The 107,812-nt window shown below is 68.0% G+C and carries 117 protein-coding genes, 7 tRNA genes, 2 rRNA genes and 1 other RNA gene (1 of these 127 cut by a window edge); 58 read left to right on the top strand and 69 right to left on the bottom strand.

Going from position 1 to position 107,812, the window contains the following annotated elements:
* On the top strand, positions 1-2,245 hold the 3' portion of the coding sequence (locus tag NOV86_RS12955) for a bacterio-opsin activator domain-containing protein (RefSeq protein WP_267641887.1). Its footprint begins 764 nt before the window's first position; the window shows 2,245 of its 3,009 coding nt (coding positions 765-3,009); its start codon lies beyond the left edge, outside the window; it ends in the stop codon at positions 2,243-2,245.
* A 279-nt stretch (positions 2,246-2,524) separates the two neighbouring features.
* On the opposite strand, the gene NOV86_RS12950 is transcribed toward NOV86_RS12955, so the two are convergent.
* Entirely contained in the window at positions 2,525-4,390 is a 1,866-nt protein-coding gene (locus NOV86_RS12950; RefSeq protein WP_267641886.1) for an ABC transporter substrate-binding protein, read from the bottom strand.
* A 338-nt stretch (positions 4,391-4,728) separates the two neighbouring features.
* Positions 4,729-5,787: an ATP-binding protein gene (locus tag NOV86_RS12945; RefSeq protein ID WP_267641885.1), complete on the bottom strand. Its 1,059-nt coding sequence runs from the start codon at positions 5,785-5,787 to the stop codon at positions 4,729-4,731.
* Positions 5,788-6,100: 313 nt separating this feature from the next.
* On the opposite strand from NOV86_RS12945, the gene NOV86_RS12940 reads away from it, so the two are divergent.
* Entirely contained in the window at positions 6,101-6,592 is a 492-nt protein-coding gene (locus NOV86_RS12940) for a DUF7382 domain-containing protein (RefSeq protein WP_267643113.1), read from the top strand.
* A gap of 18 nt (positions 6,593-6,610) precedes the next feature.
* Here the strand turns inward: NOV86_RS12940 and NOV86_RS12935 are convergent, their stop codons facing one another.
* The 6 genes from NOV86_RS12935 to NOV86_RS12910 form a co-directional block, all read right to left on the bottom strand.
* A complete protein-coding gene (locus tag NOV86_RS12935) occupies positions 6,611-7,336 on the bottom strand; it encodes a protein-L-isoaspartate O-methyltransferase family protein (protein WP_267641883.1) in 726 nt (241 codons plus the stop codon).
* A 26-nt stretch (positions 7,337-7,362) separates the two neighbouring features.
* On the bottom strand, positions 7,363-8,355 hold the full coding sequence (locus tag NOV86_RS12930) for a class I SAM-dependent methyltransferase (protein WP_267641882.1): 993 nt from the start codon (positions 8,353-8,355) through the stop codon (positions 7,363-7,365).
* A gap of 26 nt (positions 8,356-8,381) precedes the next feature.
* Positions 8,382-9,017 (bottom strand): protein-L-isoaspartate(D-aspartate) O-methyltransferase, encoded by a 636-nt coding sequence (locus tag NOV86_RS12925; protein ID WP_267641881.1) that lies wholly within the window; start codon positions 9,015-9,017, stop codon positions 8,382-8,384.
* A gap of 70 nt (positions 9,018-9,087) precedes the next feature.
* The gene (locus tag NOV86_RS12920; protein ID WP_267641880.1) at positions 9,088-9,738 is read right to left on the bottom strand and encodes an HVO_0476 family zinc finger protein; all 651 of its coding nucleotides are present in this window, start codon (positions 9,736-9,738) and stop codon (positions 9,088-9,090) included.
* A 582-nt stretch (positions 9,739-10,320) separates the two neighbouring features.
* Positions 10,321-11,274 (bottom strand): aminopeptidase, encoded by a 954-nt coding sequence (locus NOV86_RS12915; protein ID WP_267641879.1) that lies wholly within the window; start codon positions 11,272-11,274, stop codon positions 10,321-10,323.
* Positions 11,275-11,351: 77 nt separating this feature from the next.
* Positions 11,352-11,564: a hypothetical protein gene (locus tag NOV86_RS12910; protein ID WP_267641876.1), complete on the bottom strand. Its 213-nt coding sequence runs from the start codon at positions 11,562-11,564 to the stop codon at positions 11,352-11,354.
* Positions 11,565-11,805: 241 nt separating this feature from the next.
* Here NOV86_RS12910 and NOV86_RS12905 point away from each other — a divergent pair, with 241 nt between their 5' ends.
* Positions 11,806-12,819 (top strand): type II glyceraldehyde-3-phosphate dehydrogenase, encoded by a 1,014-nt coding sequence (locus NOV86_RS12905; RefSeq protein WP_267641875.1) that lies wholly within the window; start codon positions 11,806-11,808, stop codon positions 12,817-12,819.
* A gap of 58 nt (positions 12,820-12,877) precedes the next feature.
* A complete protein-coding gene (locus NOV86_RS12900) occupies positions 12,878-13,267 on the top strand; it encodes an Hsp20/alpha crystallin family protein (RefSeq protein WP_267641874.1) in 390 nt (129 codons plus the stop codon).
* A gap of 6 nt (positions 13,268-13,273) precedes the next feature.
* Here the strand turns inward: NOV86_RS12900 and NOV86_RS12895 are convergent, their stop codons facing one another.
* From NOV86_RS12895 to NOV86_RS12880, 4 genes are all read right to left on the bottom strand, one after another.
* Positions 13,274-14,158: an ATP-grasp domain-containing protein gene (locus NOV86_RS12895; protein WP_267641873.1), complete on the bottom strand. Its 885-nt coding sequence runs from the start codon at positions 14,156-14,158 to the stop codon at positions 13,274-13,276.
* Between the two features lie 36 nt (positions 14,159-14,194).
* The gene (locus NOV86_RS12890; RefSeq protein ID WP_267639363.1) at positions 14,195-14,725 is read right to left on the bottom strand and encodes a 50S ribosomal protein L16; all 531 of its coding nucleotides are present in this window, start codon (positions 14,723-14,725) and stop codon (positions 14,195-14,197) included.
* Between the two features lie 143 nt (positions 14,726-14,868).
* Positions 14,869-15,099 carry a TrmB family transcriptional regulator gene (locus NOV86_RS12885; protein ID WP_267641872.1) on the bottom strand — a complete coding sequence of 77 codons (231 nt, stop codon included), beginning with the start codon at positions 15,097-15,099 and terminating at the stop codon, positions 14,869-14,871.
* 655 nt (positions 15,100-15,754) lie between these two features.
* A complete protein-coding gene (locus tag NOV86_RS12880; protein ID WP_261649763.1) occupies positions 15,755-15,949 on the bottom strand; it encodes a cold-shock protein in 195 nt (64 codons plus the stop codon).
* Between the two features lie 183 nt (positions 15,950-16,132).
* Between NOV86_RS12880 and NOV86_RS12875 the strand changes: the two genes are divergently transcribed.
* Positions 16,133-17,050: a mechanosensitive ion channel family protein gene (locus NOV86_RS12875; protein WP_267641871.1), complete on the top strand. Its 918-nt coding sequence runs from the start codon at positions 16,133-16,135 to the stop codon at positions 17,048-17,050.
* 157 nt (positions 17,051-17,207) lie between these two features.
* The gene (locus NOV86_RS12870; protein ID WP_267641869.1) at positions 17,208-18,407 is read left to right on the top strand and encodes a glycosyltransferase family 2 protein; all 1,200 of its coding nucleotides are present in this window, start codon (positions 17,208-17,210) and stop codon (positions 18,405-18,407) included.
* A gap of 95 nt (positions 18,408-18,502) precedes the next feature.
* Here the strand turns inward: NOV86_RS12870 and NOV86_RS12865 are convergent, their stop codons facing one another.
* The 4 genes from NOV86_RS12865 to NOV86_RS12850 form a co-directional block, all read right to left on the bottom strand.
* Positions 18,503-18,697, bottom strand: coding sequence for a cold-shock protein (locus NOV86_RS12865; protein ID WP_267641867.1), 195 nt, complete (start codon positions 18,695-18,697; stop codon positions 18,503-18,505).
* A 179-nt stretch (positions 18,698-18,876) separates the two neighbouring features.
* Positions 18,877-19,071, bottom strand: coding sequence for a cold-shock protein (locus tag NOV86_RS12860; RefSeq protein ID WP_267641866.1), 195 nt, complete (start codon positions 19,069-19,071; stop codon positions 18,877-18,879).
* 50 nt (positions 19,072-19,121) lie between these two features.
* Positions 19,122-19,607, bottom strand: coding sequence for a hypothetical protein (locus NOV86_RS12855; RefSeq protein WP_267641865.1), 486 nt, complete (start codon positions 19,605-19,607; stop codon positions 19,122-19,124).
* 228 nt (positions 19,608-19,835) lie between these two features.
* Positions 19,836-20,030, bottom strand: coding sequence for a cold-shock protein (locus NOV86_RS12850; RefSeq protein ID WP_267641863.1), 195 nt, complete (start codon positions 20,028-20,030; stop codon positions 19,836-19,838).
* A 156-nt stretch (positions 20,031-20,186) separates the two neighbouring features.
* On the opposite strand from NOV86_RS12850, the gene NOV86_RS12845 reads away from it, so the two are divergent.
* Positions 20,187-21,095, top strand: a complete 909-nt coding sequence (locus NOV86_RS12845; RefSeq protein ID WP_267641861.1) for a DUF5995 family protein — start codon at positions 20,187-20,189, stop codon at positions 21,093-21,095.
* A 53-nt stretch (positions 21,096-21,148) separates the two neighbouring features.
* On the opposite strand, the gene NOV86_RS12840 is transcribed toward NOV86_RS12845, so the two are convergent.
* Complete coding sequence (locus NOV86_RS12840) at positions 21,149-22,114, bottom strand: GNAT family N-acetyltransferase (RefSeq protein ID WP_267641859.1); 966 nt, start codon at positions 22,112-22,114, stop codon at positions 21,149-21,151.
* 268 nt (positions 22,115-22,382) lie between these two features.
* Between NOV86_RS12840 and NOV86_RS12835 the strand changes: the two genes are divergently transcribed.
* Entirely contained in the window at positions 22,383-23,294 is a 912-nt protein-coding gene (locus NOV86_RS12835) for a sigma factor-like helix-turn-helix DNA-binding protein (RefSeq protein ID WP_267641857.1), read from the top strand.
* Between the two features lie 83 nt (positions 23,295-23,377).
* Here NOV86_RS12835 and NOV86_RS12830 read toward each other — a convergent pair.
* From NOV86_RS12830 to NOV86_RS12810, 5 genes are all read right to left on the bottom strand, one after another.
* Positions 23,378-23,451 (bottom strand) — tRNA-Phe (locus NOV86_RS12830).
* Between the two features lie 127 nt (positions 23,452-23,578).
* Complete coding sequence (locus NOV86_RS12825; RefSeq protein WP_267641856.1) at positions 23,579-25,489, bottom strand: hybrid sensor histidine kinase/response regulator; 1,911 nt, start codon at positions 25,487-25,489, stop codon at positions 23,579-23,581.
* An 80-nt stretch (positions 25,490-25,569) separates the two neighbouring features.
* Complete coding sequence (locus NOV86_RS12820; RefSeq protein ID WP_267641854.1) at positions 25,570-25,809, bottom strand: hypothetical protein; 240 nt, start codon at positions 25,807-25,809, stop codon at positions 25,570-25,572.
* A 142-nt stretch (positions 25,810-25,951) separates the two neighbouring features.
* Positions 25,952-26,027, bottom strand: a tRNA-Ile gene (locus tag NOV86_RS12815).
* Between the two features lie 151 nt (positions 26,028-26,178).
* Positions 26,179-26,251, bottom strand: a tRNA-Asn gene (locus tag NOV86_RS12810).
* 139 nt (positions 26,252-26,390) lie between these two features.
* On the opposite strand from NOV86_RS12810, the gene cca reads away from it, so the two are divergent.
* Positions 26,391-27,746, top strand: a complete 1,356-nt coding sequence (cca, locus tag NOV86_RS12805) for a CCA tRNA nucleotidyltransferase (protein ID WP_267641853.1) — start codon at positions 26,391-26,393, stop codon at positions 27,744-27,746.
* Here the strand turns inward: cca and NOV86_RS12800 are convergent.
* The 4 genes from NOV86_RS12800 to NOV86_RS12785 all read right to left on the bottom strand — a co-directional run bounded on the left by NOV86_RS12800 (position 27,725) and on the right by NOV86_RS12785 (position 31,409).
* Positions 27,725-28,738 (bottom strand): histone deacetylase family protein, encoded by a 1,014-nt coding sequence (locus NOV86_RS12800; protein ID WP_267641852.1) that lies wholly within the window; start codon positions 28,736-28,738, stop codon positions 27,725-27,727. The two genes, cca and NOV86_RS12800, sit on opposite strands and share 22 nt — an antisense overlap.
* Before the next feature lies 1 nt (position 28,739).
* The gene (locus NOV86_RS12795; RefSeq protein WP_267641851.1) at positions 28,740-29,171 is read right to left on the bottom strand and encodes a histone family protein; all 432 of its coding nucleotides are present in this window, start codon (positions 29,169-29,171) and stop codon (positions 28,740-28,742) included.
* 78 nt (positions 29,172-29,249) lie between these two features.
* Positions 29,250-30,722 (bottom strand): single-stranded DNA binding protein, encoded by a 1,473-nt coding sequence (locus tag NOV86_RS12790; protein WP_267641848.1) that lies wholly within the window; start codon positions 30,720-30,722, stop codon positions 29,250-29,252.
* Positions 30,723-30,905: 183 nt separating this feature from the next.
* Positions 30,906-31,409: a hypothetical protein gene (locus NOV86_RS12785; RefSeq protein ID WP_267641846.1), complete on the bottom strand. Its 504-nt coding sequence runs from the start codon at positions 31,407-31,409 to the stop codon at positions 30,906-30,908.
* Positions 31,410-31,565: 156 nt separating this feature from the next.
* On the opposite strand from NOV86_RS12785, the gene NOV86_RS12780 reads away from it, so the two are divergent.
* Positions 31,566-31,638 (top strand) — tRNA-Arg (locus NOV86_RS12780).
* 387 nt (positions 31,639-32,025) lie between these two features.
* Here the strand turns inward: NOV86_RS12780 and NOV86_RS12775 are convergent.
* Positions 32,026-32,262 (bottom strand): DUF7564 family protein, encoded by a 237-nt coding sequence (locus NOV86_RS12775; protein ID WP_438266719.1) that lies wholly within the window; start codon positions 32,260-32,262, stop codon positions 32,026-32,028.
* Between the two features lie 209 nt (positions 32,263-32,471).
* On the opposite strand from NOV86_RS12775, the gene NOV86_RS12770 reads away from it, so the two are divergent.
* Complete coding sequence (locus NOV86_RS12770) at positions 32,472-33,089, top strand: DUF309 domain-containing protein (protein WP_267641844.1); 618 nt, start codon at positions 32,472-32,474, stop codon at positions 33,087-33,089.
* Here the strand turns inward: NOV86_RS12770 and azf are convergent, their stop codons facing one another.
* Positions 33,090-33,845 carry an NAD-dependent glucose-6-phosphate dehydrogenase Azf gene (gene azf / locus NOV86_RS12765; RefSeq protein WP_267641843.1) on the bottom strand — a complete coding sequence of 252 codons (756 nt, stop codon included), beginning with the start codon at positions 33,843-33,845 and terminating at the stop codon, positions 33,090-33,092.
* Positions 33,846-33,980: 135 nt separating this feature from the next.
* Here azf and NOV86_RS12760 point away from each other — a divergent pair, with 135 nt between their 5' ends.
* The 3 genes from NOV86_RS12760 to NOV86_RS12750 all read left to right on the top strand — a co-directional run bounded on the left by NOV86_RS12760 (position 33,981) and on the right by NOV86_RS12750 (position 35,994).
* Positions 33,981-34,970 (top strand): WD40/YVTN/BNR-like repeat-containing protein, encoded by a 990-nt coding sequence (locus NOV86_RS12760; protein ID WP_267641842.1) that lies wholly within the window; start codon positions 33,981-33,983, stop codon positions 34,968-34,970.
* 73 nt (positions 34,971-35,043) lie between these two features.
* Positions 35,044-35,394: a dihydroneopterin aldolase family protein gene (locus tag NOV86_RS12755; RefSeq protein ID WP_267641841.1), complete on the top strand. Its 351-nt coding sequence runs from the start codon at positions 35,044-35,046 to the stop codon at positions 35,392-35,394.
* Positions 35,395-35,532: 138 nt separating this feature from the next.
* Positions 35,533-35,994: a DUF5790 family protein gene (locus NOV86_RS12750; protein WP_267641839.1), complete on the top strand. Its 462-nt coding sequence runs from the start codon at positions 35,533-35,535 to the stop codon at positions 35,992-35,994.
* 21 nt (positions 35,995-36,015) lie between these two features.
* On the opposite strand, the gene NOV86_RS12745 is transcribed toward NOV86_RS12750, so the two are convergent.
* From NOV86_RS12745 to NOV86_RS12735, 3 genes are all read right to left on the bottom strand, one after another.
* The gene (locus NOV86_RS12745; RefSeq protein ID WP_267641837.1) at positions 36,016-36,732 is read right to left on the bottom strand and encodes a creatininase family protein; all 717 of its coding nucleotides are present in this window, start codon (positions 36,730-36,732) and stop codon (positions 36,016-36,018) included.
* A gap of 104 nt (positions 36,733-36,836) precedes the next feature.
* The gene (locus tag NOV86_RS12740) at positions 36,837-37,028 is read right to left on the bottom strand and encodes a DUF7501 family protein (protein WP_261649688.1); all 192 of its coding nucleotides are present in this window, start codon (positions 37,026-37,028) and stop codon (positions 36,837-36,839) included.
* A 133-nt stretch (positions 37,029-37,161) separates the two neighbouring features.
* Complete coding sequence (locus NOV86_RS12735) at positions 37,162-37,548, bottom strand: DUF7522 family protein (RefSeq protein WP_267641836.1); 387 nt, start codon at positions 37,546-37,548, stop codon at positions 37,162-37,164.
* Positions 37,549-37,653: 105 nt separating this feature from the next.
* On the opposite strand from NOV86_RS12735, the gene NOV86_RS12730 reads away from it, so the two are divergent.
* The gene (locus NOV86_RS12730; protein ID WP_267641835.1) at positions 37,654-37,890 is read left to right on the top strand and encodes a DUF7511 domain-containing protein; all 237 of its coding nucleotides are present in this window, start codon (positions 37,654-37,656) and stop codon (positions 37,888-37,890) included.
* A gap of 28 nt (positions 37,891-37,918) precedes the next feature.
* Here NOV86_RS12730 and NOV86_RS12725 read toward each other — a convergent pair whose 3' ends face one another.
* The 4 genes from NOV86_RS12725 to NOV86_RS12710 all read right to left on the bottom strand — a co-directional run bounded on the left by NOV86_RS12725 (position 37,919) and on the right by NOV86_RS12710 (position 41,179).
* Positions 37,919-39,853, bottom strand: coding sequence for an ABC transporter ATP-binding protein (locus NOV86_RS12725; RefSeq protein WP_267641834.1), 1,935 nt, complete (start codon positions 39,851-39,853; stop codon positions 37,919-37,921).
* Between the two features lie 110 nt (positions 39,854-39,963).
* A complete protein-coding gene (locus NOV86_RS12720; protein WP_267641833.1) occupies positions 39,964-40,206 on the bottom strand; it encodes a hypothetical protein in 243 nt (80 codons plus the stop codon).
* A gap of 144 nt (positions 40,207-40,350) precedes the next feature.
* Entirely contained in the window at positions 40,351-40,620 is a 270-nt protein-coding gene (locus tag NOV86_RS12715; protein WP_267641831.1) for a DUF7538 family protein, read from the bottom strand.
* Between the two features lie 52 nt (positions 40,621-40,672).
* Positions 40,673-41,179 (bottom strand): DUF192 domain-containing protein, encoded by a 507-nt coding sequence (locus NOV86_RS12710; protein ID WP_267641830.1) that lies wholly within the window; start codon positions 41,177-41,179, stop codon positions 40,673-40,675.
* Positions 41,180-41,237: 58 nt separating this feature from the next.
* Between NOV86_RS12710 and NOV86_RS12705 the strand changes: the two genes are divergently transcribed.
* From NOV86_RS12705 to NOV86_RS12685, 5 genes are all read left to right on the top strand, one after another.
* Positions 41,238-41,311, top strand: a tRNA-Val gene (locus NOV86_RS12705).
* 208 nt (positions 41,312-41,519) lie between these two features.
* On the top strand, positions 41,520-41,654 hold the full coding sequence (locus tag NOV86_RS12700; RefSeq protein ID WP_267641828.1) for a hypothetical protein: 135 nt from the start codon (positions 41,520-41,522) through the stop codon (positions 41,652-41,654).
* 36 nt (positions 41,655-41,690) lie between these two features.
* Entirely contained in the window at positions 41,691-41,885 is a 195-nt protein-coding gene (locus NOV86_RS12695) for a DUF7501 family protein (RefSeq protein WP_267641826.1), read from the top strand.
* A gap of 59 nt (positions 41,886-41,944) precedes the next feature.
* A complete protein-coding gene (locus NOV86_RS12690; RefSeq protein WP_267641825.1) occupies positions 41,945-43,042 on the top strand; it encodes an aminopeptidase in 1,098 nt (365 codons plus the stop codon).
* A gap of 95 nt (positions 43,043-43,137) precedes the next feature.
* A complete protein-coding gene (locus tag NOV86_RS12685) occupies positions 43,138-43,902 on the top strand; it encodes a mechanosensitive ion channel family protein (protein WP_267641824.1) in 765 nt (254 codons plus the stop codon).
* 63 nt (positions 43,903-43,965) lie between these two features.
* Here the strand turns inward: NOV86_RS12685 and rnpB are convergent.
* An RNA gene (rnpB, locus tag NOV86_RS12680) (RNase P RNA component) lies at positions 43,966-44,282 on the bottom strand.
* Between the two features lie 153 nt (positions 44,283-44,435).
* Here rnpB and NOV86_RS12675 point away from each other — a divergent pair.
* Positions 44,436-45,044: a TIGR00296 family protein gene (locus NOV86_RS12675; protein WP_267641823.1), complete on the top strand. Its 609-nt coding sequence runs from the start codon at positions 44,436-44,438 to the stop codon at positions 45,042-45,044.
* A gap of 19 nt (positions 45,045-45,063) precedes the next feature.
* Here the strand turns inward: NOV86_RS12675 and NOV86_RS12670 are convergent, their stop codons facing one another.
* The 3 genes from NOV86_RS12670 to NOV86_RS12660 are packed head-to-tail and all read right to left on the bottom strand — an operon-like array spanning position 45,064 to position 49,251.
* A complete protein-coding gene (locus tag NOV86_RS12670; RefSeq protein ID WP_267641822.1) occupies positions 45,064-46,212 on the bottom strand; it encodes a nicotinate phosphoribosyltransferase in 1,149 nt (382 codons plus the stop codon).
* Between the two features lie 36 nt (positions 46,213-46,248).
* Positions 46,249-47,679, bottom strand: a complete 1,431-nt coding sequence (locus tag NOV86_RS12665) for an Hvo_1808 family surface protein (RefSeq protein ID WP_267641821.1) — start codon at positions 47,677-47,679, stop codon at positions 46,249-46,251.
* A 42-nt stretch (positions 47,680-47,721) separates the two neighbouring features.
* Positions 47,722-49,251 (bottom strand): Hvo_1808 family surface protein, encoded by a 1,530-nt coding sequence (locus tag NOV86_RS12660; protein WP_267641819.1) that lies wholly within the window; start codon positions 49,249-49,251, stop codon positions 47,722-47,724.
* A gap of 76 nt (positions 49,252-49,327) precedes the next feature.
* Here NOV86_RS12660 and NOV86_RS12655 point away from each other — a divergent pair, with 76 nt between their 5' ends.
* Positions 49,328-49,912 (top strand): cysteine hydrolase family protein, encoded by a 585-nt coding sequence (locus NOV86_RS12655; RefSeq protein ID WP_267641818.1) that lies wholly within the window; start codon positions 49,328-49,330, stop codon positions 49,910-49,912.
* A gap of 400 nt (positions 49,913-50,312) precedes the next feature.
* Here the strand turns inward: NOV86_RS12655 and NOV86_RS12650 are convergent, their stop codons facing one another.
* A complete protein-coding gene (locus NOV86_RS12650) occupies positions 50,313-51,194 on the bottom strand; it encodes a DUF8155 domain-containing protein (protein ID WP_267641817.1) in 882 nt (293 codons plus the stop codon).
* Positions 51,195-51,248: 54 nt separating this feature from the next.
* Here NOV86_RS12650 and NOV86_RS12645 point away from each other — a divergent pair, with 54 nt between their 5' ends.
* Positions 51,249-51,932: a lipoate--protein ligase family protein gene (locus NOV86_RS12645; protein ID WP_267641815.1), complete on the top strand. Its 684-nt coding sequence runs from the start codon at positions 51,249-51,251 to the stop codon at positions 51,930-51,932.
* 55 nt (positions 51,933-51,987) lie between these two features.
* A complete protein-coding gene (locus tag NOV86_RS12640) occupies positions 51,988-53,247 on the top strand; it encodes a dihydroorotase (RefSeq protein WP_267641813.1) in 1,260 nt (419 codons plus the stop codon).
* Positions 53,248-53,253: 6 nt separating this feature from the next.
* Here the strand turns inward: NOV86_RS12640 and NOV86_RS12635 are convergent, their stop codons facing one another.
* The 6 genes from NOV86_RS12635 to NOV86_RS12610 all read right to left on the bottom strand — a co-directional run bounded on the left by NOV86_RS12635 (position 53,254) and on the right by NOV86_RS12610 (position 60,638).
* The gene (locus NOV86_RS12635; RefSeq protein ID WP_267641812.1) at positions 53,254-53,451 is read right to left on the bottom strand and encodes a hypothetical protein; all 198 of its coding nucleotides are present in this window, start codon (positions 53,449-53,451) and stop codon (positions 53,254-53,256) included.
* Positions 53,452-53,811: 360 nt separating this feature from the next.
* Positions 53,812-54,153 carry a DUF7268 family protein gene (locus NOV86_RS12630; RefSeq protein ID WP_267641811.1) on the bottom strand — a complete coding sequence of 114 codons (342 nt, stop codon included), beginning with the start codon at positions 54,151-54,153 and terminating at the stop codon, positions 53,812-53,814.
* Positions 54,153-55,157: an ABC transporter permease gene (locus NOV86_RS12625; RefSeq protein ID WP_267641809.1), complete on the bottom strand. Its 1,005-nt coding sequence runs from the start codon at positions 55,155-55,157 to the stop codon at positions 54,153-54,155. Before NOV86_RS12625 ends, NOV86_RS12630 begins: the two co-directional genes overlap by 1 nt.
* Positions 55,154-56,197 carry an ABC transporter permease gene (locus NOV86_RS12620; RefSeq protein ID WP_267641808.1) on the bottom strand — a complete coding sequence of 348 codons (1,044 nt, stop codon included), beginning with the start codon at positions 56,195-56,197 and terminating at the stop codon, positions 55,154-55,156. The genes NOV86_RS12625 and NOV86_RS12620 overlap by 4 nt, the downstream gene beginning before the upstream one ends.
* A 35-nt stretch (positions 56,198-56,232) precedes the next feature.
* Positions 56,233-57,909, bottom strand: coding sequence for an ABC transporter substrate-binding protein (locus NOV86_RS12615; RefSeq protein WP_267641807.1), 1,677 nt, complete (start codon positions 57,907-57,909; stop codon positions 56,233-56,235).
* A 257-nt stretch (positions 57,910-58,166) separates the two neighbouring features.
* Positions 58,167-60,638 (bottom strand): ABC transporter ATP-binding protein, encoded by a 2,472-nt coding sequence (locus tag NOV86_RS12610; RefSeq protein ID WP_267641805.1) that lies wholly within the window; start codon positions 60,636-60,638, stop codon positions 58,167-58,169.
* A 104-nt stretch (positions 60,639-60,742) separates the two neighbouring features.
* On the opposite strand from NOV86_RS12610, the gene NOV86_RS12605 reads away from it, so the two are divergent.
* From NOV86_RS12605 to NOV86_RS12595, 3 genes are read left to right on the top strand one after another with little or no spacing between them, the layout of a single operon-like run.
* The gene (locus NOV86_RS12605; protein WP_267641804.1) at positions 60,743-61,231 is read left to right on the top strand and encodes a DUF7529 family protein; all 489 of its coding nucleotides are present in this window, start codon (positions 60,743-60,745) and stop codon (positions 61,229-61,231) included.
* Between the two features lie 5 nt (positions 61,232-61,236).
* Positions 61,237-61,773, top strand: coding sequence for a DUF7529 family protein (locus NOV86_RS12600; protein WP_267641803.1), 537 nt, complete (start codon positions 61,237-61,239; stop codon positions 61,771-61,773).
* A gap of 4 nt (positions 61,774-61,777) precedes the next feature.
* The gene (locus NOV86_RS12595; RefSeq protein WP_267641802.1) at positions 61,778-62,044 is read left to right on the top strand and encodes a hypothetical protein; all 267 of its coding nucleotides are present in this window, start codon (positions 61,778-61,780) and stop codon (positions 62,042-62,044) included.
* Position 62,045: 1 nt separating this feature from the next.
* On the opposite strand, the gene NOV86_RS12590 is transcribed toward NOV86_RS12595, so the two are convergent.
* The gene (locus NOV86_RS12590) at positions 62,046-62,810 is read right to left on the bottom strand and encodes a DUF5806 family protein (RefSeq protein WP_267641801.1); all 765 of its coding nucleotides are present in this window, start codon (positions 62,808-62,810) and stop codon (positions 62,046-62,048) included.
* 425 nt (positions 62,811-63,235) lie between these two features.
* Here NOV86_RS12590 and NOV86_RS12585 point away from each other — a divergent pair, with 425 nt between their 5' ends.
* The gene (locus NOV86_RS12585; protein WP_267641800.1) at positions 63,236-64,216 is read left to right on the top strand and encodes an extracellular catalytic domain type 1 short-chain-length polyhydroxyalkanoate depolymerase; all 981 of its coding nucleotides are present in this window, start codon (positions 63,236-63,238) and stop codon (positions 64,214-64,216) included.
* On the opposite strand, the gene NOV86_RS12580 is transcribed toward NOV86_RS12585, so the two are convergent.
* Complete coding sequence (locus tag NOV86_RS12580; protein WP_267641799.1) at positions 64,153-66,246, bottom strand: beta-propeller domain-containing protein; 2,094 nt, start codon at positions 66,244-66,246, stop codon at positions 64,153-64,155. The genes NOV86_RS12585 and NOV86_RS12580 overlap by 64 nt on opposite strands.
* Positions 66,247-66,375: 129 nt before the next feature.
* Here NOV86_RS12580 and NOV86_RS12575 point away from each other — a divergent pair, with 129 nt between their 5' ends.
* On the top strand, positions 66,376-66,744 hold the full coding sequence (locus tag NOV86_RS12575) for a universal stress protein (protein ID WP_267641797.1): 369 nt from the start codon (positions 66,376-66,378) through the stop codon (positions 66,742-66,744).
* Positions 66,741-67,292, top strand: a complete 552-nt coding sequence (locus NOV86_RS12570) for a GNAT family N-acetyltransferase (RefSeq protein WP_267641796.1) — start codon at positions 66,741-66,743, stop codon at positions 67,290-67,292. Before NOV86_RS12575 ends, NOV86_RS12570 begins: the two co-directional genes overlap by 4 nt.
* A 35-nt stretch (positions 67,293-67,327) precedes the next feature.
* Here NOV86_RS12570 and NOV86_RS12565 read toward each other — a convergent pair whose 3' ends face one another.
* Positions 67,328-67,798 (bottom strand): universal stress protein, encoded by a 471-nt coding sequence (locus NOV86_RS12565; protein ID WP_267641794.1) that lies wholly within the window; start codon positions 67,796-67,798, stop codon positions 67,328-67,330.
* 113 nt (positions 67,799-67,911) lie between these two features.
* On the opposite strand from NOV86_RS12565, the gene NOV86_RS12560 reads away from it, so the two are divergent.
* The 4 genes from NOV86_RS12560 (at position 67,912) to NOV86_RS12545 (ending at position 71,187) form a co-directional block, all read left to right on the top strand.
* Positions 67,912-68,343 carry a universal stress protein gene (locus NOV86_RS12560; RefSeq protein ID WP_267641793.1) on the top strand — a complete coding sequence of 144 codons (432 nt, stop codon included), beginning with the start codon at positions 67,912-67,914 and terminating at the stop codon, positions 68,341-68,343.
* A 90-nt stretch (positions 68,344-68,433) separates the two neighbouring features.
* Entirely contained in the window at positions 68,434-69,531 is a 1,098-nt protein-coding gene (locus tag NOV86_RS12555) for a sensor histidine kinase (RefSeq protein ID WP_267641792.1), read from the top strand.
* Positions 69,532-69,573: 42 nt separating this feature from the next.
* Complete coding sequence (locus NOV86_RS12550; protein WP_267641791.1) at positions 69,574-70,668, top strand: DHH family phosphoesterase; 1,095 nt, start codon at positions 69,574-69,576, stop codon at positions 70,666-70,668.
* Between the two features lie 75 nt (positions 70,669-70,743).
* Positions 70,744-71,187, top strand: coding sequence for a DUF5518 domain-containing protein (locus NOV86_RS12545; protein WP_267641790.1), 444 nt, complete (start codon positions 70,744-70,746; stop codon positions 71,185-71,187).
* A gap of 18 nt (positions 71,188-71,205) precedes the next feature.
* Here the strand turns inward: NOV86_RS12545 and NOV86_RS12540 are convergent, their stop codons facing one another.
* The 6 genes from NOV86_RS12540 to NOV86_RS12515 all read right to left on the bottom strand — a co-directional run bounded on the left by NOV86_RS12540 (position 71,206) and on the right by NOV86_RS12515 (position 75,446).
* The gene (locus NOV86_RS12540; protein ID WP_267641788.1) at positions 71,206-72,135 is read right to left on the bottom strand and encodes a carbohydrate kinase family protein; all 930 of its coding nucleotides are present in this window, start codon (positions 72,133-72,135) and stop codon (positions 71,206-71,208) included.
* A 3-nt stretch (positions 72,136-72,138) separates the two neighbouring features.
* Entirely contained in the window at positions 72,139-72,564 is a 426-nt protein-coding gene (locus NOV86_RS12535; protein WP_267641787.1) for a DUF5807 family protein, read from the bottom strand.
* A 394-nt stretch (positions 72,565-72,958) separates the two neighbouring features.
* A complete protein-coding gene (locus tag NOV86_RS12530) occupies positions 72,959-73,564 on the bottom strand; it encodes a flagellin (protein ID WP_267641786.1) in 606 nt (201 codons plus the stop codon).
* Positions 73,565-73,566: 2 nt separating this feature from the next.
* A complete protein-coding gene (locus NOV86_RS12525) occupies positions 73,567-74,151 on the bottom strand; it encodes a flagellin (protein WP_303647622.1) in 585 nt (194 codons plus the stop codon).
* A 213-nt stretch (positions 74,152-74,364) separates the two neighbouring features.
* On the bottom strand, positions 74,365-74,829 hold the full coding sequence (locus NOV86_RS12520) for a DUF7500 family protein (protein ID WP_267641784.1): 465 nt from the start codon (positions 74,827-74,829) through the stop codon (positions 74,365-74,367).
* Between the two features lie 41 nt (positions 74,830-74,870).
* Positions 74,871-75,446 carry a flagellin gene (locus tag NOV86_RS12515; RefSeq protein ID WP_267641782.1) on the bottom strand — a complete coding sequence of 192 codons (576 nt, stop codon included), beginning with the start codon at positions 75,444-75,446 and terminating at the stop codon, positions 74,871-74,873.
* Between the two features lie 449 nt (positions 75,447-75,895).
* On the opposite strand from NOV86_RS12515, the gene NOV86_RS12510 reads away from it, so the two are divergent.
* The 8 genes from NOV86_RS12510 (at position 75,896) to NOV86_RS23085 (ending at position 83,436) form a co-directional block, all read left to right on the top strand.
* Positions 75,896-77,116, top strand: coding sequence for a FlaD/FlaE family flagellar protein (locus NOV86_RS12510; RefSeq protein ID WP_267641781.1), 1,221 nt, complete (start codon positions 75,896-75,898; stop codon positions 77,114-77,116).
* Positions 77,117-77,118: 2 nt separating this feature from the next.
* The gene (gene arlF / locus NOV86_RS12505; protein ID WP_267641780.1) at positions 77,119-77,553 is read left to right on the top strand and encodes an archaellum stator protein ArlF; all 435 of its coding nucleotides are present in this window, start codon (positions 77,119-77,121) and stop codon (positions 77,551-77,553) included.
* Position 77,554: 1 nt separating this feature from the next.
* Positions 77,555-78,007: an archaellum stator protein ArlG gene (gene arlG / locus NOV86_RS12500; protein ID WP_267641779.1), complete on the top strand. Its 453-nt coding sequence runs from the start codon at positions 77,555-77,557 to the stop codon at positions 78,005-78,007.
* Positions 78,004-78,732 (top strand): archaellum protein ArlH, encoded by a 729-nt coding sequence (arlH, locus tag NOV86_RS12495; RefSeq protein ID WP_267641778.1) that lies wholly within the window; start codon positions 78,004-78,006, stop codon positions 78,730-78,732. Before arlG ends, arlH begins: the two co-directional genes overlap by 4 nt.
* Position 78,733: 1 nt before the next feature.
* Positions 78,734-80,395, top strand: a complete 1,662-nt coding sequence (flaI, locus tag NOV86_RS12490; protein ID WP_267641777.1) for an archaellum flagellar ATPase motor FlaI — start codon at positions 78,734-78,736, stop codon at positions 80,393-80,395.
* 2 nt (positions 80,396-80,397) lie between these two features.
* Complete coding sequence (gene arlJ, locus NOV86_RS12485; protein WP_267641775.1) at positions 80,398-82,113, top strand: archaellar assembly protein ArlJ/FlaJ; 1,716 nt, start codon at positions 80,398-80,400, stop codon at positions 82,111-82,113.
* A gap of 85 nt (positions 82,114-82,198) precedes the next feature.
* Positions 82,199-82,645, top strand: coding sequence for a FlaD/FlaE family flagellar protein (locus tag NOV86_RS12480; RefSeq protein ID WP_267641773.1), 447 nt, complete (start codon positions 82,199-82,201; stop codon positions 82,643-82,645).
* A gap of 287 nt (positions 82,646-82,932) precedes the next feature.
* Positions 82,933-83,436, top strand: a complete 504-nt coding sequence (locus tag NOV86_RS23085) for a PadR family transcriptional regulator (RefSeq protein WP_303647621.1) — start codon at positions 82,933-82,935, stop codon at positions 83,434-83,436.
* On the opposite strand, the gene NOV86_RS12470 is transcribed toward NOV86_RS23085, so the two are convergent.
* Together NOV86_RS12470 and NOV86_RS12465 are read right to left on the bottom strand one after the other, a co-directional pair.
* On the bottom strand, positions 83,433-83,864 hold the full coding sequence (locus NOV86_RS12470; protein WP_267641771.1) for a DUF7112 family protein: 432 nt from the start codon (positions 83,862-83,864) through the stop codon (positions 83,433-83,435). The two genes, NOV86_RS23085 and NOV86_RS12470, sit on opposite strands and share 4 nt — an antisense overlap.
* Before the next feature lie 144 nt (positions 83,865-84,008).
* A complete protein-coding gene (locus NOV86_RS12465; protein WP_267641770.1) occupies positions 84,009-84,425 on the bottom strand; it encodes a 30S ribosomal protein S6e in 417 nt (138 codons plus the stop codon).
* On the opposite strand from NOV86_RS12465, the gene NOV86_RS12460 reads away from it, so the two are divergent.
* Positions 84,375-84,791, top strand: coding sequence for a WNWW family protein (locus tag NOV86_RS12460; RefSeq protein ID WP_497007454.1), 417 nt, complete (start codon positions 84,375-84,377; stop codon positions 84,789-84,791). The genes NOV86_RS12465 and NOV86_RS12460 overlap by 51 nt on opposite strands.
* A gap of 60 nt (positions 84,792-84,851) precedes the next feature.
* Positions 84,852-86,084, top strand: a complete 1,233-nt coding sequence (locus NOV86_RS12455) for an MBL fold metallo-hydrolase (protein WP_267641768.1) — start codon at positions 84,852-84,854, stop codon at positions 86,082-86,084.
* A 30-nt stretch (positions 86,085-86,114) separates the two neighbouring features.
* Here NOV86_RS12455 and NOV86_RS12450 read toward each other — a convergent pair whose 3' ends face one another.
* The gene (locus NOV86_RS12450; protein ID WP_267641767.1) at positions 86,115-87,125 is read right to left on the bottom strand and encodes a twin-arginine translocation signal domain-containing protein; all 1,011 of its coding nucleotides are present in this window, start codon (positions 87,123-87,125) and stop codon (positions 86,115-86,117) included.
* Between the two features lie 91 nt (positions 87,126-87,216).
* Complete coding sequence (locus NOV86_RS12445; protein ID WP_267641766.1) at positions 87,217-88,065, bottom strand: alpha/beta fold hydrolase; 849 nt, start codon at positions 88,063-88,065, stop codon at positions 87,217-87,219.
* 103 nt (positions 88,066-88,168) lie between these two features.
* On the opposite strand from NOV86_RS12445, the gene NOV86_RS12440 reads away from it, so the two are divergent.
* Both NOV86_RS12440 and NOV86_RS12435 read left to right on the top strand, forming a co-directional pair.
* On the top strand, positions 88,169-89,146 hold the full coding sequence (locus NOV86_RS12440; RefSeq protein WP_267641764.1) for an aldo/keto reductase: 978 nt from the start codon (positions 88,169-88,171) through the stop codon (positions 89,144-89,146).
* Positions 89,143-89,823: a haloacid dehalogenase type II gene (locus tag NOV86_RS12435; RefSeq protein ID WP_267641762.1), complete on the top strand. Its 681-nt coding sequence runs from the start codon at positions 89,143-89,145 to the stop codon at positions 89,821-89,823. The genes NOV86_RS12440 and NOV86_RS12435 overlap by 4 nt, the downstream gene beginning before the upstream one ends.
* Positions 89,824-89,837: 14 nt before the next feature.
* On the opposite strand, the gene NOV86_RS12430 is transcribed toward NOV86_RS12435, so the two are convergent.
* Positions 89,838-90,923 carry a class I SAM-dependent methyltransferase gene (locus tag NOV86_RS12430; RefSeq protein WP_267641761.1) on the bottom strand — a complete coding sequence of 362 codons (1,086 nt, stop codon included), beginning with the start codon at positions 90,921-90,923 and terminating at the stop codon, positions 89,838-89,840.
* Positions 90,924-91,133: 210 nt separating this feature from the next.
* Here NOV86_RS12430 and NOV86_RS12425 point away from each other — a divergent pair, with 210 nt between their 5' ends.
* Together NOV86_RS12425 and NOV86_RS12420 are read left to right on the top strand one after the other, a co-directional pair.
* Complete coding sequence (locus NOV86_RS12425) at positions 91,134-92,576, top strand: FAD-dependent oxidoreductase (RefSeq protein WP_267641759.1); 1,443 nt, start codon at positions 91,134-91,136, stop codon at positions 92,574-92,576.
* A 68-nt stretch (positions 92,577-92,644) separates the two neighbouring features.
* Positions 92,645-93,361 carry a plastocyanin/azurin family copper-binding protein gene (locus NOV86_RS12420; protein ID WP_267641757.1) on the top strand — a complete coding sequence of 239 codons (717 nt, stop codon included), beginning with the start codon at positions 92,645-92,647 and terminating at the stop codon, positions 93,359-93,361.
* A 54-nt stretch (positions 93,362-93,415) separates the two neighbouring features.
* On the opposite strand, the gene NOV86_RS12415 is transcribed toward NOV86_RS12420, so the two are convergent.
* The gene (locus NOV86_RS12415) at positions 93,416-94,384 is read right to left on the bottom strand and encodes an oxidoreductase (RefSeq protein WP_267641756.1); all 969 of its coding nucleotides are present in this window, start codon (positions 94,382-94,384) and stop codon (positions 93,416-93,418) included.
* A 157-nt stretch (positions 94,385-94,541) separates the two neighbouring features.
* Between NOV86_RS12415 and NOV86_RS12410 the strand changes: the two genes are divergently transcribed.
* The 4 genes from NOV86_RS12410 to NOV86_RS12395 all read left to right on the top strand — a co-directional run bounded on the left by NOV86_RS12410 (position 94,542) and on the right by NOV86_RS12395 (position 97,222).
* Complete coding sequence (locus tag NOV86_RS12410; RefSeq protein WP_267641755.1) at positions 94,542-95,399, top strand: aldo/keto reductase; 858 nt, start codon at positions 94,542-94,544, stop codon at positions 95,397-95,399.
* 49 nt (positions 95,400-95,448) lie between these two features.
* Entirely contained in the window at positions 95,449-96,306 is an 858-nt protein-coding gene (locus NOV86_RS12405) for a ZIP family metal transporter (RefSeq protein ID WP_267641754.1), read from the top strand.
* A gap of 90 nt (positions 96,307-96,396) precedes the next feature.
* A complete protein-coding gene (locus tag NOV86_RS12400; protein ID WP_267641753.1) occupies positions 96,397-96,693 on the top strand; it encodes a DUF8106 domain-containing protein in 297 nt (98 codons plus the stop codon).
* An 82-nt stretch (positions 96,694-96,775) separates the two neighbouring features.
* A complete protein-coding gene (locus NOV86_RS12395) occupies positions 96,776-97,222 on the top strand; it encodes a VOC family protein (protein WP_267641752.1) in 447 nt (148 codons plus the stop codon).
* A 7-nt stretch (positions 97,223-97,229) separates the two neighbouring features.
* Here NOV86_RS12395 and NOV86_RS12390 read toward each other — a convergent pair whose 3' ends face one another.
* On the bottom strand, positions 97,230-97,505 hold the full coding sequence (locus NOV86_RS12390; protein WP_267641751.1) for a DUF6360 family protein: 276 nt from the start codon (positions 97,503-97,505) through the stop codon (positions 97,230-97,232).
* A 128-nt stretch (positions 97,506-97,633) separates the two neighbouring features.
* Between NOV86_RS12390 and NOV86_RS12385 the strand changes: the two genes are divergently transcribed.
* Entirely contained in the window at positions 97,634-98,776 is a 1,143-nt protein-coding gene (locus NOV86_RS12385) for a hypothetical protein (RefSeq protein WP_267641750.1), read from the top strand.
* Between the two features lie 84 nt (positions 98,777-98,860).
* On the top strand, positions 98,861-99,847 hold the full coding sequence (locus NOV86_RS12380) for a sodium:calcium antiporter (RefSeq protein ID WP_267641748.1): 987 nt from the start codon (positions 98,861-98,863) through the stop codon (positions 99,845-99,847).
* Positions 99,848-99,913: 66 nt separating this feature from the next.
* Here the strand turns inward: NOV86_RS12380 and NOV86_RS12375 are convergent, their stop codons facing one another.
* Positions 99,914-101,695 carry a nitrite/sulfite reductase gene (locus NOV86_RS12375; protein WP_267641746.1) on the bottom strand — a complete coding sequence of 594 codons (1,782 nt, stop codon included), beginning with the start codon at positions 101,693-101,695 and terminating at the stop codon, positions 99,914-99,916.
* Between the two features lie 66 nt (positions 101,696-101,761).
* Positions 101,762-102,085, bottom strand: a complete 324-nt coding sequence (locus tag NOV86_RS12370) for a DUF8134 family protein (RefSeq protein WP_267641744.1) — start codon at positions 102,083-102,085, stop codon at positions 101,762-101,764.
* A gap of 296 nt (positions 102,086-102,381) precedes the next feature.
* On the opposite strand from NOV86_RS12370, the gene NOV86_RS12365 reads away from it, so the two are divergent.
* The gene (locus NOV86_RS12365; protein ID WP_267641743.1) at positions 102,382-102,525 is read left to right on the top strand and encodes a DUF8595 family protein; all 144 of its coding nucleotides are present in this window, start codon (positions 102,382-102,384) and stop codon (positions 102,523-102,525) included.
* A 51-nt stretch (positions 102,526-102,576) separates the two neighbouring features.
* Entirely contained in the window at positions 102,577-103,233 is a 657-nt protein-coding gene (locus tag NOV86_RS12360; RefSeq protein ID WP_267641741.1) for a DUF7119 family protein, read from the top strand.
* On the opposite strand, the gene NOV86_RS12355 is transcribed toward NOV86_RS12360, so the two are convergent.
* Complete coding sequence (locus NOV86_RS12355) at positions 103,224-104,480, bottom strand: M20/M25/M40 family metallo-hydrolase (protein WP_267641740.1); 1,257 nt, start codon at positions 104,478-104,480, stop codon at positions 103,224-103,226. The genes NOV86_RS12360 and NOV86_RS12355 overlap by 10 nt on opposite strands.
* Before the next feature lie 95 nt (positions 104,481-104,575).
* Here NOV86_RS12355 and NOV86_RS12350 point away from each other — a divergent pair.
* Positions 104,576-104,649 (top strand) — tRNA-Lys (locus tag NOV86_RS12350).
* 491 nt (positions 104,650-105,140) lie between these two features.
* Here NOV86_RS12350 and NOV86_RS12345 read toward each other — a convergent pair.
* Positions 105,141-105,992, bottom strand: a complete 852-nt coding sequence (locus tag NOV86_RS12345) for a DUF8231 family protein (protein WP_267641739.1) — start codon at positions 105,990-105,992, stop codon at positions 105,141-105,143.
* 150 nt (positions 105,993-106,142) lie between these two features.
* Here NOV86_RS12345 and NOV86_RS12340 point away from each other — a divergent pair, with 150 nt between their 5' ends.
* On the top strand, positions 106,143-107,189 hold the full coding sequence (locus NOV86_RS12340; protein WP_267641738.1) for an enolase-like domain-containing protein: 1,047 nt from the start codon (positions 106,143-106,145) through the stop codon (positions 107,187-107,189).
* Between the two features lie 43 nt (positions 107,190-107,232).
* Here NOV86_RS12340 and NOV86_RS12335 read toward each other — a convergent pair.
* The 3 genes from NOV86_RS12335 to NOV86_RS12325 form a co-directional block, all read right to left on the bottom strand.
* A tRNA-Cys gene (locus tag NOV86_RS12335) sits at positions 107,233-107,308 on the bottom strand.
* Positions 107,309-107,462: 154 nt separating this feature from the next.
* A 5S ribosomal RNA gene (rrf, locus tag NOV86_RS12330) occupies positions 107,463-107,584 on the bottom strand.
* Positions 107,585-107,710: 126 nt separating this feature from the next.
* Positions 107,711-107,812, bottom strand: a 23S ribosomal RNA gene (locus NOV86_RS12325); the annotation flags it as partial.

Raw genomic sequence — 107,812 nt, 5'->3', positions numbered from 1 at the left:
GGTCCAGAGCGGGGCGTGCGTGGCCATCGGGCTACGCGGCGAGACGTGGGGTGTGCTGGAGGCGCACGCGAGCACGCACCGGAAGTTCACCCAGGACGACGTGACGTTCCTCCAGAACGTCGCGACGGTGCTGGCGAGCGCGGTCGAGCGGTCGGTCATCGAGAGCGAGCGCCGCGAGAGCAGCGAGCGCTACCGGACGCTGGTCGAGGTGTCGCCGAACCCCATCCTGGTGCACCGCGACCTCGACGTGGTGTACGCGAACCCAGCCGTGGTGTCCCTGCTGAGGGCCGAGAGTGCCGAGGCCATCATGGATCGCTCCATCGCCGACATCGTCCCGGCGACCGACCTCGACGAGGTCGAGGCGACGATCAACGAGGTCGAACAGGGGACGGTCGAACCGACCCGGCGCGAGCGGCGCATCGTCACGGACGACGGGACGGTCAAGCACGTCGAGACGACCTCGCGCGCCATCGAGTACGAGGGCGAGCAGGCAGTGCTGACCATCGCGACGGACATCACGGAGCGCAAGCAGTACGAGCAGACCCTGAACACGCTCCACGAGACGACCCGCGACCTGATGCGGGCGGAGACGTACGAGGACATCTGCGAGACGACGGCGGGGACGGCCGGGGACCTGCTCGGGCTGTCGGCGCTCGTCGTCTACCAGTTCGACAGCGAGGTCGGCACGCTGGAGCCGGCGGCGACGACGCCGAACACCCCGGAGTTGCTGGAGTCGCCGCCGAGCATCGAGCGCGGCGAGAGCAACGTCTGGTCGGCGTTCAGCGCGGGCGAGTCGCGGTACTTCCCGGACGTCGAGGACGGCAGTGGGCTCTGTGCCGGCGTCGAGAGCGAGCTCGTCATCCCGCTGGGGACCCACGGGGCCATCGTCGCCGCCAGTGGCGAGGTCGACGGCCTCGACGAGTCCACCATCGAGATGTTGCACATCCTCGCGGCGAACACCGAGGCGGCGCTCGACCGGGCCGAGCGCGAGCAGTTGCTCCGGGACCACGACCGGACCCTGAGTCGGCAGAACGAGGAGCTCCGGAAGCTCAACCACACGAACAAGATCGTCCGGGACGTGAACCGGGCGGTCGCACAGGCCTCGACCCGACGCGAGATCGAGCAGGCGGTGTGCGACCGGCTCGCGGACGCGGACCCGTACGTCTGCACGTGGGTCGGCGAGGTCGACCCGGCGACCGAGTCGATGTCGCCGCTGGTCTGGGCGGACGCGGACGCGAACTACATGGACCGCGTCGGCGACACCGCCGAGGAGTCCACGCCCGAGGGCGACCTCTGCCGGCGGGCGACCGAGGAGCAGTCCGTCCAGGTCATCGAGAACGTCCTGAACGCGCCCGACTGGGAGGAGCGCCGGACCGAGTCGCTGACCTACGGGTTCCAGACCGTCGTGGCGGTCCCACTGGTCGACAACGAACGGGTCTACAGCGTGCTCGTGTTGCACGTCTCGACGCCGGAGACCGTCACCGACCGGGAGGTCGAGGTGCTGGCCGAACTCGGCCAGACCATCGGGTACGCCATCCACGCCGTCGAGCGGACGCGGGCGCTCGTCACGGACAGCCGCATCGAACTCGAGTTCCGCGTCGACGACGAGCGCCTCTCGTTCAGCCGGCTCTCGAAGCAGGTGGGCGGGACGCTGACGCTCGACGGCGCCATCGCCCGGCCCGACGGGACCCACCTCTGTTTCGTCACCATCGAGGGCGTGGCCCCGGACGCGGTCGAGGAGACGGTCGCGGACTGGTCGGCGGTCACCTCCATCACCCGCATCACGGAGGACGAGGACGACCAGCGGACGCTGTTCGAACTCCGGCTGGCCGAGCCGCGGCTGTTCGAACTGCTGCGGGAGTACGACGGTTCGCTCCGGGAGCTGGAGGCGACGGACGGGGTGACCGAACTCCTCGTCGAGTTGCCCCAGGGCGGGGACACCCGCGGGCTCTGGAACGACATCCAGGAGACCTACCCCGGGACCGAACTCGGCGCGCGCCGGGAGACGACCAGCACCGCGCGGAAGACCCGTGACCTGCGCACCTGGGTCGAGAGCGAGCTGACCGACCGGCAGTTCGAGGCCCTGCAGGCGGCCTTCTACGCCGGCTTCTACGCGTGGCCGCGGGGCGTCACGGGCGAGAAGCTCGCGGACGCGCTCGACGTGACGCCGCCGACGTACCACTACCACCTGCGCGCGGCCGAACGCAAGCTCGTCGAGTCGGTGTTCGAAGCCGACTCTAACTGATTAGAGTACACGGTTCGTAGACACGAAGGGATTAGAGTAAACGGTTAATCCCGTTCCTCGCATACGAGTAGATGGCGAATGAGCAGCTAACCGCTGTCGCCACCCCCATACTCCCCCCAACCCCCCCTTCCTGACGAACCAACACCCCCGAGGTGTGACTGTGTGTCGAAATCGAGTTCTCCCGAGAGGCGTGACTATGGGTCGAGCTGGGTCGGGCGACGACCGAAGAAACAGACCGCAGTGGGATGACAGCAGTGTCGTGGGCGGGTCGGTGGTCCCCTATCCTCGGTTGCCGATGCGGACCTTGTGGAGTTTCTGGCGCGAGTCGCCGCCAGCGCCGTACTTGTTGACGTCGACCCAGTCGTACGCGAAGCGCTCGGAGACCGCGTGGTAGGCCGGCAGCAGGACCATGTCCTGCCAGTTGGCCTCCTCGAGCGTGACGTAGGCCTGCTCGCGCTTCTTGGCCTTCTGGCCGGTCGGTGCCTGGTTGTTCTGGATGGTCTCCCACGCGTTCTTCGCCTGACTGGTCCCGTCGCCCTGGGCGTCGTCCCAGTCGACGTACGCGCCGGCCGCGCCGCCGGTGGTGTCCGTGATCTCCGGGGGCGCCATCTGGCCCCAGAAGTTGTCCGGGGCGGGCCAGTCCATGATCCACCCGAGCGAGAACGCCGCGAGGTTCCCCTTCCGACCGCGGTTGAGGAGCGTCGAGAACGGCGCCTCCTCGAGCTTCATGTTGACGTGTGCACTGCTGAGCTTGTCGCGGAGGATCTTGCCCAGGCCCTGCCACGTGTCGGACTGGTAGGTCGTGAACGTGACCTCGTACTTGTTGTTCGGGCCGTAGCCGGCGTCCTCCATGACCTGGCGTGCGGACTCGAGGTCGGTCGTGTTGTAGCCGTACGGGTAGTTGTTCTTCGCGTGCTCGTCGTACGCGGAGACGCCGCCGGGGTAGATGCTGGGCGGCGTGAAGTGGTAGGCCGCCTTGCCGCGGCCCTTGAACACCTGCTCGACGCCCTCCTTCTGGTTCATCGCGTAGGCGATGGCCTTCCGGGCGGGACCCTTCACGTTCTTGGCGTTCAGGCCGATGTAGTACGTGTTGATGGTGGGGACCGACAGGTAGTCGGCCGTCTCACCGTTCCGCATCGGGCCGTAGGTCCCGGTCTTTCGCCCGACGTCGTCGGTGTTCTCGATGCTGACGAGGCTCGGGTCGTACTTCGACGTCGGAATCGAGGGCAGGTCGGAGTTCTTGTTCTGGCCGTAGTTGTACAGCGCGTCGGGGTCGGTGATGATCTGCCAGTGGACGCCGCCGATGGTCGCGGTGGTCCCGTGGTAGTCCTCGAAGCGCGTGACCGAGACCTGGGTGTTGGTCTCCCAGTTGTCGAACTGGAACGGGCCCGCGCCGACGGGGTTCTCCGTCGCGAACTTCGAGTGGCTCATCTCGCCGTCGTAACCCTGGATGTCGCCGAGGATGCCCTCGGGGAGGGCCGCGAAGGCGGTGTAGGCGAGCATCTCGAGCGTGGAGTGGAACGGGCTCGCGAGCTCGATCTCGAGGGTGGTGTCGTCGACCGCCTCCACGGCGATGGTCCCGGGCTTGTACACCTCCTTCTCCTCGCCGTCGTCGGTCGTGATGGTCTTCGTCTCGTGTTTCACCCCCATCGAGTCGAGGATGAAGTAGCCGCGGCGGGAGTTGTCCGACGCCGCGAGTCGTTCGAACGAGTAGACGAAGTCCTGGGCGGTGACGGTCTCGCCGTTGTGGAACTTCGCGCCCTCCTTCAGATCGAACGTGTACGTCAGGAAGTCCTCGGACACCTCGTAGTCCTTCGCGAGGAGCGGCTCGACCTCGATGCGGGCGTCCGGGTAGTTCATCAGGGCGTCGAAGACCTGCTGGATGACCCGACCGGAGGCCGTGTCCGTGGCCTTGATCGGGTCCATCGTGCTCATCGTCGCGTTGGTTATCTTGAACGTCTTGTCCGACTTCGCGGGTGGTTTGTCGGTGCCGTCGGTGTCTGTGCTGTCGGTACCGTCGGTGTTCTGCGTGTCGTCCGTCCCGGTGTCGTCCTGGGTCGAACAGCCGGCGAGTGTCACGGCAGCCGCGGCGCCGCCGGTCGCTTTCAGGAACGTCCGGCGCTGGAGGGACTTTTCATCTGACATGCGGGGAAAACTTTCTCGACTATTCCATTAAGCGACACGTTAACCCAAAGAGCTGTTTGTCCATCTAGTCAGAATAGGTATGATACCAGACATGTGTCTCGTCGTGGTAGGTGCTCCCGGTGTGACGCGACCGCAGGCGTGACTGGCGGGGGCGAACCGTGGCTGGTCGGATCGGAGACACCGGGGCAGGGCGGCTTCCCCGGTGCTGGGTACGCGTGCCGACAGGATACGGGATGTTGGGGGATGACGTCGGATAGGGGATGACCGTGGGCGGCGACTCCTGTCGACACCTCACCCTTGTCCCGTCCGGGACTTAACCGCGGTGAAGACTGAAACGTTCATTTGAGATTCCCGGCACCGCGGCGACGCGTCTCGACCGCCCCGGCCCGTGGGCTCGCACCCCCGTGTGGCGTGTCGCGCTCGCGGACGCGAACCGCGTGGACCGCCTCGGCCGTGTCGTCGACGACCGTCACGTCGCCCGGCCGGGTCGGCAGGCCGGCAGTGAGCGACTCCGCGGCGTACGCGGGCCGGGCGCGGTCGAGCGCGGCCAGGTCGCCCCGGTCGGTCAGCCGATGGGCGACCAGCAGGTCCGCCTGCGAGACGGCCACGTCCGGGAGCGCGCCCGGTCGCTGTGTGGCGGCCAGCAGGCTCACCCCCGGCTGTCGCCCCCGGGTGAGCAGGGTCCGGAGCGCCGGGGCGGCCACCCCGTCGAAGAAGACGTGGGCCTCGTCACAGAGCAGCCACGGGAGCCGGGCGACCGACCCCACGACGCGCGCCTCGTACAGCGCCGTCGCGACCGCCCGGACCACCGCGTTCATCGCAGTCGTGGGCGCCCCGGCGAGGTCGAGGACCGTCACCTCGCCGGTCGCGAGGGCGGCGGCGTCGAGCCCCGCTGGCGCGAACACGTCCCACGACTCCGCGAGCGCGAGGTGGTTCCGGACGGTCCGGCGCGCGACCGCCGAGCACTCCAGGTCCTCGAGTTCTCGGCGCATCGCTGCCAGCGTCTCGGCACCCGACGCCACCTGCCAGAGGACCGCGCCGGCGGCCGAATCGGGGGCGAGCCCGAGCAGGCCACACCACGCCCGAGGTGGCAGGGTCCCCGGGGACACCCGCGGCTCGGAGACGACCGTCGCCGGCACCGTACCCGACGCCAGGGTCGTGAACACGCCAAGTGGGTCCACGACCACGGGCGCGACCCCGCGTGCCCGCGCCAGCCCCTCGGCGACGACCCCGAGCGTGTAGGACTTCCCGTACCCGCGCTTCCCGACGACCAGCCCCGCGTGGGGGAACTCGCAGTCGAGGGCGACCCGGGCGCCGTGGCTCCCGTCGGCGGCCCGGAAGTGCCCGAGGTCGACCGTCTCGCCCGTCTCGTCTGCGTCCCGTCCGATGACGACCATGCCGGGTGTGGGCCCGGCTTCGGGTTTGAAGCTTCACCCGGTCAGGAACCACCGGCGCGCGCTGGTGAGGCCGTCGAACGCCAGTGAGACGGCGAACCGGAGCCGCGCGAGGGACGACCGGAGCGAAGTGAAACGGAGAGGAGGGAGTCGGCTGGGGAGGGCGTGGTGCGGTCGCGGTGCTGTGGGTGCGGTCGCGGGCATGGACGCCAGCGCGAGCCGGCTCATCGTCGGCAGCAAGCACGGTACCGACCGACCCGGCTGGCGCACCCAGCCACACCGACCATTCAAATACCAGCACGGGACCAACCCCGGCATGACACGCGACCGGCCCCGACCCGACCGCAGCCAACGCGAGCGTCCCCGACTCGACCGCCTCCGCGACGACACCCGCGCCATCGAGGGCCTCCCCGTCCGACTCGTCATCGCGCTCGTGGTCGGCGTCGCCAGCCTCTCCGTGATGATGAACATGATCTCCGGCATCGGCGCTCTCACCGTCACCGAGGTCGACGCCCAGCCGGACCCCGACGTGGTCACGCCTGGCGAGCAGTCCGTGACCATCACCGTCGTCGACACGGACGGCGACCCCGTCGCCGGCGCGACCGTCGTCGTCAAGGGCGAGACCGCGAAACTGGACGGGATACGCACCGCGAAGACAGGGTCCGAGGGACAGGCGACCCTCGACATCGCGCCGACGCTCGGCCCGAATCAGGCAGAGGGCACGCTCGAGATAGACATCAAACCCCCAGCAGGAAGCGAGTACGCCGACCAGCGCGCGAACACGGTCATCCTCGTCATCGAGGAGTAGTGGCGGCCGTGCGAAAAGTCAGTCCCACTCGATCCAGTCGTACTCCCAGCCGCGCTGGACCGCCTGGGCCGCGCGCTCGCGGTCCTCCCGCGCGGTCCGGTTGCGCTCGATGGCGCCCGCCTGCTCGCCCTCGACCAGCAGGGGCGCGAAGACGACCGGGCCGTAGCTGTCGACCTCCTCGCCGTCCTCGACCGCGGCGATGTGTTGCTCGCCGACACCACGGGGCATCACCAGCCGGCCGTCGTCGGCCAGCTGGTTGAGGAGGGCCCGGGGCGGGTCCACGGCGGCCGCCTCGACGAGTATCTTGTCGAAGGGCGCGTACTCCGGCAGCCCGCGCGCGCCGTCCCGGCAGTCGACGAACACGTCCTCGTAGCCGGCCGAGGCGAGGTTCGTCCGGGCATCGTAGACGACGTGTCGGGTGATGTCGACCGCGTGGACGTGCCTGGCGCCGGCGATCTCGGCGGCGACGGCGGCGGTGTAGCCCACGCCGGCGCCGACGATGAGGACCGAATCGTCGTCCTCGACCTCGAGCGCCTCGAACAGCCGGGCGACCAGACTCGGCGCGAGGACCGTGGTCCCGTCGTGGTCGTGCGCCTGGTCGGTGTAGGCGGTGCGCTCGTCCGCGACGAACTCGTGACGGGGGACCTCCCGCAGGGCCAGGCCGACCGCCTCTGTCGACACGACGCCCTTCGCGTCGTGTTCGAGGCTGTCGACCATGTCGTCACGTAGCACCGCGTGCTCCATACGTCGGCCTCAGAGATGCACGCATATCAAGGTCGCGCCTGTCCGCAGACGACCTGTCTGTCGGTTCCGGGCACGTCACGGACCTGTATCGCCCGGAAGCCGGCCGCGTCGAGCCACTCGCGGTACCGGTCGCTGGCGTAGCACGCGCCCTCGCCCGTGGCCAGTTCGGTGACGGTCGTCGCCGTGGCCCGGGGCGAGCGGTCGCGAAGGTGGTCCACGACGACGAGCCAGCCGCCAGCATCGCCGTCGTCGGTCGGTTCTGCGAGCACGTCGTGCGCCCCCGCGACGAGTTCGCGGTTCGTCTCGGCCGTGAACTCGTGGGTCCGCAACGGGACGAAGACGCAGTCCGCGGCGGGTACGTCGGCCGAGGCCGCCAGCGTCTCCGGGTCAGCCAGCGCATCGGGGGAACCGACGACCGTCTCTACCGGTTCGTGCGCGAGGAGCGACTCGCTCTCGGCCAGTCGCGCCTCGGTGTCGAGCAACGTCACGTCGTGCCCACGCGTGGCGAACTCGACCGCGTAGGTGCCCGGCGCACCGCCCACGTCGAGGACCAGGGGTGCACCGTCGGGACCGCCGGCGGCGTGCTGGGCGGCCGTGACGCAGGCGCGGACCGTCGCCGCGTCGGTCGCCTGCACGTGGCCGAGTTCGTTCCACGTCGCGTCGTCGGAGTCGGCCATTCGGGCCGGCGGCTCCCCGGTCCGCATCGTCTCGGGGAGCTCACACATGGCCGCGAGGCGGTCGAGTTCGTGCGGGAGGCGACTCACCGACCGGAGGTCGCTCGCCGCGAGGAAGCCGAGCGCCCGGTTCGTCGGCTCGTAGGCGCCGTCGACGGGCGAGAAGAAGCCCTCGTCGGCCAGCGCCTCGACGGTCAGCCGGGCGGCTCGCTCGGTGATACCGGTCTGGGCGGCGACCTCGGCCGGCGTGTCGGCGTCGGCGACCAGCGCGTCGAGTACGCCCGTCTCGCGGGCGGCCCACAGCAGGAACAGCGTCTCGGTCGGTGTGTCCGTCTGTCCGGTCATGCCCGACCCATGGCGGGCCGGCCACGTCAACCTTGCATCCTGACGAAGCGGACCCCGCCGAGGTCCTGCGTCTCCAGCGAGCCGTCGGCGCGCCGGGTTGCCCCGACGAGGCGCTGGCTCCCTGTCCCGATGGGGGCGAGCAGCCGCCCGCCGGGGCGGACCTGCTCGACCACGGCTGTCGGGAACTCGGCCGCCGCGCAGGTCAGGTACGCCGCGTCGTATGGCGCGTGCTCGGGCCAGCCCTCGCGCCCGTCACCGGTCCGGATGGAGATGTCCCCGTAGCCCAGCCGGTCGAGACGCTCGCGGGCCTGCGCCGCCAGCTGCTCGCTGTACTCCACCGAGAAGACGTTCGCCGCGCCGACTACCTCGGCAGTCACGGCGGCGTGGTAGCCACAGCCTGTGCCGACCTCAAGCACCCGGTCCCCGGGTTCCAGGGCGAGCTCGTCGACCATCATCGCGACCATGTGCGGCGCGCTGATGGTCGCACCGTCACCGATGGGCAGCGGCCGGTCCGCGTACGCCTCCTGCCGGTGGCGCTCCGGGACGAACTCGTGGCGCGGGACGGCCCCCATCGCCTCGAGCGTCGACTCGCGTTCGATGCGCTGGCGGCTGGCCAGCCGGGAGACCAGCGACTCGCGGGCGGCCTCGAAATCGGTGGACATGGGTGTCGCCTGTCCGTGAGAGTTGGACCGCGAGCCTGAAATCGGTTCGCGTTGAGAAGGGTGGGCGGGCTTACCAGGCGGACCAGGCGGTCGTCTCCTCGTCCCAGGCGTAGACGCGCTTTGCGTCCTTGGCGACGACCGTGTCCCCGTCGTGGTCGACGTGGTCGAAGTCGTAGCCCTCGGCGTCCTGGCGGACCGCGATGCCCTTGATGGTGAACTCGCTCTCGCCGAACACCTCGGTCTCGCCCACGGTGAACTCGTAGTCGCCGGGGACGTGGACCTTCTCCGCGCGCGTCTCCTTGTTCCGCCCGTCGCGCGGGTGGATGGTGACGTTCACGCCGACGTTCCCGACCGCGCGGGTCCAGAACGTATCGACGTCCTTCGCGAGTGCCTCGTCGGTGCGCTGTTCCTTGCCGACCTCGAGGTCGGTGATGCGCACCGTCATGATTGCCTCCTCGGTGTCGAGGATGAACTCCTCGCCGACCGCGACGGTCTCCTCGGCGGGTGCGTCGACCCGGGCCGTGAAGGACTCGCCGTCCTGGCTGACGACGACCTTGACGTTCACCGTCTCCTCCTCCTCGATCTTCTCCTTGTGGACGTGACTGCACTCCGTACAGCGTACCGTGTACATGTCGCCGCGCTCCTTGAGCACCTCGTGGACGGTCTCACCCGTCGCACACGATGGGCAGGGAACGGCGACACGTTCTGCGACCTCGGTCATAGTCGGTTCTAGCAGGGAGCGCGGTAAAAGCCGTCGGAGTCCGTCTCGTGTGGTTGCGTGTGGCACTCGGTCGTTCGAGGCCGCCGTCCGGCAGTGGTCTCTCGGGGTGCGTCGTCCTGCGGGGAGAGGAAGGCGGGTCACTCGCGCTGGCGTCGTGACCGCACCACACCCTCCCCAGCCGATTGCGGTGCTCGCTCCACTGCGTTCCGCTGCGCTCCTCATCCCTCACACGAGGCCGACTCGCGGCTTCGCTGGCGCGAAGCACGCTCGAAAGCGCGCGCCAGGGTGTTCGTCTGGCACCGTCATCTGGTCCCGACCATCCACATGGCGCGCGACCGGACTCGTCGCCGAGCAATGCGAGGCGGCGGGTTCGTACTCGCGCGAGGGACGACCGGAGTGGAGTGAAACGGAACGAAGGGAGTCGGCTGGGGAGGGCGTGGTGCGGTTGCGGTCTTTCACTGCCATCGGCGCGAGTCAGACGCTCGTCGCCACCTGTCCCTGCGTATCGAGTGTTCCCTCACGCCAGTGATTCGACTCGACCAGAAACGATTCCCGATCAAAAATCGCCGGCCTGCTCCGACCCTACTCCACGCCGCCGGGCAGTTCCACTTCCTCCCCGTCCGCATACACGGTCGGCTCGCGGATGATGCCGTCCTGGTGGATGGGGGCGCTCACGTCGCCGCCGATGCCGGCGTCGTCCCCGAAGGCGATGTGGACGGTGCCGCCGGCCTTCTCGTCCAGCAGGACCGAGCCCACGAGTTCCGTCACGGCGACGTTCGTCCCGATGCCGAGTTCGGCGAGATTGTAGGCGTCCTGCCCCACTTCCTCGGCCGCGGTCTCCAGCATCGCATCGAGTTCGTCCGAATCGGTCGCCGTCACGAACCCGTCTTCGACCTCGATGGTCACGGTCTCGTTCTCCCCAAGAAGGCCGTGGGGGTCGATGGTGCCGTCGACGACGTAGGTCCCGTTGGCGTTCTCGGGCGAGACGAACACCTCGCCGGCGGGGAGGTTCGAGAAGTCGCCGGGCTCGTGGACCATCCCGGTGTCCGAGCGCCAGTCGCGGTCGCCGATCTCGAACGTGATGTCGGTGCCCAGCTCGGTCGTGACGCGGACCTCGTCGGCGTCGGCGACCTGCTCGAGCATCGCCTCGCACTCGGCGGCGATGTTCTCGTAGTCGGCGTCGAGGCCGGTCGTGAACACCTCCTCGGTGATGCCCGGGAGCGTCGACCCGCGTGCACCCGCCTCGCAGGCGTCGCCGCGAGCGCGGGTGTGGCTGATGCTCTTGGTCGTCGGCGCGAGGAACACGTCGCTGGCTGCCATGGCGGCCGCGACGGGCGCGGGCGGCTCCTCGCCGTGCTGGTCGCCCGGCGGGTAGCGCGCGATGGTCACGTCGTCGGTCACGGCGGCGGCCGCGTCGTACAGCGCCTCCCCGATGGGCTGGCGCGTGTCGTCGGTGACGATGACGCAGGACTCGTCTGGCTGGACGGCGAGACACTGGCGGATGGCCGTCTCCGCCGGCTCCTGGAGGTCTGTCATACGCGGAGGAACTCGGGGGCGGCTGATAGACCTTGCCGTCTCGGTGGCGGGTCGCGGTCGTCCCCCCTGCGTGACGGTCAGACGAGCGTGACCGCGAGCATCAACAACAGCCCGAGCACCGCGAGGACCGCCCCGTCGCACTGGACGTGCCGGATGGCGCTGTCGCGGTGTGCGGTCTCGCGAACGAACACCTGGTTGGCCGGGCTCCCCGGGTCCCCCGTCGTGCGGATGGCCCTGAGTCCCCCGACGAACAGGACCAGCCCCGCTACGAACCCCCCGATGGTCAACATACTCTATCGTATAGATTACCGCGTTGATATTTAATATTTCCACATTAGCAGGCATGGAACCATACTGCGTGTGGCGAGAACCGGAGTAATCGCCGCCTACCACCTCCAGCACTGTTCACACACCACAGCACGCCGTCACGACCGAACCGCCGGACTGCGCGCTGGCGCGGAGAACTTACTCGGCTCCGAAGTAGGTACCGACCTCGAAACCGTTATGCACGGCGTCTGTGCACCTTCGCGTATGATACAGGTGGCCATCAACGGCTACGGTACCATCGGCAAGCGCGTGGCTGACGCCGTCGCAGCCCAGCCCGACATGGAAGTCCTCGGCGTCGCGAAGACCCGCCCCAACTTCGAGGCCGAGACCGCGGTCCAGAAGGGCTACCCGCTCTACGCCGCCATCGAGGACCGCCTCGACCAGTTCGACGAGGCCGGCATCGAGGTCGCCGGGACCGTCGACGAACTCGTCGCGGCCGCCGACATCGTGGTCGACGCCTGCCCGTCGGGCATCGGCGCCGACAACAAGACGCTCTACGAGGAGTACGACACCCCGGCGCTGTTCCAGGGCGGCGAGGACGCCGACGTGGGCGACGTGAGCTTCAACGCTCGCGCGAACTACGAGATGGCCGCCGACGCCGACTACGTCCGCGTCGTCTCCTGCAACACGACCGGGCTCTCCCGGCTCGTCGCGCCCCTGCAGGAGGAGTACGGCATCGAGAAGGTCCGCGCCACGCTGGTCCGCCGCGGCGGCGACCCCGGCCAGACCGGCCGCGGCCCCATCAACGACATCCTGCCGAACCCGGTCACCCTGCCGAGCCACCACGGCCCCGACGTCAACACCATCTTCCCCGACCTGAACATCGACACGCTCGGGCTGAAGGTCCCCGCCACCCTGATGCACACCCACAGCATCAACGTCGAACTCGAGTCCACCCCCGACGCCGAGGACGTCCGCGAGCTGCTCGAATCGCAGTCGCGTACCTTCGTGGTCCCCGACAACATGGACATCGACGGCGCCGGCAAGCTCAAGGAGTACGCCATGGACCAGGGCCGCCCCCGCGCCGACATCTGGGAGAACTGCATCTGGGGCGCCTCCGTGACGATGGAGGGCAACGACCTCTACCTGTTCCAGGCCATCCACCAGGAGTCCGACGTGGTCCCCGAGAACGTCGACGCCATCCGCGCCGTCCTCGGGACCGAATCCGCCGCAGAGAGCATCGAGACGACCAACGAGGCCATGGGCATGGGCCTCTGAGACCGGGCTGACTGTCGGGGACAGAAGGTTTTTCACCTGACGCCCGCTACCCACGTCCATGCGTCGTGACGACCGTGACGAGCCGTTCGACGACTTCTTCAAGGAGATCGAACGGATGATGAACGAGATGATGGGCGATCGGTCGATGGACATGCACTTCGAAGGCGACGCTGGCTTCGGGGCAGACACGCACGTCGACATCCACGAGACCGACGAAGAGATCCGCGTCATCGCGGACCTGCCAGGCGTAGAGAAAGACAACATCAAGCTCGAGTGCGACGGTGAGGCGCTCACCATCGGGGCCGAGAGCGACCACCGACAGTACCACGAGCGCGTCGAGCTTCCCACGCGTGTCGACGAACACACCGCGACGGCAACCTACAACAACGGGGTCCTCGAGGTCGTCTTCGACCGGATGGACAGCTCCGCCGACATCGACCTCACGTAGCGCCCATCACCCTGTTTCTGCGGTTCGCCGTATCACCGCCGCGAGCCGGTCGTAGAACCCCGGCTCGTACTTGGCCGCGTCGTCGATGGTCGGCCGCGCGTTCGTCTCGTTGACCAGTACTCTCCCACTCTCCTCGTCGACCAGCAGGTCCACGCCGAGGAAGGTGATATCGAGTTCGTCGGCCACTCGCTCGGCGAGGCGCCGGTACTCGGGGTCGAGGTCGACCGGGGTCGCGGTCGCGCCGCGGTGGACGTTGTGCTTCCAGCGCCCGGCCTCGCGGTCCGCGTCGGGCAGTCGGCGCTCGACCGCGCCGACGTACTCCCCGTCGAGCACCATCACCCGGTAGTCGCGCGCGTCGGGGACGTACTCCTGCACCAGGAACGACCGGTCGCCGGTCGCGCGGTAGTCGTGGACGAGGTTGAGGTAGTCGGTGACGCCGAGGAAGGAGTCGAGGTCGCGGACCTTCGCGACGCCGACCCCGCGGGTCGTGGAGTTCGGCTTGAGGACGACCGGCGGGTCGAAGTGCGCGAAGGCGTCGGCGAGGTCGGCCTCGTCGACCGGGTTCGACACCACGACCGAGTCTGGGACGGGGATGCCCGCCTGGCCGAGACGGGCGAGCACGCCCGCCTTGTTCCGGGACGTGAGGATGGCGTCCCTGCCGTTCACCCACGGCACGTCGAGCAGCGCGTCGGCCACGTCGCCCTCCATGAGCCGACTGGGGTAGACGAAGCCGGCGTCGAAGTCGTCGGGCGAGAAGGGGGCGTCGGCGGGCGCGAGCGGGAGCGTTCGTTCGTCGACCTGGACGTGTTCGACCGACACGCCGCGCTCGGCGAGTGGCGCGCGCATGCGCTCGAACGTCTCGGCACGGGTGACGACTGCGAGGTCGACCATGCGAGGGCGTTCGAGCGCGAGAGCAAAAGCGCTCGCTTACGCGATGAGTTTCTCCTCGCCACGCTCGACGACGACGCGACACGGCGGGGAAATCTTGTTGTACGCGCGGCGGAACGCGTCCTTGACGACGGGTGCCTGCTCGACGGTACACCAGCACGTGAACAGTCGCTCGCCACGCTGGATGCGCGCGGCCGTGCCGACGACCTTCCCGAACGCCTGACGCATCCCGTCGGAGACACGGTCTGCCCCAGCACCGGTCGCCTGCTTGTTCTCGCGCAGGACGTGGTGCGGGAACTTCCGCAGGATCATGTAGTAGTTGCCCTCACCGAGCTCCTTGATGAGGTGACGGTTCGCCGAGAGCCGCGAGGCCTCCAGCGACCCGTGGCGGATCTGGCACTCCTCCTCGAGCACCAGACTGATCTGGACCGGCCAGTCGTCCGGCTCGGAGCCGGTGTCGCCCATCTTGTGCTGTGCAATCTTGGAACCGGGGATGCCCGTGATGTACTCGCGTCGCGTGTACGCGGGCTTGGAGATCTCCCGGTACATAGAGGCGGGTTTGTCCGACATGGTTATTACGGGCAACTGACGCCGAGAGCGTGAATAAAGCCTTCGAAGCGGAACCGGCTTCGACGGTGACCACGGCCGCCACCTCGCGTCGGAGTCACCACTGGAGGGGCGGTGAGAACATGATAGAAGATGAATAATACAGCTCAGGCGTAGACGTATTCGTTGCCGTCGCGCTCGACGAGACCGTCCTTCGAGAGGGACTTCAGAACGCTCAGCAGCGCGATCTTCTGCATGTCCAGAGTACCCTGAATCTCGTCGACAGTCGCCGAGCCGGCCGTCTTCAGGAAGAAGTAGACCAGCTTGGCGCGGGGCGACGTGAGGTTCTCGGGCAGCGGTTCGAAGGTCGGTTTGGCGACAGCCTGTTGGACGCTCATTGTGTATGTCAGGTCGCATTTCTCCGATATAAATCTATGCGGTGGAGAGTCCAAACTCCTAGTATGGCATTATATGCGTACGTGCGCAGTAACACACGGTTGAGAACGTTTGTCAATGTGTGGCTCCGGGGTCGCGAGGACCGGTTGCTGTCGGGGTAGTAGCGACGAGAGCGAGAACGCGACGGCTACGCGGTGGGTTCCGAAGAAGTCGAGCGAGTACCGCCGACTGTGGTAGGACACGGGACGACAGCCGTGCAGCCACTCACGGCCGCCGTCTGAGCATGAGTATCGGCAGGGAACGCTCGATGAGACACGTGCCCGACGTGGGCAAGTGGACTCCAGCGCACAGCGGGTGACCGCTGCATCCCTACCTTTGGACCCATGTACTAAAATCTTGCCTACTAGCGCAAAGATAGCCACTGATATCCAGAATTTCGAAACAATAAGACCATAAGTAGAGATAATAGCACAAGTTTTTGCGCTTTACACGTCGTCGCCGGGTGGAACTGCCCGTTCGTCCGCCGTGGCCGCGGCTGGGCGTCCCAGGTCGCGAGACGGCGGCGGGTCGGCGGCGGGTCGGCCGGACGTCCGACCCGGCGTCGCCACTGTCGGGTTGCGTCGAAAGAAGGTCGCTCTCTCTGTGATCGATGCCGTCTTACAGGCGCGTGAGGTTGGCCGCACGCGGGCCCTTGTCGCCGTCGACGATGTCGAACTCGACCTCCTGGCCCTCCTCGAGGTCCTCGCCCCCGATGTCCGCCATGTGGAAGAATACGTCGTCGTCCTCGTCTTCAGTGTCGATGAAACCGTAACCGCCGGACTCCTTGAAGAAGTCCACAGTACCTTTCGCCATACGAGTTGAACGAGTGAGCACGCTACTATAACGCTTTCGAGGCCCGTCTCCGACCCTTCAGCCCCCCGAATCGCCACGACCACCGGCAATCACCGTGCCAGCCACGGGACGGCACACCGCGTTGAGGAATCAGCAGCCGCGAGTACCTCTGTGGCTTTGGCCCTCGGTCGCCACTAGGCAGGTATGGCGGTCGCTCAGCTCGCTCCGGGGCCGCTCGTCGAGCGCTACGGCGACCTCGGGATGCAGGTCCTCGAGTTCACCGTGGCCGCGTTCGGCCTGTACCTGCTCGGCCGGGTCGTCGTCGAACCCGGCGTCCGCTGGCTGCTCGCGCGCAGTCGTCTCACCGAGACGCTCGAACAGGCGCTCGGGAAGGTCGTCCACGTCCTCGTGCTCGGCGGCGCCGTCCTCGGCGGGGTCGCGGCGGCCGGGTTCCGGACCGCGTTCCTCGGCTCGGCCATCATCGCCGCCGGCGTCACCCTCGCGGTCGGGTTCGCCGCCCGGGACGTGCTCTCGAACTTCGTCGCCGGCGTGTTCATCATCCAGGACCCGAAACTGAACGTCGGCGACACCATCACCGTCAAGGACGTGACCGGGACCATCAGCGACATCGGCTTCCGGGTCACCCGCGTCCGCACGCCCGACAACGAGACCATCCTCATCCCGAACGCGCAACTGGTCACGCTCACCATCCGCAACGAGACGGTCAACAACCCGGTGAGTATCACCTACGACTTCGGCGTCGGGTACGACGCGGACGTCACGGCGACCATCGACCTCCTGCGGGCGGTCGCCGCCGAGAACGACGTCATCCTCGACACGCCCGCGCCGACCATCCGCGTCACCGACCTCGCGGACACCGCGGTCGTCGTGACGGCGCGGGTCTGGCTCCACAAGGAGGACCGGCGCCGCCTCCCGGAGATCCGGTCGGCGTACCTCACCGCGGTCCACGAGCGCTGTCGCGCCCACGGCATCGACCTCAGCACGACCAGCCAGCACGCGCTCTCGGGCGACCTCACCGTCGAGGAGCCGGCACTGGGACTGTCGCGAGAGCCGCCAGCCCCGCCCCGCGAGGACGACGACTCCCGGCTGGTCGAACCCTGACGACGCAAGCAACCCCGGGCCCTAACCACCTCGGCCGGGGCGCTTTGTACGCAGTCGAGATTCCGCTGTTCAAACCGTTTAACCCGCCTGAACGGCCGTGAAACCGGGCCAACGGCGTCATCGGTTGAAGGGGGTCCAGCACTCCACCTCGGGTGTGATGAAGCTCGAACGATACGCGTTGCTGACGGTCACCGCCGCCCTGGCGCTCGCCGGGGCGGCCGTCGTGGTACCCGGGGCGACACCCGGGTTCCTCCCTGGCGAGACGTTGCTCGAACTGACCCTGTGGTCCACCACGCTCCTGTTCGGGGCGACCGCGCTCGTGTGGGTCGTCCTGACCTACGTCGTCGGCCAGGGCTACGACGCGCCCCCGGCCGAGTACGGCGGGGACGACGTCCAGGTCCGGATCCTCACCATCGACGCCGCCGACGTGGTACAGGCGACGGTCGACTCGCTCCCCGACGAACTGACCGACGTCCACGTCGTCGCCGAAGAGCCCATCGACGTCGACGGCGCGACGGTCCACGCCGTCCCGGACGACTTCGAGTGCGAGGCCGTCCGGAAGGGTCGCGCCATCGAGTGGGCGCGCCGGAACGTCCCCTGTGACCGCGAGTTCGTCTGCTACCTCGACGAGGACAGCGTCGTCGGCTCGTGGCACGGCCTGCCGGACGCCGACGTGGTCCAGCTCCGCGAGCAGCCCCGCCGGACGGGGTCGGTGCTCAGCTACCTGGCCGACATCTACCGGATGGGCGTCCAGCTCGAACAGCGCGCGTTCGCCCGCCTGCAGATTCCGCTGTTCGCGTGGGGCGGCGGCATCGCGGTCCGCAGCGACCTCGAGGACGAGGTGACGTGGGACCGCGAGACCATCGTCGAGGACACCGCCTTCGTCTGGGCGGCCGCCCGCGACCACGACATCACGTTCGCGCTCGCGGAGACGACCTGCCGGAACGAGGCACCGCCCTCGCTGGGGGAGATCCTCCAGCAGCGCCGGCGCTGGGCCGCCGGGAACGTCCGCGCCGCCTCGATGCTCCCCGCGCGCTACCGGCTGCTCACCCGGGTCCGGAACTACGCGTGGGCGCTCTCGCCCATCGTGACCATGGTCGCCGTCCCGCTCTCGCTACTCGGCGTCTCGGTCGTCTACGGCGGCCTGTTCGTCCTCGCGTCGCTCACGCTCGCCGCGTTCACCGCCTTCTGGTTCCTTCGCGGGCTCGCCTACTACGGTGAGCAGGCGCTGCGCTGGGTGGTCGTGCTCCCGCTCGTCCCCGTCGTCTCGCTCGTCCACTCGATGGGGACCGTCGCCGGTATCCTGCACCCGCCGGAGGGCTTCCGCGTCACGGAGAAGGTCGGGCCGGACCGCTGACGTCGCGCCGGACGCCGGCGTCGTCACTGGTCGGTGTCGTCCTCGAAAAATGGTATCGTCCTCGTCGTCAGCACTCGCAGTGAGACTGCGGCGGCTTACAGACGGGTGACGTTGGTCGCGCGGGGCCCCTTGGGGGCGTCCTCGATGTCGAACTCTACCTCCTGACCTTCTTCGAGATCCGGGCCGCCAACGTCCTCCATGTGGAAGAAAACGTCCTCGTCCGCATCCTCAGTCGAAATGAAACCGTAGCCGCCGGTGTCGTTGAAGAAATCAACCTTACCTTTCGCCATTACGGTTGTTGGGAGGTGCGCCGACCCGTTAAGCCTTCCGAGATAGCTCTGTGGCACGGACGCCCGAGGAACCGCCGAAGCAGGCGCTCTGTCGGTTCTGTCGTCGGAGAACTCGGTGGCGGGGGAACGGGGTGCCAGTGGCACCCCTCGCCCCGCCCGAGTGGTTCTGTTCGGGTCGTTCAGAGTCGCTTCAGGTTCTTCGCGCGCGGGCCCTTGTCGGTGTCGACGATGTCGAACTCGACCTCCTGGCCCTCCTCGAGGTCCGGACCGCCGATGTCTTCCATGTGGAAGAAGACGTCGTCGTCCGCGTCCTCGGTGTCGATGAAACCGTAACCGCCGGTGTCGTTGAAGAAGTCAACCTTACCTTTCGCCATCACCCCTCAGTACGGCGTCTAAGGATACGAGGTTTACGGATACCGGGGGGTCACTCCGCCTCGAGGAAGTAAAACGACCCGCCGAGGACCACCCCGTAGAGCAGGTGCCAGCCGACCAGCGAGGCCGAGACGTGCGGGATGCTCGGCGGGGCCGGAAGACCGACCGCCCCGAGCCAGATGGGCATGATGATACCGGCTCCGAACACGGCCAGGATGACACCGTACACCGCGCCCGCGACCACCACCTTCCAGAGCCAGTCGCTCACCGCGAACAGGCCGGGGTCGGCCAGTACGCCCGCGAAGACGACGCCGAACAGCGCCCCGTGCAGCAGGTGGGCCGCCCAGCCGACCACGATGTTCCCCTCGAAGCCGTACAGCCCCGCGATGGCGACCTGGAGCGTCTCGAGGCCCATCAGTGTGATGGCGAGCCCGGTCACGCCCGCGGCGAGGAACCCCGAAGCCGCGCCGCTGCGCCACCGGAACCGCGATTCGAACGGTGATTCGCCGGCGTGCTTTTCCTTGTGGAAGATTGCCATAGCTGCGTGCCACCCAGTGTGCTAGTAGTTACCACTGTAGCGGCAAAAGGGTACGCGACGATTGCCAGTGTGTTCGCTCGCGTGACCTGTTCCGGGGCGCCTGCGGGCCACGTCGCTGCGCACAACCGTTACTGCGCACAACCCTCACTGCACACAGCCGTCGCTGGCGAGGTCGATAAATGGAGAATCGGTCGGTACGTGCCGTCTACGACGGCCCGGTCCCGATGGTTACAGCCGTTTCAGGTTCTTCGCGCGCGGACCCTTCGGGGAGTCCTCGATCTCGAACTCTACCTCCTGGCCTTCCTCGAGGTCCGGACCGCCAACGTCCTCCATGTGGAAGAAAACGTCCTCGTCAGAATCCTCGGTGTCGATGAAGCCGTAACCGCCGGTGTCGTTGAAGAAATCAACCTTACCTGTCGCCATTGCTCTTGAATAGTACCTCCGGCGGCGGAAAAGGTTTGTGGAGAACCGAACGACCGTTCGGCCGCCCAGTCGGCTTCTGACCCCTCGAATCCGACCGTCGAACCCACCGGTCCCCTCGCCGAATAGTTATCTCAGTCCGCATCGTATCCCTGCAGAATGAGGGGAACAGGCCCGAGAGCGAGCACCCACCGAGTTCGAAGCGGCATCGAAGGCGTCCGTCACGCCCGGCCCGCGACAGACACAGGGGTCGCCACCGACCCCCGCGACGGCGACCGCGAAGTTCTGGCCCTCGTCGCGACCCCCTTCACCACCGTCGCGGACGCCCACCGACGACTCCTCGCGCTCGAACGCCTGTTCGTCACGCGCGAGGACCGCCGCGCCGTCTTCCTCTCCATCTACGCCCGCGTGACCGAACTGGTCGGCGACGCCATCGACCGCGGCACCTTCGAGGACGGCGAGTGGGTCGCCCGGTACCTCGTCGCCTTCGCCAACCTCTACCGGCAGGCGCTGTACGACTACGAGACCGGCGACCTCGACGCGCTCTCGGACCCCTGGCAGCTCGCCTTCGAGGCCGCCGCGCGCGGCGACTGCCTCGTCGTGCAGGACGCCATGCTCGGTATCAACGCCCACATCAACTACGACCTCGCGTTCGCCCTCCACGAGGCCGGCGTCGCGACGAACCGTCGCCGGAAGTACGCCGACCACTGCACCGTCAACGAGATCCTCCGCTGCCTGGTCGACGAGGCACAGGACACCCTCGCCGCCGACTACGACGCCCCCGGCATCACCACGGTCGACGAGTCGATGGGCCGCCTCGACGAGGTCCTCTCCATCCGCACCATCCGCGAAGGCCGCGACAGCGCCTGGCGCAACGCGTGTGCGCTCGACTCGCGCTGGGCGGTCCGCCGGCGTCTCGCGCGCTGGGTCACCCGCGTCACCGCGACCGGCGCGGCACACCTCCTCCTCAGCCCGAACGCGAGTTCCCGGGTCCACGGCGCCCTCCGCGAGTTCGAGGGCAGGCTGGGGGAGGCGGAGACGACGGACGACCGCGTGACGGAGGACTGACCGAGGGCAGGCTGCCCCGGAGTCCCGAGCATCGGCCATCGCGTACGCCGGTTCTAGCCGGCCATCGTCTTCTCCCAGACCCCGTACCGGAGCACCGGCTCGAACCCCAGCGCGAGGTAGAGTGGCTTCTCCGAGACCACGTTCGCCGTCGTCGCACCCTCGGCCGCGATGCGGTCGAGCCCCGCCCCGATGACGGCGCTGGCGAGCCCTCGCCGGCGGTGTGCGGGGACGGTCCCGACCGGTTCGAGGATGCCGAGCCGGTTCTCGGCGTCGTGCCAGACCGTCGCGAACGAGACTGGAACGCCGTCGCGGTCGAGGACGTACAGGTCCAGGTCCGCCCGGTAGTCCGGCGTCGCCCGCATCGCGGCGTAGGCCCGTGGCGTCCGGTCGGCGTAGGCGGTGTCGGCGTACTCGAAGGCCCTGGCGTGGGCCAGCCCTCGCGCCGCATCGGTGAGTTCCTCGCCGTCCACGATGGCGTACCCCGCCGGCAGGTCGCTGCCGGGGCGGTCCTCGATGGGGAGCGTCGAGACGGTCTCGTGCCAGTCCGCGCGCTCGTAGCCGCGTTCGCGAGCGAGCGACTCCAGTCGCGTCTCCCCGACCGGGATCCGGAACCGGAGCACCCGCCGGCCATCCGCCTCGACCGGGAGGTGGCGTTCGGCGAACGCGAACGCCTCGGCGAACACCTCGTCGGGGAGCGGGTCCGGGCCGCGCTGGAGGAACGCCTCGCCCGACGCCTCCCCCTCCGCGTTCACGACCGCGACCAGTTCGCCCCCGCGCTCCCAGAGGCCGACGCCGGCCGCCCAGTCCGCCCGCGAGACGCCGTTCATCGTCCGCGCCATCGACGGGGCGAAGTTCCAGCGCTCGATGGTCCAGTTCCGCGGCGCCGCGAACGCCCCGTACGTGTCGACCAGAAAGTCCCGGACGCGCTCGAAGTCCGCGGGTCGGTACCGTCGGAAGACGATATCTTCCGTCGTGTCGGGGGTCTCGTCTGGTGGCCCGTGTCGGGGCGCCCCTGTCATGCTGGACGGTACGAGGCGAGTCGGCCTAACCTGACCGCGACCGGTGCTAGCGTCACACTTGCATGGCGGCCGACGCCGTGAGACGGAGAGACTGTCGGTCCCTGGATGATCGACCTCCATCTTCCTCTATCATTGGTGCGTACCAATTCGTGATGCCACGAAGACCGGTTGTTCCAGAAGAAGACGTGGAACGTGTCAGACCAGCCACTACCAAAGCTATAACCACCCATCTGGAAGCTCTGGACGGGCTGTAGAACACACCGAGAACATGACAGGAGCGAGTACAAAGGAGGACGGGAGTTCGTTTCCCAAGTCGATTCGACACAGACAGATTCTGGACGTCGCCGCCGAGAACCCGGACGCCTCGATAGCGGAACTCGCGTCGATGGTACCGAGCGCGACGGCCGACCTCGTCGAGACCGTCTTCGAGGAGTACGGCGACCCGGCAGCCGAGGACGACGATGCGACAGACGGTGACCAGCCCGCAGCCGACCCCTCGCCAGCCGAGACGCAGAACGACGACACGCCCTCGGACCAGGATGGACCCACGGGCGACGAACCTGAGACACTGGACGACGAACCCGAGTCGGTAGCCCCAGGTGACCCAGTGGGCAGCAACGGCGAGGACAGCGACCCCACTCACGACCCGACGGCGACCACTGCTGATGACCTCTCCGAGCGCCAGCGCGAGGTGCTGGCCGTGGTCGCAGCCGAACCGGCCGCGACTCAACAGGCGATTGGCGACCAGCTGGGCGTGACGGCCGCGACCGTGAGCAACCGGGTCAACAGCATCGAGGGCTTCGACTGGAACGACCGCGAATCGTTCGTCGAACGCGTCTTCGACGAGCCACCGACACCCCAGGCATCCGTGACCGCCGACACCACGACCGAGTCGACGACACCCGAAGCGACCGACGCAGACGAAACAGAGGCCACCCCGTCCTCCCCGGCCGAGGACGAGGACAGCGCAGCCACGAGGACCGCCGCCCTCGAGGACACGATCGGTCGACTCGAAGACCGCATCACGGCTCTCGAAGCGTCCGAAGACGAAGCCGAACAGGCTGACGAATCCGTCTTCGACGATCCCGACCTCGTCCACAGGGTCGTCCACGCCTGCATGGAAGCCGACACCATCTCGAAAGACGAAGAGCTCCGCATCATCCGAGAACTGCTGGAGTGAACACGGTCCTCCTTCTGTTCGGTGGGAACCCTGTCGCTGTCGAGCAGGGTCGTCACTCGACGCGTAGTCGTCGGAAGGTAGGATGCCGCCTCCCGGATTTGAACCGGGGACAGCTCGATCTTCAGTCGAGTGCTCTCCCAGTCTGAGCTAAGGCGGCGTGCACTCTACAGTCCGCCGATGATACAAAAAAGGATTTCGATGTGACGCGACCGAGGTGTTGGGTACCACACCGCCGTCGGCGACTCAGCAGGGAGATCGTGACCGTGACCGTGACCCGAAGCGTGTCACTCGTTGTCCGCGAGCGTGACGTTCGCGAACTCGAACCGGGCACCGCCGGCGTCGCTTTCGGTGAGCGTGACGGACCAGTCGTGTGCGCGGGCGACCTGTTCGACGATGGCCAGCCCGAACCCGGTGCCGGCCTCGTCGGTGCTGTAGCCCGGGTCGAAGATGACGTCCCGGTCGGCCTCGGGGATACCCGGACCGTCGTCGGCGACGTAGAACCCGTCACCGTCGTCGAGTCGCCCGACCGAGATTGTCACCCCCTCGTCCGCGTGTTCGACGGCGTTCGCGAGGAGGTTCTCCAGAAGTTGCTGAAGACGGCTCGTGTCCGCGACCAGCCCGACGTTGGACTCGACGACCAGCTCTGCCGCGTTGCTCTCGACGGCCTTCCACGCCTTGTGGGCGAGCACGTCGAGGTGGGCGGCCTCGGTCTCGCCGACGACCATCCCCTGTTTGGCGAGCGCCAGCATGTCCGAGACGAGGGATTCGACCCGCTCGAGCGCCTCGTTCGCCCGCTCGAAGTGCTCGGCCTCGCCGGTCGCCTCGGCGAGCTGGAGCTGTCCCCGGGCGACCCCGACCGGGTTGCGGAGGTCGTGGCTGACGATGTTGGTGAACTCCTCGAGGCGCTCGTTCTGTGCGCGCAACTCGCGCTCGCGCTCGTGGAGGGCGGCCTCACGGTCTGCACGCTCGACGGCGGACTGTAGCGTCGCACCCAGGATACGGGCGAGGTTCCGGTCGTCCGCGTCGAACGCGTCTGGGGCGGGCGACGCGAGCACCAGCACACCGAACTCGCCGAGTGGGAGCGCGAGCAGCGACCGGACCGCCACGTCCGCATCGACCGTCCTCTCCGCCCCGTCGAGGTCCGCGATCGACTGGACCGTACCCGTGGTGAACGCTGTCCACGCCGGCCCGTTCTCGCCGGGAAACGCCAGCCGACCCTCGAGCGTCTCCGCCGTGTCGTCCGTGAAGGCGACCGGCTCCAGTGCACCCGAGTCCTCGTCGTAGAGCCGGACCGAGGCGATGGGGAATTCGAGCGATTCGCAGGCCGCCTCGACCGCGACCCACGCACACTCGTGACGGTCGGGTGTCTCGAGGAGTGTCCCGGCGGTCTCGGTGAGGCTGTCCAGTCGTCGCCGGTAGCGCCGCTGGTCGGTCACGTCGGTGATGAACCCCTCGATGGCGACGAGCTCACCCCCACGGTACACGCCACGGCCCTGCTCCCAGCACCAGCGAACCTCGCCGTCGCGCCGCCGGATACGGTACGTGACCTCGAAGGGCTCGCCCTCGTCGAGTGCAGCCTGTACCTCCGCCCACATCGCGGCCTGATCGTCCTGGACGAGGATGTCCTCACCCCAGACGACGTCGTCGTTCTCCAGTTGCTCCGGGTGGTACCCGGTCAGGTCGAGACACCCCTCGCTGACGAACTCCATCGGCCACGCCTGCTCGTTCAGACACCGGTACACCATCCCCGGCAGGTTGCTGATGAGCGTCGAGACCATCCGCTCGGTCTCCTCGAACGCCGCCCGCGTCCGGTACGCCTCTGCCGCCTTCTCGATGCGGTTCGCGAGCAACTCGAACTGCTCTCGCCCGCTCCCCTTCTGGAGGTAGTCCGTCACCCCCGCCGAGATGGCGTCGCTGGCGACCTGTTCCGAGCCACGTCCGGTGAACAGCACGAACGGGACCGACGGCTCGCGCTCGCGGACCGCCTCGAGGAGGTCCAGCCCATGCGCGTCGGGCATCTGGTAATCGCTGACCACGCAGTCCGGGTCGAACTCGTCGAAACGCCTCAGGGCGGCCTCCACCGACCGGGCCGTCGCCACCTCCACGTCGCGAAGCTCCCGCTCGAGGAACGTCGACGTGAGGTCCAGAAACGCCGGCTCGTCGTCGACGTGGAGGACTCGAATCGCCCCGGGCATATACTACATCCTCGTCAGTCCGGTACTTCAATGCGATGGGCCGACAGCGAATCGCAACCGGCCCGACACTGCCGGGTCGGTCAGTCGTCCAGTGGTTCGTCCTGTCGCTCGTAGACGATGGTCAACCTGCCCGCCGCCGGCCGCCTCGTCGCGTCGCGGATCACCTCGAACTCCTGTAACACCTCGCTCGACTCCTCGGTCATCCGGCCGTGGACCTGTAGCTCCTCGCGAAACGCGTTGTAAGCTTCCTCCATGAGCGTCCGTACCGCCTGTGCGTCCGTTCTGTCCTGTATCTCGAACGTCCCCTCGAACGTGGGCATACCTACAGTTGGTGCTCCACGGAGAAAGCGGTAGCCACAGGCCAGTCGATGAACGCAGTAGATGGCAGATCGTGCCGACGCGTGGCCGGGAGCTAGATTGGCTCCCGATGCCGAAACGGCCCAGTAACGGGTTAATTTCAGGTGGGCCCTGCCGGATTCGAACCAGCGATCACCCGGTTATGAGCCGGGGGCTTTGAACCAGACTAAGCTAAGGGCCCGACAGGTACGGGTTGACCGTGCCGCGGTATCAACATTACGAACCGACTGTTTTCGGAAGAGAGTGACAGTCGGAACTATCGAACGAACGATCGAGAGGAGCGCCGTCGCCGGACTACGTCCGGCGGGACGGAAAATCGCGAAGCGATTTTACGCCGTCACCAGGGCTCGAACCTGGGACCACCACGTTAACAGCGTGGTGCTCTACCAACTGAGCTATGACGGCTTGCTGCATTTGCAGATAATCCGGGCGAATATAAAGAGACTTTCGCTTTAGGGCGGCGGTGTATCACGGTATCCCGTGACGTACAGGGGGTGCTGGCCCATCGATACCCGTTTACCGGGCGGGCCTGTATCCGACGAACATGAGCGAGGACGCGTTCGAGGAGACGGTCGCGGCGGTTCGCGAGCGGGTGGACCCGTCGCCCGAGGAGCGCGAGCAGCTCCGGGCGGCCGCTGACGAGATCATCGAACGGGCCGAGACAGCGGTCGCGGAGTACAGTCCCGGCGCGGACGTGATGCAGGTCGGGTCGACCGCGCGGGGGACGTGGATATCGGGCGACCGCGACATCGACGTGTTCGTGCGGTTCCCGGCCGACCTCGACCGCGAGACCCTGGAGGAGTACGGGCTGGCGGTCGGGCACGCGGTGCTGCCCGACGGGCACGAAGAGTACGCCGAGCACCCCTACATCAAGGGCGAGTACGAGGGGTTCGACATCGACCTCGTGCCGTGTTTCCGGGTGCCCGAGGCGCCGGCCATCCGGTCGGCGGTCGACCGGACGCCGTTCCACAACGAGTACCTGCGCGAGCATCTCGACGAGTCGCTGGCCGCGGACGTCCGCGTCGCCAAGCAGTTCCTCAAGGGTATCGGCGTCTACGGCAGCAACCTCCGTACGGAGGGGTTCTCGGGGTACCTGACCGAGTTGCTCATCTACGAGTGCGGCGGGTTCCGCGCGTTCCTCGAGGCGGCGACGGACTGGGAGCCGCCGGTTGTCTTCGACCCGGAGGACCACGCGGCCCAGGAGTTCGACGACCCGCTGGTCGTCATCGACCCGACCGACCCGGAGCGCAACGTGGCGGCGGTGCTCTCGGCGGAGAACTTCGCGCGCCTGCAACACCACGCCCGGGCGTTCCTCGACGAGCCGACGGTCGAGCGGTTCTTCCCCAGTTCGACGGGAGCGCTGGACGCCGAGGGGGTTCGCGAGCAGGTCGAGGAGCGCGGGACCACGCCGGTCGCGGTCCGGTTCGACGCGCCCGACCTCGTCGACGACCAGCTCTGGCCACAGCTCCGGCGCTCGCTCATGGGCGTCGCGAACGAACTCGAACGCCGCGGGTTCGACCCACTCCGGTGGGAGACGTTCGCGGACGAGTCCGCCGTGCTGTTCGTCGAGTGCGCGGTCGCGGAGCGGCCGGCCGTCGAGCGCCACCAGGGCCCGCCGGTGTACGTCCGCCAGCACGCGACGGGGTTCTACGAGAAGTACGCCGACTCCGAGGCCTACGGGCCGTTCATCGAGGACGACCGGTACGTGGTCGAGCGCAAGCGCGACGTCCGGACCCCGCGGGAGTTGCTCGACTCGGACCGGCTGTTCGACGTGGCGCTGGGTGCCCACGTGGAGTCGGCGCTCCGGGAGGAGTACGAGGTGCTGGTCGGGGAGGAGGTCACGGCGCTGGCAGCGGAGTTCGGAATCGAGCTGGCGGATTACTTCTCGCCGAGGCCGTGAATCTCGCGGACCTCGTCGATGCACGCCGAGACGTCGTCGGAGACGTCCTCGTCGGGGTCGATGGGTTTGCGCCCGTCGAAGGTCTCGTGGACCATCGCGACGCCGTCGGCGAGGACGTCCAGCCCGTACCCGCCCTCTAACACGAAGGCGATGGGCATGTCGACGCGGTCACAGAGGGCGCGGAGCCGGTCGGTGAACAGCGCGTAGCCCTCGGTGGAGACGCGCATCCGCGAGATGGGGTCGTGCCGGTGGGCGTCGAAGCCGGCGCTCACGAGTAGCAGGTCCGGGTCGAAGCGCTCGATGGCGGGTTCGACGCAGCGCTCGAACACCGCCTCGTAGTCGGCGGTCCCCGCGCCCGCAGGCAGCGAGACGTTCATCGTCGCGCCCTCGCCCTCGCCCTCGCCGGTCTCGTCGTGGTCGCCGGTGCCGGGGTAGAGGCCCTCCTCGTGGATGGAGGCGAAGAACACGTCGCCGTCGTCGTAGAAGATGTCCTGCGTGCCGTTGCCGTGGTGGACGTCCCAGTCGACGATGGCGACGCCGTCGATGTCGCGCTCGTCGAGCGCGTACCGGGCGGCGACCGCGACGTTGTTGACGAAACAGAAGCCCATCGCGTCGTCGTAGACCGCGTGGTGGCCGGGCGGCCGGCCGATGGCGAAGGGGGTGTCCCGGCCCTGTTCGCCGTCCAGTGCGGACTCGGCGGCCCACTGCGCGAGGCCGGCGCTCTGGAGGATTGCCTCCCAGGAGTCCTCGACGGCGGTGGTGTCGGGGTCCCAGTCGCCCCCGCCGTTCGCACAGAACTCCTCGAGTTCCTCGATGTAGTCCGTCTCGTGGACCGCGGTGACCTCGTCCATCGTGGCCGGCTCCGCGTCGACGTACTCGACGCCGTGCTTTCGCTTGAGTCCCTCCCGGATGGCCCGGAGGCGGTCCGGCGTCTCCGGGTGTCGCGTGCCCGTGTCGTGGTCGAGACACCGTGGGCTGTAACCGAATCTCATCTCATTCGAACAGGGAGAAGTACGTCTCGATGTCCTCCCCCTTGATGGTTCGTCGGTCGGCGTGCCGTGCGAGTTTCGCCGCTGCGGCCGCGACGTTGTCCGCGTAGTCCTCCAGGATGTCGGCGAGCGCGATGCGCGCGTCCATCGACACCCGGTAGGAGTCGTCGATGTTGAGGCGGGCGATGCGGTCGACCGGGGCGACCGGCAGTTCGAGTTCGTCCTTGTCGATGTCGGCTTCGACCCCGAAGTCCGTCGCCATCAGCGTCTTCCGACCGTCCGCCGTGGCGACCTCCGCCGCGTCTTCGGCGAGGGCGGCGCCGTGTTGTTGAATCCGGCGGGCGAGCTCCTCGGCCGCGTCTGCACTGACCCGGAGGTCGCCTGCGTTCCGTCGGATGATGGAGTCCACCGGGGCGAACGGTAGCTCAACGCTCATACCCGAAAACGAATCATCCCGTCCCTTTGTAGTTTTCCGTAGGCGCGTTCATCACCGGCGTTAGGGCGGAACGCCGGCTCAGAACACGTCGTCGGCGTGGAGGACGCCGTCCGTGACCGTGCCACGGGCGGTGACCTCCTGGCCGAGGTGGACGTCGGCGTCGGTCTCGACGCTCATCGTCTCCTCGCCGTCGTCGAGGATGACCGGGTTCCCCGCCTGGACGACGGTCCCGGTGAACTCGACGGCCTCCTCCTGCAGCGACGCGGTCGCGCCGCCGCCGGAGGCACTGGTCGTCTCGGTGCTGTCGCTGCTCTCGGCGCTGGCGCCGCTGGACCCGCCCTCGCTGCCGCCGTCGTCGCCGAAGGCGTCGAGGCCGGTCGCCTGTTCGGCGTCGGCCGCGTCGTCACCACCTGCACCGGCGCTCGCGCTGCTCGGCGTGTCGGCGTCGTCGTCGAGGACGGTGACGCTCGACCGCCAGCCAGCGGAGGCCTCGAGGTCGTCCTGCCAGCCCTCCTGTATCTCGACGTCGGCGAAGGCGGCGCGGTCGCCCGGACCGAGGTCGTAGTCGGCCTTGTCGCCCCACAGCGCGACCCGGATGTCGTCGGTGTCGTCCTGCACGCGGACGTTGCGGACCTGCCCCTCCGAGCCGTCGTCGCGGTCGAAGGTGCGCTTCGGGTCGGCCGACCGGATGACGCCCGCGATGTCGACGGTCTGGCCGATCTCGACCTCGGCGATGGGGGTGCTCTCGGGCTCGTAGGTGACGTCCTCGTCGAGTTCCTCGATGGCGCCGCGCTCGCCGACGTGAAGTTCGAGCTGGCCGTCGCGCTCGCGCACGTACCCGTCGACCACCTCGACGGTCATGCCGGCGTCGACCTCCTCGACGGTGTCGGCCTGTCCGTCCCACATGGTGACGCGGATGCGCCCGGTCGGGTCGCCCAGGACCATGTTCGCGACCTTGCCCGTCGAGCCGTCGTCGCGGTCGAAGGTGCGGATGGACTCGGTGTCGAGGATGCGCCCCTTCAGGTTCACGTCGGAGAGTCCGAGCGAGAGGTCGTCGATGCGGTAGGCGTCGAGGATCTCGACGTCGACCTCGGCGTCCTCGTCGACCTCGACCTCGTCGACGTTGACCTCGATGCCGTTGTAGCCCTCCTTGGGGCGGCCCTTCACGCGCAGGACCTGCCCGACCTCGAGTTCGTTCTCGGCGGCGTCGGCCTTCTCGTCCCAGAACGAGAGCCGGACCTGGCCGGTCTCGTCGGCGACCTCGACGTTGGCGACCTTCCCGTCGGGGTCGTCCCCGTCGCGCTCGAAGGTTCGGATCTCGCCGATGGCGGTGACCTTGGCGATGAACTTCACCTCCTGCATGCCGGGGCTGATGTCGGAGATGCCGTTCACCTCCTTGTCCTCCAGTTCGTGGGCGATGAGCATCGCCGCCGTCTCGTCGTCGGCGAGCCCCCCCATCTGTTCGACCTTGGCCTCGACCGCCTCTCGGAACTCCTCCAGTGTGACCTCCTCGGCGTCGAGGTCCTCGTAGACGTCCTCTATCGCACCCATAATCGTATCAATTCGCAGGGAAGGGGCGCGCTTAAGCGTTGTCCTTGGCGAGAGACCCCGCTCTCGTCTGTCGGTTTCGCCGGTCCGTCCTGAGTGTGCATCACCGCCGTTTGCCGCCCCCTCGTACAAGAAGGCTCGGGGTCGGTGTGGGACGGCAGCCGGGTGCGGTAGGGCGGACTGGGGTCAGCGGGACGTCGTGGTGACCGTCGTCGTCTGCCCCTGGCTCTCGTGGACGACCTCGACCGTCTCGGGGAGGCCGTTCGCGAACCCGAGCGTCGCGGCGTACTCGACGGTCGCGATGCACTGGGTACACGCGTCGGAGCCGTCGTCCTGCACTCCGACGGTGACGGTGAGCGTCTTCCCCTCGGCGTCGAGCGTCGTGTCCTGTAGCACGGCCTCGTGGCACGGCGTGGACGCCATGATGGCCCCGGTCACCTCGACGTCGGCCTCGCCGAAGGCCACCCTCGCGCTGCCCTCGGAGCCACAGCCCGTGTTCGTGGTCTCGATGGACTGGGAGTCGAGCTGGGGAGTCGGTTGGTCCGTCGGGGTCGGCGTCTCGGTCGGCGTCTCGGTGTCCGTGTCGGTCTCCTCGTCCACACCGCCGAGGCTGTCACCGCCGACACAGCCGGCCAGCGCGCCGGCCGTCGCCAGGGCTGCCGTCCGCTTCAACAACGCACGTCGCTTCATGAGAGAAGAGACGACCCCTTATTTCAAAGTCCTTTCGCACGGTGAAAATCTGTTTTCAGTTTGGGCCCCTCCCGCGAATCGTGTGCCGTGTCCGCAGGCGTCGGAGGGCGAACACATCGTAACCCTCTTATTCTTATCCGCGGTACGTAGAGTTGAGTCCTGATAGGGTAGTGGACTATCCTCTTGGCTTGCGGAGCCAGGGACCGGAGTTCAAATCTCCGTCAGGACGTTCACTTCGTCATCGGTGACGCAGTCACCGATTGCTTGCGGGAGCTCTGCTCCCGCTCTGTTCACGACCTGACTTGCCCTACGCTCGCGTTCGCTCGCGTAGGACTCCGTCAGGACGTTCGCTCCACTCACGCCCGACGAGCCTTGCGCTCACTTCGTTCGCGCAAGACTCCGTCAGGACGTTTCTACCGAACGCTACACTGCGAGCGGAGCGAGCAGTACGCGTTCGGCGAACGGTTTCACGGAGGTTTGAGCAGCGAGCAGCGCTGCTGCGAGCGTAGCTCGAGAATCGACCGTCACGACCAGAGAAACAGCACCAGCGGTCGTCACCCACCGAACGAACGTCGGCACAGAGAGTCCTCTGTCGCCGCCACGGGCCGCCGTGGACTCACTCCTCGAGTTCGTCGTCCTCGACGTCCTCCCGCTGCTCGGGTGGCTCCCACGCGGGTCGTCTCGGCCGACGCCCCCAGTGGTGCCGCGGTTTCGGAACCGAGAGCGTGTCCGAGGGGCGCTCGCGCTGGATGTCGAGCCATTCGTGGTGGCATTCGGTGCAGTAGTTGCCGTGGTACTTGCCGGTCATATGGAATCGCGTTCCGCACGCGACACACGTTCGCCTGTACTCCATCGTTTGTGTCCTCCGGGAAGAGTCTACACGCTGGTATCTCTGTGTCGTGTGTTCTCTTGTGTCTATCAGTAAGGTAGCAAGAAAGGTAAGGGTGACGGAAAGTTGGTATTGCCAGCGTGAGCACCTATCGCTCGCGGAACCGAGTGAGTTCGAACTCAAGTCATCCCACGAGTAGTCAGTCTTTTGGGAACTCGAATCCGAGGGGAGGTATGCGCGACCATCTGCGTGCGGGGCTGGCCATCTACAACGCTGGCGACCTGCACGACGCCCACGACGCCTGGGAGGACCACTGGCTCGACCTGCCCGACGGGCACGAGGACGAGCGGTTGCTCCACGGCCTCATCCAGTTCACGGCCGCGTTCCACCACGCCGCGAACCGGAACTGGACGGGGTGTGTCGGCCTCGCCGCGTCGGCGGGCGGGTACCTCGCCGGGCTGCCGGCCGACCACCGCGGTATCGACGTGCCGCGGGTGCGTCGCATCCTCGCCGCGCTCGAAGCCGACCCCGAGGTCGTCGAGCGTCGGTCGCTCCCGACTCTCCGCCACGAGGGCGCGGTCGTGACCGTCGACGACCTCGACCTGGCCGCGGTTGCGGTCGCGGCGCGGGTGTACGCCGAGGACGGCCCCTACGACGAAGAGGTGCTGGCGAGTGCGGTCCGGTTCGCGAGGGAGGACCGCGAGGACGGCGCCGAGCTGGGGCGGTTCGAGAGCCTGCTCCGGGACTTCGTCGCCGACCCCGAGAACCGCGGGCTGGTCTACCAGCGACTGGAGGGACACGTCTCGAAGCGCGAAAGCAAGGAGTCAGACGTCGAGGGACTGTTCGGGTGATCAGTCGTCGGCGAACTCGGCGGAGTTGTCCTGTGGGTCGTACCCCAGCACCTCTCTTGCCCTATCGATGGAGTAGTACTTGCGGTCGTTGTCGGAGATGCCGTAGACGATCTCGTAGTCGTAGTCGGCCTGCAGACAGCGGTCGAAGAGGTGCGCGCAGTCCCGGTAGGAGAGCCACATCGCCTGCCCGCGCTCGTAGTCCTTCGGCGGGTGGTCCTTCGTGAGGTTGCCGATACGGACACAGACGACCGAGAGGTCGTGCATGTCGTGGAAGTAGCGTCCCAGCGTCTCACCGGTGGCCTTCGAGACGCCGTAGACGTTCTTCGGGCGGGGGAGTTCCGTGCCGTCGAGGCGGAAGTCGTCGTGGGGCCGGTACATGTCCGGCGTGCGCTCGTCGGTCTCGTAGGCGCCGACGGCGTGGTTCGAGGAGGCGAAGACGAACTTCTCGACGCCGGCGTCGACCGCCGCCTGCATGACGGTGTGGGTGCCGTCGATGTTGTTCTCGAGGACGGACTTCCAGGGGGCGTCGGGACGCGGGTCGCCCGCGAGATGGATGACCGCGCCCACGTCGTCCATCGCGTCGCGGATGGCATCCTCGTCGTTCACGTCCGCGACGACGAACTCACCGGGGTAGGCCGACTCGTCGGTCGGCGGGTCACGGTCGAGCAGTCGCCAGTCGTACGCCGCCGCGAGGTCGGCCAGTATCGCGGTGCCGACACGGCCGCCTGCACCGGTGAGCAGAACGGTGTCGTCCATTCGGTTGTGGCAACGTCCGGGGGTGGTAAGTAGGATACGATTCCGTACGCACCGGCCACGAGGCCGCGCGTTCGCCACACCACCTTGATTCCTCAAGGCAGTCGTACATCGGGGTGGCTCGGCAATACTTGATGCATGTTAACACTCCCCGCTTGCCGCGTCTACGTCGGCACCGACGACGGACTGTTCACCTTCGACGTCGACGGCGAGCAGGTCGACCGCGTCGGCCGGTCGCTCGCGGGCGAGACGGTCCGTGACGTGTCGGTCCACCCGGGGGACCCGGACGTCGCCGCGGTCGGCTGCGGCCTGCGCGGGTGGGGGCTCCACCGGGTGACCGACGCCGGCGACCGGGCCAGGACGGTCGGCTTCGCCGACGAGTGGGTGTGGGGCGTCACGCGGGACCCGGCCGACCCGGACGCGGTCTACGTCGGCACCGAACCGCCGGGGCTGTTCCACGGCCGACCGGGTGGGGACGACGGCTTCGAGACGGTGAGCGACTTCGCGACCCTCCCGACGCGCGAGGACTGGTCCTTCGGCCACGACCCGTTCGCCGCCGGCCACGTCCACGGCATCACCGTCGCCGACGCGACGCTGCTCGCCGCGGTCGAACACGGTGCGGTCCTCTTCTCCAGGGACGGCGGCGAGACGTGGGAGGACGCACTCCCGGGCATCGACGCCCACGACACCGCGCTGGTCGAGGGTCGCTTCGTCGTCACCGCGGGGACCGCCGGGGACGCGGCCGGCGGCCTCCTCTGGAGCGAGGACGCGACCGAGTGGCACCGCATCGACCGCTTCGACGGGATGTACGTGAAAGAACTCGTCCAGAGCGCGGACGGCCGGCTGTTCGTCGACGCCGCCCCCGACCCGACCGCGGACACCGCCGGGGTCTGGAACAGCGACGACGGCGGGCGGACCTGGACCAGCGTCGGCGCGGTCCCGCCGGCCTCGGTCGTCGGCTGCAACCTCCTCTCGACCCATCCGACCGACGCCCGGACCCTCTTCCACGCGACCCACTACGCCGGCGAGGCCCAGCTCGTCGTGAGTACCGACCGCGGTGCGACCTGGGCCGAGGTGGGGCCACAGTTGCCGACCATCCGGAGCGTCGACGCGGCGCCGCTTCCCTGACCCGTCCCATATCGGAGGCGTGGTGGCGCCCGGAACCCGAACCGACTTCCACCCCGCCCGCGACACGTCGAGCATGGACCCGACCGAAAGCGAGACCGCCTGCTTCGAAGCGGGCATCAAGTTCGGGACGCTGTACCACCAGTTCGCGGGCACGCCCGTCAGCCCGGAGAGCGCCGAGAGCCTCGGCCGAGCGATGGAGGAAGCCATCGAGAACCAGCCCCACTGCGCCGACGTGCAGGTGACGATGCGGACCGACCGCATCGAGGCCGAACTCGCCGACCAGAGCGCCGAGTACACCGAGTTCACCGGGCGGTTCGCCGACGTGACGATGACCATCGAGTACGAGGGCACCACGGTCGAGACGAGCATGTCGATGGAGGGCGACTACCCGATGATGCGGGTCGACTCCGTCGCCGAGGACTGACGGGAACGTATCGACCCGGTGGGGAGATAGGTAGTTTCGATTCTCGGGTGCGATTCGGCCACGACAGCCCCCGTCGAGTGCGATTCCACTTTCACTTTGAGGCAGGTATTTAACCCGCCGGGCGCCGAACCCTCTGGTATGAGTCAATCGACCCTGAACGACGACGACCTGTTCGGCGAGGCCGCTTCCGAGATGCGCGAGGACGTCGAGTCCTCGCTGGCGGACGCCTGGGCGGAACTCCCGGACGCCGACGACGTGTGGGAGACGGACGCCGACAACGTCCTCGGCGTGCTCAACGGCCTGCGGTCGGCACTCGACACCGGCGACGCGGAGGAGCACCTCCGCGACGCCAAGAAGTGGTTCACGATGGGCAAGCGCGCCGACGCCTTCGACGATGCCGACGACCTCGAGGCGGAACTCGAACGACTCGAGACCGTCATCGAGGACATCGGCGACGCCGGCGAGCAGGTCGGCGAACTCACCTCGACCGTCCCCGGCCTCCGGAGCACGCTGGAGGACGCCCACGCCGCGGACGACGAGGCGACAGAGGAGGACGACGCCGACGAGGCAGAGGCCGAGGAAGCGGCAGCGGACGACTGATCGAGAGCCCGTCGCGGTCGGCTACCGGTCCGCGATGGCGTCCAGCAGTTGCAGTAGCTTCGCGACCGCGTCCGCCAGCACGGCCTCGCCGTGTGCCGCGCTCGCGTCGCTCGGGTCCTTGACGTTCCCACTTTCGGCGAACTCGGCGAAGTCGTACGCGATGTTCACGCCCGAGACCCACTCACCGAACCGCTCGCCAGCGCCAGCTGCGGCCTCCTCGAAGCGGTCCTCGTGGACGAGCGAGGCGTCGATGGCCTGCACGACGCTCGTCTCGATGGGGCCGCCGTGACCAAGGTTCTCCAGCAGGTCGGCGTCGACCGTGTCGAACCACGTGTAGGGGACCGCGTAGGCCGTTCCGTCGCGGGTCACCCGCGAACAGACCTCTCGCACTGCCGCAGCGTTCCCGCCGTGGCCGTTCACCACCGCGATGCGTTCGAAGCCGTGGTGGGCGAGGCTCTCGATGGTCTCGCGAACGTACGCCCGGAAGGTGTCCTCCGAGACCCACAGCGTCCCGTCGAAGTGGCGGTGCTCCTCGGCGATGCCGACGCTGACGACCGGGGCCACGACCAGCTCCTCGTCGGCCTGCTCCTCGGCTCGCGCCGCGATCTCGGCAGCACTCAGTGCGTCTGTGCCGAGCGGGGCGTGCGGGCCGTGCTGTTCGGTACTGCCGACCGGCAGGATGGCCACGTCGCTGTCCACGTCACGGACGTCGGTCCAGGTCGCCTCGGTGAGGTGCATACCTCGGGCCACGGCCGGCCGCGTATTCAGGCCACCGTTCCCGGCCCTGTCGCTCGGATGGTGGAGAACAGAGAGGAGAGAGAGCCGCGTCGTCGGGACCGCGCTTACCCGGACCAGCCGCCGGCGATGTCGTCGGCGATGTTGCCACGCCACATCTCGAACCCGTCCTTGCAGTCGTTACTGTCGGTGAGGTGGTCGACGAAGCCTGCGCCGGGGTCGGCGAGTTCGGTCCCGCAGAACGGGCAGACGTTCGGGTTGCTCCACGTGGGTGTCGAGGTGTCGGGCGCACTTGACATGTTCATCTACAGATTCTGGAAAGAGACATATGAATCTAGGTATTGGGATATTAGGATAGTATATGAGTCATTATATGCCAATGTATATTCTCACACGATTAAGACAGAACACCAGACGGCACCAGGACGCGGGCTACGCCGCGGAGAGGTCCTGGAGCGTGCGCCGGCACTCGCGGACGAACCCCATCAGCTGGCTCCCGGCTGCCGGGTCGAGCGCGACGACGACGCCCTTCCCGTCCGCGAGCGCGAAGTGGACGACGATGCTCTCGGCGAACGCGTACACGCCGGACTCGAAGTCCCCGAGCCCCGGGATGTCGGGGCGGCCGTCCTCCACCCGGTGTAGCTCGCGGAGGTGGTCGACGATCTTCCCGACTACCTCGTCCCCGAAGAGGTGGCCGAGGTCCTCCCTGCTGTGGACCAGCTCGAACCCCACGTCGTCGTACACCAGCGCCCCGCGGAAGTAGTCACCAGCGCGCTGCTCACAGTAGGTGGCGAGGGCCGTCGCCCGTTCGTGTATCATTTGGAATATATTCTCTGTGTCAGTATATGAACCTGCCTGCGGGGGGTTCCCAGCGACCGGGACATAGGCTCCGAGTTTATATACCAACTCGACGAACACTCGGGTATGTCGTCCACCACGGACGACAGGACACTCATGCAGGGGAAATCCATCGAGTTCGACGACGCGCGAGACGTAGACGCAGACAGCGGTCCGGCGGGTGCGCTCGCGGCCATCGCGGAGCCCACCGACGGCGGCGTCGAGGTGACGTTCTTCCCCGCGGACGTGAGCGAAGAGGACGCGCTCACGACCTGGCTGACCGTCGACGCCGAAAGCGTGGTCGACCTCGAGGCCTGGCGATAGGCCGGTCGTCGCGTCGACCGGCGGCCGGTCAGTCGTCGCCGACCTCGGTCCGGGCCTGGCGCTGCTGGGCCCGCTCGATGAACTCCTCCGGCAGCTCGTCTATCTCCCCGGCCTGCACGCCCCAGAGGTGGGCGTACAGGTCGTCGTTCGAGAGCAGCTCCTCGTGGGTCCCGCGCTCCTTGATGCGGCCGTCCTCCAGCACCAGGATCTTGTCGGCGTCCTTGATGGTCGAAAGCCGGTGTGCGATGGCGAACGTCGTCCGGTCCGCGGCGAGTTCGTCGATGGAGCGCTGGATGAGCATCTCCGTCTCCGTGTCCACGTCGGAGGTCGCCTCGTCCAGCACGAGGATCTCGGGGTCCTTCAGGATGGCACGGGCGATGGAGAGGCGCTGGCGCTGCCCGCCGGAGAGCTTCACGCCGCGTTCGCCGACCTCGGTGTCGTAGCCCTCGGGGAGGTTCTGGATGAAGTCGTGGGCCTCGGCCATCTTCGCGGCCTCGACGACCTCCTCGCGGGAGGCGTCGAACGTCCCGTAGGTGATGTTCTCCTCGACGGTCCCGTAGAACAGGAAGGTGTCCTGCGAGACGTAGCCGATGTGCTTGCGGAGGCTCTGGATGGTCACGCCGCGGAGGTCCTGGTCGTCGATGCTGATGCTCCCCTCGTCCACGTCGTACATCCGGAGCAGGAGCTTGAGCACCGTGGACTTGCCGGCCCCGGTCGGCCCGACCAGCGCGAGCGTCTCGCCGCCCTCGACCTCGAAGGACACCTCCTCGATGATGGTCTCCTCCTCGTCGTAGCCGAAGGTCACGTCGTCGTACACCACGTCGCCGTCATCCACGACGAGGTCGTCGGCGTCGGGGTCCTCCTCGATGCGCGAGGGTTCGTCCATCAGGCCGAAGATGCGCTCGGCAGAGGCGCGAGCACGCTGGTACATGTTGATGATCATGCCGAACTGGGCCATCGGCCAGATGAACTGCTGGGAGAGCAGGATGAACCCGGTGAACTCACCGACGGAGAGCGTGCCGGTGAACGGCCCCGGCGCCGGGTTCCCGTTCGCGGTGGCGAACACCCACAGGCCGCCGATGAGGAACGTGATGACGTAGCCGACGCCCGCGAGCACGCGCAGACCCGGGAAGAACTTGATGCGGGTGTCGATGGCGTCCCAGTTCGCCTCGAAGTAGTCGTTCGAGACGTCGTCGACGCGGTCGGACTCGTAGTCCTCGGTGTTCGAGGTCTTGATGACCTGTACGCCGCCGAGGTTGTTCTCCAGCCGGGAGTTCAGTTTCCCGACCGACGAGCGCACGTCGGCGTACTTCGGCTGGATGGTCTGGACGAACTTGTAGGTGAAGAGGGCGATGAGAGGGACCACGCCGACGGTGACGATGGCGAGTTGCCAGTTCCAGTAGAAGAGGATACCCGCGATGCCGACCACCATCACCGAGAGCCGGAACGCCGAGTTCATCCCCTCGTTCAGGAACCGTTCGAGCCGGTTCACGTCGTTCGAGAGGATGGACATCATCTCGCCGGTCTGCTTGTCGGCGAAGAAGTCCATGTTCAGGCGCTGCATCTTGTCGTAGGTGTCTGTGCGGATGTCGTGCTGGATGTGCTGGGCGAACGAGTTCCATCCCCAGTTGCGCGTCCAGTGGAAGGCGGCCCCGCCGAAGAAGCCGAAGGCGATGAGCCCCGCAGAGAGCCACAGTTGCCCGGCCTCCGTCTGTGGGAGCCACGCGTCGGGGACGAACAGGAGCGTGAACGCCTGCTCGTCGCGGAAGATGGCGTCGATCGCCAGCGTCAGCATCACCGTCGGGATGAGGTCCAGCAACCGGGCGACGACGCTGGAGAGCAGCCCGACGACGAACGCGAGCCGGTTCTTCGACCCGTATTCGAGGAACAGCCGCTTCATGGCGTTCTCCGCCTGTTCCCGTTGTTCCTCGAACGGGTCGTCGTCTTCGTCGTGAAGTTCCATTGTTCTCTCGCTAGGGTTTCCAATTGAAAAGGCTTGTTACGAATCGAAACAGTTGCCGCCACTCCGTGTCGCGACGGGGAGAGAACCAGCCGACGGCGCCCAGTTCCCGACTACTCGTCGGTGTTCACGCGACACTCCGGACAGCAGAACACGCCCCCGTCGACCTCGACGAATCGAAGCGCGACCAGGTAGTCGCGCCCGTGGACCGTCTCGCTGCCGACCGGCGCGGTGTTGAACTGCAGGACGGAACTCGCGACCGCGGACAGCCCGTCGGCCGCGACGTTCTCCGCCATCGCCTCGCCCTCGAACCCGGCCATCTCGCAGGCGCAGAAGAATCCCGACCCGTCGAACACGAGTTGGCCGCATCCATCGCAGAATACATCTTCACTGTGCCCAGACACCATGGGGAACTAGAACCCACAGGAAGGTATAGGTATGAACCTGTTACCATCTCGTGTCCCCGCAGAGAACGCCTGAACGAGTCGTTAGGAGCCGACTCAGAGCTGCCGGCTCTCGACCTCGGGATCGATACCCGCCTCGGCCAGGTCTTCGCGGATGCGCGTCCGGAGCGGGTCGGGCACCGTGTCCCGGCCGACCGGCACCGCGGTCTGGCCGTCGCCTTTCACCTTCCAGTACACCACACAGTCACTCGGCGCGTAGTACTCGATGCTGTAGCGCTCGCCGGCCCCCTCGTAGTGGACCCGGGCGGCGTAGTCGTCGCCCTGCCAGCCGTCGAGTTCGCCCAGTGTCTCGACTGCGTCTGCCATACCCGAGCATCCTCGCCCGGTTCGCGTAGGCGTTGCGGTCTGGTCGAACGGCTCAGTCGTAGGAGACCTCGACGTGGTCACCGACCTCGATGCCGGTGGCGTTCGTGTACCCGCGAGGGACCTCGAGGACGTACTGGCCACGACCAGGCGCCTTGATGTCGTTCCCGTCCTCGTTCGGGCCGGGCGCCCGCATGTGATGGATGCTGGTGATGCGACCGTCCGAGTCCACGAAGATGATGTCCAGCGGGAAGTCCATCTTGCGCATCACGAACGTCATCTGGCGCTCCTGGTCGTAGACGAACCACATCCCGCTCCCGTTCGCGAGCGTCTCGTGGTCGCTCAGGCCGGTGTACTGCTCCTGTCTGGTGTCCGCGACCTCGACGCTGATGGTCGCCAGTCGCGTGCCGTTCTCGTCGGTGACGACCGCGGTCCCGGTGTCGTGCTGGTCCTGGCCCGGCAGCTCGACGATGCCGGCGTAGTAGAGGAGGAAGCCGGCGAGGAGGACGAACACTCCGGCCAGGGCGAGGTTGAAGGCGCGCTCTCTGTCCACAGTCGCCATAGCGGGTTCTGCACGAAAAGGTAAGCGTTATTCCGGCCGGCCGGATAGTCTCGGGTGCGGGCTGGTGGTCTAGTTGGTTATGACATCTCCTTTACACGGAGAAAATCGGCGGTTCGAATCCGCCCCAGCCCACTGATTTTGCGGCGAGCAATCCGCGAGCCGCAAATCCGTCATCTGGAAGGATTCGAACCAGGGAGCAGCTCCGCTGCGACCGCGGTTCGAATCCGCCCCAGCTACCTTTCGACCGCACACCTCCCGAAACCTCCCGCCAACTCGACACCTCGGCACGACATACCATACCGTGACAGTCTTAACCCCGGGCCTGATATACTCGGCGACGATGGTAGACTACTACGTGATGGTGGACGGGCACGAGTTCGAGGGCCCGTTCGAGGACCGGAAGACGGCGAAGAAGCGCGCCGACGAGTTGAACACCAACGAGGTCGGCGGGCGGTATCGCGTCAGCAAGCAGTAGCGAACTCTCATCCTCCCTGCGGCCGTACGGTCGGCTATGAGTCTCCAGTTCACCCAGCGCGACGAGCGGGTCTGGGACGACCCCGGCCGGTGTCCCTTCTGTGGCGGGCCGGTCTCGGACGGTGGTGCGGGGTTCATCGACCACGTCGAGCACGTCCCCGAGTGCGCGGAGCGGTTCGAGCGCTGGCGCCAGCAGGTCGGCGGCGACGTGCCGGGCGAGTGGGCCGGGTGATGGGGCGCGACCACCACCACTTCGGGCAAATTTTGTAGGGGACACCCATGGAGTCGGGTATGGACGACCGCATCCACGAGCACGCCGAGGTCCTCGTCGACTGGAGCGCACAGGTCGAGGCGGGCGACGACGTCGTCGTCAACGTCAGCGAGGGCGCACACGAACTCGCCGTCGCCGTCGCCGAGGAACTCGGTACACGGGGCGCGAACATGGTCACGCTGTACAGTTCCGGGGAGGTGAGCCGTGCCTACCTGCGAGCACACGACGGCGACTTCGAGGCCGACCCCGACCACGAGCTGGCGCTGGTCGAGAACGCCGACGTGGTGCTGTCGTTAGGTGGCGGCCGGAACACCAGCGCGACGGCCGACGTGCCCGGCGAGAAGCGACAGGCGAAGTCGAAGGCGTCCCAGGGCATCCGCGAGGCGTACATGGACACCGACTGGGTGTCGACGGTCCACCCGACGCGGTCGCTGGCCCAGCAGGCCGGGATGGCCTACGAGGAGTACCAGGACTTCGTCTACGACGCGGTGCTTCGCGACTGGGAGTCCCTCGCCGACGAGATGGCGAAGATGAAGGAGATACTCGACGACGGGAGCGAGGTCCGCGTCGTCAAGGCGGACACGGACATCACGATGTCCATCGAGGGCAGGACCGCGGTGAACTCCGCGGCCTCGGTCCGGTACGACTCGCACAACCTCCCCAGCGGCGAGGTGTTCACCGCGCCCTACGACACCGAGGGCGAGGTGTTCTTCGACGTGCCGATGACCTTCCGCGGCAAGCAGGTCCGGGACGTCCACCTCACCTTCGAGGACGGCGAAGTCGTCGACTACAGCGCCGGCGAGAACGAGGCCGTACTCGCCGAGATACTGGAGACCGACGAGGGCGCGCGGCGCCTCGGCGAACTGGGTATCGGCATGAACCGCGGCATCGACCGCTTCACCGACAACATCCTCTTCGACGAGAAGATGGGCGACACCATCCACATGGCGGTCGGCCGCGCCTACGACTCGAACCTCCCCGAGGGGGAGTCGGGCAACCAGTCGGCGGTCCACGTCGACATGATCACCGACATGAGCGAGGACTCGTTCATGGCGGTCGACGGCGAGGTCGTCCAGCGGAACGGCACCTTCCGCTGGGAGGACGGGTTCGAGGGCTAACGGTCGGTTCGTCGCCCCAGCGAACTGCTGTCCGTGCGATGTCGTTGTCTGTGAGGATATTCGCCAAATCAGTTCCGGCGCGTAGGACACACGTCATGTCACAGACAGCCATCGTACTGCAGGTCGACGGAACGCCCATCATCCAGGAGGTGCTGACGAACGTCGCGACGTTCCTGCCGAACGTCATCGGCGCGCTCGTCATCCTCGTCGTCGGGTGGGTCGTCGCCCGCGTCGTCGGGAAGGTGACCACCTCGCTCACCGACAGGCTCCAGATCGACCAGCAGGTGCTGAAGACCCCGCTCGGGCAGATGCTCGGAGGAACACAGAAGGCCGTCTCGAACGCGTTCGGCAGCCTCGCGCGGCTGTTCGTCTACGCCGTGACGCTGCTTGCGGCCACGGAGGTCCTCGCCATCCCGACGCTCTCGGACTGGGTCGCGACGGCGACCACCTACCTGCCGGCGTTCATCGCCGGCGTGGCCGTCATCGTACTCGGGTTCATCGTCGCCGACTTCATCGGTGACACCATCATGCGGACCGAGGCCGCGACCGAGGAGGGGCGGGTCACCCAGCTGTTCGCCACGGGTGCGCGGCTGTTCCTCTACTTCACCGCGCTCACCATCGGCCTCGACACGATGGGCCTCGACGTGGCCATCCTCTACGTCGTCGCGCAGGCGGCCGCCTACGGTCTGGGTGCCGCCCTCGCCATCGGCCTCGGTATCGCCATCGGCTGGGGCAGCAAGGACTACGTCGCCAGCCACATCGACGGCTGGATGAGCCGCGCCGGCAGCAGCGGCCCGACCACGCCGCCCGCGGGCGTCCAGCCCGACGGCGGCGACGTCGACGACCTCGCGGACGACTGAGCATCGACGAAGAGACCGCCCGGCGGTTCTTCGCGCCAGCGTCGCCACTCACGTGCTTCGACTGGCAGAGAGGAGTAAGCCCCCTTCTGTTCGACCCGGCATTCGGCTGAGCGTCCATCGCCATTCGTCCGGGCTACCTTGACGGCGTGGACTTGCACCGGTGAAGATTCGCCGTTCCATCCGTTCTCTCCCGTCGACGTTCTGTGGGTTAGCTCCCTCGCCTCTCGGGTCGGTTCGCACACGTCATCACTCGGGGAGAGTGGTCTCGTTTCTGTTCCAGAGCCAGCGGTCTCCCGCTCCGGGCTTGCGCCCGGTCACCTGCCCAGACGGTGGGGGGACTTTCCTCGCGGCGGTGCCGCGGCGGCCGGGCTCTCTCTACCACCAGTTCCTATCCCCGTCCCGCATTTAAACACCTCGGTCGACGCGACCCGCCGTCCCGCGTTCCGGGCCCTCCGGAGGTGTCGGTGCAGGTACCGATTCGCCGACGAGACGAAACGAAAGCGTTCAAGAGCGACAATCGCTATACGTGTACTATGTCGCAGGCACAGAGCGTCCGTCTGACATACGATGATGGGGCCCGGGCCGTCGAACTGGCGCGGGACGCGGTGGAAGGCTTCGTTCTCAACGGTCGCCGTGAGCAGCCCGGCAGCATGCGTGATGCGTTCTACAACCGGACCGGCGCGTTCGTCCGGCTCGAATCCACCCGGGGGCGTGGCAGCCTCCGCGGCTGCGCTGGCGGGTACGAATCGAGCGACCAGCTCGGGCACGTCATCGTCGACGCTGCCATCGAGGCGGCGAGTGAGGACTCCTGTGGCTCCGAGGTCACCCCCTCCGAGCTGTCGAACCTCACCGTCTCCGTCTGCTCTGTCTGCAACGTCGTCCTCACCGACGACCCCGTCGCCGACATGGAACTCGGTACCCACGGGGCCGCCATCGACACCGGCACGAACGCCGGCTGGCTCTACCCGACCGTCCCCGTCGAACACGGCTGGTCCGAGGAGGAGTACCTCGGGCGCGTCTGCCGGAAGGCCGGCCTCCCGCCGACCGCCTGGCAGCAGGAGGACGTCGTCGTCACGCTGTTCGAGGGCCAGATCTTCCGCGAGCGCGACCCCGAAGGCAGCATCGAAGAACTGACGAACTGAGACCAGACTGCGGCCCTGCTTACTCGAAGTCGACTCGCTCGGCGTCCGTCGCCGCGTAGCGCCGCGCCTCGTCGACGTCGAACGTCCTGACGACCTCGCCATCGCGAATCAGCGGTTCGAGCAGCGGCTTCCCGTCGGTCGGCCCCGGCCGGTCCGCGAGCGCGACCTCGTGGCCGCCGTCGTCGGTGCGATACACCTGCTTCGTCCCGGAGAGCTTCCCGCGTTTCGCCGCCGGTTCGCCGTCGACCTCGACGATGTCGAGCGCGAAGTCCACCGGGTTCGCGTTCGTGACGTAGCTGCCGACGCCGAAGCCGTCGGCCACGTCCCGGAGCTCGCGGAGGCGCTCCGGCGTGAGGCCGCCGCTGACGAACACGTCGACGTCCTCGTGGCCGCGGGCGGCCAGTTCCCACTGGACCTCGCGGACGATGTGCCGGAAGTCGCCGCGGCGCGACCCCGTCGTATCGAGGCGGACCCCGTCGAGGTCGTCGCCCAGTTCCGCGACCGCCCGGAGCACCTCGTCGACCTCGTCGGTGTAGGTGTCACACAGGGCGATTCTGGGGACCGATTCCGGGACGGCCTCGTGGAAGGCCCGCCACGCCGCCTCCTGGTTGCCCTTGCCCATGCAGATCATGAGCGCGTGGGGCATCGTCCCGCCGGCCTCGCGACCGATGACGTCGCCGGCGGCCACGTGCGAGAACCCGTCGAGGCCGCCGACGAGGGCGCTTCGCTCGACCGTGGCCGCGATGGCCGGGTGGACGTGGCGGGCACCGAAGGAGAGTACCTGCGAGTCCGGCGCCGCCAGTCTGGCCTCCAGTGCGGCCGTGGCGAACGCACTCGCCTGCGAGAGGAAGCCCAGCAGCGAGGTCTCGAAGCGGGCGAACTCGAGGTACTCGCCCTCGATGCGCATCACGGGCCCGCCGTCGAACAGGCAGCCCTCGGGGACGGCGTCGGCGTCGAGGTCGTAGCCCTCGAGCAGGCGGGCCGCGTTCTCCAGCCCGGCGAACACCTCGAACTCGCCGTCCGGGAACTGGTCGGCGGTCACCTCCGCGACCACCGTCGGGTTCCGTCCGGCGTGTTCGAGGGCCTGCTCGGTCCGCTCGAAGTACGCGTCGGTCGCGCGGCCGTCGCGGATGGCGGCGGCCGGAATCGTGTCGAAGGGGTCGTCCATACCCCCCGTTTCTGGGGGGATGGCGAAAAAGCACCGCTACGCGGTCGGGGACCTGGCGGGTCGTCGTTCTGTCCCGACCGACGCGTTCGCGCCTGCCGAGACCGGGTGCACCGCGTCGAGTGCGTCGACGCTCGGCGCGTTCACGACCAGTACCGTGTTCCCGCGCTGGACGACCCGGAAGGCGTCTTCGAACGCCCCCGAGTCGATGACGTAGACGCCGTCACCGCGGGCGGTGGCGTCGTTGGCAGCGAGGACGTCCGTGTAGGCCTGCCGGAACTCGGTCGCCTCGGCCCGCGACTCCCACGTCGACTGCCAGACGTACGCCTGATTGTCGCCGTCCTCGTAGAAGACGAGCCTGTCCCCGGCCCACCCCGTCGAGAACGGGTGCCTGTAGGTGTACTTCGAGACCGAGTCGTTCCGGCTGGTCAGGTGCTCGCGGGGGACGACCTTCGCGTACCAGAACATCGTGTAGATGCTCGCCTCGCCGACGGTCTCGACCCGGTCGGTCCCGTCCTCGGTCTCCAGGCGGCTCCAGCCACCGCTGGCGCGGTCCGGTATCGACACCGCCGCCGGTGCCTCGTCGGGGTACTTCGCCGGGTGGATGACCTGCGCGGTGCTCTGGGGGTGGTCCGTGAACGCGGCGTCGACCGCGTCCCAGCCGCCGCGCTCGCGGAGCGCCGAGACGAACATCGGTCCCTCGCCGTAGGGGAGGAACGACGCGACCGAGAGCCCGACGTTGTACTCGGCGGAGCGACCGCCGCCGGACCGCTCGGCGACCGTGACGCAGTCCCATTCGCCCGACTCACAGGAGTCCTCGTACCGGGCCTCGACGTAGTTCGCGTCACCCTCGACGACGGACTGGGCGGCGAGTCGGCCGTCGCGCGTCGACGCGCTGTAGCCGAGGCCGAGGTGCTGGTCCTGCAGGGCGTGTTCGAGTTCGTGGGCGAGGGTGGCCCGCGAGACCCGCAGGTCGTTCGGGTCGTCGCTGACGAGGACGATCTTGTCGTTCGAGTAGTACCCGATGACGGTCGAGCCGTACAGCCGGTCGAACGCCGCCTCGACACCGGTGTCCTCGCCGACGATGAACAGCGCCTCCCAGTACTGCTCGCGCCACGCTGGCGCCTGACCGTCGCCGCCGCCACCGCTTCGCTGCTCGCGGTACGTCTCGCGGGAGATGACCCGGACCGACACGTCCCGTTCGAACTCGTAGCCGCGCAGGTGTTCGAGTCGTGCCATCATCCGGGCCTTGACGACCGCGACCTCGGCCTGCGTCAGGCCGTCGCTCCCGTCGACGGCGACCGAGTCGTTCCACCAGTAGCCGTCCTCCCAGCCGAGCGTGTCGGTGGCCGGGTCGGGCCGGTTCGACTCGGGCTCGGCGAGCTCGTCGTCGCCGCCGAGGTCGAAGGCCGAACAGCCGGCGAGCGCGAGGAGGAACACGAGGCCGAGAACACAGAGCCCACGTCGCATTGCCCGACCCTTACGAGCAGGGAGGTATAGCCCTTTGCCCGGTCAGGCGGCGGTGCTGTTCGTCGTCGCCGCGCTGTCCGACCCCGGCGCGTGCACGTCCGAGAGGGCGTCGACCGTCGGCGCGTTCACGATGGTGACGGTCGTCCCCTGCCGGCGGACCGAGAAGGCGTCGGCGAACTCCTCGTCCTCGGCGATGCGGAAGGTGTTCGCCCGGCCGTCGACCGCCGAGGCGCCGTGGTAGCGCAACAGCTCGCGGTAGGCGTCGGCGAACTGTCGCGCGTCCTCCTCGCTGTCCCACTCGGACTTCCAGACGTACCCCGTCTCGCCGGTGCTGGCGGAGGAGCCGTTGACGTACGGGAGCAGCCGGTCGCCGTCCCAGCCGGCGGTCGCCGGGTGGGCGTAGTTGTACGGGTCCGTCTCGTTCAGCCCCTGGCCGGCGAGGTTGAAGTGCGCCCGGTAGGGGATGACGACGTCCTGGGCCGTGCCGGTCGCCTGCGTCTCCTCGAAGGAGGCGTACCAGAGCATGACGAACATACCGGCTTCGCCGAACGACGCGTGGTCGGTCGGCCCGGCCACGTCGAGGGCATGCCAGCCGTCCGAACTCCGGTCCGCGATGGTGAGGTCGGTCGGCGCGTCCTCGCCGTACAGGTCGGGGTGGATGGTCTGCTCGGTGCTCTTCGGCGGCTGCTCGTACACCGCGTTCACCGCCTCCCAGCCGCCCTGCTGACGACGTTCCTGGACGAACGCGACGCCGTCGCTGTAGGGCTGGAGACGGACCTGGTAGAGCCCGACGTTGATGTCGGTAGCACCGCCACCCTGGCCGCCGCGTTGCGGTTCGAGGCAGTCCCACTCCGTCTCACAGCGCTCCTTGTACAGGGAGTCGACGTAGTTGCCGTCTCCCTCGATGATGCCGTCCTTCGCGTTGTGCAACTCGAGGGTCGACTGGTCGTAGCTCGTGATGTTCCAGCGCTGGTCCTGCAGCGCGTGGTACAGCTCCTGGGCGAGCGTGATCTCGTCGAGTTCCGGGGTCTCGGATGGCGAGACGACGACGATCTCGTCCTTGCGGGGGTCGTAGAACCCCTGGACGCCGCTCGCGCTGTTGGCCTGCCTGACGGCGATGGCGTTCGTCGACTCGTTCACCATGAACGTCGCCTCCCACTTCGTGTTCTGGTGGAGGCGCATCGCGGTCGACGTGTTCCGGGAGCCGAGGCGCTCGCGGTAGGCCTCCCGGGAGATGATCTCGACCGGGGGGCGCTCCTCGAACTCGAGCTTGCGGACCTTCTCGACGCGGGCCATCGCCCGCGAGACGACGGCCTCCAGTTCGCTCTCGTTGAGGCCGTCGCTCCGGTCGATGTCGAGTTGCTCGTCGTACCAGCGCCCGTCCTCCCAGCCGAGGCGGTCGCTCTCGGGGTCAGCAGGGCGTGCCCCGTCGTCCGTCTGCTCGCCCGCGTCCTCACCCGACCCGGTTGTCGTGGCGGCGGATCCGGTGGTGTCGGTGCCATCGGTGCCGACGGCGCCACACCCCGCGATGACGAGCATACAGGCGACGAGAACGATAGCCAGTGGTCGCATGTACCCGGAACCAGGGGCCTCGCGGGCAAAAACGGCCGGGGCAACGGATTTGGGTCGGCCAACCCAATCTCCGGACATGGAGTTCGACCCTGCCACCACCGCGGTCGTCGTCGTCGACATGCAGAACGGCTTCTGCAAACCCGACGGCACGCTCTACGCACCCGGAAGCGAGAACGCCATCGAGCCGGTCGCGTCGCTGGTCGACCGGGCCCACGAGGCCGGCGTCCGCGTCGTCTTCACCCGGGACGTCCACCCGCCGGAGCAGTTCGACGGGAACCACTACTACGACGAGTTCGAGCGCTGGGGCGAACACGTCCTCGAGGACTCCTGGGAGGCCGAACTGGTCGAGGAGCTCACCGTCGCCGAGGCCGACACCGTCGTCGAGAAGCACACGTACGACGCCTTCCACGAGACCGAACTGGACGGCTGGCTCTCCGCGCGTGGCATCGACGACCTGATCGTCTGCGGGACGCTGGCGAACGTCTGCGTCCTCCACACCGCCGGGAGCGCCGGGCTCCGGGACTACCGGCCCGTGCTCGTGGAGGACTGCATCGGCGCCATCGAGGCGGACCACCGCGAGTACGCGCTGGACCACGCCGACTGGCTCTTCGGCGAGATCGCACAGAGTTCGGAGATAACCTTCGCTGGCGAAGAGGGCTGACAGGCGGCACGCGACTGCTCGCCCGGCGGTGTGCCACACACCCGCCGTGTTCGCCGGGCGACGGTTCCTACGTCACGGCGGGACTGGCGTCGTTCTCGTACTTGAACTCGGAGGGGCTGGACTGGACAGACCACCGTGGCGCGCGCTGGCGAGCGTGGCGAGGAGCGCGGAACGCAGTGCAGCGTGGCCAACGCGGAGGAACGACCCGTGAGCCTGCGAGCCCGCGAGCGTGGGCTCGTGAGAGCTTGCTCTCACGGTTGACGACCGGAACGAAGTGAAGGAAGTCGGCCGGGGAGGGTGTGGGTGCGTGGCTGTGCGGTCGTGGTCATAGACACCAGCACACGACGACCCGGCGGAACCGACAGCACTCGTGACGAGTCCCCGTCTCGAAACCGACTGTCTACCCCAGAATCACCGGCTCGTCCGTCCGCCCAATCGCCACCGAGATCGACTCTCCTACCGCGAACGAGTGCCCCGGACAGATGACCTTCGCGCCGAAGCCGTCGTCCTGCGCCAGAAAGAGCGAGAGGCCAGTGACCTGTTCGTCGTTCGCCAGTATCTCCACGTCGTGCCAGTCGACGGTCCGCCCGGTCGCCTCGCCGACCGGCGTCCCGAGCAGCGACACCTCGTGTTCGCCCCCCGACCCGCCCAACAACCCGCCCCCGTCGTAGTGGCGCAACCCGCCGTCGAGCACGCCCCCGGAGTCGGCCGCGATACCCGCGAACCCGTCGCCAGGGTGCGGGTGTGCAGGCGAATCGAGCAGGGCGTACGTCTCGCCGGTCTCCACCACGGTCCCCGTCCCGTCCCAGTCGAGTGGTTCCACCGGCACGTCGACCGCGAGGGGGAGCGACCCCGACGCCCGCAGGAGGTTCTGGTCCGGAGTTCGAAACCCGACGTGGAGGTGGTTGCCGACCCAGGGGGCAAAGAAGCCCGCCCGGACCATCGACCCGAGGGGGTCACCCACCGCGACGCGGTCGCCCGCCTCGACGCCGGGGTCGACGTGCATGATGCGCGCGAGGAGGTCGTCCCGGGTCGATGCGAGCCCCGGGGTGGCTGCCTGGTCGACCCGCACCACGACGAGGTGGTCGTGCTCCGGCGCGTAGGGCTTCGGCGGCGCCCGGACCGTGTGCGTCTCGACCACCTCGCCGGCGACCGGACTCGGCGCCCCGTCGTCGGGGTAGAGGTCCACCGCCCGACCCTCGTCGTGGGCCGGGTACGGCGAGTTGTACAGCGAGAAGCGCGGGTAGCGCGCCAGCAGGTCGCCAGAGAGCGTGACCGCCATCGCCGCCCTCTTCGGACCGGACCGGTTTAGGCACGTCGCCCCCAAGCGGCGGCCATGCGCGTGGTCAGAGGGAGAGCGGCGTCGGTGTCGGCCGACAGGGACGCGACGCGCCGGTTGCTCGACGAGGTCGACGAATCTGGCGAGGCCGTGGTCCGGGTGTGGGCCCCGCACCGACAGGTCGCCTTCGGCCGCCGGGACGCCCGCGAGGAGGGGTACCCGGCGGCTGCGGCGGCAGCCCAGGACCACGGCTTCGAGGCGGTCGAGCGCAGCGTCGGTGGCCGCGCCGTGGCCTACGACGGCGAGACGACGCTGGCGTTCGCCCGCATCACCCCCCACGAGGACATGCGCCGCGGGATGGACGAGCGCTACGAGTCGCTGACGAGCGACGTCGAGCAGGCCCTGTGCGACCTCGGCGTCGCGGCCGAACGCGGGGAGCCAGCCGACTCCTTCTGCCCCGGCCAGCACTCGCTGCAGTGCGACGGGAAACTGGTGGGTATCGCCCAGCGCGTGACCAAGGGCGCGGCCATCACCTCGGGCATCTGCCTCGTTGCGAACCACGACGAACTGGCGGCGGTGCTGGACGACGTGTACGAGGCACTCGGCGTTGCCTTCGACCCCGAATCGGTCGGAAGCGTCGCGAAGGCCGGCGGGCCAGCCGACCCCGAGGTAGTCCGCGAGGCGCTGGAGGCCGCGCTCGTGGGTGACGCCGAGATGGTCGTCGAACAGCTCCGGGCGTGACCACGGACCGTCTCCGAGAGACTTAGGACGCGGGCCGCTGGAGTGGACGTATAGTATGCGCATCGGCAACGCCACGCTGCCGGACGGGACGACCGCCGACGTGGAGGTCGAGGACGGGACGATAACCGCCGTGGGCGACCTCGGGGGCGAGTACGACGTGGACGCGACCGGGAAGTTGCTCTTCCCCGGCGCCATCGACGCCCACGTCCACTTCCGCCAGCCCGGGTACGGCCACAAGGAGACCTGGGAGACCGGCTCGCAGAGCGCGGCCGCCGGCGGCGTCACCACCGTCGTCGACCAGCCCAACACCAGCCCGCCGACCACCACCGGCGACGCCTTCGACCAGAAGGCCGCGTTCGCCGACCAGTCGATCGTCGACTGGGGCATCAACGGTGGCGTCACCGAGGACTGGGACCCCGAGTCGCTGTTCGCCCGCCCGCTGTTCGCCCTCGGCGAGGTGTTCCTCGCCGACTCGACCGGCGACATGGGCATCGAGGCCGACCTGTTCGCCGAGGCGGTCGAACTCGCCGGCCAGCACGACGTGACGGTGACGGTCCACGCCGAGGACGCCGACCTGTTCGACGAGTCCGCGACGGAGAGGGACGATGCAGATGCGTGGTCGGCCTACCGCGCCGCGGAAGCCGAGGCCGCCGCGGTCGAGCGCGCCTGCGAGGTCGGCGCCGAGTTCGAGACCGACATCCACATCGCCCACACCTCCACGCCGGAGGGTGTGGATGCTGCTGCGGCCGCGGGTGCGACCTGCGAGGTCACCCCGCACCACCTGTTCCTCTCGCGTGACGACCTGCCCGAACTGGGCACCTTCGGCCGGATGAACCCGCCCCTGCGGAGCGAGGAGCGCCGCGAGGCCGTCTTCGAGCGCGTCGCCGACGGTACGGTCGACATCGTCGCGACCGACCACGCCCCCCACACCCGGGAGGAGAAGGACGCCAGCATCTGGGACGCTCCGTCGGGTGTTCCGGGTGTCGAGACGATGGTCCCGCTCCTGCTGGAGGAGGCCCGCAAGGGCACCCTGAGCTACGAGCGCGTCCGCGACCTGGTCGCCGCCAACCCTGCCGCCATCTTCGACCTGCCCGAGAAGGGCCGTATTCAGGAGGGGATGGACGCCGACCTCGCGCTGTACGATACCGACGAGCCACGTGCAATCCGTGGCGAGGACCTCCACTCGAACTGCGGCTGGACCCCGTTCGAGGGGAAACAGGGGGTCTTCCCGGAGTGGACGATGCTCCGCGGCGAGGTCGTCTGGGACGCCGAAGACGGCTTCGGCGAGGCCGCAGGACAGAACGTCCGCGAGTAGACCCGGCTACAGCGACGGGGCGACCGTTCCGGCGACGGCGAACAGGCCACCGCCGACCCGGTAGCCGAGTCGCCCCCGGTCGGTCAACCGTGTCTCGCCGCCGACCAGGGAGTTCTCGATTCGAAAGAGGGCATCCGGGTAGCGCAGATGCAGGTACGCGAGCAGCCAGCACAGCGCGGCGAGGACGATACCGAGGAGCGCCATAGCGGGGGTCGGGGACCGGTGCTTGAGTACCTTGTGTGGACTATGCCAGGTGAGAACAGGGCGCGAAAGCGGGTGACACGACCGGCTGGCGTGCGCTGGCGAGTGTGCCGAGCGAAGCGAGGCCACGATGTCGGTCTCGCGCGAGGGACGACTGGAGTAGAACGAAGCGTAGCGAAGTGAAACGGAGGGAGTCGGCTGGGGAGGGTGTGGCTGCGGAGCGGTGCGGGGCGGTTGCTGTGGCGGTCTCTCACAGCCATCGGCGCGAGTCGCCTGCGAGTCCGCAGAACCACTGCACCTGATTCCGACGACAGACACGGCCGTGGATGCTCTCGGAACTCGCACGAGAATCGAACCAGTCAGCTACACCCCGTACACGACCACTTCGGCGACCGAACTCCCGAGCATCACGCCGAAGCCGAACCCACCGACCCGGACCATCGCCCGCCGGGACTTCGACTCGGTCCAGTCCGAGTTCTTGCCGAGCAGGCTGTCGCGTATCTCGACCGCGTCGCCCAGGATGATTGACCCCGACCAGCCGACGAGGCCGAAGCCGAACGCCAGCGTGCCGAGCGCGAAGACTGTCCCGGCGGCACCGCGCTGGGAGAGCCCGAGTGCGACCGCGAGCGGGACGCCGGCCGTGCCGACGACCAGGCCGGCCGCCAGCGAGACGGCGACCAGTCGGGCACGGCCGCGCCAGCCCATTAGTCGACGGCCTCGCGCATCCGCGGGTCCAGCGCGTCGCGCATCCCGTCACCGAGCAGGTTGAACCCGAGGACGGTCAGCGCGAGGAACAGGCCCGGGAAGAACGACATCCACCACAGGCCGGTCTGGAGGCCGTTGCTCACGCCGTTCGAGAGCATCAGCCCCCACGAGGGCATCCCCGGCGGCGCGCCGAAGCCGAGGAACGACAGCGCCGCCAGGTCGATGATGGCCAGCCCGAAGTTCAGCGTGGACTGGACCGTCACCGGGGCGAGCGTGTTCGGGACGACGTGGCGCACCAGCACCCGCGCGTCGCGGGCGCCGAGGGCCTCGGTCGCCTCGATGTACTCGTCCTCGAGCACCTTCAGCGCGGCCCCGCGGACGACACGGGCGAACCGCGGCGTGTACACCAGCGTCAGCGCGGCGACCGCCCGCCACATCCCCAGCGTGATGGTGTCGCCGAGGAACGGGAGCCCGGTGAGGAACGCGGGCGTCTGGATGCTGTCGGGGAAGACCGCGACCAGCGCCAGCGCCAGCAGCAGCGACGGGAACGCCAGCAGCACGTCCATCGACCGCATGATGACGTTGTCCGTGATGTCGCCGTAGTACGCCGCGAGGATGCCGAAGCCGACGCCGAGCGTGGTCGAGATGCCGACCGTCACGGTGCCGAACTTCAGCGCGAGCCACGCGCCGTAGAGCGTCCGCTTGTAGATGTCGCGGGCGGCCGCGTCGGTCCCGAACAGCTGCTCGGTGAGACCGGCCGGCCCCAGCCAGCCCGGCGGGGCGCGGTCGACGAACGACGTACCCAGGCGCGAGCTCTTGATGGCGGGCAGGTCGTACAGGACCCGCGCGTAGATGGCGACCAGCAGCATCGTGAAGATGATGCCCAGACCGACCAGTGCGAGGCGGTTCGACAGGAGCTTCGAGAGGAACGGCGAGTTCTGCAACCGCGCGAGCAGCCCCCGGTCCGTCTCGACCGTCTTGGAGTCCGATGTTTCCGTGCTCATTGTTGGATGCGTGGGTCGAGGTAGCTATACGTGATGTCGACGCCCAGGGTGACGAGCGTGAACAGCAACGCGAACGTCAGCACCGTCCCCTGCACGAGCGGGTAGTCGGTCGCCCCGATGGCGTTGACGAGCAACGTCCCGATGCCACCGATACCGAACACCGTCTCGGTCAGCACCGCGCCGCCCAGCAGCGTCCCGAACTGGATGCCGACGACCGTGATGACCGGGATGAGGGCGTTCCGGAACCCGTGCTTGAGGACGGTGATCTTCTCGCCCTGGCCCTTCGCGCGTGCGGTCCGCATGTAGTCCTGCCGGACGACCTCGAGCATGGACGAGCGCATCATCCGCGAGACGAGCGCCATCGAGTACACCCCGATGGTCACCGCGGGCAGGAACATGTGCTGGACCGCGGAGAACCAGGCGTCGAGGCGCCCGAGCAACAGCGTGTCGATGGTGACCATCCCCGTCAGTGGTAGCTCCATCCCGAGGAGCGTCCAGGTGTTGTCGAGGAAGATGGTGCTGCTGATGCGGCCGCTCGTCGGGAAGATCCCGAGGTAGATGGAGAAGAACAGGATCAGCAGCGGCCCGGACCAGTAGATGGGCACCGAGATGCCCGCGAGGGCACCGATGCGGGTCGCGTGGTCCGTCAGCGTGTCCTGTTTCACGGCCGAGAGCACGCCCAGCGGGATGCCGAGCAGCAGCCCGATTGCCTGCCCGTACAGCGCCAGCTCGATGGTGACCGGGAGCTTGTCCATCAGGACCTGCCGCACCGGCGTCCCCTTGGCGATCTGGTAGGACTGGCCGAACTTGAACTGGGCCGCGTCCGTGAGGAACCGGACGTACTGCACCATGAAGGGGTCGTTCAACCCGAGTTCCTGGCGAACCTGTGCGACCTGCTCGGCCGACGCTCGTTGCCCGAGGATGACCCTGGCCGGGTCCCCCGGCGCGAGGTGAAGGATGGCGAAAACCAGTGACGCCACGCCGAACAGGACCGGGACGAGCAGTATCAGTCGTTTGAGTACGAACCGCTTAGAGACCATTTGTGCGAGTGAACAACAGGGAAGATGGGGCCGCGTTACTTGAGCGTGACCGTCTCGAGGTACGGGCCACCGACGGAGCTGACCGTGTACGAGTCGGACTCGACCTGTTCGTTGACCGCGCGCAGCGTCTGTGCGTAGTCCACGAAGATCCACGGCGCCTCCTCGTGGGCCATCTTGTTCGCCTCCTTGTACAGGGACTTGCGCTTGGCCTCGTCGTAGGTCGACTGCGCCTCGCGGACGGTCTCCATGTACTCGGTGTTCGCCCAGCCGGCGGCGTTCAGCGTCGAGTAGCCCTCGGTGTCACGGCTGACCCAGTCCTGGCCGTCGGGGACGGCGTCCATCTCGACCTTCGGGTCGAGCAGGACGTACAGGAAGTTGTCCGGGTCGGCGTTGTCGGTGTACCAGCCGAGGAAACACGCGTCGTGCTTGCCGGCGTCCGTGTACTCGAGGTACGAGGAGAACGTCGAGAACTGGTTGATGTTCACCGTCAGGCCGATGTTCTCGAGGTCGGACTTGACCTGGTTGGCCGTCTGGATGGGGCTCGGGTTGTACCCGCGCGGATTCGAGAACGTCGCGAGTTCGAACTCGAGGTCGGCCTCGCCGGCCTCCTCCAGCATCGACTTCGCCTTCTCCTTGTCCGTCGAGTACGGACTGAGGTTCTCGTTGTGACCGAGCACGTCCGGCGGGAGCGGCTGGTCGGCCTGGCTGGCGAAGCCCTGGTAGATCTGGTCGACGATCGCCTTCGTGTTCACCGCGTGGCTGATGGCCTGGCGGACCTTCTTCTTGCGGAAGGCCTCCTTGCGGCCCATGTTGAACGCCATGTAGCCGACGTTGATGCCGTTCTTCGAGGCCAGCGACGCCGCGTCGGAGTTCTGGACCTGCTTCGAGGACTGGGAGTCGAGGTTGTCCGTGATGTGGGACTCGCCCTCGATGACGCTCGAGACGCGCGTGGAGTTCTGCTTGATGGTCGAGAACACGACGCCGTCGACGTTCGGGCCGTCGCCCCAGTAGTCGTCGTAGGCGCCGAGCTTGACGCGCTGGTTGGAGTTGTCGAGTTCCTCGAAGGTGAACGGCCCCGTACCCTTCGGGTCCTTCCCGAGTGCGACCTGGTCGCTCGGGTTCGCGCCGAGGGACTCGATCTGGGCCTTCGAGAGGATGGCCGCCGCGAACATCGCGAGGTTGCGCAGGAACGGCGCGTACTTCTGGGTGAGCGTGATCTTCAGCTCGTAGTCGTTGCTGGCGTCGATGCTCTTGACCCAGCTGCCGAAGGTGAACGGCCCGTAGCCCGAGCGGTTCTTGTCGCCGAGGTAGTAGTCGTACTCGGAGTCGGTGAAGCGCCGGATGGTCGCCTTCGCGTCGGCGGCCGTGAACTCCTCACCGTTGTGGAACGTCACGCCCTCCTGGAGTGTCAGCGTCGCGGTCGTCCCCTCGAGACTGTACTCCGTCGCGAGCCCGTCGCCGAGCTGTCCACCACTCCCCGGTTTGAACCGGATGAGCTGGTCGAAGATCTGGTTGGTGACCTTCGCGACCTCCCCGCTCGTCGTCTGCTGCGGGTCGTAGTTGGTCGGGTGGTCACCGCGGGCGTACACGAGTGTGCCGCCACCGCCACCCCCGGTGAGCGACCCGAGACACCCAGCCGTCGTGGTCGCTGCCACCGTGGCGGTCCCTGCTGCCTTCAGGAAACTGCGCCTGTCTACCGTATCACGTGCCATAGCCACGAGTGGCACCGTGCCCATTATAAACATACCGATACCGTGACACACAGAAACAAGGATATGAGTACGTGTTACAGGGTGAAATCGACAGATAGCAATACTTGCCAGAGAGGCCGTCTATCACCGATATATGCCAGCGATGGCAATCGGAGAAGCGGTGAACCCGGCCGGGAAACGTGGGCAGGGTCCCCGGAGGAAGCGGCCGCCGGTCACCGGGGTACGGCCGGTCCCTGTTCGAGTCGAGGGGGCATCGACTACCGGTACAGGTGGCACGCGGTCTGGTGCCGGTCGCCCTCGAGGTCGGGGTCCTCGCGTTCGCAGGGGGTCTCGAAGGCGTCCTGCAGGCGGGCCTGTGCCTGCGCCCACTCCTCCGCGACCACCAGTTCGCACACGTCCCGGACGATGCTGCCGACCTCGCCGCGCGGTGGCTCCTCGAACTCGCGGTCGATGAGGGCGTCGACCAGGTCGCTCGTCGACGCGCCGCCGTCGGTCGCGGTCTGCATCGGCGGTTCCTCGTCGTCGGCCGCGGCGCGGTCTCTCCCGGCCTCGTTCTGGACGGCCTCGAGGGGGATGTCGCGGTCCTCGACGCGCTGGCGGAAGTCCATCACGGCGCGGAACGTCTCCTGGTCGACCTCGAGGTCCTCGGGCGGGATGACCTGCGGGCAGCGCGTCCGGAACGAGCAGCCCGACGGCGGGTCGATGGGGCTCGGCACGTCGCCCTTGAGGATGATACGGTCGTCGGTATCCTCGAGCGGGTCGGGTCTCGGAATCGAGGAGAGCAACGCCTCGGTGTAGGGGTGCTCCGGCTCGTCGAACAGCTCCCAGGTCGGCGCGGTCTCGACCACCTGTCCGAGGTACATCACGGCGACGCGGTCGCAGATGTGCCGGACGACGGAGAGGTCGTGGGCGATGAAGAGGTAGGTGAGTCCGAACTCCTCCTGGAGGTCCTCCATGAGGTTGAGGATCTGGGCCTGCACGGAGACGTCCAGCGCCGACACCGGCTCGTCGGCGACGATGAAGTCCGGGTCGACGGCGAGCGCCCGGGCGATGCCGACGCGCTGGCGCTGGCCGCCAGACATCTCGTGGGGGTAGCGGTCGAACTGCGCCGGTTCGAGGCCGACCGCCTCCATCAGTTCGACGGCGCGGTCGCGGCGTGCCTCGCGCTGTGACTTCCCGCCCGTGTTCTCGGGCAGGCCGTGGATCTTCAGCGGCTCGATGATGGTCTGGCCGACCGTCATCCGGGGGTCCAGCGAGGACAGCGGGTCCTGGAAGATCATCTGCATGTCCTGTCGCTTCTCGCGCATGCCGCCACTGTTCAACTCGCCGAGGTCGTCACCCGCGAAGACGACGGTCCCGTCGGTCGGTTCGAGCAGTCGCAGGATGGTCCGGCCGGTCGTGGACTTCCCACAGCCGGACTCGCCGACCAGCCCCAGCGTCTCGCCCTCGTAGATGTCGAGGTCGACCCCGTCGACCGCCTTGACGGTCTGTGGCTCGTTCGAGAGCCACCGGTCGAGCAGGTCGTCGGCCCGCGAGAAGTACTTGTGCAGGTCGTCCACCTCGAGGAGTGGCTCCCCGGTGAACTCCTCGCGGCCCGCGGAGACGGAGTCGAGGTCGGCGCCGTACTCGCTCTCGTCGAACTCGTCGAGGACGCACTTCGCGCGGTGGTCGACGTCGCCCCCGCCGTGTTGTTTGAACGGTATCTCGCCGCTGGTGCACTCGTCGGTCGCCCACGGGCACCGGGGCGCGAAGTGGCAGCCGGCGGGCATGTCGATGAGGTCCGGGACGTTCCCCTCGATGGGGGTCAGCCGGTCCGAGTCCTCGGTCGGGATGGACTCCAGCAGCGCGTAGGTGTAGGGATGGGAGGGGTTGTGGAAGATCTCCTCGACGGGGCCCTCCTCGACGATCTCGCCCGCGTACATCACGGCGACGCGGTCGCAGGTCTCGGCGACGACGCCGAGGTCGTGCGTGATGAACAGCACGGACATCCCGAAGTCGTCCTGCAGGTCGTTGATGAGGTCGAGGATCTGGGCCTGGATGGTCACGTCCAACGCGGTCGTCGGCTCGTCCGCGATGAGCAACTTCGGGCGGCACGCGAGCGCGATGGCGATGAGGACGCGCTGGCGCATCCCGCCGGAGAACTCGTGTGGGTACTCGTCGACGCGGGACTCGGGTTCGGGGATGCCGACCGCGTCGAGGATGTTGATGGTGTCCACCATGACCCGGTCGTCCACGTCCCGGTCGGGGAACAGCTCGCGGATGGCGTTGAGCCACGTGTCCGGGCGCTTGCCGTCGTAGCGGTGCAGGCGCAGGCTCTCTGCGACCTGCTCGCCGACGGTGACGGCCGGGTTGAGCGAGGTCATCGGGTCCTGGAAGATCATCGAGATGTCTCCGCCCCGGATGTCGCGCATGGCCGACTCGGGGGCGGCGGTCAGGTCGACCACGTCCCCGGAGACGAACTCGTCGGCGCGCTTCGGGTACTTCTCGCTCAGCTCTCCCGCCAGCTCGGCGTCCCGGAACGTCACGGCCCCGTCGGCGACCTCGCCGGGGTCGTCGACGAGTTGCATCGCCGACAGTGCGGTGACGCTCTTGCCGGATCCGCTCTCGCCCACGAGCCCGACGGTCTCGCCCTCGCGGATGGTGAGGTCCACCCCGTCGACGGCCTTCACCGTGCCACGCTCCGTCTTGAACTGCGTGCGCAGGTCGGAGAGAGACAGTAGGTCGGTCATTGTCTCCACGTGGCAATACTGGCCGGAAATAGCTTTCCACATGTGAGCCGATAGCTCGGTTCACGAAGGGAACGCTTTTGTCCGTCCCTCTCCGGCCCGAAGGTATGGACGAAGCCGACGACCAGCAACACGTCGCGAACCGCGTGCTGCCGGTCTGGGAGCACGTCGTCGCGGACATGGAGGCGACCGCCGAGGAGTACCGAGAATCGGGCTGGGAAGCCCTCGAATGCCACCCCGGCGACATCGCGACCATCACGGAGGGCGAGGGCCACACCGGCCTCGACGTGGTGCTGCCGGACGACGAGTTCGACCGCGTCGAGTCGGCCTACGACGCCGACGGCGACTTCGACGAGGTCGAGGTGTTCCGCGCGGTCGAGGAGGGCATCGTCTTCGCCGTCGCCGCCCTCAAGAACGCGACCAGCCAGACGGCCATCCTCGTGCCGACCTACTACGACAGCGACACCTCGCGAGACTTCATCCAGATGGTGAAGGAAGAGGGCGAACTCCGCCTGCACCTGCGCCCGCTGGACCAGCGCCGCGTCCTCACGTTCACCCAGCACGACTCCGCACCGTTCCTGCCCGGGGGCGACTGAGCCACATGGCGACCGACCCCGACGAGGGCTCCACCGACGTCGCCGACGTGGTCGCGGCCCAGCGCGACGACCTGCTGGCCGACGCGACCGCCATCGCCGACGAGTACCGCGAGGCGGGCTGGACCGCCCACGCCCTGGAACCGACCGAGGTGCGGCCACTGACGGGCGACGATACGGCCGAGCAACACGTCGGCCTCGAGGTCGTCGTCCCGGCCGACCAGTTCGAGCCGGTCGACGCGGCCGTCACGGCCGAGAATGCCGGCTTCGACGCCAGCGAGGTGTACAGCCGCCGGGTCGAGTCGGTCGCGCTCGTCATCGTCGCGGTCGCCGACCCCGCGACCGAGACGGCCGTCGTGGTCCCGCTGCACTACGACGTCGCGGCCGCCGAGCCCATGCTCGACACCGCCCAAGAGCGCGGCGAGTTGCTCACCCACGTCCGGCCCGCGGACGCACCGGAGAACGACCCCGACGGCGGGCGCGTCGTCACCTTCGCCCACGACGACCCCAGCCTTTTCGTGCCCGGGATGGGGAGTCTCGACTGAACAGATGGACACCTCGAACCCCGAGTACGAGTTCCTCCTGACCCTCGCGTGGCGCACGTTCCTGCTCGCCGTCGCGGGGTTCGGGTTCTCCAGCGTCGTGCTCGGCAACCTCCCCATCGTGCCCGTCGTCTCGCCGGACCTGCCCGGCGCGCTCGCGAACGCCGGCCGGCTCGCGACGCTCGTCGTCGCGCTCGCCTACCTCTCGCTGCGCCTGGAGGCGTACCGGGCGGAGAAACTGCCCGCGGAGCCCGACGACGCGACCGGGGAGTGACCTACTCCTCCTGCTCGCGCAGTTCCGAACTCGCCTCTCTGACCTCGCGCATCACCGACGAGATGCGCTCTTCGGCCTCGAGTTCCTCCTCGACCGAGAGGTTCACGCCCTCGACCTCCAGCAGGAACTTCGCGACCTCGGTCGCCTCGTACATCACGTCGTCCAGCTCCTCGGCGGTGAAGAAGTCACACATCGCGCCGTAGAGGAACGTCGCGCCCGCGGTGCGGATCTTGTCCTCGAACGCCGAGCGCGCCTGGTTCACGGCCTGTGGCGTGTACGTGTCGGTCATGAACGGGACGAGTTCGGGCAGGTTCTCGCCGATCTTCGTCATCTCGACGCCCGTCTCTGTCCGGAAATCGGAGCACAGCCGGGCGATGGCCCACTCGCGGGCCGTGATGTAGGTCCGGTCGCGCAGGAACTCGTTGACGCGCTCGTACTGCGCCCCGTCCATCTTCTTGAAGCGGTCGTACGTCGCCACGTCCTCGGGCACGTCGAGGTTGTCGTCGTCCGGGACGCCGGGGGTGGGGTCGGCGTCGGGTTCGGTGGACTCGGGTTCGGTGGACTCGGGTTCTGTGGACTCGGGTTCGGCGGGTTCGGAGTCGGCGGGTTCGGGGCCGGTGGACGCGGCTCCGTCTGCCGCCGGTTCGGTCGACGCCGGGTCCGACGCCTCGGCGTCGTCGACAGCCTGTTCGGGCTCGTCTCGGGTCGGTGTCTCCGGCTCCTCGTCCGTCGCCGCGGGGCCGTCCTCGGGCGTCTGCTCCGTCATTGGCTGTGGGTCTGGGGGCGACCGGGAAAAAGCTTCGCTGGCTGTCGTGTGGTGGCTGTAAGTGGTGTGGTGTCGTGGTGGTCCCACCGGGACGGGTCGAGATGGCATCTGGGGCGACGAACAGGTGACTCGCGCCGATGGCGATGAGAGACAGCCGCCGCCCCGCACAGCACCGCACCACGCCCTCCCCAGCCGACTCCCGCCATTCCGCTGGCGCTCCATTCCGGTCGTCCCTCGCGCGCCTCCGCCGACCAGCCTCACATTGCGAGGCGACCAGGTCGCCTCGCGTTCGGCGGTCGGTCAGCACGCGCCACCCGGCAATCAGGATTCCATCGCCCGTGAGAACACCATCACGAATCACCATCACGGTTAACGTGTGAACCCGTGGCTATACCCGGTGAGACACTCGCGTGGCAAATATTGTCATGAGACGACGTGACATCCTGAAGTCGGCGGGCACAGCACTGGCAGCCACGGGCGCGGTCGCGGCCGGCTCGTCGCCATCTCTCGCGGCGGGTGGCACCTTCACCGACGAGTACTGGGACGGCTACCACTACACGAAGTACGTCCCCTCCGACGGGGCGGCCGGCAAGCCACTGGTCGTGATGCTCCACGGCTGCGGGCAGGAGCCGGCCGAGTTCGCCCGCGCGACCCGGATGAACGCGGTGGCAGAACGGGAGGGGTTCGTCGTGGTCTACCCCGACCAGTCGTCGTTCGCGAACAGTTTCGACTGCTGGAACTGGTACTACGACTACAACACCGAGCGCGGGTCGGGCGAGGGCGAGAGCATCACCAGCATCGCCCAGCACGAGCTATCGGTGGAGTCACTCGACGCCTCGCGGGTGTACGTCGCCGGCTTCTCCGCGGGTGCGGCGATGGTCCCGAACCTGCTCGTGGCCTACCCCGACGTGTACGCCGCAGGTGGAGTCCACTCCGGGCTGGAGTACGACGCCGCCGACACCGCGACGGGCGCGACCTACGCGATGACCTGGGGCGGCCCGGACCCGTACTCCCAGGGCGAGGCAGCCTACGACGCGATGCAGGCCAACGGCGTGGTCGGGGAGGTCCCGACCGTCGTCTTCCACGGGACCGCGGACATCACGGTCTACCCGGTCAACGGCGACCAGGCGACCCTGCAGGCCATCGAGACGAACGACCTCGCGAGCGACGGGGCCGACGACGAGAACGTGGACGCCACCCCGGAGTCGGACGTGTCGGGGACCACGGGGGGCTACGACTGGCGACGACGGCGCTTCGAGGACGGGTCGGGCGACGTCTCGGTCGAGTACTGGGAGGTCGAGGGGATGGGCCACGACTGGGCCGGCGGGGACGCGGGCGAGGCCTACACCGCGCCCGACGCGCCGGACGCCAGCGAGGCCATGTGGACGTTCTTCTCGCGCTGGTAGTCGCTCCCAGTCCTCGCGGCTTCGGTGGGCGTCTCCGGGGTCTCCTCGCGGTCGTCGTGTTCGTCCTCGGGACCGAGCGACACCTCGGTCACGGTCTCCCACGAGGTCTCGTCGACCACCACGAGTTCGGACTCGCTGAAGACGTACAGGTAGTCGTCGAGGTACACCGCCCGGGTCGCGGGCGCGTCGGTCCGGACGAACGTCTTGCGGTCGAGGTCCTCGCCGAAGACGTAGCCGCCGCGTTCGGTGGGTAGGAAGAACGCGTCGTGCTTCGGGTCGTGGAGGAACGCGTGGTGCGTTCTGGCCACGGCGGACCACCGGGCGTCGAGGACCTTCGACCTCGCGACGGTCGGGTTCTGCGGGTCGGACACGTCGAAGACGGTCGCCTTCACCTGCCCGTCCTCCTGCCCGATGCCGAGCATCCGGTCCTCGCCGAGGGGGTGGAGGTACCGGGAGAAGCCGGGCAGTTTCACCTCGCCCTTCACCTGCGGGTCCGACGCATCGGAGAGATCGACCACGTAGAAGGGGTCGATCTGCCGGAACGTGACGACGTAGGCCGTGTCGCCAACGAACCGGACCGAGTAGATGCGCTCGGTGACGCCCATGTCGTGGACCGAACCCTGGACCGAGAGTTCGGCGTCGAGCATGTAGAGGTCGTTCGTGGAGTTCGCACCCCACGGGTCGACCGTGGTGGCGATGCGGAGGTTCCCGTCGTGCTCGTCGAGTGCCCACTGGTTCAGCGGGCGACCAGGCACCTCACCGGTCTCGGCCACCGACAGCGAGTCGCCGTCACCGTCGATGGCGACCTTCACGATACCGGATCGCAGCATATCGCGCTTTCGCTCCTCGACGTACTGCTGGTAGCCCTGCTGGAACTCCTTCCGGAGGTCCGTGCGCTCGTCGGGGTCCTGGCGGGCGAGCCAGCTCTCGACGAGCGCCCGGAGTTCGATCTGCCGGGCGCGGGGCGAGAGGTCGTAGGAGGCGATCTCGTCGAGGCGGTTCTCGGCCTGCCGGTCGAGCAGGTCCGTCGATTCGAGGTAGCCACGGACGACCTCGCCCCGGCTGGCACGCTTCGTGTAGGTCAGGTACACCGCGTTCTCGGAGACGTAGGTCGCCGAGTGCGCGTGGGTGCCGAGGACGGTCACCGAGTCCAGCGTCTCGCCGGTGTCGGGCGAGAGGACCGCGGTGGTGTAGGTCACCGTCGCGTCGGTCTGGTCGGTCGGGTGGTACACGTCGGTACAGGCGATGCCCGGCCCGTCACCGAAGGGTTCGACCGGGCACGGGTGGTCGGGGCGCACACCCTTCTGGAGGACGAGGTAGAGCTTCCCGTCCATGAGCCGGACCGACCGGACGCTCGCGTTCAGGGTGCGCGACCAGGTCCGGTCGGGGGACTCGGGGTTCGACACGTCGTAGGCGTAGACGCCCTGCCGGTCGAAGACGACGAGGGTGTCACCCGCGAGCAGCAACTTCCCGGAGGCCTCGATGTTCTCGACCACCGCGGGCGCGGCGGGGTCGCTGGTGTCGAGGACCCGGGTCTGGCCGTGCTTGCCCCAGTACCCCCGGCCGTCGGCGTAGTAGACCGTCGAGCCGTCGGGCGCGGTCTTCACCCGGTCGGGCTCGTCGATGCCGGCTTCCTGCACGTTGGTCTCGGAGACGCGGGAGGCACCGCCACCACCGGCCTGACTGGCGCCCCCGTCCCCGCCCTCGGCAGCGCCGGCCTGCGCCCCGTCGGTGGTCGCCTCGACCGTCGGTTCGGCGGCCGCACCGCCGCTTCGGAGGTAGACGGCGCCGCCGCGGTTTCGCTCGTGGGCGGCCTGCACGTACGTCGCGAAGGCGGCTTCGGAGTCGAACTGTTCGACGCTGCCGTCACCGGCGACGGAGGCGGGGTCGTCCGTGCCCGGGTCGTCGGTGTCGTCCGGGGCGGGACCCAGCGTCCCGTCGAAGCCACCGGTGACGGCGACGAGACCGGCACCGACGGCCGACACCACGAGGAGGAGGGCCACTGCGACTGCGGGGATGGAGGTTCGCATATGCGATACCTCTGTCCGGGAGACAAAGGCAGTATCCCAGGCTTAAACGCCGCTTTCAGTTTGCCCGGTACGAACTGCCGGAGCGGGGTGGGGCAACGGTTTTCACCCGTGCGGGAGGATGGTACGCACATGAGAGTGCTGCTAGGCATCGAGGGGAGCGACGAGTCGATGCGGACCCTGCGGAAGACGATCGAGCGGGCGAAGGAGGCCGGCGACGAGTTGACCATCGTCGTCGTCGAGAAGGACGAGGCCAAGCGCGAGCAGTCGGAGATGGCCGAGCAGGCCCGCGAACTCGTCTCCCAGTCCGGCATCGACGCCGAGGTCAGGACCGCCTCGGGCGACCCCGGGAGCACCCTCGTCGACATCGCGGAACGCGAGGGCTTCGACCAGCTCGCCATCGGCGGCGGCACCCAGAGCCCGATGGGGAAGATACGACTCGGTCCCATCACCGAGTTCGTCCTGCTCAACGCGAACGTCACGGTGAGACTGGTCCGATGAGTCCCGAACGTATCTACCCCGACGAACCGGCCGGGCCGTTCCCCACGCCACCCCGGTCGGTCGAGGACAAGGAGGGTCGGACCATCGACCTCGAACCGGCGGACATGGACGACGTGGACGACATCACCGCGATGTACCGCGACTTCGACCCGGCCGACCGCGCCCAGGGTATCCCGCCGACCGGCGAGGACCGCATCCGCGACTGGCTCGACACCATCGTCGGCGAGGGCGTGAACCTCTGCGCCCGCCACGACGGGGAGGTCGTCGGCCACGCCACGCTCGTCCCCGACACCAGCACCTTCGACACGGACGCGGTCGCGTACGAACTCGCCATCTTCGTCCTGCAGGCGTACCAGCGCGCCGGTATCGGCCGCGCCCTCCTCGAGACGCTACTCGGCCAGGGGAAAGAGCAGGGCGTCGAGCGCGTCTGGCTCACCGTCGAGCGCTGGAACACCGCCGCCGTCTCGCTCTACCGCGACACCGGCTTCGAGACCTGCGGCTCCGAGAGTTTCGAACTGGAGATGTCGTTGCTGCTCGCGGACGAGTAAGCGCGGCGGCCCCGCCGGCGACGGGCGACTGCCGGTCAGACCGACAGGAGCGGTTGACTGGCGTACAGGAGCACGTATTCTGCGGCCTTCGCGAGCACGTCCCCGGAGTCGCTGGTCAGCGGCTCGCGGGGCACCACGATGAAGTCCGCCTCGAGGTCGTCGGCGGTGTCGAGGATGACGCTACCCGGGTGCTGTGTCTTGCGGTGCGTCGAGAAGCCGTAGGCGGTCGAGCTGTTCAGCGGGACGTCGGTCGCGCCGACGCGCGCCTCGACCTCCTCGATGAACGTCTGGGCGTCCTCGGCGACCTCCTGCTGGTCGATGGCGCCCTCCTCGATGCCCCGGACCACGTCCTGGCCGACGACGTAGACCGCGTGGACCCTGGCGTCGTACTTCTCGGCGATGGCCTCCGCGTACTCGACGGCCGTGACGGACTCGTCGCTGCCGTCGACCGGCACGAGGACCATCTCGACGTCGAGCGGCGCCGCCGCGGGCGGGGAGTCGGTCATGTCCGAGAGTGCGACGCGGGGGACCAAAAAGCTACAGGGGACAGTGCGCCCCGTGGACCACGAACCGGGACCGGGGCGCGGGCTTTATGCCATCCCGCCGCGACGCCTCAGGTATGTTCGATACCGTCGTCATCGCCACCGACGGCTCCGAGAGCGTCAGACGGGCCGTCTCGGTCGGGCTGGACCTCGCCGAGCGCTTCGAGGCGACCGTCCACGCCCTGTACGTCGTCGACGCCTCCGAGGTCGAGTCGTCCCCGGAGTCGGTGCGAGACGAGTTCCGCTCCGCCCTCGAAGAGAGCGGTGAAGAGGCCCTCGAGACGGTCACCGACGAGACCGACGCCGAGGTCGTCACCGCGGTCCGCGAGGGCCGCCCCGCCGCCGAGATCTGCGAGTACGCCCGCGAGGTCGACGCGGACCTCGTCGCCACCGGGACCCGCGGCCGCCACGGCGAGAACCGCTTCCTCATCGGGAGCGTCGCCGAGCGCGTGGTCCGCACCTGTGACCGCCCCGTGCTGACGGTGCGGCAGTTACAGGAGAAGTCGTAGTCCAGCCGGCGGCGCTGGCACCCGAGAATCGCCGGTTCACCGATGTCTTCGGCCCGATAGACTAAGTGCGCTGGCCTGCTCTCACGCAGTATGTTCGGGTCGGTCCCGGGACGGTACCGGTCCGTTCCACTCACACTCCTCGGCCTCGGATACCTGGGTGCCGCAGTGGCACACCTGACCTGGAGCCGTGACCGGCTGGTCTCCACCGTCACCGAGTCCGCCCTGCTGTGTCTCCTGGCGGTCTGTCTCCTCTACGGCGCCTACCGCCTCTCCCGACTGGAGCTCGGGGTCCGTGACAGCCTCCGGGTCCTCTCGTGGACGCTCGCGTCGGCCGGCGTGGGGTTCGTCGTCGCCGCCGTCCTCATCGCGATGCAGCGACTCGACGGCGTCTTCGTCCAGAACGTCCCGGTCCTGCTGCTGAGCGCCTCCGGGGCGACGGCCGCCATCGGCATGGCGGTGACCGAGTACCGGGAGCGACTGCTCGCCGAGCGGGCGACGCTCAGGTGCCAGAAGGCCGCCGTCGACAGGCTGAACCGGCGGGTGACCGTCCTCAACCGTGTCCTTCGACACGACCTGCGCAACGAGACGACCATCATCCGCGGGTACGCCGACCTGGTCGCCGACGACGTCGACGACCCGGCGGCACGCGACGCCCTCCGGATGGTGCGCCGCCACTCCGCCGACGTCGAGCGCCTGAGCCGGCAGGCCAAGCGGCTCAACCAGGTCTGGGAGGAGGACGACCGCACCGACCGCGACCTCGTGTCCGTGGTCGCACAGAGCGTCGACGCCGCGTCGTCCGCCCACGGCACCACGGAACTCCGGACCGACCTCCCGGGGTCGGCGTGGGCCAGCGTCCACCCGCGGTTCGGCTTCGCCGTGACCGAGGCCGTCGACAACGCGCTCCGGCACAACGACCCCGGGACCGACGTCGAGGTGTCGGTCAGCGACACCGGCGAGGGGACCGTCGCGGTGTTCGTCACCGACACGGGCACCGGCATCCCGGCCGACGAGGTCGCCGCCATCAGGGACGGGACGGAGGACGCACTGGTGCACTGCTCCGGCCTCGGCCTCTGGCTGCTCTACTGGACCGTGACGCTCTCGGACGGGACGCTTTCGTTCACCGAGAACGACCCGCAGGGGACCGTCGTCGAGATGACGGTGCCCGCGGCCGAGGCGGCGCGAGAGTGACGAACCGGCGGTTTCTTCCCGCCCCACCCGTTCTGTCCGGGCATGTACGAAGACGTCATCGACGACGAGGACATGCCGCTGTCCCGCAAATCTATCCTGCCCGGGACCGGCTTCTTCGTCCCCGACGAGATCGACGAGGAGCGACAGGAACGAGAGATCGCCGCCGCCCTCGATGGAGAATCGGTCGCCGTCGTCGCCGACCCCGACGCCGACGGCCTCGCCTGTGTCGCGCTCGTCCGCGAGGTGTTCGGCGAGGGTGCACTCGTCCCCGCCGGCCCGCACGAACTGGAGGACGGCCTCCAGCGCGTCGCCGACTACGCCAGCCCCGACGTGCAGGTGTTCGTCTGTGACCTCTGCCCGGACAAGTTCGAGTACGTCGACGAGGAGCTGGAGGCGCTCATGGCCAACAGCGCCTCCGTCCGGTGGTTCGACCACCACCAGTGGCACGACGACGTGGCCGCGAAGGTCCGCGAGGCCGGCGTCGACCTCGTCGTCGGCGACAGCGAGGAGGAGTGCACCGCCGACGTGGCGCTGCGCTCGCTCGACTACGACTTCGACGAGCAGTACGCCGAACTCGCCGCGGTCACCCGCGACCACGACCTCTGGCTCCGCGAGGACCCCCGCTCGGACGACATCGCCGACCTCGCGTACTGGCTCGAACCCGAGGAGTACGTCGACATCGTCGCCGAACACGGCGTCGACCTCCCGCCGGAGGCCGAGGAACTGCTCGCCGAGCGCCGCGTCGAGAAGGAGGCGCTCATCGAGAAGGCGGTCCAGCGCGGCGAGATTCGCGAGATCGGCGACTGGAACGTGGCCGTGACCTACGGGCGCTGCTCGCAGAACGAGGTCGCCGAGGCCTTCCGCGAGCAGGGCGCCGACGCCACCGTCATCGTCAAGCCCGCCGGCTCGGCCAGTATCCGCGGCACCGACGCCTTCCAGCGCTGCCACGAGGTCGCCGGCCAGGTCAACGGCGGCGGCCACCCCAAGGCCGCGGGCTGCAAGCCCCGCATCTACGACGACATGCTCGACTACGCCCACCACTGGACGACCCGCGGCGCGACGACGAAGCAGGTCATCCTCGACGCCTTCCGGAACCTCCCCGAGGAGGACGACGAGGGTGTCGAAACGGAGCGATAAGGAGACACCGCTGCCGGCGACCCAATTGACGAACCGAGGACAAGTTCTTTATCTGGTACGAGAGAAGGCAGAGACATGCGTCCCCTCGCTACCCTCCGCCGGTCGCCCACGGACGAGGCGTGGCTCTACGCGCTTCCGGCCGGCCTCCTCGCCGCGCTCGTCATGAGCGTCGACTACGCGCAGTCCGCCTCGAACCTCCTCGACCTCCAGGCCGTGTTCGCCGCGGGCCTCCTCGGCGGGCTACTGTACAGTCGCCGAACGACCAGGAGCCGCCGCGTCGGCCTCCTGACCGGGCTCGTCGGGTCCGTCGCGGTGCTGTGGCCCGCGGTCGACATGCTCGCGTTCGTCGCCGGCCTGTCACAGCCGGCCTGGTTCACCGCGGTCCAGGTCGGCCTCGTGGTCGTCGTCGCCGGCCTCGCCGTGGCACTGTGTGGCCTCCTCGGCGTCGCAGGCGCTGTCGTCGGTGACTGGCTGGCCGGGAAACTCCGCGGCGCATCGCCGGGTCACACGGCGAACTGACTCTCCCCGCGACCAGAACTATTCCTCCGACGCGATGGTCGCCTCGACAGTCGCTCGCGTCGGCAACCCGCCGCGAGCACCCGCACCACGACAGTTCTCGGCCGCCACCGCAGCCGCGAACCGGCCGGCTTGCCGTGCCGGCTCGCCCTCCAGGATCCACGAATCGACCAGTCCTGCCGAGAAGGCGTCGCCCGCGCCGGTCGTATCGACCGCCTCCACCTCGAAGGCAGGAACCTCGACCACCTCGTCGCTGTCGAGCAACAGTGCCCCGTCTTCCCCACGGGTCAGCGCCGCCCGGGAGACCCCCCGCGCTCGCAACTCGGCGGCGGCCTCGTATCCGGTACAGCCAAGATAGGACTCGATGGGCACCTCGCTCGACACGAAACAGTCCACCACGGAGAGGAGGTCGTCGATGGTCTCCTCGCGCGTTCCTCGCCCCTCCAGTTCCGCGAGTGGCCCCGCGAGGTCGAAGACGAGCGGTGGAAAATCGTCGTCCCGTGCCGCCTCGACCAGCGCCGAGACCGCGGCGTCGGGGGCGTACGCGCTCGTGAAGACGGCGTCTGCTTCCCGGCAGTACTCGAGGTCGTCCGCGTCGAGTCGAAGCGCCGGGACGCTCTCGCCCCCGGCGATTATCATGCGCTCCCCGTCGTCGTCCCGCAGAATCATCGTGTAGCTGGAGCGCTCCTCGCCGCGTTGCACTCTCGTCGCATCGATGCCGCGGTCGCGCAGGTCCGCGAGCACGCGGTCGCCATCGTCGTCACGGCCGACCCGGCTGACCACGCCCGTCTCACGCCCGAGCTTCGAGAGCCCGGCCGCCACGTTCGCGGCGACGCCACCGACCGCGAGCTGCTCGTCGCGGGCGAACGCGCCGCCGTCGGGTTCGGGCAGGTTCGTCACCGGGTAGAGCCGGTCGAGCAGGGCGCTCCCGACCGTGACGACCGTCGGCATCGCCTACCGCTCGCCGGCGACCCACTTGTGGCTGTACGCCGCACCGCAGGCACAGCGAGCGTAGGCGTGGATGACGTCACCCTCCTCGTAGAGGCCGCCGACGCCCTCGTTCTGCTCCTCGGCGAACGCGAAGACGTAGTCCACCTTCCCGCCGTCGCACTCGGGGCACTCCCCGCCGGTCAGGTCGGCCGCGATGGTCCCCTCGGTCCCCATCGCCTCCTTCGCGAAGGCCATGGCGTCCGAGCCGGTCCCGACGGTGAACGCGTTCCGGCCGCTCTCGCCGTCCACCACGATGATGATACCCTCGTCGGCGCGCTCGCCGTACTTCTCCAGTCGACCGATGTCGTCGACGAACGAGTCCGCGAGGTACAGTGCGACGTCGTCGGTGCGTTCACCGGCGAGGAATGCCGTCCGGGGTGAATCGCTCATAGGCGCGGTAGCGCCTCGAATGGTAAAAAGAACGCGAGTCGCGGGCGTGGGAAGTGCCCGCGGGGCTCGCACAGAGAAGGAATCCGGGACGAATCGGGTCAGTCTCGCGTTGCCTCGCGATGTACCCTGGGATATGCCACTATCGTGTCGGGAATCGACACCGATTCGCGTCCGTTGTTGCCTGCGATATGTGGTGTGGGATACGCCACATCGTCTCGTTCGTTCGTCGATACTGAAATCCCGGGTCGGGTCTACGAGCGCATCCGTGGGTCGGACGCGTCGAGCGGCCGTTCCTCCGGTCGGTCTCACCGGCGCATCCCCGGTCCGGAGACCGAACCGATGGGATGGATGCGCCCGCAGACGGGACGACTCGGAGCGGGTGTCAGCCGCTAGTCTAGACCGCGACGTACTGCTCGTCCGAGATGGTGTCCGGGACGTTCACACCATAGATGGTCGTCGCACCAGACTGGTCGACGAAACGGACCGTCGCGTCCTCCCCTTCTTGAAGTTCGTCACCAATCGAGCTCGGGCTGATCTGGATGACGACACGGTCCGAGGAGTTGCTGAGCACGATGTCATTGCTCGTTGCGCTGAGCTGGGTACTCAGATCATCGATGTTAGTGACTGCGAACGTGTCGGCACCGGCTGCAGCACCGTCCGCGAACGTCAGCGTTTTCGAAACGTCTTCGGTCGAGTACTCGACCGTAGCATCTCCAAGGTCGATGTCACCCGAGCCTGCGGACTTCATCACGGTGAAGTTCAGTCCAGTCACGTTGTTACCACCGACGGTCCCACTCGCGGAGACCACCGATATCTGGTTCGAGACTTCGGACTGTGCGTCCTGGCCCGTGTCGGAGGCCGTCGACTCGAGCAGCCCGGCCGTGTTGATGAGCACGCCAGCTGCGACAGCAGCGACGAGCACCATCGCGATGAAGATGATCAGCGTGCCGATACCGACCTGACCGCGGTCGCCGTCGTCTTCTGTAATAGTTGCGAACATTGTTACACCTGCACAAATTTCTCGCCGGAGATGGTATCCGGAACGTTCACGCCGTAGATCGTCGTCGCACCAGACTGGTCGACGAAACGAACCGTTGCGTCGCCACCTTCAGGTAGGACACTACTGAGGCCGCTACTGCTGAGGTCGATGGTAATCTTGATTCTTTCACTGGTGTTGTCCAGGACATCGTTAGTATCGCCCTTGAGGACTTCAGTGCCGAAGGCAGTCCCGCTTGCCCCGGAGTCGGAGTGTGCGAGAGTTTGCCTCGCGTTATCCGATTGATATTCTATGGTCGTGTCGTTGAGGTCGAGATTGTCCGAACCGGCGGACTTCTTGACCGTGAAGTTCAGCGTGTCCACGTCACCGTTGCTGTCGGTCTCACCGACAGCCGTGACCACGTCGATCTGGTTGGAAACCTGTGCTTGCGAGTCCGCGCCCGTGTCGGAGGCCGTCGACTCGAGCAGCCCGGCCGTGTTGATGAGCACGCCAGCTGCAACCGCGGCGACCAGCACCATCGCGATGAAGATGATGAGCGTACCGATGCCCACCTGGCCGCGTTCGCCGTTCGTTGTATTGTCCACTATCATTTTCCTGGGTGGGGATGCGCCCCAGATAGTCCATAGAAGCATACTACTATCAAGGCCCGTATCATTTCGAACGCCGAATCGGCCCTCGACTCACGACTCGATACGAGGGGAGAAACGAACCGAGAATCGCGCTGCTGTCTATCGATAATCTCGAGTCCATCGTCTCGGGTGTCGTCGCTACCGGGCCGAGAACCAACCGAGAATATACCAGATTCAGTACGTAACTTCGAGGTCCGATGCGTCGAGCAGGATCTGCAGCGTCTCCTCTGCCGGCAGCTCGTCGTCGAGTTGCTGTGCGTACCAGCGGAGTAACTTCGTGAACACGACCCGGATGTCGTTCGAGGTCAACTGTTCACGCGCGATACCGTCGTCGGTCTTCACCGTCACGTCCACACCGTACTGGGCACTCGCGTTCGCTAGCGTATCGGCGGGGTCGGTCGACCCGCTGGTCGACCGGTCCCGGTCCCAGGTGTCGGACCCGCCGTCTGGGATGATCGCCGGGTCCACGTCCGGTAACCGATTCTCACCGCCGTACGTGTTCGCAGGGGTGCCCTCGTTCGCCGTAACGACGAACCGGTTCTCGTCGAGGACCGTCAGGCGGTCCTCGTCGGGAGCCAGGTCCTCCGGCGAGAGGACCCCGTCTGCGTTCGCGTCCGCGTTGGTTGTGCGTTCGTTCATGTGTGTTCGTGCGCCCCGTGCGGGGGCGGTTGCGTCGTACCTCAGACTTTGACGAATTTCTCGTCGGAGATGGTCGACGGGACGTTGACGCCGTAGAGCGTCTTTGCGCCCGACGCGTCGACTATCTGTAACATCGCTTTTTCGCCCTCTGCGAGGTACGTTCCTTCGACTGCTGGGTCAGTGACGTTGATGGTGACGCGGATACGGTCGGAGCGGTCGTTCAGCGTCGTGTTCGAGTCGCCGCTCATCTTCGTGAGATTGATCGCGGCGTCGGACTCCGACAGCGTCACTGCTGACGTGTCGGAGACCCACTCGAAGGACGCCTTGGTCAGGTCTATGTCGCCGGCACCGGCTGCTTTCATCAAGGTGATGTTGACCTTGGTGATGCCGGTGCCGTTTGCGTTCACCTCACCGGTCGCCGAAACGACGGTGATGTGATTCGAGACCTGGGCCTGGGCGTCGGAACTCGTGTCCGACGCCTTCGCTTCGAGCATGCCGGCCGTGTTGATCAACACGCCAGCTGCAACTGCGGCCACCAGGACCATCGCGATAAAGATGATCAAGGTGCCGATTCCGACCTGCCCGCGGTCACCATCTTTTGATTCCGTTACGTTCATCGGTATTTCACCCCGTGTGCGAGCGGCTCACTCACGACCGCGCGGGCGAGATGGCCCACGGGTGCGTGACCAGCTGCGCATGGCCCGAATGGGCCAACCGGCAGCTGCGAGGACGAGACACTCTCGCCCGTCGCGGGCTGCCGCGAACGTCGTTCCCCGTTCCGGGGTGAGCCGATGTGTAGCATCACAGCTTGGGGAGTGTTCCCCGAGTGTGGCATCGGTGCAGGCACCTATCAAGGCCCGTATCATTTCGAACGCCGAATCGGCCGCCGACTCACGGCTCGATACGCCCACCGAGTCGGCCTGCGAACTCGTACGAGCCTCTATACGACACACGGCAGTAGTGTTCGACGGTGACTGCTGAGAGCACAGAGACGGTCGCAGGACTCGAACCACGTCGGGGAGCCGACGGCTCGCACGCGGGCGAGAACGAGTACTGAGACCACCACATGGGACTCCGAGACATCCTCGCCGATTTCCTCGGCACGGACGGCAACCAGGCACGGGGCAACGGACCCGGTGCCGGGCAGGGCCAGCAACAGCAGTCGGCGCAGGGGCCCCAGGGTGGGATGGGCGGCCAGGGTGGCCAGGGCGGCATGCCCGGACAGGGCGGTCCCGGCACCCAGCCCCAGACCGCGGGCGTCTCCATCGACGAGCTCGACCAGGAAGAGCAGATCGAGACGCTCGAACAGCGTATCGACGGGATGGAGGAGGACCTGCACAGTTCGCAGAACCAGCTCGAGACCATCCAGGGCTCGCAGGAGCAGGTCGCCGACCGCATCGAGGACGTGAACGACACGGTCCGCCAGCTGCTCGGCATCTACGACCAGTTGACCGCCAGCGCGAACCCGTTCATGGAGGGCGGGCAACCGGGGGCGGCCATGGACGAGGACGCCGAGGGGTTCGGCCTCGCCGTCGACGCCGAGGAACCGGCCGGGATGCCGGCCGGCGACGAGGACGAGGAGGCCGAACACGACGACGAGGACCCGGACGACAGGGAGGTCCCTGTCGAGCCGACCGCGTCGACGGGCGAGGCCGACGCAGACGAGGACGAGGGCGCCGCCGACGAGGAGGCGGTCTCGTTCGACGACCTGAAGGCGGAACAGGCGGCCGAGGCGGCCGCCGAAGCGGACCACGAGGCACTCGATGACGACGGTGACACGGAACAGACGACGCATGCGGAGGATGACGATGAACCGGACAACGAGATACAGGTCGAGGCGACGGCCGAGACGGAGGACGCGGAGATGAGTACCGTCGAACAGGAACCCGCCCGCCCGGACCGGGATGGCGACGACGAGTCACCGGCGGCCGATGCGGCGGCGGACCCGTTCGTCACGGCCAGCGGGCCCGGGAACGACGCGACACTGCCGGACCTCGCGGACACGTACGCGACGGACATCATCGTGTTCGAGTGGATGACCGACCTCGTGACCAGCGCGGGCCCCGCGGCGACGCTGCGGGCCATCGCGTACTACGAGGAGATCGGGTGGATCTCGCCGGCGGTCAAGGCCTACCTCGAGGGCGTGCTCTCGGGGCCGGACCTCGACCTGAACGTCGACCCGAGTCGCGACCCGGAGGAACTGGACGCCGAGGACCACGCCGAGAGCTACGAGTACATCATGAAGCTCAGCGCGGTCCAGGAGACGATGGACGACACCGGACTGTAACCATGGGACTGAGCACCAGCGGCGCGACGGCCATCCTGTTCGTGGGCTTTCTGCTCACCGTGAGCACCGCCTACCCGGTCGTAGAGACCGCGAACGAGCGGGTCACCGACGCGGTCGACGACCGCGGCGAGCGCGAACTGGACCGCCGGAACACGGACATGAACGTGACGAACGTGAGCTACAACGCGAGCACGGACACGCTGACCGTGACCGTCACGAACACCGGCTCGCGCTCCCTCTCGGTCGCCGAGACCGACCTGCTGGTCGACGGCGAGTACCGGACCGACGCGACGACCAGCGTCGCGGGCGACGGTGCGCGCGACCTCTGGATGCCCGGCGAGTCCCTCGCGTTCGAACTGACCGGCGTCACCACCGCCCCGGACCGGGTGAAACTGGTGACCGAGTACGGCGTCGCGGAAACGATAACGGAGGTGTAAGATGGCGAGTACGTCAGTCTCGAGTCTCATCATGTTCATCGCGGCGATGCTCATCGCGGTGAGCGTCGCCGGCACCATGGTGACCAACGTCGGCGAGGTGAGTAGCTCGATAGATGCCAAGAGTGCCGACGCGGCACAGAAGATCGACACCGAGGTGGACATCATCTCCGACCCCGGCAGTGCCGCGGTGTACGACGACGGGTCGGGCACCATCACGCTCCTGGTGAAGAACACCGGGAACGGGCGCCTGCCGAACGCGACGAGCAACGTCGACGTCCTCGTCGACGGCCAGTACGTCTCCGACGGCGACCGGTCGCTGACCGTCGTCGACGGGGCGGAGTGGCGGCCGGGCAACGTCGCCCGGCTCGACCTCGACCGGAGCCTCTCTGCGGGGTCGCACCGCGTGGTCGTCATCGTGAACGGCGACGAGGAGGTGTTCGAGTTCTACGTATGAACGACTACTACTCGCTCGGGTTGACCGACACGGACCGCGTGAACCACGCCTTCGGCGGCGGTATCCCCGCCGGGAGCATCGTGCTCGTCGAGGGGGTCGACGGCGCCGGCAAGTCGGTGCTGAGCCAGCGCATCGCCTACGGCGTCGCCGACGAGGACGCCTACGTCGGCTACGTCTCGACCGAACTCACGGCCGGCGAGTTCATCCGCCAGATGCACTCGCTGTCCTACGACGTGGTCGACCACCTGCTCTCGGGGAAGGTGCTGTTCCTCCACGCGGACGTGGACACGCACCGCAACGGCGACCGCCGCGAGTTGCTCTCGCGGCTGACCCAGCCCAGCCTGCTGTGGCAGGGCGACGTGGTCGTGGTCGACGCCTTCAGCGCGTTCCTGCGCAACGACCCGACGTTCGACGCCATCACCGGCGTCGGCGACGAGGACCACAAGATGGAGAACGTCCTCACGTACCTGCAGGGGATGACGGCGAAGGGGAAGTCGGTCGTGCTGACGGTCGACCCCGACGCCGTCACCGAGAAGGCCATGACGCCCATCCGGAGCGTCGCGGACGTGTTCCTGCAGATCGAGACGGAGACGGTCGGGCAGGCCATCAGGCGGACCATCCGCGTCCGCCGGTTCACCAACATGCGCGACCCCGTCGACGACTCCATCGGCTTCAACGTCCAGCAGGGTCGCGGGCTGACCATCGTGAACCGGACGGTGGCCTGAGATGGCGGAGTACGGCACCACCCGGATGTCCTCGGAGCTGCGCGCACAGGCCGAACAGCACCTGCACCTCATGGAGCACCTCCAGGAGTTCGGTGCGGAGTTCGGCGAGTACCCGACGCTGGTCGAGGACCCCGGCGACTACGGGTCCGACCGGCCGAACGTCTGCTACCAGGTGTCCGAGGACGTGTTCGTCCACGTCTTCGGGGACCTCGGCATCGACACCACGTACTACTGCATCGAGCCGACCCTCTCCGACCAGGAGCGCGACCTGTACGCACAGGTCCGCCAGCGCATCCTCGACCGGTCGGTGACCCGCCCCGCCCCGACCGAGAACGAGGAGTTCGAGAAGCACCTCGACGAGTTGCTGAACGAGGTCGTCACGGTCGGCGGGGCCATCCGGGGCATCGGCGGCGCCCTCGGCGGGAACCTCACCGTCGACCGCCAGACCTACGAGTCGCTGCGCTACCACCTGCAACGGGACATCGTCGGCCTCGGGCCGCTCGACCCGGTCATGCAGGACCCGGAGAACGAGGACATCCACGTCATCGGCCCGCACCAGTGCGACATCGACCACGGGACCTACGGGATGGTCGGCACGAACGTCGACTTCGGCTCGCTGGAGGCGTTCCAGAACTGGATCCGCAACATGGGCGAGCGCATGGACACCCCCGTCTCGGATTCGCACCCCATCATCGACTCGACGCTGCCGGACGGGTCGCGTGTGAACATCATCTTCTCCGACGACGTCTCCGTCAAGGGGCCCTCGCTGACCATCCGCCAGGGCGAGGAGATTCCGCTCTCCATCTTCCAGATCACGAAGTGGGGCACGCTCTCGCCCGAGCTGAGCGCGTACCTCTGGCTCTGCCTGGAGAACGAACAGACGGTGTTCGTCGTCGGCGAGACGGCGTCCGGGAAGACCACGACGCTCAACGCGAGCCTCTCGTTCATCCCGAACGACTCGAAGATATACACCGCCGAGGACACCGCCGAGGTGAAGCCGCCACAGGAGACGTGGCAGCAACTCCTCACGCGCGAGGGCTCGGGCGACGACAGCGCCGACGTCGACATGTTCGACCTCGTCGCGGCCGCGCTGCGCTCGCGCCCCGACTACATCATCGTCGGTGAGGTGCGTGGCGCGGAGGGCCAGATGGCGTTCCAGGCCGCCCAGACCGGCCACCCGGTGATGCTCACCTTCCACGCCTCCGACATCGTCTCGATGATACAGCGCTTCACCGGCGCGCCCATCAACGTCCCCGAGACGTTCATGGACAACTGCGACGTGGCGCTGTTCCAGAACCGCGTCAAGCAGGGCGACAAGGTGCTGCGCCGGGTGACCTCGGTCCAGGAGATAGAGGGCTACTCCGACTACGAGGGCGGTGTCGTCACGCGACAGGCGTTCAACTGGGACCCCCGCGAGGACACCGTCGACTTCACCGGCCGGAACAACTCCTACGTGCTCGAAGAGCAGATCGCGGAGCTGCTCGGCTACCAGGACACGCGGCTCATCTACGACGAACTCGACCGCCGCGCCGAACTCATCCGGCGGGCCATGGACGCCGACATCCTCGGCTACCACGAGGTCAACGAGTTCATCGCCGACTTCCAGCGCGACGGGCTGGAGGGTATCCCCGTCGAGACGGCCGACCTCCGGATGACCATCTGACCATGTCCACCGCCAGCCAGCAACCCGGCGACGTGAACGCCCTGCTGTCCTCCATCCAGGAGGCGTACCGCCGGATGGAGATGCCGGTCAGGACCTACCTGCTCATCATCGTCCTGCCGTCGTTCGTGTTCGCGGTCGGGACCATCGCGGTCACGTTCGCGCTGTCGCTCTCGCTGACGGTCGGCGGGCCGCTGGTCCTGCTCGGTGTCTTCTCGGTGTTCGCGGCGCTGCTGTACCCGAAGGCGGTCCAGGACAGACAGCGCAAGCAGATACGCCAGCGCTTTCACCTGTTCCTGACCCACATCACGGTCCTCTCGATGACGAACATCAACCGCATCGAGATCTTCCGCACCCTCGCCGAGGAGGACGAGTACCAGGCCCTCGCCGAGGAGATGGGCTACCTCGTCGCGCTGGTCGACACGTGGAACCAGAGCCTCGACGACGCCTGCCGGATGCGCGCCCGGCAGGTGAACTCCCCCCTCCTGTCGGACTTCCTCGAACGTCTCGCGTACACCATCGGGGGCGGCCAGCAGATATCGGAGTTCCTCATCGACGAACAGGAGAGCATCATCCAGCAGTTCGTCATCCGGTACGAGGCCGACCTGAACAAGCTCGACGTAATGAAAGAGCTCTACCTCTCGATGATGCTGTCGACCGCGTTCGTCCTCGTGTTCGCCATCGTCCTGCCCGTGCTCGTCGGCGTGAACCCGACGCTCGCGGTCGGGGCGGTCATCGTGATGTTCGTCATCGTCCAGGCCGGCTTCGTCTACGCCATCCACGCCGTCTCCCCGTACGACCCGGTGTGGTACATCCAGGAGACGGCGGGGGACTACCCCCTCAAGCGCGCCATGCCCGCGGTGGTCGTCGGGGGCGCGCTCTCCATCGTCGCGTTCGCCGTCGTCGGCGGTATCCTGCTCGGGTACCTGCCCGTCGAGAGCGACGTCCTCCCCCTGCCCATCATGGCGGCCATCCCGGTGACGCCCCTGCTGATTCCGGGCTGGCTAGTCCGGCGCGAGGAGAAGAAGGTCCAGGACCGCGACAGCGAGTTCCCGAGTTTCATCCGGGCGCTCGGGGCGGTCGAGTCCGTCAAGCAGACCTCGACGGGCAACGTCCTCGAATCGCTCCGGAAGAAGGACTTCGGGTCGCTCACCAAGAACATCGACAACCTGTTCAAGCGCCTGAACATCCGCATCGACTCGACGCGCTCGTGGGCGCTCTTTGCGGCCGAGACGGGGTCGTACCTCATCCAGAAGTTCGGCGACATGTACGTCGAGGGCCGGCGGATGGGCGGCGACCCGAAGATGCTCGGGCAGGTCATCTCGCGGAACCTCGGCGAGGTCCTGAAGGTGCGCGAGCAGCGCCAGCAGGCGACGACGACGCTCATCGGCGTCCTCTACGGGCTGACCGCCGCCTCGGTGTTCTCCTTCTTCGTCGGGCTGGAGGTCGTCGAGTTGCTGATGCAGATCACCGAGGACATGGACCTGAGCGCGAGCCAGATGAGCTTCCTGCTGTCGACGAAGCAGTACGACATCCAGACCATCGAGTTCCTGCTCATCCTGACCATCGTGCTGAACGCGCTCCTCTCCTCCATCATGGTCCGCGTGACCGACCGTGGCCACATGCTGAGTGGGTACGTCCACTTCGTGGCACTCACCTGGACCGGGGCCCTCACGGCCGAGCTGACCCGGTACGTCGTGGACGCCCTCATCACGGTGTGAGCCACGACACACGCCGCGACTCAGCGCTCGAAACGGCAAGAGCCTTTATACCGATATGGACCCAGAATTCTGGTAGGAGACACGGATGTCACTGCACACCGAGAAACCGTACCTGCGGTCGATGCCCAGCACTCCGGGGGCCATGGAGGCCACCATGGAGTGGGCTCGCTACCTCGGTGAGACGTTCGGGACCAGCGGGGCGCTCAACTGCCTGCGGTACTACGAGCACCTCGGCTGGATCGCCCCGACCGTCCGCGACGCGATGGTGACCTACATCCGGGGGCTCTCCCTCGCGGAGATCCACAACCGGAAGTACGACGAGCCGGCGACGCTCGAGTACCCGCTCGAGACGCTCTCGGGGACCCCCTTCGGGACCCACGCCCGCTCGCTGAAGTACATCGCGAAGATGGCCGGCGACGACCTCGAAGAGCACCTGATGCTCGCCCGGCTGGCGGAACGCCGCGTCGAGAAGGACCTCGACGAGGACGAACCCGCCAGACAGGAGATCATCAGGGCCATCGGCGACGACTGACAGAACGTAAATAATTCTGATACATAGCTGCCAGAGTCACCAGTATGTAATCCTAATTACTATTACTTATTCTGTGGATTCAGTGCTCTTAGAGTGTAATTTTCTCCATTTTTCGACTAGCAAACTCGCCCGGTTTTCGGCCGTTATCCTTATGTCACAGAACCTTGGTTGGCCAATTGACTTATTACAGGTGCACCCTAGGATTCAGTCAGTACCTGGACGCGATACGAGGCTCCTGGTGGAAGCCCATCCCAGTGCGTTCGGAGAAGGCCAGAAGGTGACGACAAATGTACGACGACCCCGATTCCCGCTCGGTGTTCAGCGACCTCACGGCCGCTGCCACCGGCGACGATGGCGGTGAAGACCAGTACGAACTGACCATCGGCTCCGCGCCGAAAGCCGACGACAAGTCCGTCGAGCGCGAGCTCGACGAGATGCTCGAATCGGTCGAAGCGGCGCTACCGGCCGACCACGCGGACTTCGACGAGACCATCATCAAGGAGAACCTCGACGAGATACTCCTGATGCTCATCTCGCTGCGCGGCGAGACCCACGGCAAGGAGCTCATCTCCGACCTCACGCGCCTGTTCGACGCCCAGCTCAGCCCGGGGACGGTCTACCCCAGCCTGCACCAGCTAGAGGACGACGACACTCTCCGGATGCACAAGAAGGTCCGGACCAAGGAGTACTCCATCCAGGACGAACACCAGGTCCGCGTGACCGTCGAGCGCACGATGCTCCAGCACCTCGCGTTCGGCTACCTGCTCTACTCGTTCCTCCCCCGGCTCTAATCCTCGATATCCTCGGCGATGGACGCGAGACTGTCGCTGGGTTTCTCCAGTGCGGTGTAGAACGCGCGGTCTCCCGGGGCCCGCAGGCCGTACTGGAACTCGTCTTCGATGACGTCGACCAGCACCGACCCGCCAGCGCTGCGGTTGTGCTTCGAGCACCACTCGGCGAGGCGGTCCTCGCCGTTCTTCTCGCGCGCCGCCGACGGCGAGTCGTAGACGCCCGCGATGACCAGCCCGTCGCTGGTCAGGTGCGACTCGATGCGGGCGTGACGCTCCTTCCCGTCGAGCATCATCCGGACGACCTCGCCCTCGGGGAACTGTGCGGCCTCGTCGGCCGGGAGTTCGATTCGGAGGCGGTCGGTCGCCCCGTGTTTCTGTAACTTCGCTCGCACCGTCGGCACTGCATCGGAAGAAACGCGATCAGCCATACGTACCAATGGACCGTCACGGCTCGAATACCTGTCGCTCGTCGGGTGGGGCGCGAAAGAAGTGTCGTGGGCCGCGAGCGCGCGCCGAGGGGGCGACCCCTCAGGAGACCTACGACGCGCTCGGGACGGACCCGTCTGGTGGTCTTACTCTTCGTCTGCGTCTTCGTCGTCGTCGCCCTCGAGACCGAGGAGCTCGGCGACGGACTGCTCGCCCGTCTCGACGACCTTCGTGTTGATCTGGCTCGTCGCGTCGGAGACGACGCGGCCACGGATGGTCAGGCGCTTGCGCTGGCCCGGACGGTCGGGGTTGTAGCCGACCGACTGCTCCTTCATCAGGACCTCCTTGAGCTGGGCACCGGCGATGTCGGCGCGCATCGGCCGCCCGGCGTCGTCGGAGCCGCCCGTGATCTCGAGCGTGCAGCCGTCGAGGCCGACGGCGGCGCCGTCGACCGTGTCGCCGATCTCCTTGTTCATGAATCGGTTCGCGTCCTGTTCCTCTGCTTCGAGCTGGTGTGTCGCGCCCGTCTCGGGGTCCGCAACGACGACGTTGAAACTCGCCATAGTGCCTCCATCTCGTTCACCGTCGTTCAAAACTCCGTCGAAAGCACCCCGAAAGGTAAGTCGTCTGCCGTCGAACCAGCGGGTATGCAACCCGGCCGACTGGAACTCCGCCTCGAACGCGAGTTCGGGGGACAGGCTCACGTCGTCGTGCGCGAGGCCGTGGACCTCCGCGACTCCGGACAGTACCGGCAGGACGCGGGCCACGAGCTGACCGCGGAGGTCATCGTGGACAACCTCCGCGACGCGCCCGAGGGCGACGTGGTCGAGCGATGGAACTGGTGGCTCGGGTCGCTCGCGCTGGCCTACGGCGACGAGTACCAGTACTTCACCGTCAGGCAGACCCAGCGCGAGAACGGGACGTTCTGACCCCGTCGGGCGCAGGCCGAACCGACGAAGGGAAACACCTCGACTCGCAAGGTCCGGTAGATGCAGCTACGGTTCCTCGGCGGTGCGGGCGAGATCGGGCGCAGCGCCATCCTCGTGGACGACTCGCTGTTGCTCGACTTCGGGATGGCCTCGGGCAACCCCCCGCAGTACCCCGTCGACCAGCCGACGCCGGACGCGGTGGTCGTGAGCCACGGCCACCTCGACCACGTCGGTACCATCCCGGCCCTGCTCTCTGGCGACGCGCGCCCGCCGGTCCACTGGACGCCGCCGACCGCCGAACTCACGCAGGTCCTCGGGCGGGACACGCTGAAGCTCAACGGCGGCACCTACGACTGCCCGTTCACCGAGGCCGAGCTGAAGCGACTCACCGAGGTCTCGTGGACCCACGCCTACGGCGTCCCCTTCGAAGCCGCCGGCTACGAGGTGACGTTCTTCAACGCGGGCCACATCCCCGGCAGCGCCCACGTGCTGGTCGACGACGGCGACACCCGGTTGCTGTACTCCGGCGACTTCCACACCGAGAACCAGCGCCTCCTCGCCGGCTCGCGCGACCGGCCCGACGCCGACGTGGTCATCACCGAGGCGACCTACGCCGACACCCACCGCGACCCCCGCCCGGAGATAGAGAAACGGTTCGCCGAGAGCCTGAAGACGACCATCTGGGAGGGCGGGACCGTCGTCGTCCCCGCCTTCGGCATCGGTCGGACCCAGGAGATAATGTGCGTCTGTGCGGCCCATGACATCGACTGCTACGTCGACGGGATGGGGACGCGCGTCACCGACATCTTCCGGCGGTACCCGTCGTTCCTGCGCGACCCCGACGAACTGAAACGCGCCAGCGGCCACGCCCGGTTCGTCACCGGCCGGGACGGCCAGCGAAAGCGCATCGCGAAGCAGAACACGGTCATCATCACGACCTCGGGGATGCTCCACGGCGGGCCCGCGATGACCTACGTCCCGGAGATCCGCGACCACCCGGTGAACAAGATAGCTTTTACTGGATATCAGGTCGAGGGCACGCCGGGCCACCAGGCGCTCGAACACGGCCGGGCGGAGATCGACGGGCGGGTCATGCCCATCTCCGCCCAGACCGAGCAGTACGACTTCTCGGCCCACGCCGACGCGGACGCCCTGCGCGAGTTCCTCGACTCGTACCGGGACACCCCGGTCCTCGTGAACCACGGCGACGACTGCGCCGGGTTCGCCGCGGAGTTGCGCGAAGAGGGGTTCGAGGCGGCCGCGCCGGAGTTAGGTTCGACCGTCGAGGTCTGACCCCGCCGGTCGTCCGGCCGACCCCACCGCCTACACCTCGACCTGCAACTCGAACTCGTACCACGTCCCGCGATACTCGGCGACCGCGCCGGGGTAGACGGTGCGCGTCTCGTACTCGTCGTAGGGGCGGAGGTGGTCCTCGATGCCGAGCGCCCCGAGCACGCTCGACAGCCCGTCCGAGAGCGGCGGGTCTTCGAGGTAGCCCCGGACCTCCTCCGGGTCGACGGCGGTGTCGAGCACGTCCCTCGCGGCACTCGACAGCGACACCTCGGAGAACCGGGCGTCCGGGACGGTCGATTCGACGTACTCCTCGATGGCGGCCCACGAGTCGCCGACGGCCTCGAGCGAGAAGGTGCGCTCGGGTACCGTCACGGTCCGCTGGTCGGTGAACGGCCGGTAGTAGTCCTCGGCGTACTCGACGAAGTCGAAGGGTGGCTCTGGCACCAGGTCGCTGGCGGCCGGGTCCAGCCCGTCGTGGAACTGGACGACCGGCTGCTCGTCGAAGTCGGGCGTGCCGAGGAAGCCGTCGCTGCCGGCGTAGATGGCGTCGAGCGCCGCCTCGACCACGCGACGGTCGGCGTCCGAGAGCGACCCGAAGGGCTCCATCGCGACCGCGGCGTCGCCGTCGGGCTCGTCGGCCCGTTCGAACCCGAACACCCAGCGGTCGCGGTCGACCATCGTCTCCGCGACGCGGACGTGGTAGAAGGTGCCCTCGTGCCGGAGGAAGGCGGGTCGCGGCCGGGCGTGGTCGCCCCAGTACTCGTACTCCGTGAGGGGCCACTGGAGGGCCGTGACGCTGCCCGTGTCGAGGAGCGTCTCGACGTACCCGGACTTGCGCTCGCTCGTGTAGTCGACCCGCGTCTCGGCCCGGACGTCGGTCGGGTCCGGGATCAGGTACTGCCGGGCGAGCGAGTCCTCGAGGTCGTGGGCGAGGAGCTGGTAGCCCGACTGGCCGGTACCGAAACTGAGACAGCCGGCGGTCGCGGCCAGGCCCGCGGCGGTGCCGGCGAAGCGGAGGACGTCGCGGCGTGAGGGCTGCATGTCGTTGTGTCACCGAATCGAGAGTAGCGGGTAAACCTCTTGTGTTCGACCGGGCCGGTGGGTCTGGTCTCCGGGCGGTCCGGGCGGCCCGTCACCCCGCGAGGAACCGCCGAATCGGGGCGATCTGGGCCGCGACGTTCAGCCCCGGGGGATGCCCGCAGTCGAGTTCCAGCACCTCCGTCTCGGGCCGGCGCTCCAGCATCTCCTCGACGGTCGCCTCGTGCAGGATGTCGGACTCGCGCCCCCAGACCACGAACACCGGACACTCCAGCGACTCCCAGCGCCGCCACGCCTCGGCGTCGGACACGTCGTCCTCGCCCCGGAGCAGCGGCGTGACGATGCGCTCGTCGTAGTCCCGGGTGACCAGGCCGTCGTCGCGCCGGCGCATGCTCGTGAGGGTGAACCGGCGCCACTGGGCGTCGGTCTTCTCGTTCGATGTCGCGTAGGTCTCGCGGTACCAGTCCTCCAGGTCGGTGACCGTCTCGCAGACCGGCGGGTTCGTCAGGTACGACTCGATGCGGTCGACCCCGTCGTCGGCCTGCGTGAGGACCGGCCCGATGTCGTTGCAGACGAGGTGGGTGACCCGGCCGTCGAGGGCCGTACTCGCCAGCGTGATGCCCAGCAGTGCTCCCATCGAGGTGCCGACGTACCGGAACTCGTCGAGGTCGAGCGCGTCACAGAAACCGAGGACCGTGTCCCGCAGTGCCGGCCAGGTGTACCCGGTGTCGGGGTCGTCGGCCCACTCGCTCAGGCCGCGGCCGGGCATGTCCGGGCAGAGGACGCGGTAATCGTCGGCCAGCTCGCTGGCGAGTGGGTCGAAGTCCCGGCCGTTCCGGGAGAGGCCGTGGACGCAGACGACGACGGGGTCGTCGGGGTCGCCCCACGCCGAGTAGTGGAGTTCGGTGCCGTCGACGGTGACGAACTCGTCGGTTCTGGTCATGTGTACACGAGCCACGGTATGAGGTATAAATCGGGAGGCTAGCGCCGGACGCGGGGCTGCCGCCAACCCAACCTACACCTGCCCGGGCGTGGAAGTCGGTCCCATGGAGTACACACGACTCGGAGACACCGGTCTCGAGGTCTCCCGGCTCTGTCTCGGCTGCATGAACTTCGGCACCGGGCAGCCGTGGATGAACCACGACCGCGAGCAGTCACTGGCCGTCATCGACCGCGCTCGAGAGCACGGTATCAACTTCTTCGACACCGCCAACATCTACTCGACGGGCGAGAGCGAGGAGATCCTCGGCGAGGCCATCCAGGAGTACGACCGCTCCGAGCTGGCCATCGCGACGAAGGTCTACTTCCCGATGGGCGACGGCCCGAACCAGGGCGGCCTCTCGCGCAAGCACGTCCTCGACCAGGCCGAGGCGAGCCTCGACCGGCTGGGCACGGACTACATCGACCTCTACCAGATACACCGCTGGGACGACGAGACACCGATTTCGGAGACGCTCTCGGCGCTGGACCACCTCGTCGAGGAGGGGGTCGTCCGGTACGTCGGCGCGAGTTCGATGCCGGCCTGGAAGTTCACGAAGGCGCTGTACGAGGCCGACGTGGCGAACCACGAGCGCTTCGTCTCGATGCAGTGCGAGTACAACCTCGTCGACCGCCACGAGGAGGCGAACGTCCTGCCCGCCTGCCGGGACCAGGGTATCGGCGTCATCCCGTGGTCGCCCCTCGCCGGTGGCTTCCTCTCGGGCAAGTACGAGCGCGGCGAGGAGCCCGAGGAGGGCCGCGCCGCGAGCGACGAGTACACCCGCGAGCGGTTCACCGAGGACGGCTGGGCCGTCCTCGACGTGGTCCGCGACCTGGCCGACCAGAAGGACGCGACGCCGACGCAGGTCAGCCTCGCGTGGCTGTTGCACAGGGAACTCGTCGACGCCCCCATCGTCGGCGCGAAGTCGGTCGACCACCTCGACGAGGACGTTGGCGCGCTCGACGTCGACCTGACCGACGAGGAGATGGCACGCCTCGAGGAACCCATCACGCCGGTCTGGAACCGGGACATCGGCGACGTATGAGCTTCGACGCATCCCAGGTGTCGACGGTCACGTTCGACTCCTACAGCACGCTCGTGGACGTGGAGGCCGCAGAGGAGGCCCTGGCCGCCCGCGTCGACGACCCGGAGCCGGTCTCGCGGCTGTGGCGCGCCCGGTCGCTCGAGTACACCTTCGTCGGCAACCAGGTCGACGTGTACAAGCCGTTCTACGCGGTGAACCGGGACGCCCTGACGTACGCGCTGGAGGCCCACGACGTCGACGTCTCGGCGGACGAACGCGAGGAGATACTGTCGGTGTACCACGAACTGGACGTCTTCGACGACGTGCGCGACGGCGTCGAACGCCTGCGAGACGCCGGTTACGACACATACGTCCTCTCGAACGGGAACCCCGAGATGCTGGACTCGATGGTCGAGCACGCGAACATCGGCGACCTGCTCGACGGCGTCATCAGCGCCCACGAGGTGGAGACGTTCAAACCCGACGCCGAGTTGTACCGCCACGCCGCCGGGCGGACCGGGACGCCCATCGACCAGATCGCGCACGTCACGGCGGGCTGGTTCGACGTGCTCGGCGCCCAGCACGCCGGGATGCAGGGCGTCTGGGTCGACAGGAAGGACACCCCCTGGGAACCCTTCGGTGCCGACCCGGACCTGACGGTGACGGGGTTCGAGGCACTGGTGTCCCGGCTCGGGTAGTTCCGCCCGACTGCTCAGGGATACAGCCGGTAGAAGCGGTAGCGCTCGTGTTCGATGGGGAGCACCTCGACGCGCTCGAAGCCGGCCTCGTCGGCGTAGAAGCGCAGGGTGTCGGGACGCATGACCGCGCCGGTCCCCGCGGAGGGCTGTTCGGCCAGCCCCACGGGCAGGCAGTGCAGCACGCTCCAGCCGTAGGTGAGCCAGTCGTACTCCAGTTCGTCCCCGAAGCCGTCGCCGACCCGGCGGTCCATCACGAGGACGGAGCCGTGCTCGCCGGCGAGGTCGCGCATCGCCGAGAGCGCGCCGACCGGGTCCGCGAGTTCGTGGACGCACTCGAACGCGAGGACGAGGTCGTAGGGCTCGTCGGTCGTCAGGTCGGCCACGTCGGCCTGCTGGACGTCGACGCGGTCGACGAGGCCGAACTCGGCGACGTGTCGCCGCGCCGATTCGACGGCGCGCCCGTCGGTGTCGAACGCGTCGACGTGGACCGTCGGGTAGGTGTCGGCGACGCCGATGGCCGCGAACCCGTGCCCGCAGCAGACGTCGGCGACGCGGGCGTCCTCGAGGTGGAGGCGCGCGTCCACGTCCGGGAGGGCCTGGAGCCACTCCCGGCCGAGGAGGTCGAGGTACGCCGGGCGGTTCAGCCGGCCCTGCCCCTCGCGGTAGTCGTCGCCGTAGGCCTCGCGGGGGACGCCCTCGCCCGTCCGGAACGCCTCGACGACGGCCGAGATGGGGGTCGCCGCGCCGACGAACAGCTGGGCGAAGGGGGCCAGGAAGCGCTCGCTCTCCAGGTCGGTGAGTATCTCGACGTGGGCCGGGGGCAGCGAGTACCGGCGCTCCTCGGCGGGTTTCGCCGGGTCGTCGACGGCGAGGATGCCGGAGACGGTCTGCTGTTCGCACCACTCGCGGACGTACCGGTCGTGGGTGTCGGTCTCGGCCGCCAGTTCGGCGGCGGTCAGGGGGGAGTCACCGGCGAGGGCGTGGTAGAACCCGAGGGTGTCGCCGATGTAGATGGCGAAGACGTCGAACGCGCCGGCCATGGCTCCGAGGAGCCGTTCCGCGAACGCGTCGCGCTCCGCATCTGTGGCCAGGGTTGCCATAGCCGTACAGAGGACGCCCGAGACACTAAACCGTCGTGTCGGGGTGTGAGACAACTCCTATCCGGGTATTCAGGGACGATGAGACGTCCGGATGAGGGGTCGCTGGTGTGGGGCGGTCGGTACCGGCGACCGCCCGGAGGACCCCACGGCCGTGCGTCTCGGGTGCCAGCAGGAGCAACTATCTTGATGCCATCGCGCGATTGTGCCGGTATGACGGACCCGTTCGTCGTCGTCGGTGGTGACGCCGCCGGCCTCAGCGCCGCGAGCAAGTGCAAACGCGAGGACCCCGACCGCGAGGTGGTGGTCTTCGAGAAGGGCTCGTGGGTGTCCTACGCCCACTGCGGGATGCCGTACTTCGTGAAGGGCGAGGTGGAATCGCTGGACCGCTTGCTCTCGCTCTCGCCCGAGGACGTGGCCGACCGCGGCATCGACCTGCGACGGAACCACGAGGTGCTGTCGGTCGACACGGACGCGAAGACCGTGACCGTCCGGGGGCGCCACGACGAGACGTTCGAACAGCCCTACGGCGACCTGCTCGTCGCCACCGGGGCCCACGCCGTCACGAGCCCCATCGATGGCGCGGACTGCGAGGGCGCGTTCACGATGCACGGCCTCGACTCGGCGGCCCGGACGCGGGCGTTCCTGCTGGACCCCGACGTCGACGCCGTGGCCGACGTGGGCGGTGAGCCGTACGTCGACGAGGAGGAGGTGCGCCACTACGGCGCCATGGAGCCGCCGGAATCGGTCGCCATCGTCGGCGGGGGCTACGTCGGCGTCGAGATGGCGGAGGCGTTCTCGGCGCACGACCTCGACGTCCACCTGTTCCAGCGGAGCGAGCACGTCCTGAAGCCCTTCGGGGAGGCGGTCGCCGACCGCGTCGAGGACCACCTGCGCGAGCAGGGCGTCACCCTGCACCTGAAGAGCGAGGTCGAGGGCATCCGGAGCGACGCCGACGGCCGGGTCGAGGCCATCGCCTTCGACGGGCAGGCCATCGCGGTCGAGATGGCGCTGGTCGGTATCGGCATCCGCCCGAACACGGGTATCGTGGAAGGGACACCGGTCGAACTCGGTGACTCCGGGGCCATCGCGGTCGACGACTACGGTCGGACGAACGTCGAATCGGTCTACGCGGCCGGCGACGTGGCCGAGATGCGCCACGCCGTCACGGGCGAGCCGGACTGGGTGCCCCTCGGCCTCACGGCGAACCGGGCCGGGCGCGCCATCGGCCAGACCGTCGCGGGTGGCCCCGACGCCGACCCCGAGCCGGTCGGCGACATCGCGGGGACCGCGGTGGTCAAGGCGTTCGAGCAGGAGTGCGGCCGGACGGGCATCGTCGACCTCGACGCCGCCCGCGAGCACGGCTTCGACCCGGTGTCCGAGACCATCACGTCCCGGTCGCGCTCGGGCTACTACCCCGGGGCGGCCGAGACGACCGTCACGCTCGTCGCTGACCGCACCTCCGGGCGCTTGCTCGGCGGGACCATCGTCGGCACCGACCGGGCCGCCATCCGCATCGACGTCCTCGCGATGGCGCTGGAGCAGGACGCGACGGTCGCCGAACTCGAACGGACCGACCTCGCCTACGCCCCGCCGTTCGCCCCGGTCTGGGACCCCATCCTGACCGCGGCGAAGGTGCTCCGCGGTTCCATGTGACACGTGAGCGCGGTGCTACCACGCGTCCTATAATATTTATTACCTTTTGGACCCTCCAGAGGGCTGCTATGACAGGGGGAGACCGCTCGACACAGCACCGCACATCGACCATCGGGCGCCGACAGTTCGTCGGCGCACTCGGGGCGGCCGGCCTCGTCTCGACCGCCGGCTGCCTCGGCGGCGTCCTCGGGACCGGCGAGCCGACCGAGAGCATCGACGCGACCTACGGCTGGATCGGCGAGACCGCCGACACCGAGCCCGCGAAGGAGCCCGACCACACCGTGACGCTCTCGATCCGACCCCGCGAGCAGGGCCCGCCGGAGTTCTTCTTCGAGCCGACCGGCCTCGCCATCGAGTCGGGTGACGTCGTCAAGTTCGTCGCGGCCTCGCCGGACCACGCCGTCAACGCGTTCCACACCGACTTCGGCCGGACGCCCCGCGTCCCCGAGGGCACCCCCGGGCTGACCTCACCCATGCTGAAGCCCGGCTCGTACTGGCTCTACGAGTTCGAGACCACCGGCGTGTACGACCTCGTCTGCACGCCCCACGAGACCTTCGGCATGGTCATGCGCGTCGTCGTCGAGGAGGCGACCGGCCCCGGTGCGTCGCAGGCGACCGCCGAGCAGACCGGCCAGCTCCGCCCGCCGATGGAGGCCGCCGTCCGCGTCCTCAACGACGAGGCGCTGGCGCCCGACGCCATCCTCGACGCCGGCCGCGTCTCCTGGGAGGACCTCGCCGCCGAGAGCAAGGCCCCCGCCGGGGGCGGCGACCACGGCGGCGAGTAGGACGACGAGAACACGACAGCAGCAGAGGCGCGAGCCACCGTCGCCGGGGCCCGACTACCGGTCCCGGTCGCGGTCGAGCGTCGCCCGGACGCCGAAGTCGTACTCGACGCCGGTGAGGTCCTCCGAGACGTCCCAGAGGCGTTCTGCGGTCGCCACGTCGTAGGAGCGGTCGCTGGAGCGTTGCTTCTCCGGGGACCCGCGCATGTCCATGAACCCGCCCGGCCCGACGTACTCGCCGCCGGCCACGTCGTAGGCCGTCGCGGCGTACAGCATCGGGAGCGCCCCCTGCGCCGCCGACTGCGCCATGACCGCGTTCGCGACCTTCATCATCCAGAGCCGCAGGGTGGAGCCCGACTGCTCGGGGCCGCGGCGCTGGAGGTTCGTGGCCGCGTAGCCGGGGTGACAGGCCACGCTGAGGACGTTCTCGATGTCGGCCTCGTCGAGCAGGCGGTCGAACTCGTAGGCGAACAGGACGTTCGCCAACTTGCTCTGGGCGTAGGCGTCCCATTCGTCGTAGTCGTCCTCGCCGTGGAGGTCGTCGAAGTCGATGCGGCCGCGCTCGTGCAGGCCACTGGACTGGGTGACGACGCGCGTCTCGCCCTCGGTCTGGTGGAGTGCGTCGAGGAGGTGACCGGTCAGCGCGAAGTGCCCGAGGTGGTTCACGCCGAACTGCATCTCGAAGCCGTCTCGCGTCTCCTGCCGGGGGATGGCCATCACGCCGGCGTTGTTGCAGAGGACGTGGAGTTCGTCGTAGTCCTCCTGGAAGGCCTCCGTGAAGACGCGGACCGATTCCAGCGACGCGAGGTCGCACTCGCGCACGTCGAGGTCCGCGTCCGGGACCGACTGCTGGATCTCCCGGACCGCCCGTTCGCCCTTCTCGACGCTCCGGCAGGCCAGCACGACCGTCGCACCCTTCTCGGCGAAGGTCTTCGTCGCCTCGTAGCCGAGCCCACTGTTCGCCCCCGTCACGACGACGACCTTGCCGCGCTGGGCGGGCATGTCGTCTCGCGTCCACTTGCTCATGTTGGTTGTCGTATAGGGGGCGGGGGTTGAAGGTCGTACTGCTGTCGGCGGTCCGTCCGGGCGGGGTCACCGTCGGTCACCATCGCCAGAAGCCCCGCCCAGTCCACCGCGACACGGACACATTTCAGTCCCGCCCGCGACGGTTCTCACGAACACGATGCCAGTCCAGAACCAGGCGGATACCTTCGACATCGGCGGCGAGTACACGGTCAAGCGACTCGGGTTCGGCGCGATGCGGCTCACGGGCGAGGACATCATCGGTCGGCCCGAGGACGAGGCGTACGCACACGAGGTCCTCCAGCGCGCGGTCGACCTCGGCGTGGACATGATAGACACCGCGGACTCCTACGGCCCGGGCGTCTCCGAGCGCCTCATCGGGGAGGCGCTGGACACGACACGCGACGACCTCGTCGTGGCGACGAAGGGCGGCCTCCTCCGGAACCGCGAGGGCGAGTGGCTCCCGATGGGCGACCCGGACTACCTCCGGAACGCGCACCTCTGCTCGCTCGACCGCCTCGGCGTCGAGAGCATCGACCTCTACCAGTACCACCGGCCCGACCCGGACACCGACTTCGAGGAATCGATGCAGGCGCTCGCCGCACTCAAGGACGACGGGGTCGTCGACCACGTCGGCGTGAGCAACGTCACGGTCGAGCAACTCGACACGGCCCGCGAGGTCGTCGACGTCGCGACGGTACAGAACCGCTACAACGTCGCCTATCGCGACGAGGCCGACGTCCTCGAGGCCTGCGAGGACTACGGTATCGGCTTCATCCCGTGGTACCCGCTGGCCGCGGGCGACCTCGACTCGGTCGGCGACGCTCTCGACGACGTGGCCGACGCCCACGACGCCTCCCACCAGCAGATCGCGCTGGCGTGGCTGCTGCACCGCTCCGACGTGACCCTCCCGATTCCGGGCACGTCGAGCATCGAGCACTTAGAGGAGAACGTCGCCGCGTCGGCCATCGAACTCACCGACGACGAGGTGTCGCGGCTCACCGCGGCCGGCGAGTAGGCCGTGATTCGGTAACGGTTTTCTCGGCGGCGGGAGTACCCCGACGCGAATGCCGGGACTCGTCGCCGCCATCGAACAGCAGTTCACCGCGTGGTTCGGCCACAGCGCCCTGCTCTGGGGGCTGGTCGGCGGCGTCGTCATCGCGGCGATGAACATGCTCGGCGCGCTGCTCGTCTTCGTCTGGGACGACCCGTCCGAGCGCGCCCTCGACGCGGCCCTCGGGTTCGCCGCCGGCGTGATGCTCTCGGCGAGTTACACGAGCCTCATCCTGCCGGGCATCGAACTCGCCGGCGGGCGCCTCCTGCCGGTCGTCGTCGGCTTCTTCGCCGGCGTGGCGCTGCTCGACCGGGCCGACGAGTGGGTGCCCCACGTCCACGTCGCCATCACGGGCAGGAAGCGACTGGAGGGTCGCGGCGACGACGCCCGGGTCGCGTCCGTCCTGCTGTTCATCGTCGCCATCACGCTGCACAACATGCCCGAGGGGCTGGCGGTCGGGGTCGGCTTCGGCTCCGCGGCCATCGACCCGGGCGCGACCCTCGACGGCCAGAGCGCGCTGGGCAACGCGCTCTCGCTCATGCTCGCCATCGGCATCCAGAACATCCCCGAGGGGCTGGCGGTGTCCATCGCGGCCATCAACGCCGGGCTCGGCAAGCGTTTCTACGCCGCCTTCGCCGGCATCCGGGCCGGCCTCGTCGAGATTCCGCTCGCGCTGTTCGGCGCGCTGGCGGTGTCGCTCGCCGAGCCGATCCTCCCCTACGCGATGGGCTTCGCGGCCGGCGGGATGCTGTTCGTCATCAGCGACGAGATCGTCCCCGAGACCCACGCCCGCGGGCACGAACGCGTCGCGACCATCGGGACGATGGTCGGCGTGATGGTGATGCTCTCGCTCGACGTGGCGCTCGGGTGAGGCGGCCGCCAGCACAGTGTGAACAGCTCTGTTGCGTACGTTTCACATCCTCAGCGTGTGCTTTTGGTCTTCCAGCCCTGACCCTCGCGTATGCCCACCATTCCCTCCACACCGGGCGCCAGCGAGAGCCGACCGAAGGCGACGCTGTTCTGCCCGGACTGCGACCACGCGTCCCCGGCCGACGGCGACTGGGTCCTCGTGGACCACCCCTCCGGCACCGCCTACGACTGCCCCGACTGCGAGACGACCATCACCGTCCGCCCGACGTTCGACGAGTCAGACGCGCGTGACGGCCGCGCCGGCCTCGCGTTCGCGCCGCTGGCCGCCTGGTCCGACTACCTCCAGGCGGTCCAGCGCGCCGCCGCGTCCTGGTACCCGTCGCTCTGACAGGTCGACGCGGCCGACGACCCACCCGACCGCCCCCGCGACCGGTACGGGCTTTTTCCCTCTCCAGTCCGTTTTCTTATACATGACACTCGGTGGCTTACACCACATCGCCCTCGGCGTCCCGGACGTCCCCACCGCAGAATCGTTCTACTGCGAGCTGTTCGACCTCGACGTGCTGTTCCGGGAGGGGAGCCTCGACGGGGACTTCGGGGCCCTCCCCGAGGGCATGGAGTGGCCCGAAGCCGACGCCGCCGGCGTCGACCCGGGGCTGACGTTCGTCGGTCGCGACGACCTCGCGCTCGCGCTCGCCCACGACCCCTCGACGCCCGAGGGCGGTCACGTCGACCACATCGCACTGACCGTGAGCGACGCGGAACTCGGCGCCATCTGCGACCGCGCCCGCGAACTGGACTGCGGCGTCGACCAGCGCGAGACCGCCGCCTTCGTCGTCGATACCTACGGCATCGAGTGGGAACTCAACACGAGCAGTCCGCCGCCGGAGACGCCGTTCAAGACGCTCGACGTCTGAACCGGGGCTACTCGTCGCCGCCAGCCGCCGTCTCGGCGGACTTCTCCAGCGCCGCCGCCAGCGTCCGCGCCTGGTCCGGGTCGAGCGAGAGTTCGTCGACGTGGGCGGGCAGGTGCTGTTCCGTCATGTTGTCGAGTTCCAGTTGCAGGAGGACGTTCCCGTCGTCGTCGGTGGTGACGTTCGCCACCGAGAAGCCCTCCTCTGTGAAGTCGTGGCCCCGCGCCTCGGCGTCGACGAGGTCGAGGGTCGTGTACGCGTTGACCTTGAGCAGTCGGTCGGCCATGTGCGGCGTGAGGAGGGCAGGGCACTTAGGCCGCTCGTCGGCGGCGGGATTGGGCGCGAGTTGCGCCGCGCGGGCAACCAGACGTGACAGCCAGTAAACTTTTCAGCAGCTATCGATAGGTTGCGGGTATGAAACGACGGGCGCTGCTGGGGGCGCTATCGGGGGTCGCCGTGGCCGGCTGCCTGCGGTTGAGCTCCGGTGAGGAGGACCGGACAGGACGGATGTCGGTCCGGACGAGCAGTACGGCCACCGCGACGAAGACGGCGGCCGAGACCGACCCGCAGACGACCACCGGGCGGGTCGGCGAGCTGGAGTACCCGAGTGGGCTCTCCGACGACGGTATCGGCCGGTTCCTCTTCGCGTTCCACACGCAGGCGCTCTCGCAGGCGAGCTTCCACACGAAGTGGTCGAAGGTCGACGCCGACAACTCGCGGATGGAGTGGCAGAAGGAGTACCGGGTCGACGACGGGACGGCCTACGGCTCGTGGACCCGGGCCCACCTCGGCACCCCGTGCGAGATATACCGGGACAGCACCGACGGCTTCTGGCGCGAGGACGTGGGCGACCACTACACCTACGGGAACGACCGGCAGGACTACGCGGTCCGTGAGCTCACCTGGAAACTGGAACTCGAACCGCTGCTCCGTGCGGCGGCGTGGAACAAGCCGACACTCGTCACGGAGGAGTACCCTGCCGTCTGGCGCGTCGAATCCGCGGGGATCGCGGACGAGACCGCGGTCCCGGACCACTACGGGGGGACGCTACAGGACCTGTCAGTGACGGCCGAGGTCGACGAGAACGCCATCATCCGGTCGGTCGAGGCGACCTACCGAGTCGACCAGCCCGACGGAGACACGAGGGCGTTCCTGAGCAGGTTCGAACTCGACTCCCTCGGGCAGGTGTCGGTCAGCGAACCGGCGTGGGTGGCCACCGCGGCGGACGAGGTCCCAACGGTCTCGGCCACCTTCACCGACGACCGACGGTTCGTGAAACTGACCATCGACTCCGGCGCCCGGATCGAACCGGAGAGCGTCGTCTACGTCCCCGAAGAGAACGGCCCGAACGCGTGGGAGCACCACCTCGACGACCCCATCGAGCCCGGCGTCGAGGTGTACCTCTACAGGGACGGTTCCCCCGACGCCTTCGGGAGCCTGAACCTCGTCCGAGGCGCGAAACCGACGGGGGTCACCCCCTCGCGGTTCGCGCCCGGGTCACGGGTGTTGGCCCGCCGCCGGAGCAGCGAGTACTTCGACCCCGTCGCCGTCGAGTGAGAGACAGCCGTTCTCCGTCGAGGCCGACTGCCCGCGACGGTCCCCCAGGTAATCCTCAAATACCAGCCGCGCGACCGGACAGGTATGGTCGACGTCTCGACTATCCAACCGTTGCTCGTGGGAGTGCTCGCGCTGGCGGTCCTCGTCAAGAGCGCGCAGGGGGCGGTCGGGGCGCTCATCCGACTCGCCAAGCACTACGACGTCCCCGACGTGGTCGTCGGCGTGACCATCGTCGCGGTCGGGACGAGCCTGCCCGAGATCGGCTCGCACGTCATCGCGTCGCTGGGCATCGTCTCCGGGACGCTCGACTTCACCGTGGCCTCGGCGACGGTCCTCGGCGGGAACATGGGCTCGTCGGTGACCCAGCAGTTGCTGCTGTTCGGCATCTTCCTCGTGGGGTACGGGCGCTACCACCCGCGCAGCACCTTCCTCAGGTCGACGTTCGTCCCGATGGTGCTGGCGTCCGTGCTCGTCCTGCTGGTCGCGGTCGACGGGACGATATCGCGCCTCGACGGCCTCCTGCTCCTGGCGGCGTACGCGGCGCACACGTACTACGCCGTGACCCACCGCGAGCGCGGTGGGGTGCCCCCGGAGCCCGAGAGCAAGCGCGTGGGGCGTGACGCCGCCATCGCGGTGCTGGGGCTGGTCGGCGTCATCGTCGGGGCCTACGTCGTGCTCGAGGCCGTCGAGCTGGTCGTCGACCGGCTCCGCCTCGGCGGGTCGATGGTCGGCCTCGTCACCATCGGGCTCGCGGCTGCCCTGCCAGAGCTCTCGACCGTCTTCGAGGGGCTGCGCCGGCGCGCCCCCGACATCGCCATCGGGACGCTCGTCGGGAGCAACATCGTGAACCCGCTGCTCGCCATCGGGCTGGGCGGCGCCATCTCGACGTACCAGGTCCCGCAGGCGGTCGTGGTGTGGGACCTCCCGGTGAAGGTCCTCGCGGGGGTCGCCGTACTCGGCTGGCTGTGGACGCTCGGGAAGGGCAGCCTCGGCAGGAGGGAGGGGTTCTACATGATAATGGCCTACTTCGCCTTCGTCAGCGGTCGATTGCTGCTGTTCGCCGGGCAGTGAGGGCGAGAGCGAGAGTGAGAACGAAACCGAGAGAGCGAGAGCGCGAAAGTGAGAACGAGAGCGCGGTCAGTCGTCGGCGTCCGCCAGCGGCGTGCCGTCCGCCGCGTTCGGGGCCGGGCTCGCGTCCATCGAGTCCTCCTCGGCGTAGGGGTACCACGTCCGCTTCGTGTTGTGCATGAACGGGTCCTCGTAGCTGGTCTCCTCGGGTTCGACGAGTTCCGCGAGTTCCTCGGCGTCGCGCGAAGCGACGAAGGCCCGGAAGCTCTCCTCACCCTCGCGCTGGGCCTCGAAGTTCGCGAGCAGGTTCTCGATGGCGCCCGGGACCTCGTCGGCCGGGACGCGCTCGGTGACCCACTCCGCGAACTGGGGCTCCTCGCCGAGGCCGCCGCCGAGGCCGATGTCGAGGGCCTCGACCGGCTCGCCGTCCTTGCGCGTCTTCATGCCGCGCAGGGAGACGTCGGCGATCTGGGGCTGGGCGCAGGAGGCCGTACAGCCCGAGAGGTGGATGTGGAAGTCCTCGATGCCCTCGGGCAGGTCGACGTGCTCCTTCAGCCAGCGAGCGTAGCGCACCTGCCGGTTCTTCGTCTCCACGATGGAGAGCGAGCAGAACTCGGTGCCGGTACAGGCGATGGAGCCACGCATGAACGGGTGCGGGTCCGGCGAGTAGTGCTCGAAGACCGGCTCCGAAAGCAGGTCGTCGAGGTTCTCCTCGGGGACGTCCGTGAGGATGATGTTCTGGCGCTGGGTGAGGCGTGCCTCGCCGGAGGCGTACTCCTCGGCGGCGTCGGCCATCGCGATGACGTCGTCCGCGCCGACGCGGCCCACGAGGCAGTTCAGGCCGACGTAGTAGTTGCCGTCGTCCTGCTCGTGGATACCCACGTGGTCGTGGTGGCCGCCCTTCTCGTAGCCGGCGTTGTAGGTGTACTCCGAGCGGAGGTCCTCGCCGGCGGTGTGGAGTTCGAAGTCGACGAACTCCTCCTGGAGCGTCTCGCGGAGCTTCTCGGTGCCCCACTCGTCGACGAGGAACTTGATGCGGGCGTTGTAGCGGTCCTCGCGGTCACCGTACTCGCGGAACAGCGCCGAGATGCCGCCGGCGACGTCGGCGACGCGCTCGGGCGTCGCGAACACGTCGATGTCGCGGGCGAGGCGGGGCTCGTTCCGGGAGAGGCCGCCGCCAACGCGGATGTTGTAGCCCTCGACCTGTTCGCCGTCGATCTCCTTCGTGGCGGGTTCGAGCGCGAGGTCGTTGATGTCGCCCTGGCCACAGCCCTCGCGGCAGCCGGTGACGGAGACCTTCCACTTCCGGGGGAGGTTCGAGTGCTCCTCGTTGCCCTTGAAGCGGTCGTTGAGCTCGTGGATGGTCGGCAGCGCGTCGACGTGCTCGTGCTTGTCCTTGCCGGCGACCGGACAGCCGACGATGTTGCGCCAGGAGTCACCGCAGGCCTGCAGGGTCGAGAGGCCCACGGACTCGAGTTCGTCCCAGATGTCGGGCACGTCCTCGATGTTGATCCAGTGGAGCTGGATGGCCTGACGGGTGGTCACGTCGGCCCAGCCGTTCCCGAACTCGGGGTTCTCGGCGGGGCCCTGCGAGTACTCCTTCGCGACCTCTCCGATCTTCCGGAGCTGGCCGGGTTCGAGCACGCCTGCCGGCGGCCCGATGCGCATCATGAAGTAGGACTCCTGGCCGGCGCGCTGGTGGTACAGGCCGTACCACTTGAAGCGCTCGAACCACGCGTCTCGCTCGTCCTCCGGGATGGCGTCCCAGCCCTCCTCGGCGAACCGTTCCATGTGGGCGCGGATGTCCGTGCCGTAGAGCTCGGACTTCCACTCCTCGACGTCGGTCGGCATAGAAACGCATACCGGCTCTAGCACTAAACCAGCCCCTCCCTCGTCAGGTAGCCCCGGTACTCCCGCCTACCGGAGATTCTTGCCAGGTTCGAGCGTCGCCCGGAGTTCGGTGGGGTCGAAGGCGTGGAAGTCGCCGTCGCTGACCCGGCCAACCGGCAGCCAGTCGAGGAAGCCCTCGGTCCCGCAGTCGATGCACTGGCCGACCGCACACACCTCGACGCGGTGGCGGTCGACCCCGACCTCGGTGAACGCCTCGAGGACCACGTAGGCGACCTCACAGTCACAGAAGTCGGTCGTCGCGAGCGGCCAGATGTCGCTGTTGGGCACCTGTCGCTCGTTGTTGACGCTGATCCACGCGCCGTCGTCGAGGACCCGCAGTTGCGTGGCCATACCGTCAGTACGACACCGGGACGCCTTCGTCCTTCGCCTCGTGCAAGGGTTCGCGTCGTCGGTGACGCCACCCGTGGCCCGAACCGCCAGCAGGCGGCCGGATCACCCGACCACGTGCCGTCACAGGTACCGGCGGCAGTATCCGGTATCGGGTAGTGGCGGACACGATTGTGTCTGGAGCGTCGGTTATACCCCTTCCTGTCATAGGAGGCATCGATGACCGACGAGTCGACACCCGAACGCCAGCACGCGTCAGCAGACGTCGCTCCCGAGCTGTACGAACCGGAGGGAGAGCGATGACGCGCCAGAACGTCGAACGCGACCCCGACGAGGACGACACCGAGAACGAACGCCACGACGAGCACCTTCGCGACGTGGACGTCGGCGCTGGCTGTACCGAGATCTGGGAGCACCTCTCCGACCAGCGCGACGAGGAGTGACCGGCGCACACCAGCGAGGCGCTTTTCACTGATGACGGTGAATCCTCCCCCATGACAGACGACCCTCCGACCGGTGCCGGCCGTGAATCGCCGGTCGGCGAGCCCGTCATCCGCGGCGACCCCGCGGTGACCGGCGAACGCGCCCGGGACGCGGTCGAGTTCGACCCCGACGACCCCGAGAGCGTCGCCGAGGCCGCCGACACGGTGCGCCGGTTCGCACAGAACACGGTCGGCGGTAGCGACAACGTCTACATGCTCCGCGGGGCGGCCGCCTGCGCCGCACTCGTCCGCGGGACCGGCTCCTACAAGGTCGCAGCCGAGCGCGCCGGCGACCCCGCGACCGTCTCGTTCATCCGGAAGTGGGCCCGCGTCCACGACCTCCCCCAGTCCATCCGCCGGCACGTCGCGATGGGCCACATCGCCCCGACCGCCGCCAAGCACATCGCCCGCGTCGGCGGCGAGGCCCGGTTCCACCTCGCGTGGGCCACCCTCGACGGCGACCTCACGGTCCGCCAGGTCCGCACCGTCGCCAGCGCCGTCAACGACGGCGTCCCCGTCGAGGAGGCGCTCGCAGAACACGACGTGTCCCTCGGCGAACTCACCGTGACGCTCCCCGCCGACGTCTACCGCGAACTCCGCCGACACGCCGCCATCGAGAGCAAGTCCGTCGACGAGGCCGTCTCGGACGCCCTCTCCGACTACCTCTGATTCTCGCGGCAGAAGCGTTCGACCGCGTCCGAGAGCACCGCGCCCGCCGTCAGCACCTCCGCGAAGTCGACGGTCTCGTTCGGGAAGTGCGCCTGCTCGATGCTCCCCGGCCCGAACAGCACGGTCGGGATACCGGCCGCCTCGTAGTGCCGGCTGTCCGCCCCGTAGGTCGCCCCCCGGGGCTCGCTGTCCAGCCCGGCCGCCGCGGCCGCGGCCTGCACCGCGCCGACGACCGGCTCTCCGGGGTCGACCTCGGCGGACTCGAACTGGATGGAGAAGCGCTCGAACTCGGGCGGGTGCTCGCTGAGCCACTCGCTCTCCTCGGCCACCGACTCGAGGCGCTCGCGGAACTCGGCCTCCACGTCGGCGACAGTCTCGCCCGGTGCGACCCCGATGCGCACCTGTGCGACCAGCTCGTCGGGCACCGCCGAGGCCCAGTTCCCCGCATCGACCGTCCCGAAGCTCACCGGCCACTTGATGGGGAAGTCCTCGTAGAGGGGATGGGTCACGCGCTCCTCGCGCTCGGTCTCCAGGTCCGCGAACGCGTGGCGGACCGTCTCGAAGTGCGGCAGCACCGACTCGCCGCGCCAGCGCGTCGCCGCGTGTGCCGACCGCCCCTCGAGGCGAAGCTCCATCATGACGCTCCCCTCGACGGCCGTCACCACGTCCAGCTCGGTCGGCTCGGTGACGATGGCCGCGTCCCGGTCGAAGGGGTACGGGTTCGACAGCGCCGCCGCAGCCGCGCCGATACCGCCCTCCTCCTCGCCAGCCACCGACTCGACCACGATGCGCCCGTCGAACTCCCCCTCCGTTGCGAGGTGGCGGGCCACGAACACCGCGACCGCCAGCCCCGCCTTCATGTCGGCCGCACCCCGGGCCGTCACGCGCGAACCGTCCCACGCCGGCTCGAAGGGGTCGGTGTCCCACGCGCTCTCGGTCACCGGCACCACGTCGACGTGCCCGTTCAGGACGATGGTCGGCCCGGCCGCCGGGTCACCGACCTCGACCACGCCAGCGACGCTCGGCCGCGCGACCGTCTCGATCTCGGCGGGGTCGTCCGGGAACGAGGGGTGCTCTGCCAGCTCGTCGGCGTCGGCGAGCCACTCGTACGTCTCGAACCCGAACGCCTCGAACTGCTCGCGAAGCCAGCGCTGGGCCGCCAGCTCGCCACCGTCGGTCGTGTCGAATCGTAACAGCTCTTCGAGGAACCCCCGCAACTCCGCGTCCCAGCTGGCGAACTCGGTCATGGTTGCGAGCACGACAGCGCCCGTGAAAACACTCTCGCAACGACCCCGACAGAACGATAATCATTTAACCGTGCCCGGGCCAATTTCGGGGTACGGGGCCGGTAGCTCAGTTCGGCAGAGCGTCTGGCTTTTAACCAGACGGTCGGGGGTTCAAGTCCCTCCCGGCCCGTTTTCCTGCGAACGACAGTGAGCAGTGAAAACGCCATCGAGGACTGGAACCAGCGAGCGAAACGAACATAGTGAGTGGAGCGAGTGAGGTTCAAGTCCCTCCCGGCCCGCTTCTGCGAAGTCACGGACGTGACGAGCAGCGCGGCCAGAGGGTCTTGAAGAGACCAGGCGCGCGCAGCGAAGCGAGCACGTCTGGGGGTAGTTCAAGTCCCTCCCGGCCCGTTTTCCTGCGAACGACAGTGAGCAGTGAAAACGCCATCGAGGACTGGAACCAGCGAGCGAAACGAACGTAGTGAGTGGAGCGAGTGAGGTTCACGTCCCTCCCGGCCCGCTTCTGCGAAGTCACGGACGTGACGAGCGGCGCGACTGGATGGACCTGAAGAGACCGGTCCGTCGAGTAGCGACGCTGGTGAGCAGCCAGCGCGGAGAACGAGACGAGCAACTAGCGTGGTGGAATCCTGAATCGAAACGAGACGGGAAGAAGCGAGGCCGTTACTCCTTGCGCGGCAGGAACGCCAGTCCGACCAGCAGGACGAGCGCGGTGCCACCGACGAGGACGACGCCCCAGAGCCCGTTGATGCGCTCGTGGAAGCGGTCCTCGGTCTCGAGGGAGGCCATGAGCTCCTTCTGGGCGGCCTCACCACGCTTGAGCTGGACCGACTCGCCGTCCGGGAAGTGTGCCGCGTACTCGACGCCGTTGAGCGTCACGTTCGCGTTCTGGCCGAACGAGACCTCGTTCTCCTTGGGCTGCGTCCAGGTGAACGTGAGGGTCTCCGGCTCGCGGGTCACCGTGCTCTGGTTGCCCTTGAAGTTGTAGGTGTCGCCGGTGATCTCGAGCGTCTGCCGGCCGATGGAGTCGTTGTTCGCGATGTACTCCTCGACGGTGACAGCCTGGCGGTCCGGCTGGTCGAGGTCGCCGTCGATGTACTGGGTACCGTTGACCCACTGCGGGCTGTACTGGTCACCGGGCTCCCAGCGCAGGGTCACCTCGTTCGGGGAGGAGGTGTTCGCGATGAACGCGCGGTAGGTCGTGTTCTGGTAGGTGACCGTGGTGTTGTTCGTCCACGTCTCGGAGGTCGTCGCCGACTCGTTCACCCAGACCAGTTTGGCCGTGTAGGTGACGCCGCCACCACCGCCGTGGCCGCCGCCGGACGATTCACTGGCGGACACCTCGGTCGCGTTGTACTGTCGACCGTCGACTGTGAGGGTGTCCCCCGATGTCAGCGTCGCGTCCGGATTCTCGAGTCCCACTTCCGGGGCCTCTGCGATCGTGATGAACGCGTACGCCCCCGCCGTGAGTGCGAGGAATAAGGCGACGTACGCCGCCGCTGCTCGTCGTTGCATGTGTGGGGCGTAGTACGCCCCGCGTATAACGATTACTAACTCCCGCAACCGGTTCGAGCGCCCCTCACAGCCGGTTCTCTGTCGACACGTCCTGCTGGCGCGAATCCCACGGCGGTAGACCCTTCCCACTGCCCCATCAATCACGGTACCATGGGACTGTACGACTCTCTGGCCGACCTCGACCTCCAGGTCGACGACTACGAGCTGACCCGCCACGAACGCGACACCTCCAGTGACTTCACCCGCGTCTCGACCGTGTTCGAACTCCACGGCGACGGCCACGTCGGGCGCGGCGAGGACGTCACCTACGACACCCCCGACCACGACGCACTCCTCGACGCACACGACTTCGACTTCGCGGGCACGTACACGCACGAGACCTTCTCCGAATCGCTCGACGACGTGTCCCTCTTTCCACAGCCCCCCGAGCGCGACACCGCCCGCCACTACCGACGCTGGGCCGTCGAGAGCGCCGCGCTCGACCTCGCGCTCAAACAGGCAGGGACCTCTCTGGGTGAGGTGCTCGGCCGGTCCTACGACCCGGTTCGCTTCATCGTCAGCACCCGGCTCGGTGACCCGCCGACCTTCGACCGTATCGACGACATCCACGACGTCTTCCCCGACGCCGAGTTCAAACTCGACCCGACGCCCGACTGGGACGACGACCTCGTCGCCGACCTCGCCGCGACCGACGCCGTCCGCGTCCTCGACCTCAAGGGCCTCTACGAGGGCACCAGCGTCGACCAGGAACCCGACCCGGAGCTCTACCGCCGTGTCGTCGAGGGGTTCCCGGACGCCGTCATCGAAGACCCCGCCCTCACCGACGAGACCCGCCACGTCTTCGACGGCCACGAGGGCCGCGTGAGCTGGGACTACCCGATAACCGGCATCGAGAGCGTCGAATCACTCCCGTTCGCCCCCGACTGGCTCAACATCAAACCCTCCCGGTTCGGGACGGTCCAGTCCCTCCTCGACACCATCGACTACTGCGACGAACACGACATCACGATGTACGGTGGCGGCCAGTTCGAACTCTCGGTCGGGCGCGAGCACATCCAGACACTCGCCTCGCTGTTCTACCCCGAGGCGCCAAACGACGTGGCTCCGGGCGGCTACAACGACCCCGAACTCGCCGACGACCTGCCGGAGAGTCCGCTTCCCGCACCGGACGCGGCCACCGGTCTCGACTGGGGGTGACGGGGCGGAAGAGAGCAGTCGCTCACGGATCGAGTACGAAAGAAGCCAAGGGCCGGATTTGAACCGGCGATGGGCGGCTCTGCAGGCCGCTGCGTTCGGCCGGACTCTGCCACCTTGGCACGCAGCAGATACTACTGCTTTCTGGCGTTTAAACGTAGCGATACGGTGTTGCCACTGTGGGCTGGTAGCTGCCCGGAGCGCACTGTCGGCACTCCCGGGCCATAAATGAAGAAAGCCACACACCCACGACGGGTGTGTGGCTCGTAGTATGAATGGAGGCGGCGAATGGGTTTTCCCAGAGGCTCGCGCACTCCAGTACTCGCCCAAACGCAGGTGAGCTTAACTTCCGTGTTCGGGATGGGTACGGGTGTAACCTCACCGCTCTGGCCGCCTTAACGCCGATTCGCGGAATCGAACCGCGACCATGATCCAATATCGGTGGTCTTGAAACCAGTGTGTAAACGCAATCCAGTTAACGCCTGGACCTTCCACCAGAACGGTGAAGATCCCAGTATGCGGTATGATTGTGTGGCTCGACCTGTTAGTGCTCGCGGGCTGAACGTCTCGTTGCCTTGACGCGTACACCCCGAGTCTATCGAACTCGTCTTCTACGAGTGGTCTCA

Source organism: Haloarchaeobius amylolyticus (assembly GCF_026616195.1).
GTDB classification, from domain to species: Archaea; Halobacteriota; Halobacteria; order Halobacteriales; family Natrialbaceae; genus Haloarchaeobius; species Haloarchaeobius amylolyticus.
The sequence above is the reverse complement of the archived record's forward strand: the minus strand, read 5'-3'. Positions and strand labels throughout refer to the sequence as shown.

Coding starts and splice junctions, on each gene's coding strand:
- NOV86_RS12740 (WP_261649688.1), bottom strand. CDS start 37,028: ATGTCAAGTGCGCCCGACACCTCGACACCCACGTGGAGCAACCCGAAC.
- NOV86_RS12690 (WP_267641825.1), top strand. CDS start 41,945: ATGGACGACCGCATCCACGAGCACGCCGAGGTCCTCGTCGACTGGAGC.
- NOV86_RS12865 (WP_267641867.1), bottom strand. CDS start 18,697: ATGGCGAAAGGTAAGGTTGATTTCTTCAACGACACCGGCGGCTACGGT.
- NOV86_RS12470 (WP_267641771.1), bottom strand. CDS start 83,864: ATGGCTGATCGCGTTTCTTCCGATGCAGTGCCGACGGTGCGAGCGAAG.
- NOV86_RS12745 (WP_267641837.1), bottom strand. CDS start 36,732: ATGCACCTCACCGAGGCGACCTGGACCGACGTCCGTGACGTGGACAGC.
- NOV86_RS12570 (WP_267641796.1), top strand. CDS start 66,741: ATGAGTCCCGAACGTATCTACCCCGACGAACCGGCCGGGCCGTTCCCC.
- arlG (WP_267641779.1), top strand. CDS start 77,555: ATGGCGAGTACGTCAGTCTCGAGTCTCATCATGTTCATCGCGGCGATG.
- arlJ (WP_267641775.1), top strand. CDS start 80,398: ATGTCCACCGCCAGCCAGCAACCCGGCGACGTGAACGCCCTGCTGTCC.
- NOV86_RS12510 (WP_267641781.1), top strand. CDS start 75,896: ATGGGACTCCGAGACATCCTCGCCGATTTCCTCGGCACGGACGGCAAC.
- NOV86_RS12735 (WP_267641836.1), bottom strand. CDS start 37,548: ATGATACACGAACGGGCGACGGCCCTCGCCACCTACTGTGAGCAGCGC.
- NOV86_RS12530 (WP_267641786.1), bottom strand. CDS start 73,564: ATGTTCGCAACTATTACAGAAGACGACGGCGACCGCGGTCAGGTCGGT.
- NOV86_RS12920 (WP_267641880.1), bottom strand. CDS start 9,738: ATGACCGAGGTCGCAGAACGTGTCGCCGTTCCCTGCCCATCGTGTGCG.
- NOV86_RS12645 (WP_267641815.1), top strand. CDS start 51,249: ATGCGCGTGGTCAGAGGGAGAGCGGCGTCGGTGTCGGCCGACAGGGAC.
- NOV86_RS12435 (WP_267641762.1), top strand. CDS start 89,143: ATGAGCTTCGACGCATCCCAGGTGTCGACGGTCACGTTCGACTCCTAC.
- arlH (WP_267641778.1), top strand. CDS start 78,004: ATGAACGACTACTACTCGCTCGGGTTGACCGACACGGACCGCGTGAAC.
- NOV86_RS12875 (WP_267641871.1), top strand. CDS start 16,133: ATGGCGGTCGCTCAGCTCGCTCCGGGGCCGCTCGTCGAGCGCTACGGC.
- NOV86_RS12935 (WP_267641883.1), bottom strand. CDS start 7,336: ATGGAGCACGCGGTGCTACGTGACGACATGGTCGACAGCCTCGAACAC.
- NOV86_RS12710 (WP_267641830.1), bottom strand. CDS start 41,179: ATGGCGACTGTGGACAGAGAGCGCGCCTTCAACCTCGCCCTGGCCGGA.
- NOV86_RS12420 (WP_267641757.1), top strand. CDS start 92,645: ATGACAGGGGGAGACCGCTCGACACAGCACCGCACATCGACCATCGGG.
- NOV86_RS12665 (WP_267641821.1), bottom strand. CDS start 47,679: ATGCGACGTGGGCTCTGTGTTCTCGGCCTCGTGTTCCTCCTCGCGCTC.
- NOV86_RS12385 (WP_267641750.1), top strand. CDS start 97,634: ATGAAACGACGGGCGCTGCTGGGGGCGCTATCGGGGGTCGCCGTGGCC.
- cca (WP_267641853.1), top strand. CDS start 26,391: ATGAGCGAGGACGCGTTCGAGGAGACGGTCGCGGCGGTTCGCGAGCGG.
- NOV86_RS12945 (WP_267641885.1), bottom strand. CDS start 5,787: ATGGTCGTCATCGGACGGGACGCAGACGAGACGGGCGAGACGGTCGAC.
- NOV86_RS12430 (WP_267641761.1), bottom strand. CDS start 90,923: ATGGCAACCCTGGCCACAGATGCGGAGCGCGACGCGTTCGCGGAACGG.
- NOV86_RS12520 (WP_267641784.1), bottom strand. CDS start 74,829: ATGAACGAACGCACAACCAACGCGGACGCGAACGCAGACGGGGTCCTC.
- NOV86_RS12850 (WP_267641863.1), bottom strand. CDS start 20,030: ATGGCGACAGGTAAGGTTGATTTCTTCAACGACACCGGCGGTTACGGC.
- NOV86_RS12535 (WP_267641787.1), bottom strand. CDS start 72,564: ATGAGCGATTCACCCCGGACGGCATTCCTCGCCGGTGAACGCACCGAC.
- NOV86_RS12790 (WP_267641848.1), bottom strand. CDS start 30,722: ATGGGTGCGATAGAGGACGTCTACGAGGACCTCGACGCCGAGGAGGTC.
- NOV86_RS12950 (WP_267641886.1), bottom strand. CDS start 4,390: ATGTCAGATGAAAAGTCCCTCCAGCGCCGGACGTTCCTGAAAGCGACC.
- NOV86_RS12760 (WP_267641842.1), top strand. CDS start 33,981: ATGTTAACACTCCCCGCTTGCCGCGTCTACGTCGGCACCGACGACGGA.
- NOV86_RS12455 (WP_267641768.1), top strand. CDS start 84,852: ATGCAGCTACGGTTCCTCGGCGGTGCGGGCGAGATCGGGCGCAGCGCC.
- NOV86_RS12550 (WP_267641791.1), top strand. CDS start 69,574: ATGTACGAAGACGTCATCGACGACGAGGACATGCCGCTGTCCCGCAAA.
- NOV86_RS12650 (WP_267641817.1), bottom strand. CDS start 51,194: ATGGCGGTCACGCTCTCTGGCGACCTGCTGGCGCGCTACCCGCGCTTC.
- NOV86_RS12575 (WP_267641797.1), top strand. CDS start 66,376: ATGAGAGTGCTGCTAGGCATCGAGGGGAGCGACGAGTCGATGCGGACC.
- NOV86_RS12775 (WP_438266719.1), bottom strand. CDS start 32,262: ATGGAGTACAGGCGAACGTGTGTCGCGTGCGGAACGCGATTCCATATG.
- NOV86_RS12820 (WP_267641854.1), bottom strand. CDS start 25,809: ATGCCCACGTTCGAGGGGACGTTCGAGATACAGGACAGAACGGACGCA.
- NOV86_RS12655 (WP_267641818.1), top strand. CDS start 49,328: ATGGAGTTCGACCCTGCCACCACCGCGGTCGTCGTCGTCGACATGCAG.
- NOV86_RS12450 (WP_267641767.1), bottom strand. CDS start 87,125: ATGCAGCCCTCACGCCGCGACGTCCTCCGCTTCGCCGGCACCGCCGCG.
- NOV86_RS12795 (WP_267641851.1), bottom strand. CDS start 29,171: ATGAGCGTTGAGCTACCGTTCGCCCCGGTGGACTCCATCATCCGACGG.
- NOV86_RS12910 (WP_267641876.1), bottom strand. CDS start 11,564: ATGTTGACCATCGGGGGGTTCGTAGCGGGGCTGGTCCTGTTCGTCGGG.
- NOV86_RS12940 (WP_267643113.1), top strand. CDS start 6,101: ATGACACGCGACCGGCCCCGACCCGACCGCAGCCAACGCGAGCGTCCC.
- NOV86_RS12545 (WP_267641790.1), top strand. CDS start 70,744: ATGCGTCCCCTCGCTACCCTCCGCCGGTCGCCCACGGACGAGGCGTGG.
- NOV86_RS12355 (WP_267641740.1), bottom strand. CDS start 104,480: ATGACCGAGTTCGCCAGCTGGGACGCGGAGTTGCGGGGGTTCCTCGAA.
- NOV86_RS12390 (WP_267641751.1), bottom strand. CDS start 97,505: ATGGCCGACCGACTGCTCAAGGTCAACGCGTACACGACCCTCGACCTC.
- NOV86_RS12605 (WP_267641804.1), top strand. CDS start 60,743: ATGGACGAAGCCGACGACCAGCAACACGTCGCGAACCGCGTGCTGCCG.
- NOV86_RS12695 (WP_267641826.1), top strand. CDS start 41,691: ATGAGTCTCCAGTTCACCCAGCGCGACGAGCGGGTCTGGGACGACCCC.
- NOV86_RS12620 (WP_267641808.1), bottom strand. CDS start 56,197: ATGGTCTCTAAGCGGTTCGTACTCAAACGACTGATACTGCTCGTCCCG.
- NOV86_RS12615 (WP_267641807.1), bottom strand. CDS start 57,909: ATGGCACGTGATACGGTAGACAGGCGCAGTTTCCTGAAGGCAGCAGGG.
- NOV86_RS12405 (WP_267641754.1), top strand. CDS start 95,449: ATGCCGGGACTCGTCGCCGCCATCGAACAGCAGTTCACCGCGTGGTTC.
- flaI (WP_267641777.1), top strand. CDS start 78,734: ATGGCGGAGTACGGCACCACCCGGATGTCCTCGGAGCTGCGCGCACAG.
- NOV86_RS12835 (WP_267641857.1), top strand. CDS start 22,383: ATGACAGGAGCGAGTACAAAGGAGGACGGGAGTTCGTTTCCCAAGTCG.
- NOV86_RS12900 (WP_267641874.1), top strand. CDS start 12,878: ATGCGTCGTGACGACCGTGACGAGCCGTTCGACGACTTCTTCAAGGAG.
- NOV86_RS12360 (WP_267641741.1), top strand. CDS start 102,577: ATGACAGACGACCCTCCGACCGGTGCCGGCCGTGAATCGCCGGTCGGC.
- NOV86_RS12700 (WP_267641828.1), top strand. CDS start 41,520: ATGGTAGACTACTACGTGATGGTGGACGGGCACGAGTTCGAGGGCCCG.
- NOV86_RS12880 (WP_261649763.1), bottom strand. CDS start 15,949: ATGGCGAAAGGTACTGTGGACTTCTTCAAGGAGTCCGGCGGTTACGGT.
- NOV86_RS12770 (WP_267641844.1), top strand. CDS start 32,472: ATGCGCGACCATCTGCGTGCGGGGCTGGCCATCTACAACGCTGGCGAC.
- NOV86_RS12855 (WP_267641865.1), bottom strand. CDS start 19,607: ATGGCAATCTTCCACAAGGAAAAGCACGCCGGCGAATCACCGTTCGAA.
- NOV86_RS23085 (WP_303647621.1), top strand. CDS start 82,933: ATGTACGACGACCCCGATTCCCGCTCGGTGTTCAGCGACCTCACGGCC.
- NOV86_RS12555 (WP_267641792.1), top strand. CDS start 68,434: ATGTTCGGGTCGGTCCCGGGACGGTACCGGTCCGTTCCACTCACACTC.
- NOV86_RS12825 (WP_267641856.1), bottom strand. CDS start 25,489: ATGCCCGGGGCGATTCGAGTCCTCCACGTCGACGACGAGCCGGCGTTT.
- NOV86_RS12635 (WP_267641812.1), bottom strand. CDS start 53,451: ATGGCGCTCCTCGGTATCGTCCTCGCCGCGCTGTGCTGGCTGCTCGCG.
- NOV86_RS12380 (WP_267641748.1), top strand. CDS start 98,861: ATGGTCGACGTCTCGACTATCCAACCGTTGCTCGTGGGAGTGCTCGCG.
- NOV86_RS12560 (WP_267641793.1), top strand. CDS start 67,912: ATGTTCGATACCGTCGTCATCGCCACCGACGGCTCCGAGAGCGTCAGA.
- NOV86_RS12565 (WP_267641794.1), bottom strand. CDS start 67,798: ATGACCGACTCCCCGCCCGCGGCGGCGCCGCTCGACGTCGAGATGGTC.
- NOV86_RS12365 (WP_267641743.1), top strand. CDS start 102,382: ATGACGCGCCAGAACGTCGAACGCGACCCCGACGAGGACGACACCGAG.
- NOV86_RS12890 (WP_267639363.1), bottom strand. CDS start 14,725: ATGTCGGACAAACCCGCCTCTATGTACCGGGAGATCTCCAAGCCCGCG.
- arlF (WP_267641780.1), top strand. CDS start 77,119: ATGGGACTGAGCACCAGCGGCGCGACGGCCATCCTGTTCGTGGGCTTT.
- NOV86_RS12345 (WP_267641739.1), bottom strand. CDS start 105,992: ATGCAACGACGAGCAGCGGCGGCGTACGTCGCCTTATTCCTCGCACTC.
- NOV86_RS12375 (WP_267641746.1), bottom strand. CDS start 101,695: ATGCCGACCGACGTCGAGGAGTGGAAGTCCGAGCTCTACGGCACGGAC.
- NOV86_RS12585 (WP_267641800.1), top strand. CDS start 63,236: ATGAGACGACGTGACATCCTGAAGTCGGCGGGCACAGCACTGGCAGCC.
- NOV86_RS12870 (WP_267641869.1), top strand. CDS start 17,208: ATGAAGCTCGAACGATACGCGTTGCTGACGGTCACCGCCGCCCTGGCG.
- NOV86_RS12395 (WP_267641752.1), top strand. CDS start 96,776: ATGACACTCGGTGGCTTACACCACATCGCCCTCGGCGTCCCGGACGTC.
- NOV86_RS12895 (WP_267641873.1), bottom strand. CDS start 14,158: ATGGTCGACCTCGCAGTCGTCACCCGTGCCGAGACGTTCGAGCGCATG.
- NOV86_RS12670 (WP_267641822.1), bottom strand. CDS start 46,212: ATGGACGACCCCTTCGACACGATTCCGGCCGCCGCCATCCGCGACGGC.
- NOV86_RS12610 (WP_267641805.1), bottom strand. CDS start 60,638: ATGACCGACCTACTGTCTCTCTCCGACCTGCGCACGCAGTTCAAGACG.
- NOV86_RS12630 (WP_267641811.1), bottom strand. CDS start 54,153: ATGGGCTGGCGCGGCCGTGCCCGACTGGTCGCCGTCTCGCTGGCGGCC.
- NOV86_RS12415 (WP_267641756.1), bottom strand. CDS start 94,384: ATGAGCAAGTGGACGCGAGACGACATGCCCGCCCAGCGCGGCAAGGTC.
- NOV86_RS12590 (WP_267641801.1), bottom strand. CDS start 62,810: ATGACGGAGCAGACGCCCGAGGACGGCCCCGCGGCGACGGACGAGGAG.
- NOV86_RS12800 (WP_267641852.1), bottom strand. CDS start 28,738: ATGAGATTCGGTTACAGCCCACGGTGTCTCGACCACGACACGGGCACG.
- NOV86_RS12730 (WP_267641835.1), top strand. CDS start 37,654: ATGTCGTCCACCACGGACGACAGGACACTCATGCAGGGGAAATCCATC.
- NOV86_RS12785 (WP_267641846.1), bottom strand. CDS start 31,409: ATGAAGCGACGTGCGTTGTTGAAGCGGACGGCAGCCCTGGCGACGGCC.
- NOV86_RS12480 (WP_267641773.1), top strand. CDS start 82,199: ATGTCACTGCACACCGAGAAACCGTACCTGCGGTCGATGCCCAGCACT.
- NOV86_RS12845 (WP_267641861.1), top strand. CDS start 20,187: ATGAGGGGAACAGGCCCGAGAGCGAGCACCCACCGAGTTCGAAGCGGC.
- NOV86_RS12440 (WP_267641764.1), top strand. CDS start 88,169: ATGGAGTACACACGACTCGGAGACACCGGTCTCGAGGTCTCCCGGCTC.
- NOV86_RS12930 (WP_267641882.1), bottom strand. CDS start 8,355: ATGACCGGACAGACGGACACACCGACCGAGACGCTGTTCCTGCTGTGG.
- NOV86_RS12425 (WP_267641759.1), top strand. CDS start 91,134: ATGACGGACCCGTTCGTCGTCGTCGGTGGTGACGCCGCCGGCCTCAGC.
- NOV86_RS12755 (WP_267641841.1), top strand. CDS start 35,044: ATGGACCCGACCGAAAGCGAGACCGCCTGCTTCGAAGCGGGCATCAAG.
- NOV86_RS12580 (WP_267641799.1), bottom strand. CDS start 66,246: ATGCGAACCTCCATCCCCGCAGTCGCAGTGGCCCTCCTCCTCGTGGTG.
- NOV86_RS12465 (WP_267641770.1), bottom strand. CDS start 84,425: ATGGCGAGTTTCAACGTCGTCGTTGCGGACCCCGAGACGGGCGCGACA.
- NOV86_RS12860 (WP_267641866.1), bottom strand. CDS start 19,071: ATGGCGAAAGGTAAGGTTGACTTCTTCAACGACACCGGCGGTTACGGT.
- NOV86_RS12400 (WP_267641753.1), top strand. CDS start 96,397: ATGCCCACCATTCCCTCCACACCGGGCGCCAGCGAGAGCCGACCGAAG.
- azf (WP_267641843.1), bottom strand. CDS start 33,845: ATGGACGACACCGTTCTGCTCACCGGTGCAGGCGGCCGTGTCGGCACC.
- NOV86_RS12885 (WP_267641872.1), bottom strand. CDS start 15,099: ATGAGCGTCCAACAGGCTGTCGCCAAACCGACCTTCGAACCGCTGCCC.
- NOV86_RS12595 (WP_267641802.1), top strand. CDS start 61,778: ATGGACACCTCGAACCCCGAGTACGAGTTCCTCCTGACCCTCGCGTGG.
- NOV86_RS12840 (WP_267641859.1), bottom strand. CDS start 22,114: ATGACAGGGGCGCCCCGACACGGGCCACCAGACGAGACCCCCGACACG.
- NOV86_RS12370 (WP_267641744.1), bottom strand. CDS start 102,085: ATGGCCACGCAACTGCGGGTCCTCGACGACGGCGCGTGGATCAGCGTC.
- NOV86_RS12750 (WP_267641839.1), top strand. CDS start 35,533: ATGAGTCAATCGACCCTGAACGACGACGACCTGTTCGGCGAGGCCGCT.
- NOV86_RS12915 (WP_267641879.1), bottom strand. CDS start 11,274: ATGACAGACCTCCAGGAGCCGGCGGAGACGGCCATCCGCCAGTGTCTC.
- NOV86_RS12540 (WP_267641788.1), bottom strand. CDS start 72,135: ATGCCGACGGTCGTCACGGTCGGGAGCGCCCTGCTCGACCGGCTCTAC.
- NOV86_RS12905 (WP_267641875.1), top strand. CDS start 11,806: ATGATACAGGTGGCCATCAACGGCTACGGTACCATCGGCAAGCGCGTG.
- NOV86_RS12675 (WP_267641823.1), top strand. CDS start 44,436: ATGTCGCAGGCACAGAGCGTCCGTCTGACATACGATGATGGGGCCCGG.
- NOV86_RS12445 (WP_267641766.1), bottom strand. CDS start 88,065: ATGACCAGAACCGACGAGTTCGTCACCGTCGACGGCACCGAACTCCAC.
- NOV86_RS12925 (WP_267641881.1), bottom strand. CDS start 9,017: ATGTCCACCGATTTCGAGGCCGCCCGCGAGTCGCTGGTCTCCCGGCTG.
- NOV86_RS12625 (WP_267641809.1), bottom strand. CDS start 55,157: ATGAGCACGGAAACATCGGACTCCAAGACGGTCGAGACGGACCGGGGG.
- NOV86_RS12725 (WP_267641834.1), bottom strand. CDS start 39,853: ATGGAACTTCACGACGAAGACGACGACCCGTTCGAGGAACAACGGGAA.
- NOV86_RS12660 (WP_267641819.1), bottom strand. CDS start 49,251: ATGCGACCACTGGCTATCGTTCTCGTCGCCTGTATGCTCGTCATCGCG.
- NOV86_RS12340 (WP_267641738.1), top strand. CDS start 106,143: ATGGGACTGTACGACTCTCTGGCCGACCTCGACCTCCAGGTCGACGAC.
- NOV86_RS12640 (WP_267641813.1), top strand. CDS start 51,988: ATGCGCATCGGCAACGCCACGCTGCCGGACGGGACGACCGCCGACGTG.
- NOV86_RS12525 (WP_303647622.1), bottom strand. CDS start 74,151: ATGATAGTGGACAATACAACGAACGGCGAACGCGGCCAGGTGGGCATC.
- NOV86_RS12715 (WP_267641831.1), bottom strand. CDS start 40,620: ATGGCAGACGCAGTCGAGACACTGGGCGAACTCGACGGCTGGCAGGGC.
- NOV86_RS12410 (WP_267641755.1), top strand. CDS start 94,542: ATGCCAGTCCAGAACCAGGCGGATACCTTCGACATCGGCGGCGAGTAC.
- NOV86_RS12600 (WP_267641803.1), top strand. CDS start 61,237: ATGGCGACCGACCCCGACGAGGGCTCCACCGACGTCGCCGACGTGGTC.
- NOV86_RS12515 (WP_267641782.1), bottom strand. CDS start 75,446: ATGAACGTAACGGAATCAAAAGATGGTGACCGCGGGCAGGTCGGAATC.
- NOV86_RS12685 (WP_267641824.1), top strand. CDS start 43,138: ATGTCACAGACAGCCATCGTACTGCAGGTCGACGGAACGCCCATCATC.